Annotated in this window: 100 protein-coding genes (2 of these 100 only partly in view); 50 read left to right on the forward strand and 50 right to left on the reverse strand. The window is 43.5% G+C overall.

Annotation, left to right across the window (positions count from 1 at the left end; genetic code table 11):
• Positions 1 to 807 carry the 5' portion of an FGGY family carbohydrate kinase gene (locus JSY38_RS15640; RefSeq protein ID WP_110571598.1) on the reverse strand. It extends 678 nt beyond the left edge of the window, so 807 of the gene's 1485 nt are visible here — the first part of the coding sequence; it begins with the start codon at positions 805 to 807; the stop codon falls past the left edge of the window.
• Between the two features lie 735 nt (positions 808 to 1542).
• Between JSY38_RS15640 and JSY38_RS15645 the strand changes: the two genes are divergently transcribed.
• From JSY38_RS15645 to JSY38_RS15680, 8 genes are all read left to right on the forward strand, one after another.
• Positions 1543 to 2475 (forward strand): D-ribose ABC transporter substrate-binding protein, encoded by a 933-nt coding sequence (locus tag JSY38_RS15645; RefSeq protein WP_110571599.1) that lies wholly within the window; start codon positions 1543 to 1545, stop codon positions 2473 to 2475.
• Positions 2476 to 2553: 78 nt separating this feature from the next.
• A complete protein-coding gene (locus JSY38_RS15650) occupies positions 2554 to 3138 on the forward strand; it encodes a DUF2291 family protein (protein WP_110571600.1) in 585 nt (194 codons plus the stop codon).
• Between the two features lie 3 nt (positions 3139 to 3141).
• A complete protein-coding gene (locus tag JSY38_RS15655) occupies positions 3142 to 4656 on the forward strand; it encodes a sugar ABC transporter ATP-binding protein (protein WP_205114045.1) in 1515 nt (504 codons plus the stop codon).
• A gap of 2 nt (positions 4657 to 4658) precedes the next feature.
• Positions 4659 to 5729, forward strand: a complete 1071-nt coding sequence (locus JSY38_RS15660; RefSeq protein ID WP_205114047.1) for an ABC transporter permease — start codon at positions 4659 to 4661, stop codon at positions 5727 to 5729.
• 88 nt (positions 5730 to 5817) lie between these two features.
• Positions 5818 to 6648, forward strand: coding sequence for a transketolase (locus JSY38_RS15665; RefSeq protein WP_205114049.1), 831 nt, complete (start codon positions 5818 to 5820; stop codon positions 6646 to 6648).
• Positions 6641 to 7600 carry a transketolase family protein gene (locus JSY38_RS15670; protein WP_205114051.1) on the forward strand — a complete coding sequence of 320 codons (960 nt, stop codon included), beginning with the start codon at positions 6641 to 6643 and terminating at the stop codon, positions 7598 to 7600. The genes JSY38_RS15665 and JSY38_RS15670 overlap by 8 nt, the downstream gene beginning before the upstream one ends.
• 38 nt (positions 7601 to 7638) lie before the next feature.
• Positions 7639 to 8211: an RpiB/LacA/LacB family sugar-phosphate isomerase gene (locus tag JSY38_RS15675; protein WP_205114053.1), complete on the forward strand. Its 573-nt coding sequence runs from the start codon at positions 7639 to 7641 to the stop codon at positions 8209 to 8211.
• A 131-nt stretch (positions 8212 to 8342) separates the two neighbouring features.
• Positions 8343 to 9008: a hypothetical protein gene (locus tag JSY38_RS15680; RefSeq protein WP_205114054.1), complete on the forward strand. Its 666-nt coding sequence runs from the start codon at positions 8343 to 8345 to the stop codon at positions 9006 to 9008.
• Positions 9009 to 9066: 58 nt separating this feature from the next.
• Here the strand turns inward: JSY38_RS15680 and JSY38_RS15685 are convergent, their stop codons facing one another.
• From JSY38_RS15685 to JSY38_RS15695, 3 genes are read right to left on the reverse strand one after another with little or no spacing between them, the layout of a single operon-like run.
• Positions 9067 to 9939: a carbon-nitrogen hydrolase family protein gene (locus tag JSY38_RS15685; protein ID WP_205114056.1), complete on the reverse strand. Its 873-nt coding sequence runs from the start codon at positions 9937 to 9939 to the stop codon at positions 9067 to 9069.
• Positions 9940 to 9954: 15 nt separating this feature from the next.
• On the reverse strand, positions 9955 to 10545 hold the full coding sequence (locus JSY38_RS15690) for a GNAT family N-acetyltransferase (RefSeq protein ID WP_205114058.1): 591 nt from the start codon (positions 10543 to 10545) through the stop codon (positions 9955 to 9957).
• Between the two features lie 46 nt (positions 10546 to 10591).
• A complete protein-coding gene (locus JSY38_RS15695) occupies positions 10592 to 10999 on the reverse strand; it encodes a ketosteroid isomerase-related protein (RefSeq protein ID WP_205114060.1) in 408 nt (135 codons plus the stop codon).
• A 237-nt stretch (positions 11000 to 11236) separates the two neighbouring features.
• On the opposite strand from JSY38_RS15695, the gene JSY38_RS15700 reads away from it, so the two are divergent.
• Both JSY38_RS15700 and JSY38_RS15705 read left to right on the forward strand, forming a co-directional pair.
• The gene (locus JSY38_RS15700; RefSeq protein ID WP_205114062.1) at positions 11237 to 12148 is read left to right on the forward strand and encodes a pirin family protein; all 912 of its coding nucleotides are present in this window, start codon (positions 11237 to 11239) and stop codon (positions 12146 to 12148) included.
• A gap of 68 nt (positions 12149 to 12216) precedes the next feature.
• Complete coding sequence (locus tag JSY38_RS15705; protein ID WP_205114064.1) at positions 12217 to 12360, forward strand: hypothetical protein; 144 nt, start codon at positions 12217 to 12219, stop codon at positions 12358 to 12360.
• Positions 12361 to 12456: 96 nt separating this feature from the next.
• Here the strand turns inward: JSY38_RS15705 and JSY38_RS15710 are convergent, their stop codons facing one another.
• Positions 12457 to 14370, reverse strand: a complete 1914-nt coding sequence (locus JSY38_RS15710; RefSeq protein WP_205114066.1) for an FAD-binding monooxygenase — start codon at positions 14368 to 14370, stop codon at positions 12457 to 12459.
• Positions 14371 to 14504: 134 nt separating this feature from the next.
• Here JSY38_RS15710 and JSY38_RS15715 point away from each other — a divergent pair, with 134 nt between their 5' ends.
• The 3 genes from JSY38_RS15715 (at position 14505) to mdoH (ending at position 19459) form a co-directional block, all read left to right on the forward strand.
• Positions 14505 to 15428, forward strand: a complete 924-nt coding sequence (locus JSY38_RS15715; RefSeq protein WP_114413794.1) for a LysR family transcriptional regulator — start codon at positions 14505 to 14507, stop codon at positions 15426 to 15428.
• A 213-nt stretch (positions 15429 to 15641) separates the two neighbouring features.
• Positions 15642 to 17303, forward strand: coding sequence for a glucan biosynthesis protein G (locus JSY38_RS15720; protein WP_239543998.1), 1662 nt, complete (start codon positions 15642 to 15644; stop codon positions 17301 to 17303).
• Between the two features lie 2 nt (positions 17304 to 17305).
• Entirely contained in the window at positions 17306 to 19459 is a 2154-nt protein-coding gene (gene mdoH / locus JSY38_RS15725; RefSeq protein WP_239543999.1) for a glucans biosynthesis glucosyltransferase MdoH, read from the forward strand.
• Positions 19460 to 19620: 161 nt separating this feature from the next.
• Here the strand turns inward: mdoH and JSY38_RS15730 are convergent, their stop codons facing one another.
• On the reverse strand, positions 19621 to 20046 hold the full coding sequence (locus JSY38_RS15730) for a VF530 family protein (protein ID WP_205114068.1): 426 nt from the start codon (positions 20044 to 20046) through the stop codon (positions 19621 to 19623).
• A 147-nt stretch (positions 20047 to 20193) separates the two neighbouring features.
• Here JSY38_RS15730 and JSY38_RS15735 point away from each other — a divergent pair, with 147 nt between their 5' ends.
• Positions 20194 to 21756, forward strand: coding sequence for an NAD(P)H-hydrate dehydratase (locus JSY38_RS15735; protein WP_205114070.1), 1563 nt, complete (start codon positions 20194 to 20196; stop codon positions 21754 to 21756).
• A gap of 107 nt (positions 21757 to 21863) precedes the next feature.
• On the opposite strand, the gene fdhA is transcribed toward JSY38_RS15735, so the two are convergent.
• Complete coding sequence (gene fdhA / locus JSY38_RS15740) at positions 21864 to 23057, reverse strand: formaldehyde dehydrogenase, glutathione-independent (RefSeq protein ID WP_114411874.1); 1194 nt, start codon at positions 23055 to 23057, stop codon at positions 21864 to 21866.
• Positions 23058 to 23211: 154 nt separating this feature from the next.
• Positions 23212 to 24093 carry a LysR family transcriptional regulator gene (locus JSY38_RS15745; protein ID WP_205114072.1) on the reverse strand — a complete coding sequence of 294 codons (882 nt, stop codon included), beginning with the start codon at positions 24091 to 24093 and terminating at the stop codon, positions 23212 to 23214.
• 128 nt (positions 24094 to 24221) lie between these two features.
• Here JSY38_RS15745 and JSY38_RS15750 point away from each other — a divergent pair, with 128 nt between their 5' ends.
• From JSY38_RS15750 to JSY38_RS15770, 5 genes are all read left to right on the forward strand, one after another.
• Positions 24222 to 24926, forward strand: a complete 705-nt coding sequence (locus tag JSY38_RS15750; RefSeq protein WP_205114074.1) for a CoA transferase subunit A — start codon at positions 24222 to 24224, stop codon at positions 24924 to 24926.
• Between the two features lie 17 nt (positions 24927 to 24943).
• Positions 24944 to 25603, forward strand: coding sequence for a CoA transferase subunit B (locus JSY38_RS15755; RefSeq protein WP_205114076.1), 660 nt, complete (start codon positions 24944 to 24946; stop codon positions 25601 to 25603).
• Between the two features lie 21 nt (positions 25604 to 25624).
• Entirely contained in the window at positions 25625 to 26800 is a 1176-nt protein-coding gene (locus tag JSY38_RS15760; protein ID WP_205114078.1) for an acetyl-CoA C-acetyltransferase, read from the forward strand.
• A 123-nt stretch (positions 26801 to 26923) separates the two neighbouring features.
• Positions 26924 to 28297: a short-chain fatty acid transporter gene (locus JSY38_RS15765; protein ID WP_205114080.1), complete on the forward strand. Its 1374-nt coding sequence runs from the start codon at positions 26924 to 26926 to the stop codon at positions 28295 to 28297.
• A 231-nt stretch (positions 28298 to 28528) separates the two neighbouring features.
• Complete coding sequence (locus tag JSY38_RS15770; protein ID WP_205114082.1) at positions 28529 to 29587, forward strand: lipid A deacylase LpxR family protein; 1059 nt, start codon at positions 28529 to 28531, stop codon at positions 29585 to 29587.
• 68 nt (positions 29588 to 29655) lie between these two features.
• Here JSY38_RS15770 and JSY38_RS15775 read toward each other — a convergent pair whose 3' ends face one another.
• Entirely contained in the window at positions 29656 to 30276 is a 621-nt protein-coding gene (locus JSY38_RS15775) for a DsbA family protein (RefSeq protein WP_205114084.1), read from the reverse strand.
• Positions 30270 to 31136: an MBL fold metallo-hydrolase gene (locus JSY38_RS15780; RefSeq protein WP_205114086.1), complete on the reverse strand. Its 867-nt coding sequence runs from the start codon at positions 31134 to 31136 to the stop codon at positions 30270 to 30272. Before JSY38_RS15780 ends, JSY38_RS15775 begins: the two co-directional genes overlap by 7 nt.
• Before the next feature lie 122 nt (positions 31137 to 31258).
• On the opposite strand from JSY38_RS15780, the gene JSY38_RS15785 reads away from it, so the two are divergent.
• Positions 31259 to 32158: a LysR family transcriptional regulator gene (locus tag JSY38_RS15785; RefSeq protein WP_205114088.1), complete on the forward strand. Its 900-nt coding sequence runs from the start codon at positions 31259 to 31261 to the stop codon at positions 32156 to 32158.
• Positions 32159 to 32187: 29 nt separating this feature from the next.
• Here JSY38_RS15785 and JSY38_RS15790 read toward each other — a convergent pair whose 3' ends face one another.
• Both JSY38_RS15790 and JSY38_RS15795 read right to left on the reverse strand, forming a co-directional pair.
• The gene (locus JSY38_RS15790; protein WP_205114090.1) at positions 32188 to 33042 is read right to left on the reverse strand and encodes an inositol monophosphatase family protein; all 855 of its coding nucleotides are present in this window, start codon (positions 33040 to 33042) and stop codon (positions 32188 to 32190) included.
• A gap of 119 nt (positions 33043 to 33161) precedes the next feature.
• A complete protein-coding gene (locus JSY38_RS15795; protein ID WP_205114092.1) occupies positions 33162 to 34151 on the reverse strand; it encodes a 2-hydroxyacid dehydrogenase in 990 nt (329 codons plus the stop codon).
• 320 nt (positions 34152 to 34471) lie between these two features.
• Between JSY38_RS15795 and JSY38_RS15800 the strand changes: the two genes are divergently transcribed.
• Positions 34472 to 38743 carry a PAS domain-containing hybrid sensor histidine kinase/response regulator gene (locus JSY38_RS15800; protein WP_205114094.1) on the forward strand — a complete coding sequence of 1424 codons (4272 nt, stop codon included), beginning with the start codon at positions 34472 to 34474 and terminating at the stop codon, positions 38741 to 38743.
• 108 nt (positions 38744 to 38851) lie between these two features.
• Positions 38852 to 40165, forward strand: coding sequence for a methyl-accepting chemotaxis protein (locus tag JSY38_RS15805; RefSeq protein ID WP_114411894.1), 1314 nt, complete (start codon positions 38852 to 38854; stop codon positions 40163 to 40165).
• A 58-nt stretch (positions 40166 to 40223) separates the two neighbouring features.
• Here the strand turns inward: JSY38_RS15805 and JSY38_RS15810 are convergent, their stop codons facing one another.
• The 4 genes from JSY38_RS15810 to JSY38_RS15825 form a co-directional block, all read right to left on the reverse strand.
• Positions 40224 to 40679 carry a MarR family winged helix-turn-helix transcriptional regulator gene (locus JSY38_RS15810; RefSeq protein ID WP_205114096.1) on the reverse strand — a complete coding sequence of 152 codons (456 nt, stop codon included), beginning with the start codon at positions 40677 to 40679 and terminating at the stop codon, positions 40224 to 40226.
• Positions 40680 to 40802: 123 nt separating this feature from the next.
• Positions 40803 to 42122 carry a TRAP transporter large permease gene (locus JSY38_RS15815; RefSeq protein WP_114411896.1) on the reverse strand — a complete coding sequence of 440 codons (1320 nt, stop codon included), beginning with the start codon at positions 42120 to 42122 and terminating at the stop codon, positions 40803 to 40805.
• Positions 42115 to 42618, reverse strand: a complete 504-nt coding sequence (locus JSY38_RS15820) for a TRAP transporter small permease (protein ID WP_114411897.1) — start codon at positions 42616 to 42618, stop codon at positions 42115 to 42117. Before JSY38_RS15820 ends, JSY38_RS15815 begins: the two co-directional genes overlap by 8 nt.
• A gap of 23 nt (positions 42619 to 42641) precedes the next feature.
• Complete coding sequence (locus JSY38_RS15825; RefSeq protein WP_205114098.1) at positions 42642 to 43676, reverse strand: TRAP transporter substrate-binding protein; 1035 nt, start codon at positions 43674 to 43676, stop codon at positions 42642 to 42644.
• 335 nt (positions 43677 to 44011) lie between these two features.
• On the opposite strand from JSY38_RS15825, the gene JSY38_RS15830 reads away from it, so the two are divergent.
• The 9 genes from JSY38_RS15830 to JSY38_RS15870 all read left to right on the forward strand — a co-directional run bounded on the left by JSY38_RS15830 (position 44012) and on the right by JSY38_RS15870 (position 54507).
• A complete protein-coding gene (locus tag JSY38_RS15830) occupies positions 44012 to 45580 on the forward strand; it encodes an acyl CoA:acetate/3-ketoacid CoA transferase (protein WP_205114100.1) in 1569 nt (522 codons plus the stop codon).
• Positions 45581 to 45612: 32 nt separating this feature from the next.
• Positions 45613 to 46815 (forward strand): thiolase family protein, encoded by a 1203-nt coding sequence (locus JSY38_RS15835; RefSeq protein ID WP_205114102.1) that lies wholly within the window; start codon positions 45613 to 45615, stop codon positions 46813 to 46815.
• Between the two features lie 88 nt (positions 46816 to 46903).
• On the forward strand, positions 46904 to 47662 hold the full coding sequence (locus JSY38_RS15840; RefSeq protein ID WP_114411901.1) for a crotonase/enoyl-CoA hydratase family protein: 759 nt from the start codon (positions 46904 to 46906) through the stop codon (positions 47660 to 47662).
• Between the two features lie 182 nt (positions 47663 to 47844).
• On the forward strand, positions 47845 to 48612 hold the full coding sequence (locus JSY38_RS15845; RefSeq protein WP_205114104.1) for a 3-hydroxyacyl-CoA dehydrogenase: 768 nt from the start codon (positions 47845 to 47847) through the stop codon (positions 48610 to 48612).
• A gap of 13 nt (positions 48613 to 48625) precedes the next feature.
• Positions 48626 to 50389, forward strand: coding sequence for an acyl-CoA dehydrogenase family protein (locus tag JSY38_RS15850; protein ID WP_205114106.1), 1764 nt, complete (start codon positions 48626 to 48628; stop codon positions 50387 to 50389).
• Positions 50390 to 50523: 134 nt separating this feature from the next.
• Complete coding sequence (locus tag JSY38_RS15855; RefSeq protein ID WP_205114108.1) at positions 50524 to 52377, forward strand: feruloyl-CoA synthase; 1854 nt, start codon at positions 50524 to 50526, stop codon at positions 52375 to 52377.
• Positions 52378 to 52388: 11 nt separating this feature from the next.
• Entirely contained in the window at positions 52389 to 52805 is a 417-nt protein-coding gene (locus tag JSY38_RS15860; RefSeq protein ID WP_205114110.1) for an acyl-CoA thioesterase, read from the forward strand.
• 20 nt (positions 52806 to 52825) lie between these two features.
• Positions 52826 to 53575 carry an electron transfer flavoprotein subunit beta/FixA family protein gene (locus JSY38_RS15865; protein ID WP_205114112.1) on the forward strand — a complete coding sequence of 250 codons (750 nt, stop codon included), beginning with the start codon at positions 52826 to 52828 and terminating at the stop codon, positions 53573 to 53575.
• Entirely contained in the window at positions 53575 to 54507 is a 933-nt protein-coding gene (locus tag JSY38_RS15870; RefSeq protein WP_205114114.1) for an electron transfer flavoprotein subunit alpha/FixB family protein, read from the forward strand. Before JSY38_RS15865 ends, JSY38_RS15870 begins: the two co-directional genes overlap by 1 nt.
• Positions 54508 to 54565: 58 nt before the next feature.
• Here the strand turns inward: JSY38_RS15870 and JSY38_RS18610 are convergent, their stop codons facing one another.
• Positions 54566 to 54694, reverse strand: coding sequence for a hypothetical protein (locus JSY38_RS18610; protein ID WP_258861095.1), 129 nt, complete (start codon positions 54692 to 54694; stop codon positions 54566 to 54568).
• A gap of 169 nt (positions 54695 to 54863) precedes the next feature.
• On the opposite strand from JSY38_RS18610, the gene JSY38_RS15875 reads away from it, so the two are divergent.
• Entirely contained in the window at positions 54864 to 56318 is a 1455-nt protein-coding gene (locus JSY38_RS15875) for a TrkH family potassium uptake protein (protein WP_205114116.1), read from the forward strand.
• Between the two features lie 93 nt (positions 56319 to 56411).
• Here JSY38_RS15875 and JSY38_RS15880 read toward each other — a convergent pair whose 3' ends face one another.
• Together JSY38_RS15880 and fdhD are read right to left on the reverse strand one after the other, a co-directional pair.
• Entirely contained in the window at positions 56412 to 58739 is a 2328-nt protein-coding gene (locus JSY38_RS15880; protein WP_239544000.1) for an FdhF/YdeP family oxidoreductase, read from the reverse strand.
• 13 nt (positions 58740 to 58752) lie between these two features.
• Positions 58753 to 59571 carry a formate dehydrogenase accessory sulfurtransferase FdhD gene (gene fdhD, locus JSY38_RS15885; RefSeq protein ID WP_205114120.1) on the reverse strand — a complete coding sequence of 273 codons (819 nt, stop codon included), beginning with the start codon at positions 59569 to 59571 and terminating at the stop codon, positions 58753 to 58755.
• A gap of 427 nt (positions 59572 to 59998) precedes the next feature.
• Here fdhD and JSY38_RS15890 point away from each other — a divergent pair, with 427 nt between their 5' ends.
• On the forward strand, positions 59999 to 61396 hold the full coding sequence (locus JSY38_RS15890) for a peptidoglycan DD-metalloendopeptidase family protein (protein WP_239544001.1): 1398 nt from the start codon (positions 59999 to 60001) through the stop codon (positions 61394 to 61396).
• 111 nt (positions 61397 to 61507) lie between these two features.
• Here the strand turns inward: JSY38_RS15890 and JSY38_RS15895 are convergent, their stop codons facing one another.
• Both JSY38_RS15895 and JSY38_RS15900 read right to left on the reverse strand, forming a co-directional pair.
• Complete coding sequence (locus JSY38_RS15895) at positions 61508 to 63631, reverse strand: TRAP transporter permease (protein ID WP_205114124.1); 2124 nt, start codon at positions 63629 to 63631, stop codon at positions 61508 to 61510.
• Positions 63632 to 63726: 95 nt separating this feature from the next.
• Positions 63727 to 64755 carry a TAXI family TRAP transporter solute-binding subunit gene (locus JSY38_RS15900; protein ID WP_205114126.1) on the reverse strand — a complete coding sequence of 343 codons (1029 nt, stop codon included), beginning with the start codon at positions 64753 to 64755 and terminating at the stop codon, positions 63727 to 63729.
• A 280-nt stretch (positions 64756 to 65035) separates the two neighbouring features.
• Here JSY38_RS15900 and JSY38_RS15905 point away from each other — a divergent pair, with 280 nt between their 5' ends.
• From JSY38_RS15905 to JSY38_RS15920, 4 genes are all read left to right on the forward strand, one after another.
• On the forward strand, positions 65036 to 65656 hold the full coding sequence (locus JSY38_RS15905) for an HAD family hydrolase (RefSeq protein WP_205114128.1): 621 nt from the start codon (positions 65036 to 65038) through the stop codon (positions 65654 to 65656).
• A 58-nt stretch (positions 65657 to 65714) separates the two neighbouring features.
• On the forward strand, positions 65715 to 66479 hold the full coding sequence (locus tag JSY38_RS15910) for a class I SAM-dependent methyltransferase (RefSeq protein ID WP_239544621.1): 765 nt from the start codon (positions 65715 to 65717) through the stop codon (positions 66477 to 66479).
• Between the two features lie 118 nt (positions 66480 to 66597).
• Entirely contained in the window at positions 66598 to 68556 is a 1959-nt protein-coding gene (gene acs / locus JSY38_RS15915) for an acetate--CoA ligase (RefSeq protein WP_205114130.1), read from the forward strand.
• A gap of 27 nt (positions 68557 to 68583) precedes the next feature.
• Positions 68584 to 69237, forward strand: coding sequence for a LuxR C-terminal-related transcriptional regulator (locus JSY38_RS15920; RefSeq protein ID WP_114411916.1), 654 nt, complete (start codon positions 68584 to 68586; stop codon positions 69235 to 69237).
• Here the strand turns inward: JSY38_RS15920 and yidD are convergent.
• Positions 69234 to 69488 (reverse strand): membrane protein insertion efficiency factor YidD, encoded by a 255-nt coding sequence (gene yidD, locus JSY38_RS15925; RefSeq protein ID WP_114411917.1) that lies wholly within the window; start codon positions 69486 to 69488, stop codon positions 69234 to 69236. The two genes, JSY38_RS15920 and yidD, sit on opposite strands and share 4 nt — an antisense overlap.
• 100 nt (positions 69489 to 69588) lie before the next feature.
• Between yidD and JSY38_RS15930 the strand changes: the two genes are divergently transcribed.
• Genes JSY38_RS15930 through JSY38_RS15940 form a run of 3 tightly spaced genes read left to right on the forward strand, consistent with a single transcriptional unit; the run spans position 69589 to position 73375 of the window.
• The gene (locus JSY38_RS15930; protein WP_114411918.1) at positions 69589 to 70461 is read left to right on the forward strand and encodes a prephenate dehydratase; all 873 of its coding nucleotides are present in this window, start codon (positions 69589 to 69591) and stop codon (positions 70459 to 70461) included.
• Entirely contained in the window at positions 70458 to 72455 is a 1998-nt protein-coding gene (locus JSY38_RS15935; protein ID WP_239544002.1) for a TonB-dependent receptor plug domain-containing protein, read from the forward strand. Before JSY38_RS15930 ends, JSY38_RS15935 begins: the two co-directional genes overlap by 4 nt.
• A gap of 17 nt (positions 72456 to 72472) precedes the next feature.
• Entirely contained in the window at positions 72473 to 73375 is a 903-nt protein-coding gene (locus JSY38_RS15940) for a hypothetical protein (RefSeq protein ID WP_239544003.1), read from the forward strand.
• Positions 73376 to 73388: 13 nt separating this feature from the next.
• On the opposite strand, the gene JSY38_RS15945 is transcribed toward JSY38_RS15940, so the two are convergent.
• The gene (locus tag JSY38_RS15945) at positions 73389 to 74150 is read right to left on the reverse strand and encodes an alpha/beta fold hydrolase (RefSeq protein WP_205114131.1); all 762 of its coding nucleotides are present in this window, start codon (positions 74148 to 74150) and stop codon (positions 73389 to 73391) included.
• Between the two features lie 85 nt (positions 74151 to 74235).
• Here JSY38_RS15945 and JSY38_RS15950 point away from each other — a divergent pair, with 85 nt between their 5' ends.
• A complete protein-coding gene (locus JSY38_RS15950; RefSeq protein WP_205114134.1) occupies positions 74236 to 74850 on the forward strand; it encodes a CDP-alcohol phosphatidyltransferase family protein in 615 nt (204 codons plus the stop codon).
• Between the two features lie 9 nt (positions 74851 to 74859).
• Here JSY38_RS15950 and yfaE read toward each other — a convergent pair whose 3' ends face one another.
• The 4 genes from yfaE to JSY38_RS15970 form a co-directional block, all read right to left on the reverse strand.
• Positions 74860 to 75168 (reverse strand): class I ribonucleotide reductase maintenance protein YfaE, encoded by a 309-nt coding sequence (gene yfaE / locus JSY38_RS15955; protein WP_114411922.1) that lies wholly within the window; start codon positions 75166 to 75168, stop codon positions 74860 to 74862.
• Positions 75152 to 76285 carry a class Ia ribonucleoside-diphosphate reductase subunit beta gene (gene nrdB / locus JSY38_RS15960; protein ID WP_114411923.1) on the reverse strand — a complete coding sequence of 378 codons (1134 nt, stop codon included), beginning with the start codon at positions 76283 to 76285 and terminating at the stop codon, positions 75152 to 75154. The genes yfaE and nrdB overlap by 17 nt, the downstream gene beginning before the upstream one ends.
• Before the next feature lie 166 nt (positions 76286 to 76451).
• Positions 76452 to 78716, reverse strand: a complete 2265-nt coding sequence (nrdA, locus tag JSY38_RS15965; protein ID WP_114411924.1) for a class 1a ribonucleoside-diphosphate reductase subunit alpha — start codon at positions 78714 to 78716, stop codon at positions 76452 to 76454.
• Between the two features lie 321 nt (positions 78717 to 79037).
• On the reverse strand, positions 79038 to 79805 hold the full coding sequence (locus JSY38_RS15970) for a heparan-alpha-glucosaminide N-acetyltransferase (RefSeq protein WP_239544004.1): 768 nt from the start codon (positions 79803 to 79805) through the stop codon (positions 79038 to 79040).
• Between JSY38_RS15970 and JSY38_RS15975 the strand changes: the two genes are divergently transcribed.
• Positions 79793 to 80344: an alpha-ketoglutarate-dependent dioxygenase AlkB family protein gene (locus tag JSY38_RS15975; protein ID WP_114411925.1), complete on the forward strand. Its 552-nt coding sequence runs from the start codon at positions 79793 to 79795 to the stop codon at positions 80342 to 80344. The two genes, JSY38_RS15970 and JSY38_RS15975, sit on opposite strands and share 13 nt — an antisense overlap.
• An 8-nt stretch (positions 80345 to 80352) precedes the next feature.
• Here JSY38_RS15975 and pdxH read toward each other — a convergent pair whose 3' ends face one another.
• The 4 genes from pdxH to JSY38_RS15995 are packed head-to-tail and all read right to left on the reverse strand — an operon-like array spanning position 80353 to position 84353.
• Positions 80353 to 80994, reverse strand: a complete 642-nt coding sequence (gene pdxH, locus JSY38_RS15980) for a pyridoxamine 5'-phosphate oxidase (RefSeq protein WP_114411926.1) — start codon at positions 80992 to 80994, stop codon at positions 80353 to 80355.
• 2 nt (positions 80995 to 80996) lie between these two features.
• Positions 80997 to 81629 (reverse strand): 2-polyprenyl-3-methyl-6-methoxy-1,4-benzoquinone monooxygenase, encoded by a 633-nt coding sequence (gene coq7, locus JSY38_RS15985; RefSeq protein WP_181858523.1) that lies wholly within the window; start codon positions 81627 to 81629, stop codon positions 80997 to 80999.
• Positions 81630 to 81643: 14 nt separating this feature from the next.
• Complete coding sequence (locus JSY38_RS15990) at positions 81644 to 81985, reverse strand: histidine triad nucleotide-binding protein (RefSeq protein ID WP_114411927.1); 342 nt, start codon at positions 81983 to 81985, stop codon at positions 81644 to 81646.
• A gap of 43 nt (positions 81986 to 82028) precedes the next feature.
• Positions 82029 to 84353 (reverse strand): sensor histidine kinase, encoded by a 2325-nt coding sequence (locus JSY38_RS15995; protein WP_239544006.1) that lies wholly within the window; start codon positions 84351 to 84353, stop codon positions 82029 to 82031.
• A 22-nt stretch (positions 84354 to 84375) separates the two neighbouring features.
• Between JSY38_RS15995 and JSY38_RS16000 the strand changes: the two genes are divergently transcribed.
• Positions 84376 to 84630 carry a hypothetical protein gene (locus tag JSY38_RS16000; protein ID WP_114411928.1) on the forward strand — a complete coding sequence of 85 codons (255 nt, stop codon included), beginning with the start codon at positions 84376 to 84378 and terminating at the stop codon, positions 84628 to 84630.
• An 88-nt stretch (positions 84631 to 84718) separates the two neighbouring features.
• On the opposite strand, the gene purD is transcribed toward JSY38_RS16000, so the two are convergent.
• The 9 genes from purD to dsbD all read right to left on the reverse strand — a co-directional run bounded on the left by purD (position 84719) and on the right by dsbD (position 95493).
• Positions 84719 to 86005 carry a phosphoribosylamine--glycine ligase gene (gene purD / locus JSY38_RS16005; RefSeq protein WP_205114136.1) on the reverse strand — a complete coding sequence of 429 codons (1287 nt, stop codon included), beginning with the start codon at positions 86003 to 86005 and terminating at the stop codon, positions 84719 to 84721.
• 87 nt (positions 86006 to 86092) lie between these two features.
• Positions 86093 to 87670: a bifunctional phosphoribosylaminoimidazolecarboxamide formyltransferase/IMP cyclohydrolase gene (gene purH, locus JSY38_RS16010; protein ID WP_205116907.1), complete on the reverse strand. Its 1578-nt coding sequence runs from the start codon at positions 87668 to 87670 to the stop codon at positions 86093 to 86095.
• An 87-nt stretch (positions 87671 to 87757) separates the two neighbouring features.
• Complete coding sequence (fis, locus tag JSY38_RS16015; RefSeq protein ID WP_012070668.1) at positions 87758 to 88036, reverse strand: DNA-binding transcriptional regulator Fis; 279 nt, start codon at positions 88034 to 88036, stop codon at positions 87758 to 87760.
• A 120-nt stretch (positions 88037 to 88156) separates the two neighbouring features.
• Entirely contained in the window at positions 88157 to 89125 is a 969-nt protein-coding gene (gene dusB / locus JSY38_RS16020) for a tRNA dihydrouridine synthase DusB (protein WP_239544008.1), read from the reverse strand.
• Between the two features lie 156 nt (positions 89126 to 89281).
• On the reverse strand, positions 89282 to 90550 hold the full coding sequence (locus JSY38_RS16025; protein ID WP_205114138.1) for a zinc-ribbon and DUF3426 domain-containing protein: 1269 nt from the start codon (positions 90548 to 90550) through the stop codon (positions 89282 to 89284).
• 38 nt (positions 90551 to 90588) lie between these two features.
• Positions 90589 to 91479, reverse strand: coding sequence for a 50S ribosomal protein L11 methyltransferase (gene prmA / locus JSY38_RS16030; RefSeq protein WP_114411933.1), 891 nt, complete (start codon positions 91477 to 91479; stop codon positions 90589 to 90591).
• Between the two features lie 117 nt (positions 91480 to 91596).
• Positions 91597 to 92937: an acetyl-CoA carboxylase biotin carboxylase subunit gene (gene accC, locus JSY38_RS16035; RefSeq protein WP_114411934.1), complete on the reverse strand. Its 1341-nt coding sequence runs from the start codon at positions 92935 to 92937 to the stop codon at positions 91597 to 91599.
• Positions 92938 to 92957: 20 nt separating this feature from the next.
• The gene (gene accB / locus JSY38_RS16040; protein WP_205114140.1) at positions 92958 to 93404 is read right to left on the reverse strand and encodes an acetyl-CoA carboxylase biotin carboxyl carrier protein; all 447 of its coding nucleotides are present in this window, start codon (positions 93402 to 93404) and stop codon (positions 92958 to 92960) included.
• Between the two features lie 247 nt (positions 93405 to 93651).
• Positions 93652 to 95493, reverse strand: a complete 1842-nt coding sequence (dsbD, locus tag JSY38_RS16045) for a protein-disulfide reductase DsbD (RefSeq protein WP_205114142.1) — start codon at positions 95491 to 95493, stop codon at positions 93652 to 93654.
• A gap of 84 nt (positions 95494 to 95577) precedes the next feature.
• On the opposite strand from dsbD, the gene JSY38_RS16050 reads away from it, so the two are divergent.
• The 5 genes from JSY38_RS16050 (at position 95578) to JSY38_RS16070 (ending at position 99801) form a co-directional block, all read left to right on the forward strand.
• Entirely contained in the window at positions 95578 to 96414 is an 837-nt protein-coding gene (locus JSY38_RS16050) for a hypothetical protein (RefSeq protein ID WP_205114144.1), read from the forward strand.
• Between the two features lie 12 nt (positions 96415 to 96426).
• Positions 96427 to 97443, forward strand: coding sequence for a DUF2333 family protein (locus JSY38_RS16055; protein ID WP_114411938.1), 1017 nt, complete (start codon positions 96427 to 96429; stop codon positions 97441 to 97443).
• A gap of 7 nt (positions 97444 to 97450) precedes the next feature.
• Positions 97451 to 97954 carry a GNAT family N-acetyltransferase gene (locus JSY38_RS16060; protein ID WP_239544010.1) on the forward strand — a complete coding sequence of 168 codons (504 nt, stop codon included), beginning with the start codon at positions 97451 to 97453 and terminating at the stop codon, positions 97952 to 97954.
• Positions 97955 to 98542: 588 nt separating this feature from the next.
• A complete protein-coding gene (locus JSY38_RS16065; protein ID WP_205114148.1) occupies positions 98543 to 99262 on the forward strand; it encodes a hypothetical protein in 720 nt (239 codons plus the stop codon).
• A gap of 80 nt (positions 99263 to 99342) precedes the next feature.
• Complete coding sequence (locus JSY38_RS16070; RefSeq protein ID WP_205114150.1) at positions 99343 to 99801, forward strand: hypothetical protein; 459 nt, start codon at positions 99343 to 99345, stop codon at positions 99799 to 99801.
• An 878-nt stretch (positions 99802 to 100679) separates the two neighbouring features.
• Here the strand turns inward: JSY38_RS16070 and JSY38_RS16075 are convergent.
• The 3 genes from JSY38_RS16075 to JSY38_RS16085 are packed head-to-tail and all read right to left on the reverse strand — an operon-like array spanning position 100680 to position 104785.
• Positions 100680 to 101330: an RluA family pseudouridine synthase gene (locus JSY38_RS16075; protein ID WP_239544012.1), complete on the reverse strand. Its 651-nt coding sequence runs from the start codon at positions 101328 to 101330 to the stop codon at positions 100680 to 100682.
• 6 nt (positions 101331 to 101336) lie between these two features.
• Entirely contained in the window at positions 101337 to 104165 is a 2829-nt protein-coding gene (rapA, locus tag JSY38_RS16080; protein ID WP_205114152.1) for an RNA polymerase-associated protein RapA, read from the reverse strand.
• Positions 104166 to 104167: 2 nt separating this feature from the next.
• Complete coding sequence (locus tag JSY38_RS16085; protein WP_205114154.1) at positions 104168 to 104785, reverse strand: YigZ family protein; 618 nt, start codon at positions 104783 to 104785, stop codon at positions 104168 to 104170.
• Positions 104786 to 104871: 86 nt separating this feature from the next.
• On the opposite strand from JSY38_RS16085, the gene JSY38_RS16090 reads away from it, so the two are divergent.
• Positions 104872 to 106185 carry a DNA recombination protein RmuC gene (locus tag JSY38_RS16090; protein WP_205114157.1) on the forward strand — a complete coding sequence of 438 codons (1314 nt, stop codon included), beginning with the start codon at positions 104872 to 104874 and terminating at the stop codon, positions 106183 to 106185.
• Between the two features lie 207 nt (positions 106186 to 106392).
• On the opposite strand, the gene JSY38_RS16095 is transcribed toward JSY38_RS16090, so the two are convergent.
• The 5 genes from JSY38_RS16095 to JSY38_RS16115 all read right to left on the reverse strand — a co-directional run bounded on the left by JSY38_RS16095 (position 106393) and on the right by JSY38_RS16115 (position 111890).
• Positions 106393 to 107562, reverse strand: coding sequence for a cation diffusion facilitator family transporter (locus tag JSY38_RS16095; RefSeq protein WP_205114159.1), 1170 nt, complete (start codon positions 107560 to 107562; stop codon positions 106393 to 106395).
• A gap of 318 nt (positions 107563 to 107880) precedes the next feature.
• Positions 107881 to 108777, reverse strand: coding sequence for a recombination-associated protein RdgC (locus tag JSY38_RS16100; protein ID WP_114412779.1), 897 nt, complete (start codon positions 108775 to 108777; stop codon positions 107881 to 107883).
• Positions 108778 to 108779: 2 nt separating this feature from the next.
• The gene (locus tag JSY38_RS16105) at positions 108780 to 109358 is read right to left on the reverse strand and encodes a thymidine kinase (RefSeq protein ID WP_114412780.1); all 579 of its coding nucleotides are present in this window, start codon (positions 109356 to 109358) and stop codon (positions 108780 to 108782) included.
• A gap of 97 nt (positions 109359 to 109455) precedes the next feature.
• On the reverse strand, positions 109456 to 109767 hold the full coding sequence (gene ybfE, locus JSY38_RS16110; protein ID WP_205114161.1) for a LexA regulated protein: 312 nt from the start codon (positions 109765 to 109767) through the stop codon (positions 109456 to 109458).
• 74 nt (positions 109768 to 109841) lie between these two features.
• The gene (locus JSY38_RS16115; RefSeq protein WP_114412782.1) at positions 109842 to 111890 is read right to left on the reverse strand and encodes a carboxy terminal-processing peptidase; all 2049 of its coding nucleotides are present in this window, start codon (positions 111888 to 111890) and stop codon (positions 109842 to 109844) included.
• Between the two features lie 122 nt (positions 111891 to 112012).
• Here JSY38_RS16115 and JSY38_RS16120 point away from each other — a divergent pair, with 122 nt between their 5' ends.
• Positions 112013 to 113311 carry a M18 family aminopeptidase gene (locus JSY38_RS16120; protein ID WP_205114162.1) on the forward strand — a complete coding sequence of 433 codons (1299 nt, stop codon included), beginning with the start codon at positions 112013 to 112015 and terminating at the stop codon, positions 113309 to 113311.
• An 85-nt stretch (positions 113312 to 113396) separates the two neighbouring features.
• Here the strand turns inward: JSY38_RS16120 and JSY38_RS16125 are convergent, their stop codons facing one another.
• Both JSY38_RS16125 and JSY38_RS16130 read right to left on the reverse strand, forming a co-directional pair.
• Positions 113397 to 114725: a TolC family outer membrane protein gene (locus JSY38_RS16125; RefSeq protein WP_114412784.1), complete on the reverse strand. Its 1329-nt coding sequence runs from the start codon at positions 114723 to 114725 to the stop codon at positions 113397 to 113399.
• Positions 114726 to 114921: 196 nt separating this feature from the next.
• On the reverse strand, positions 114922 to 115343 hold the 3' end of the coding sequence (locus JSY38_RS16130; RefSeq protein ID WP_205114164.1) for a hypothetical protein. It continues 811 nt past the right edge of the window; 422 of the gene's 1233 nt are visible here — the last part of the coding sequence; its start codon lies beyond the right edge, outside the window; the stop codon is at positions 114922 to 114924.

Consider the following 115343-nt stretch of genomic DNA (forward strand, 5'->3'; position numbering starts at 1 on the left):
TAACGAACTGCCTGTGCCATAGGTCGTCTTGATCGCTCCAGGGGAAAATCCACCTTGACCATAGAGTGCGGCATGTGAATCACCAATTTGCGATAGCAATGGAATACCATCGGCTAGATTGTCAAAGCCAAGTGTTTCTCCACGATGGCCAGAAGATGGCATGATGTTTGGCAAACAGGCTTTAGGGATGCCAAATACAGCGAGGAGTTCGTCATCCCAGCTTTGAGTGTAGATATTAAACAGCTGGGTTCGAGAAGCATTGGATACGTCAGTACAGAATGTTTGTTTGCCACTTAGATTCCATGCTAACCAGGTATCGACAGTGCCAGCACAGAGCTCTCCGGATTCAGCACGAGACATGCCATCTGTTAAATTGTCTAGCATGTAGCGTAATTTTGCTGCTGGGAACAGAGGGTCGATTGGTAGGCCTGACTTTATTTGTACCCGTGATGCGTTATCACTCTTAGCCAGTGTTTCACAAAAAGGGGCTGACCGACGGCATTGCCAACTAACGAGAGGCGTAATAGCTTTACCTGTTGCTCGCTCCCACACCAAAATAGATTCACGCTGGTTACTAATGCCGATTGCTTTGACATCGGCATTAGGTATTTGCGCTAATGCTTGGTCAATGGCGCTAGATACAGCTGTTATTATTTCATTCGGATCTTGTTCTGACCAAGCCGCTTTAGGGTGGCTGATCGTCAGTGAAACGGATCCTTTAGCAATGATTTCTCCATTTTGGGTAATACAGACGGCTTTCGCGTTTGTAGTCCCTTCATCAATGGCGATAATTATGGGCACGGTCATTATTATTTTTCTCCGGCTAATTGACGTTTAGTCGTCGCCTTTACGACTCATTAGTTCTATTAAGTCATATTGTTATTGATTTTAGTAAGTAGATGCATAGAGCTTAGCTAGTCTGTTTTGCATTTTCACTTACATAGGTCGATACAATGTCGATTGAATATATATTCATTTTTGTATTTATATTCAATCAGGCTAGCTTAAGTCTGTCAAGAAAACGAATAACGAGGCGTTTGAGTTTGCATTAGAGGAATGTGAGTCGTTAAAAATAGTTATGCCAATTGCTTGCCTCAGGTAAATTATTGCTCAGATACTGTGAATTTTGTGGCAAAAAAATATTAGATTCAGGTATAGAGCGGCGATGGTTAGAGCTAGCCATTCCTGTAGTAATGGCTGTTTTTCTTGTCTTTTAGAAAAAATATATGAGGAATAAAACCAAGTATATAAACATCAATTATCGAATAAAAAGCCGTGATTATAAGGGTATTTAAGGTTTTTTTAAGACTTTTGGTGGATATTTTTTTCGTTACTTTATCCCTAATAATTTAATAAATTCAAAGTGTTAAGAGGGCTTAATCGCTTTGATTCACGCTTTTTATTCTGTTTTGCAGCTAAAAAATAGGTTTATAGCACTAGACAATCATCAGGTGTAATCCTAAACTCTCTCATGCATAAAAAATTGAATGTGCATAAATATGCAGACAAATAAAAATAAACGCATAATTAGAGGGTAAAAATATGAATAAGAAAATCCTTAAATCAACGTTAGTGGCAGCTGCAATTGGTTTTTCTAGTCTTGTTTCAGCACAAGGCTTAATTGCGATTATCACCCCTTCCCATGACAATCCTTTCTTTAAATCAGAAGCTGTCGGTGCGCAACAAAAAGCCGAGGAGCTTGGTTATACCACTTTAGTTGCTTCGCACAACGACGACGCAAACCTTCAGGATAACTTGATTTCTACTGCTATCGCTCGTAAAGCGGTTGCAATAATTTTAGATAACGCAGGGGCAGATGTAACCATAGGGGCTCTTGAAAAAGCGAAGAAAGCGGGTATTCCAGCCTTCTTGATTGACCGTGAAATTAACGCGACAGGCATTGCCGTCTCGCAAATCGTATCGAATAACTATCAAGGTGCTCAGTTGGGCGGCGAGAAGTTCTTGGAGCTGATGGGTGGTGAAGGTAAGTATGTTGAATTGCTAGGTCGAGAATCTGACACCAACGCCCATGTACGTTCGCAAGGTTACCATGACATCCTAGATGATTACCCAGGCATGGAAATGGTTGCGCAGCAAACAGCTAACTGGAGCCAAACTGAAGCATTTACTCGGATGGAATCCATCCTTCAAGTAAACCCAGATATCAAAGGCGTAATTGCAGGTAACGATACCATGGCGCTCGGTGCAGAAGCGGCATTGAAAGCCGCTGGCCGTAATGACGTTATTGTTGTTGGTTTTGATGGTAGTAATTATGTACGTGATTCCATCTTAGCGGGAAGCAATATTAAAGCGACTGTCCTTCAACCAGCTTGGGATCAAGCGCAAATGGCTGTTGAGCAAGCACACAAATACATTACTACGGGTAGTACTGGTTTGCCTGAGAAGCAGTTAATGGACTGTATTCTTATTGACGAATCCAATGCTAGCCAACTTGAAACCTTCGCGATGAATTAATTGCGAATCGATATAAATGGACTGGTTACTGTTAGCCAGTCCGTTATTTCAAACAAGACTTAGTATTTAGGTGTGACCATGCTTACTTTAACCAAAGCCTTAAAGTTCACGATGTTATGCGCAATGGTGATTGGAGTCAGTGCCTGTAAAGTCGTCAAACTAGACGAAAACAACAAGCCAATTATTCCAATGAGTGCGGCAGAAGCTTCGAAGATCAAAAATATGGAGCCGGATGTCATTGCTCAAAAACTCTGGCCGCAAGTTACTGCGCAATACCAGGACGCAGAATCCATTGACCGTTTAGATTTTTCTGTCGATACGAGTACGTTCGTTAAGGTCGACGGAACTGTTACCGATTTCCAACCTAGTGCGCTGGGTAACAAGATGACAGTCAGTTCTGGTGATTACGTTATTCCGCTTCAACTTGGACCTGTAGTTAGAGGTAATACAATCCGTGATGCATTGGATTTTATTAGCTTCGACCAATTTAAAAATCAAGTGCAGTATGCCCGTTTATCTAAGGAGCTTAGTAAGCAAGCTCTGTCTCATATTGATGCACCAGACGAAAGTTGGGTTAGCTCTAAAATAGACCTGATTGCGGCGATTACACTGAAAAACGGACAAATTGTCTCTGCTGTGCCACTCAAAATGGCTAGGAGATAAACCATGATGATCGATGACGATATTATTTTAAAAGCCGAAAAAGTCTCAATGCTGTTTCCTGGCACAAAAGCCTTGAATAATGTGGATTACAAGGTTTATCGCGGTGCCGTAAATGTACTGATTGGTGAAAATGGCGCTGGTAAATCCACCTTGATGAAAATCATTGCTGGTGTCCAACAGCCTACGGAAGGACATTTATTTTTAGAGGGGCAGCCTATTCATATGGCGAGCACGCGAGTTGCGGCTGGCCTCGGTATTGGGATGGTTCATCAAGAGCTGAATCTTTCAGAAAACCTAACGGTAGCTGAAAACCTCTTCTTGGGGCGGGAAGTTCAAAAAGGTCTTACGCCAATTAATAATGCAGAGCAACGTAAAGTGACTATGGAAGCAATGGCTCGCCTGAAGCAAAACATTGACCCTGATGAAGTTGTGCACAATTTAAAAGTAGGGCAAAAGCAATTGGTTGAAATTGCTAAAGCGCTTATTGGCGATATAAAGATTTTAATCTTGGATGAACCGACTTCGGCACTTAGTAAAAAAGAAGTTCAGATCCTATTTGATGTGATTCGTGACTTAACGTCTCAAGGAATCACCATTCTATACATATCACATCGATTAGAAGAGTTAATGGAGATTGGCACTCACATTACGATATTACGAGATGGTAATTTTCAAGCGGAAGCCAAAGTCGAAGATATTGATGTTCCTTGGATCGTTAGAGAAATGCTGGGTAGCGATCCGGTGAGTGATTTCTTACCGCCAAACCGACAGTTTGGTAAAAATGTCATGGAAGCCAAGAATATCACCTATGTTGATAAGTCTGAACGAACTTTGGTTGATGATGCTTCGTTCGAGCTTAAGGCTGGAGAAATTGTCGGGATCTATGGGCTGATGGGCGCAGGTAGAACCGAAATGTTTGAATGTATTTTAGGTAAAACCACCTATCAAGGCACCATCCTCATTGATGAGGTGCCAATCCATTCCAAAATGAAAACAGCACAACGAATTAAATTGGGCGTTGGATTGGTGCCAGAAGATCGTAAGCAATCGGGCATTTTTCCAGTCAGTTCTGTTTCTAATAACCTCAGCGTTGCTAGCCTATGGAAACGATTAAAATTCCGAGTCATTGCGGATAAAGATGAATGCGAAGCGGTGAAAAAAACCATTGCAGACCTATCCATTAAAGTTTCATCGCCAACGGTAGAAATACAGGCGCTGAGTGGCGGTAATCAGCAGAAAGTCGTCATCGGACGGTCACTGCTTACTGAACCTAAAGTCTTGCTTCTAGATGAACCAACGCGGGGCATTGATATTGGGGCGAAAAGCGATGTGTTTGAAATGATGGTGAAACTATCAGAAATGGGAATTGGAATCTTGTTCTCGACTTCTGATTTAAAAGAAATTATGGCCATTTCTGATCGCATACTCGTGATGTCGAATGGAAAAATTACCGCCAATGTTGAGCGTAGTAAAACCAATGAAGAAGAATTGGTTTTTGCTAGTGCACAAGGATTTTAATTATGCAGACAAATACAACAACAATGAAAAAAGCATCAGGAATTAACGCGAGCCACGTTGGCCTAGTACTCTTAAAAATGCGGACCTTTATCGCACTTTTTGCCATTGCTGGTTTTTTCGCATTTACTGTAGATGGCTTTTTAGCGCCAGCGAGTTTGATCATTATGATCAAGCATATCTCTATTAATGCCTTGTTAGCACTTGGGATTACCTTTGTCATTATTACCGCTGGCATCGATTTATCGATCGGCGCCATCTTGGGGTTTTGTGGCATGGTTGCAGGCTATCTCATTTCACAAGGTATCGTTTTACCTATGTTTGGGATCGCTATTTTTCCGAGCGTTTGGCTAATCGTGCCACTGGTGCTCGTCGTAGGGGGATTAATTGGCGCCGCCAATGGCTTCATCATAACTCGGTTTAATGTGGCTCCGTTCATTTGTACATTGGGCACTATGTACATTATTCGTGGTGCTGCGCTGTTGGTTTCCGGCGGTGAAACCTTTCCTGGCCTACAAGGTAATCCTGAACTAGGCAATACCGGGTTTGACTTGATTGGTTCTGGCTCATTATTTGGCGTGCCTTTCACCATTTGGTTAATGTTCATCGTTGCCGGCATTATCGCCTACGTCGCTCGAAAACTGCCGTTTGGCCGTCATGTGTATGCGATTGGCGACAACGAACGCGCGGCTGAATTGTCTGGCATCAAAGTGAACAATGTAAAAATCTGGGTTTATACCATTGCCGGATTATGTGCTGCTCTTGCAGGCATTGTTGTTACCTCACAGTTGGTTGCGAGTCACCCTTCTACGGGTAATGCATTTGAAATGAATGCCATTGCTGCTGTGGTGCTTGGTGGTACGTCATTGGCGGGCGGTCGAGGCACAATCAGTGGCACACTAATAGGTGCGTTTGTCATCGGTATTCTTGCTGACGGCTTGGTAATGATGGGTGTGAGCGAATTTTGGCAAATGGTCATTAAAGGTATCGTTATTATTGTGGCAGTTGTTATTGATCAGATGCAAAGCAAGATGCAATACAAAGCGGCGATAAGCTCGCAAGCCAATACTGAATAAGACTTTTTAAACAAGGGCCGGTGCGAACCGGACATTTTTTAAACTTTCAGAATATATATTCTGAATTGAATAAATAATGAGATACGAGATGAATCCATATAATTTATCTACAGCAGACTTGAAAAAGAAGGCGAACGATGTGCGTAAACGCATCATAGTGCTGAACTCAGAAAGCCCTGCCGGTGGTCATACTGGTGCAGATCTTTCCCAAGTTGAGATGGTTACTTCGCTGTATTTTCGAGTTTTGAACTGCGCACCTGATCGCCTAGAAGATCAGGAACGTGATATCTACATTCAATCAAAAGGCCATGCCGTAGGTGGGCTGTACTGCGTATTAGCAGAAGCAGGGTACTTTCCTACGGAGTGGCTGCCCACCTATCAACACGCTGATTCAAAATTACCGGGACACCCTGTTAGACAGAAAACACCGGGGGTTGAATTAAATACAGGTGCCCTAGGTCACGGTTTACCTGTCGCCGTTGGCCTTGCTATTGCTGCTAAGCGTTCTGGCAGTAAACGAAAAATTTATGTACTTACAGGTGATGGCGAATTAACAGAAGGCAGTAATTGGGAGGCCGCGTTTGTTGCTGCTCACTATGGTCTAGATAACCTAATCATTATTAATGACAAGAATAAATTGCAGCTAGCGGGTTACACCAAAGACATCATGAATACCGATCCTCTGGCAGAAAAATGGAAAGCCTTTGGTATGCAAGTTACCGAGTGTGAAGGTAATGATGTTGAAGCGGTTGTGTCTACCTTAGAAAACCTGAAGCAAGAAGGTAAACCGAATGTCATTATCTCGAATACCACTAAGGGTGCTGGTGTTTCTTTTATTGCGGGACGTCCAGAGTGGCATCACCGTGTTCCTAAAGGAGACGAAGTAACACAAGCACTGGAGGAGCTATCAAATGTCTAGTAGCGAACATTTAGCAAGTGTCATGGTTGAAGAGTTTATTCGCGCTGTTGAACAAGGCGTTGATCTTGTACCAGTGGTTGCAGATTCCACTTCAACCGCAAAAATTAAGCCATTTGTCGAAAAATTCCCCGATAGATTGGTGAATGTTGGGATCGCTGAGCAGGTCATGATTGGTACGGCTGCTGGCTTAGCGTTAGGTGGCAAAGTCGCGGTAACTTGTAATGCGGCTCCCTTTCTCATCTCCCGTGGAAATGAACAGGTCAAAGTTGATATTTGTTATAACAATACTAATGTTAAATGCTTCGGTTTGAATGCCGGCGCGAGTTATGGGCCTTTGGCGAGTACTCACCATAGTATTGATGACATTTCTGTGATGCGTGGCTTTGGTAATATTGAAATTTATGCGCCAGGTACACCAGAACAGTGCCGACAAATTATCCGCTATGCACTTGAAAAAATCGGCCCTGTTTATATTCGATTAGATGGTAAAGCGCTACCTGAATCAATGCCGGAAAACTACCGCTTTTTACCTGGAGCGATTGATGTTTTGGCTGAAGGTAAGCAGGTGGTTTTAGTCGCCATGGGGTCAACCTTACACGAAATTGTTGATGCTGCTGCACGGCTAAAAGAAGAAGGTATTAGTGTGGGGGTTATTGGTGTGGCATCTATTCGTCCGTGCGATACCTCAGCATTGGCTCGAGAATTGGCTAAGTATAAATCGGTCATTACCGTTGAAGAACACAACGTTAATGGTGGGTTAGGTTCATTAGTAGCGGAAGTTATGGCCGAAAATGGCCTAGCGGCTAGGTTACAGCGTCTTGGCTTTAAAGATGGTGAATATGCCATAGCGGCAGACCGCACGAGTATGCGTAAACACCACGGCTTAGATTCTGAGAGTATTTGCAGCGATGTTCGTCAGCTTTTAAATAGAAAAGTAGAAGCAACCGCCTAAATTTGTTATCACTTTAGAGTGTCCTTTGGAGAATAAAAATGAAATTAATAAAAGACAAAAAGATTTTAGTTGCAGCCGATTGGGCTGGTTTTCCGCTTAAAGAAGTTATTGTTAAGTATTTGGAAAAGAAAGGCTGGGAAGTCACCGATATTGGTGTGAAAGACCCAGATGATCCAGATGTGGAAATGTTTCATCGCATTGGTTTACGCGCAGGCGCGAAGATCACTGAAAAAGAGTTCGAACGTGCGATTATCTTCTGTGGCACAGGCATGGGCGTTCATTTGGCTGCGGCTAAGTGTCCTGGCGTTCGTTGTGGCGTCGTAGAAAGTGTTCCTGCTGCTCGTCGTTGTGTCATTGGTAACGACGTTAATGTGTTGTCTCTGGGCGCATGGTATGTCGCGCCAGAAATGGGCAAAGCAGCTGTAGATGCATTCTTGAACACAAAATTTGGTGATGACCACGAATGGTGGCCAGACTTCTATGAATATCACAAAATTGCCGTTGATGAGATGGAAGCATTTGATTACGACGAATACAAAGCCAATAATTTTGAAGTGCACAAATTAGGCGACTTGACCCTAAGCTTAGTGGATCGACCTGAAGAGCCATAAGTGTCTAGCTCTTCATCAGCAAACTAAAGCGTCCATCAGGGCGCTTTTTCGTTTGGAGGGGGCAAAGGTCAGTATTTATTTTGTGGTTTTTGCTATCCTGCTTTCCATGGAAATTATTTATAGGATGTAAAATGGCTGGTCGAGTGACGTTGTTTGTTTTTCTATTGCTATTCAGTCGAGTCTTGTTCGCTGAGGTGCTGACTTTCCCTGAAATCGATGATTCTCTTTTTCCCCAGCTAAGCCGAGATGAAATGGCGCTCATGGAAAGGGAAGACTTGAAAAAGTTGAGTGCGGATAATTTGCATACCGCATCTGGAATCTCTTCATTCATCCAGTTAGTGACAGGCGAAAAAGTGAAAGCGCCACACATAACAATCGCTTTTACTAAGCAAGATCACATCGATAATATTTTGAGCCTGGATAGGTGGTTGCTAAAGAACATCGATAAATCCAATGACGCGAGGGCGGTGTCTCAGACGAAAAAAGACCCGGTACGAATAATGATATCCGATATTGTGATTTCAGAAGGAGGCGCTTCATGTGAAGCTCAGCCTATTACTGAGACCTTGTACATTGGTGACGTGTATAAATTTGAAGTCGATTGTGAGTTGGATAGAAAACGAGACAATGTATTACAGGCCAGTTTTTTACTGAGTTATTCATCCGCTTACACTCTGCGCACGATAGGCCAGCAATTACAGCCCATTGATATTTTTGCTAATGAGCCAAGCTCTTTTCTACACACATTCGAAGGCAATACTTCCGTTAAGATTAAAGTGACCTACAAACCAATGTGACTCTTTACATAGTTAGAAGAAACAATCCCAATGCTAAAATAGCTGTATCGGGGGTTATTTATAGGCCTTTAAGATCAAATTGCTTGGGCCAGTCGCGGTAGTTAAACACTTGGCCTTCTTCACGAATGCGGGCGATTTCGGTGAGGTCGACGGTGGCGTACACCCAGCCTGCTTCATTTTCTTTGCCTTCTACTAATATGCCATTATCAGGAAAACCATAATCCACTGGTGTATAGACGCTGGCACGGCCGGTATTTATGTCTACTGCTTCAGACCAAGGCGCGTTGCCAATGGTCGGGGATTGCACTACGTAACATTGGTTTTCCAAAGCGCGCGCTTGGCAGCCAATGCGAACCCGGTGAAAACCCGCTTGAGTGTCGGTGCAGCTTGGTACCAATAGAATATCTGCTCCCGCTGCTACTTGTTGGTTGGCGATCATGGGAAATTCGGAGTCATAACAGATATGAATGCCGATACGGCCAAGGTCAGTATCAATGACCTTAATTTGCTCGCCGCCACTGATGTGCCATTGCTCGTTTTCAAAGCGCGTCATCATCAATTTATCTTGATAATCAATTAGGCCATCGGGGCTAAATAGATTGGCGCGATTTAGAAAGCGGCCATCGCTTTGCTCCGTTGGAAAGCTGCTAGCAAGTATCAAGATGTTATAGCGTTTTGCCAATTCTTCATGCAGATCATGCCACTTTGGTAATAGGGTTTGCATGGCATGAAGCTGTTTGTTTAAGTCGCTGTAAATAGCTTCACCAAATAGTGAGGCGAGTTCCATGCTGCCGTATTCAGGGAACACCAATAGCTTGGCATTTTGTTGAGCAGCGTTGCTGACCCAGCTTTCTAGTTTGTCGACAAATTCTTCCCATTGGGTGAAAAAGCCAATGTCATATTGTGCCGTCGCCAGTTTAAATACGCTCATATTCTGCCATCTTTCTCATACCAAGGACTTCATCCAAAAGGTCATGGGTTTAAGAGACTCGTCTTGCTCACCTATTTCTTTCCAGCTGAAATGAGTCGCGAGCTCTGGGCGCTTTTCATAACCACGGTTACGCCAGAATTGATCCAGTGGTTGGTAATCGGCTGGACGAGCTGGGTGATCGTCTGGACGTTGTACGCCACAAAAGCAGACGTATTTTATGTCTTCAAGGTTTTTAGCATGCTCTTCGCGATGATCGAAGAAGGCAACACCAGCTCCTTGGCCGCGATACTCAGGTAAGAGTACCGATTCGCCACAGTAGAAAATCTCATCAAGATTGTAACCAGCCGTTGAAAACGGCTGTGTTACTTCGTCGGTCTCATAACCTAGAGGCAAACCGGTTGAAGCACCAACTATTTTATCGCCGTCAAAAGCCAATACGATCACACTGTTTGGGGCTTCAATATAGGTTTTAAGGTAGCGCGCTTCGTACTGTGTGTCGCCATCATATAGATAAGGGAAGTCACGAAAGACGCGCATACGCAGCTGGGCCAGTTCATCAATGTACTGGGTCAGGGAGGAGCCAGATAAACGTTGGAATATCAGCATAAGGTGCTCGCTCTACGGTTTATCAGTTGTTAATCAGTCAGTGTCTTTACGCTGATACTTGCGCGATCCAGTCTTCTAGGTTGTAGTAATTGGTGACACGTGCAACTTTGCCATCACGAATGTCGAAGAAGGCGCCAGCTGGCAGTTTATAGGTTTGGCCATTGGCTTCTGGTAGGCCTTCGTCTGTGGCGATGTATTCACCTAACACAGTGAATTCAACCGCTGCACGATCTCCTGCAGGATTGGACATGACGACGATATCAACAATGGTTTCTTTGTAATTTTTGTTCATGCGTTCCATGAAGCTTGCAAAGGTAGCTTTGCCTATTTCACGGTCGCCTTGGTTGATGTCGTGAATCACATCGTCAGTTAGCAAAGACAAAAAAGTGTCCATGTCTTGAGCATTGAAAGCATCGTAATAGGTTTGCAGCAGTTCAACAGTTGTCTGGCTCATGGCAAAGGTTCCTAGATTTTAAAAATTAAAGGCAGAATGTTAATTATTTACGACGTGCCGAGAAAGGTTTTTTTATCGTATTGGCAAAAACAAGCAAGTGTCTGTCGTCTGTATAGGTTGTTGCTAGTGTTGAGCTGCTGAATCTTTAATTTGCTGATTAAAGGTTATGTTAAGGTGATAAAACTGATGGCTTAGGGTAATGTCTTAGTAGGTAAACGACTTAAGCAGGTGAGTAGTATGAGCATAGAAAAAGAAAACGTCGAATTAGAGTGTGATACAGGTAAGGGGTGCGAAGCGATTGATCTTATTATCAAACCTCGGGAGAAGGACCTTGGTGAATTCTCGGTTAGGCGTACCCTGCCAACTATGCAGCGCAAAACGGTCGGCCCGTGGATTTTCTTTGACCATATGGGACCCGCGCATTTCCCAGCAGGTTCCGGAATTAACGTACGTCCACATCCGCATATCAATTTAGCGACAGTGACCTATCTGTTTGAAGGCGAGATTTTACATCGAGATTCTTTGGGAAGTTATGCCACGATTACACCAGGTGATATTAATCTCATGGTGGCGGGGAAAGGCATTACCCATTCAGAGCGAGAGCGCCCTGAAATAAAGAATGTGCCGCACACGCTTCATGGTTTGCAACTTTGGTTAGCGTTGCCAGAGAAAGACGAAGAAATTGAGCCAGCTTTTTATCATTATCCTTCGGCTAGTATTCCTGCCGTAACGGTCGATGATGTTTCTCTTAGAGTCTTAATGGGCACGGCTTATGGCGTAACCTCACCCGTAAAAACCTATGCCGAAACCTTGTATGTTGAAGCTCACATGCAAGAGGGGCAAAGTTTAACCTTACCTAATGCTGAGGAGCGCGCCATTTATGTGGCGAAAGGCAGCCTGAAAATTAAAGATACGCTAATACCTGAATTTGCCATGGTTATCCTATCAGCTGCTGCTGATGTAGTTATTGAAGCTACAGCGGATTCGAGAATCGCTTTAATCGGTGGCGAAAAAATAGGTAAACGTTTTATCGAATGGAATTTTATTTCCAGTCGTAAAGAACGAGTTGAGCAGGCAAAACGCGATTGGCAAGCAGGGACTTTTCCAAAAGTTGTAGATGATGAAGACGAGTTTATCCCGTTGCCTTAACCTGGATTATGTTTAATCAGTTGAGCGATAGTATGTGATGACTATTCATTTATAAAAAATGAGAGCGGTTGTTACCGGCAAATATCAGCCATGCATTAAATGGTGAGTTAAACGATGAACAGCCCCAAAGTTTAGGTGCTATTGCGGATCAAAGTCCTATTTATAAATTGATGGCATCGCTAAGTACTGAGGTTAATACTTTAGTTCGCTAGTTAATCTATGGGGGATTTTGCTGAACAGCTTTTTATTACTCCTCTCTATAGCAATAAGAAGAGAGGAGTATGTTGTAACCAAATTAATATTAAGAATTAAGTGCTTTGAATGAACACTCTCTTAAAGAAATTTGTTAATCCGCTGTGATCGCTGAGCGGCAATATTTCTGCAACATACTGATCTGGCCTAACGATGATAATACAGCCGTCTCGCTTGTCAATTCCGCGTTTATCATAGAAAGAGTTTTCTTCACAAATAGCACTGTAGACTTTCTCATAATCCTTTAGACCATAACGGCCCTTTGGTGGTTGTAAAAGCGGGTGAATGTGTGCCACTTCAACTTCCCTATGGTGAGTTTGAAACACGGCTTGTAAATTGATGACGGCATCGATATCTGCACTTTTTGGTGTAAAATATTGCGTAGGGGATGATGGATCGTTTTGCAAAAACTCGCACAGTTTATTTACTTGGCAAGTGTCGTTCATAAAGTCCTGTTGTCCTGCAAAGGCGAGAATGTGCCAACGACCATCGGCTTTCATGCTGTGCGCTAGATGAACCGGTTTGGCGTCGGCGAGACGCGTTACTTTGGCAGAATGAAAACGCATTCCAATGGATTGTCCGGTAGCCAAATTTTGATGCTGTCCAGTCGATACTAAGTCTGACGGCGGATAGTGAATGGCAGTACCAGCGGTGAAGCGGCCAAATTGAACAAAATACTTCTGAAAGTCGGCTGGATCAACCCCCTCAGGATTGGTAACGGATTTAGGTTTGGCACTAAACATTTTTGAAAATTCACGATCGAAATCAATGAGTTGCTGAGCCACGGTTTGTCTTTCGAATGAGTAAGATTGCAGTAGTTCTGGTTTCGCTCTTCCAGTTAATACATGGGCTAATTTCCAGCCTAGGTTCCAGGTGTCATTAACGGAAGTATTTAGTCCTTGTCCCGCTTTTGGGCTGTGGGTATGACAGGCGTCGCCAGCTAAAAATACGTGAGGCAACTTGCCTTCCTCGGCATCATCAAAGGCCGTTGTCAAACGTTGGCCTATTTCATACACACTCCACCATGCAATTTCTTTCACATCAATGGTGTATGGGTACAGGATGCGGTTAGCAGCAGCAATGAGATAATTGGTTGTTATGTTTTTTTTGCTTAGGCGCTCATTACTTTTTAACTTATCCAGTTCTATGTACAAACGCACCATGTAGCCGCCTTCACGGGGAATGATCAACATATTGCCTTCATTGCTGGAGTGTATAGCGGACTTTAAGCGGATATCTGGAAAGTCGGTCACTGCTAATACATCCATCACGCCCCATCCTTGATTAATAGAGTCACCGATCAATTCACGGCCAATGGATTTACGTACTGTGCTTCGAGCGCCATCGCAGCCAACCACGTATTTGGCTTTAACCTTTTCGATCACACCTAGATGTTGAGAGTCTAAGCGTTCGAACGTTAATGTCACTGGGTAGTCAGTGGTGGCTTGATCTACTTCAAGATTGAGTAGCTGACGGGAATAATGAGGCACAATTTTTCTTGGTCCGTGGCGCATCACATCAAGGAAAGCATCATGCACTCTGGCTTGGTTGATGATGACATGAGGCATTTCAGACAAATCGTCTTCCACGTCTTGAATTTTACTACTGAGGGAGATTTTCTGAGGTTGCTCTGTGTCAGGTTTCCAAAAAGCGGTCTCATTTACCCAGTAGGCTTCTTGTTTGATTTGATCAGCGAAGTCGTAGGCTTCAAACATTTCCATGGTACGACATGCGATACCATCAGCTTGACCGACTAATAAACGGTCGTCTTTTTGTTCGACAATGCAGGTAGAAATAGAAGCGAATTTCGACAGCTGTGCTGCGAGGTTAAGTCCTGCTGGACCGCAACCCACAATCATTACATCGACTTTTGATGGTAGTGAGTGCTTTAAAGGCGGAGCGATCACTCTATCTGCTGGATCGGTAATTCTAGGGTCACCGGGGTGAAAGCCTTGTTGATAAAATTGCATGGATTATCCTCTTATATTTGTCTATTTCTTATTTGGCGCTAAAAGACTTGCCGTCTGTAATAGAAATGACTTTAATGTAATCAAGATATAAGTAAAAATAGATTTTTAACGTAAGACTAATAGAAAACGCATAGATGAATCCCAACTTATTGAAGCAACTGGCTATTGTTGTGAAACAAGGCTCTCTCAGTAGAGCTTGTGAGCAGCTATACATAACTCAGCCAACATTGACGCGAAGTATTCAGCAATTAGAAATGAAAGTTGGCGCACCAGTTTTGGTTCGAACGCGTTATGGCGTACAGCCTACCGAAATTGGTGCAAGATTAGCGCAAATTGGCGAAAGGATTTTGGCTGAAACAGAACAAGGTGAAGAGGTCATTCGACAGTTCCATAGCGGTTATCACAATGAGTTTGTCATTGGTATTGATCCGCTTTGGGAGTTTGCCACAGTTGCGCACACAACAGCTTATTTTATGCAAGAAAAGCATTATGTTTTCCATTTCCGGACTGGCTCTGCTGCTGCGCAAATAGAGCTATTGCAAAATGGTGAACTCGATTTTTTATTAGCACCCGCGCATCTCTCAGTTAAACAAGGAACTCTAGATAGGCAGCTGTTGTTTCGAGATAGATCTGGTGTTTTTGTGGGGAAAAAGTCGGCTCTTAGAGGTGCGAGTAAGGTTGTTTCTCACGAAACCTTAGAGAAGCAAAATTGGATAGTGGCTGGAGCAAATGCTGGCTTTCTAGATCGTCCTAGTGAACTTATTGGGCTCAAAGCCGCCAGTATGGCTTTTACGGGAAGTATTCGCTCGGTTTTACATCTATTAAATACGTCTGATGTATTGGTTCGTCTACCTGCTCGTTTAGCCTTAATGACAGGGGAGGTTGATATGGATCAAATGATCCAAGTATCAGGACCCCAAGGGCCAAGAAGAGATATTGCTCTTTGGTCAAAAGTAGACAACTTGGAACGTCCTGAGTGTATGAAAGTTCATGAGCTAATACGTGGGTTTATGCAGCAATTGGAAGAATCGACCTCTACGTTTGATTTGTCTTTATAGTACTTAAATAGCCAATATTATGCGGGATGAATGGAGATGTGTGTCATCTTTAATTTGCGGTTGCACCCTGATCACAATTTCTCCTCAATTCTTATGAATTCCTCCGACTTTACTGCCTTAATCTTATATGGGTTTGACGATATTATACTGTTTATCTTATATCCCTTCGGTCGCCTCATGACTGAGCCTAACTAAATAACAAGAGAGCTTTTTTTGATTCTTTTCTCCCAATGTCGTTTTCGTGTGTTTGGATGTATTAAATGGTCTTTATTGACGTCGCTATTGTTGAGTGCGATAGGCACGCCAATGGTATATGCAGAGGAGAGCGAAGCGACTCTCGAAACAGAAGCCACTATTGACGCTAACGCATCTTCTGTACCTTCTAGTGCAGAAGAAGCTTCTTTGAAGAGCAACTCTGCTATAGCGCCTGCTACACAGGCTCCAAAAGGCTATGCATTTTCACATCAAACCGTGATCGACTTAGCAAAGAATCTAGCGTCAGCTCCAATGAAGCCTGCAGAAATGGCTCCAAAAGCTTTGATTGATATGGACTATCCCACTTATCGACAAATTAATTTTCAACAGAACCAGGCCGTATGGGGGAATACCCCTACTAAATTTTCAGTCCAATTATTTGCTCCCGGCTTTTTGTTTAAAGATTTAGTGTCGATTGATGCGGTTGAAAGTGGCCGCGCTTTCCCTTTAAAGGTATCTGAAGACTCTTTCAAAACACCGAATGATGAAATAAGTAAGCTTATTTCACAGGTGGGTAAATACGCCGGCCTGCGTTTACACTACCCGATAAATACTGCTGATATGAACGATGAGTTTATTGTCTTTCAAGGGGCGAGCTATTTCCGAGCGATTTCCAAAGGTCAGTCCTATGGGTTGTCGGCACGAGGCCTTGCTGTCGATGTAGCTCAGCCTAAGGGCGAAGAGTTTCCAATGTTTAAGCAGTTTTGGATTGAGCGTCCATCATCAAGCCAAGACGCTATCGTTGTTCACGCATTACTGGACAGCAAAAGTGTCACCGGCGCTTATCGATTTGGTATTTATCCAGGAAAGCCGACACGAGTTGATGTCAAAGCGACTTTGTTCCCACGAGTAGATTTAAAAAATGTAGGCATTGCGCCACTGACATCTATGTTTATGTATAACAACTCGCTTGATGGCTCTGATATTTCAGATTACCGTCCTGCCGTTCATGATTCCGAAGGTCTGCAAATCTTAACGGGCAAAGATGAAATGGTTTGGCGTCCATTGAACAATCCCAAGTCACTGCAAGTGAGTGCTTTTAGTGATAATTCACCGAAAGGCTTCGGTTTAATTCAGCGCCATCGTGGTTTTGAAGACTACCAAGATTTAGAAGCCAGCTACCACACTCGTCCTTCTGCTTGGATTAAGCCACTGAATGATTGGGGTGAGGGGCATGTTGAGCTGGTTGAAATTCCTTCAAACGCAGAAACAAACGACAATATTGTTACTTATTGGCAGCCTAAAGAGGGGTTGAAGAAAGGAGAGTCTTACACCTATCAGTATTTAATGACGTGGTCTAATGACACGCCAGTTTCACTGGACTCTCCTCGAATCGTCCGTAGCGCCAAAGGTGTAAAGTTATTCAAAACGAACCCAGAAGTGGTGATCGATTTTAATAAAATGCCAGATATAAATGTTGATGATCTCACTATTGATGCCAGCATTAGTAATGGGAAAATACTTGAAACCATTGCAGTGAAAAACGCACACAATAATGGGGTTCGTGTGTATGTATCTTTTGACCCTGAAGATGCTGCTTTGTCGGAATTGAGAGTCCAACTTAAGCAGGGTGATACCGCAGTCGCGCCGACTTGGTTATATCGTTGGATAAAGGAATAATTATGTTGTTAAAGGACAGTGTTGCTAAGCAGGCATTACCAAAGTTGTCACCTTTGACTATGCCGCGTCATACCGTTGATGAGGAACCTCAAGCTCGTAAAAGTAGATTGCAAAGTTTTGCCGTTACGACATTTCTTGCCCGTTTGTTTGTCTTAATTGGTACGCTCGGTTTGTCTTGGTATGGGGCAACCGAGATGTACGATGTACTGAATACCAATGCAATTGCCGGTTTGCAGTGGGCTTTTTGGATTTTATTTTGTATTAACTTTACGTGGATTTCTTTTGCTTTTTCACAGGCGACACTTGGATTAATTTTCCAGATTTGGCCATTTTCTAAAACTCGTAAAGAGCAAGAGGTTGATGGCGTTACGGCTATCTTATTGCCAGTGTATAACGAAGATCCTTTGCGCATTCGAGCGAATATCCAAGCGATGCACGAAGACTTAGTAAAACAAGCGTCTGGTAAGTTTGCGTTCTTTATCTTGAGTGATACCAATCGAGCTGATGCGTGGATTGCTGAAGAGCAGGCATTTCGTACGTTACTTAATGAAGATGACTCAGCGTGTCCTATTTATTATCGTCGCCGCTACAATAACGCTGAACGCAAAGCTGGTAACATTGCAGAGTGGGTAACAGGTTATGGTGGCGATTATGAATGCATGATTGTACTGGATGCAGACAGCCTTATGGGTGCGGAGTGTTTGATTTCACTTACTCGTCGAATGGCGGCAGAACCAGGATTAGGCCTGATTCAAACTCTACCAACCATTATTCGTGCGAACACTTTATACAGCCGTATTCAGCAATTTGCTAACCATTGTTTTGGCCCTATTTACGCCTCTGGTTTAGCGGCTTGGCATGGTTACTCTTCGAATTTTTGGGGTCATAACGCGATTATCCGTACTAAGGCCTTTGCCGATGCCTGCGGCTTACCTGTTTTAGAAGGCAAAGCGCCTTTTGGTGGTCATGTGATGAGCCACGACTTTATGGAAGCCGCGTTGTTACGTCGTGCAGGTTGGGGGGTGCGTTTTGATACAGACTTAAAGGCATCATACGAAGAAGCGCCACCGTCGCTGGTGGATGTGATTGTTCGAGATCGTCGTTGGTGTCAGGGCAACTTGCAGCACAAAGCCTTTGTATTCGCGAGAGGCTTTCACTTTGCCACTCGCTTGCATTTGATGTCTGGTATTATGTCTTATCTAAGTGCGGTTTTTTGGTTGCTGTTAATCGTCGTCGGTTTTGCTTTGGCGGTTCAGGCCTACTTTGTTCGACCTGAGTATTTTGCTAACCCATCCTTGTTCCCAACTTGGCCTGTATTTGATTTTGAAAAAGCACGGTCGTTATTTATCTTGTCCATGGCGTTGGTGTTAGCGCCTAAAGTTTACGGTTGGTTAGCGGCTATGTTGAACTTCCGACGCTGCATGCAATTTGGTGGGCCAATATTACTGACATTGAGTACCTTAGTTGAGACAGTTTTGTCGGCTTTGTATGCCCCCATTCTGATGTTGTCTCAATTCCAAGTTGTCTATGATGTTTTTAAAGGTCGCGACAGTGGTTGGAAGCCGCAATCTCGTGATGACGGTGCAACGTCATGGAAAGTCGCTGCACGTGCTCACTGTAGCCACACTCTGCTAGGTTTTGGGTTAGCGGGTGGCGCTTTGTTTCTAAGTGATGAGTTGTTCTATTGGTCTTTACCTATTAGCTTTGGTTTGATTTTGTCTATTCCATTGTCATGGATCAGTGGTGGTGCGAAGCGTGGTAACGTCATTCATTATTTAGGGTTGATGCGTGCTCCAGAAGAAAAGCGCCCACATCCCATTATCGTGATGCAAAGTCGACATGACGAAGCGCAAAGCGAACTGGCGTTTGATGATACTTTATCTTCTTTGAAGCGTTTGTCATCAGATGCTGCGTTATTTTATTGGCACCTTGCGCAAATGCCAGAAGATGAACCCAACAAAGAGTTTTCTCGAGATTGGATTTGTGCCGAATGGCAGATTATCAACAGCGAGAATATTCAAAGCCTGCTTGATCACCTTAATGAAAAAGAATGTCTTGCCATCTTGCAGCACCGAGAGCTTATGGCGGCAATGGAAAAATATTTGCCAGAAGATAAGCAGCTAAGCGAACAGACAGAAGAGTTTGGATTGGCTTAGACTGACTAAGGTTTAAATTTCGAATTCGGCGTAAAGAGAGTATTTTCTTTGCGCCGTTTTTTTATATCAACTAAATCATAAAGCTGATGTGATGTAAAAAGGGGAATTCACTTAATAGTAATTCCCCTTTTTAACAAATCTTATTTATTCAACAGGTAGATCTAGTGTCTAGAATAACCGCTCGGCTTGCCGTTGCCATATCTTTTCGTCTTGCTATGTTCGGCGGCTTTCTTTGCCTGCTTTTCACGCACGCGATCCGCATCTTCAAAGCTCAATTCAGCTGGCTCACGAGGTGTTTGGCCTTCAGGAATAATGCGTTTTCGTGGCGGTAAATCGAACTGCTCAGATGACACTCGCGGCAGGTTTTTAAATTTATACAGATAGAAAACTTCTACCTTTTCCCGTGCCCATTCCGTTTTTTTGAGAAATTTCACACTGGATTCAATGCTAGGGTTAGTTTTGAAGCAGTTGATATTCAAGTAAGCGTATAGAATCTCAAAACCGTAGTGATCAACTAGCTGGGTGAGTAGTTCTTGTAAACCCAAACCATGTAATGGGTTGTTTTCGTAGTTGATCTCGTCGTTCATAAGAGTGTCCGGTAATATGTCGAATAATTGAATAGGCATCAGAAAGCGTCATCATACCTGTGATGCATTGAAAGTAAACGAGATCTCATGAGATAGCTGTTAACATCGGTGGATATTATGTGTTCAGTTATTAATAGGTGGAAAGTAATGGCGCACATGTATAAGCAACATTCTCAAATACTGCTAACCACAAACGAAATGGGAAAGGCTGATAGCGCTGCCGTTGTGGCCGGTGTGCCAGCTATGGAACTTATGGCGGCGGCAGGGAAGGCTGTTGCTGATGCTGTGCTCGGTCGCTGGTCTAGGTGTTCTGTCTTGGTGCTTTGTGGGCCGGGTAATAATGGCGGGGATGGTTTTGTTGTCTCTCAACTTTTGCTGTCTGCTGGTTGGCCGGTGCGTCTGGCTTTTTGGGGTTCTGTTGAAAAATTATCGCCAGAAGCTGCGCATTTTTACTATGCTTGGCAAGGCGAGGTTGAAGCGTATTCTGTTGATTTATTAGAGCAAACTGATTTGGTTATCGACGCTATGTTTGGTGCGGGTTTGACACATGCCTTAGAAGACAAGGCTCGTGACATGGTAGATGGAATCATCGAGCGTAAAATTCCTGTGTGTGCGATTGATGTTCCTAGTGGCGTGGATGGTACAACCGGCGCTGCGCTTGGCAATGTTGCCCCTGCTGAATTAACGGTGACTTTCTTTCGTCAAAAGCCTGGCCATTTATTATTTCCAGGTCGTGGTTTGTGCGGCAAGCTTGTTGTTGCTGATATTGGCATTCCCGATCCTGTTTTAGACGAGTTGAACCTCCAGACTTGGGAAAATAGCCCTGAGCTTTGGTGTCGAGATTACCCTTGGCCTCGTTCAGAGGAACACAAGTTTCATCGCGGACACGCTGTGGTGTATGGCGGAGAAAATATCACTGGCGCAAGCCGTTTGACGGCTCGTGGCGCCATGCGAATTGGTGCGGGTTTGGTGTCTCTGGCTGTGCCAATTAAAGCGTGGGCAATATATGCCACGGCGATGACTAGCGTTATGGTAGTGAAATTAGAGCAAAGCCAAGAAGCGGAAGATTTTGAAGAGTTATTGCTCGATCCGCGTCACAATGTCATTGCTGTCGGGCCAGGTGCTGGCTTGGCTGGGTTTGAAAGAATACGGACACGCAAAATTGTTCTGGCTGCGCTGGCGACTAATCGCCCTACCGTGTTGGATGCTGATGCACTCAGTGCTTTTGCAGATGATCCGAAAATACTTTTTGATGCGATTAATGGGCCTTGTGTAATGACACCCCATGAAGGGGAGTTTGCACGTCTATTTCCTACTTTTAATGAAAGCACTGATATTAATAAAAGCCCTGACATTAATGAACAATGCGTGGCTGACAAATTAACGCGAACTCGGCTTGCCGCCAAATTAAGTGGTGCAGTGGTGGTATTGAAAGGAGCGGACACCGTCATTGCGTCGCCTGATGGCCGAGCGATTATCAACTCAAACGCGCCTGCGGATCTGGCAACCGGTGGCTCTGGGGATGTGTTGGCGGGCTTTATTGTCGGATTACTTGCTCAAGGCATGTTGCCATTTGATGCCGCAGCGGCTGCGGTTTGGTTACATGGTGAAGTAGGTAATGAGGTGGGAATTGGCTTGATTGCCGATGATTTACCAAACCATCTTCCGAAAGTGTTATCTGCTTTTAAGAGACAATACTTCAGCGATTAAATAAGATTTTTTAGATAAAAACAAAAAGGCCTTGTTCTGCTCTCGTTATGTAAACGTTTGCGGGACAAGGCCTTTTTTTAATCTAGCGTTCTAGATTGGTAGCTGAATTAGCTTACCATTTTGTGAGGGTCGATAACGAATTTCTTCGCTGCGCCGCCATCGAAATCAGCATAACCTTGTGGTGCTTGGTCAAGTGAAATCATTTGTACGTTAACCGCTTTAGCAATGTCGATCTTATCAAACAAGATGGCTTGCATTAGTTGGCGGTGGTACTTCATAACAGGGCACTGGCCAGTATGGAATGAGTGAGACTTAGCCCAACCTAGACCGAAGCGCATGCTTAGGCTGCCTAGTTTTGCCGCTTCGTCAGTGGCACCTGGATCTTCTGTTACGTACAAACCAGGAATACCAATCTGTCCACCAGCACGTGTCATTTGCATTGCAGAGTTCAAAACGACTGCTGGAGATTCTTGTTTGTGGTTACAACCACAAGCGTGTGCTTCAAAGCCTACACAATCCACAAACGCATCGACTTCACGATCACCAAGAATCGCTTCGATTTTATCTTGGATGTCGCCTTCTTGAGTAAGGTCGATTGTTTCACAGCCGAAAGAACGTGCTTGGTTAAGACGATCTTCCACCATGTCACCAACGATGACACAAGCTGCACCAAGTAGGTGAGCGGATGCCGCAGCAGCTAGACCAACAGGACCTGCGCCAGCAATATAAACAGTAGAGCCTGGACCTACACCAGCCGTAATACAGCCATGGTAACCAGTAGGAAGGATGTCAGACAGCAAAGTTAGGCCTTGGATTTTTTCCAGTGCTTGGTCTCTATCAGGAAATTTTAGTAGGTTAAAGTCAGCGTATGGAACCATAACGTAGTCAGCTTGTCCGCCAACCCAGCCGCCCATGTCAACGTAACCGTATGCTGCACCTGGGCGAGCTGGGTTTACGTTCAAACAAATGCCTGTTTTACCTTCTTTACAGTTGCGGCAACGACCACATGCAATGTTGAAAGGAACCGATACTAAGTCGCCGACTTTAATGAATTCTACATCACGACCACATTCGATAACTTCACCGGTGATTTCATGGCCAAGAACTAGGCCTTTCTCTGCAGTTGTTCGACCTCGAACCATGTGTTGGTCACTACCACAAATGTTAGTGGTAACCACTTTTAGAATAACGCCATGATCACATCGGCGCTTGCCAATAGAAAGTTCTGGGAAGGGGATTGCTTCTACTTCGACAGTGCCGTTACCTTGATAAATAACACCGCGGTTTGCATGATTGCTCATATCGACATCCTTTTTTCTGTTGTTTTTGTTGTGCGCACGACTGGCTATTCTGTCACCAGTGAATATAAAGAGTAGCCCCTAGAGCGACATAGAAACATGCTAAAAACGACGTAAATGCACACTTCCTTATTTTGTTCCTGATAGGAACAAGACATTAAGCATAGGTATTCATCAACACATCCAGCATCGCCGCTGCGGCGATGGAGAGGTTGGATCTGGGTTGGCAGATGACGCCGACGCGTCGGCGAATTTCCGGTTCTATGACTGGTCGGCAGGTGGCCCCTTGTTCTATGGCTTGTTGTCGGCACAACGCAGGGACAACAGCGACGCCCATGCCTTCGCTAACCATGCGGCCCACAGTGGCAAGTTGGTGAGCATCAAACGCCACATTGAGTTCTATGCCTGCCTTATGGAGCGTACTTTCAATCATGGTGCGAACACTGGAAGGGCGCTGCAAGGTGATGAAATCGTATTCCAAAAGTGCTCGCCAAGAAATAGTGGTTTGGTCTTCTAATGGATGATCTTTTGGAAGGATCGCGATGAATCTGTCTTCGTAAAGGGGATAGAAAGACAAATCCACAAGATTACTGGGTTCGAAGGAGATGCCCAGTTCCACTTGATTGTTACGCACCATTTCCACCACCACATCTGATAATACATCGTCGATGGCGACCTGAATATTGGGGTACGAAGCATGATAATTACGAATCGCTTTTGGCAGCAATGACGCAGCAAAAGAAGGCATAGAGGCGATAGTAATTTTACCAAGTTGTAAGGCAAAACGTTGTTGCATCTCGTCTTCGGCATTTTCCCATTGGGCCAGCAATCGTCTGGCGATAGGTACTAGAGCTTCGCCTTCTGGGGTTAAGGCAATATGACGTGTTGTACGAGTGAATAATTTCCCACCCAAATTATCTTCTAGGCTTTTAATCGATAGACTCAGTGCAGGTTGTGACAAGTGTAATTGCGTGGCCGCGCTGGCAAAACTCATGGACTCGGCGACAGCGAGGAAGGCTTTTACTTGTTTGACGTTCATTTAAGAATACTTCTCTTATGATTATTATTTTGAAAAACTTATTAATAAATAGAAAAAACAAATTTAATTAATTTATTTGCTTGGGTCAAACTGAAGGGAAATTAAGAATAAAAAAACAGGAGAATAAAATGGCCGGTTTTGACAAAGTCGTCGCTTCTTATGAAGAAGCCATGATCGGGCTAGAAGATAATATGACGGTGCTGGCGGGCGGTTTTGGCCTGTGTGGCATCCCTGAAAATCTGATCGCTGAAATCAAACGCAAAGGCACCAAAGGTCTAACCGTTGTGTCGAATAACTGTGGTGTGGACGGTTTTGGCTTGGGCATTCTGCTTGAAGATAAGCAGATCACCAAAATGGTGTCGTCCTATGTGGGCGAAAATGCTTTGTTCGAAAAGCAGTTGTTGAATGGTGAACTTGAGGTTGAGCTCACTCCACAAGGTACGCTGGCTGAAAAAATGCGTGCTGGTGGTGCGGGTATTCCCGCTTTTTACACGGCTACTGGCGTCGGTACGCCTGTCGCGGAAGGCAAAGAAACCAAAGAGTTTAATGGCCGTGAATACTTGCTGGAAGAAGCCATCGTTGGTGACTTCGCTATTGTTAAAGGCTGGAAAGCAGATCGTTACGGCAATGTTATTTATCGTCATACCGCGCAGAACTTCAATCCTTTGGCCGCAACTGCCGGCAAAATCACCGTTGTAGAAGTCGAAGAGATCGTTGAAGTCGGCGAGCTTGACCCCGCACAAATTCATACCCCAGGCATTTATGTTAATCGAGTGGTGCTCGGTACATTCGAAAAACGCATCGAAAAAAGAACGGTCAAGCCAACAGAATAAGAAAAAGAGGTTCTAATATGTCACTTACTAGAGAGCAAATGGCACAACGTGTTGCTCAAGAGCTACAAGACGGTTTTTACGTCAACCTAGGTATTGGTATTCCTACCTTAGTCGCCAATTACATTCCAAAAGGTATGGAAGTCATGCTGCAATCTGAAAATGGTTTGCTGGGCATGGGGGAGTTTCCTACGGAAGAAACCATTGATGCCGACATGATTAATGCAGGTAAACAAACTGTGACCACAGTCAAAGGTGCCTCTATTTTTTCCTCCGCTGAATCTTTTGTCATGATACGTGGTGGCCATGTGGATTTGACTGTATTGGGCGCATTCGAAGTGGATGTGAACGGCAACATTGCGTCTTGGATGATCCCTAATAAGCTGATTAAAGGCATGGGTGGTGCGATGGATTTAGTGGCGGGTGCCGAAAACATTATCGTCACAATGACTCATGCTTCTAAAGGTGGTGAATCAAAGCTGCTGTCCAATTGTTCCCTTCCACTAACTGGCAAAGGTTGTATCAAAAAAGTCCTGACAGATTTAGCTTGGCTAGAAATTGAAGATGGTGCTTTTGTGTTAAAAGAAAGAGCGCCGGGTGTTTCGGTAGAAGAAATTATTGAAAAAACACAGGGTAAACTTATCGTGCCGGATCATGTGCCAGAAATGGCATTTGCTTAATAACAATTAAAGGAGTTTCTTATGAAAGCCGTCATCGTTGCAGCTGCAAGAACACCGATTGGTTCTTTTAACGGCGCTTTATCTTCGCTGAGTGCTGTGCAATTAGGTACTCAACTATTGTCTGGCATGCTAGCCAAACAACCTATTTTGAAAGATCACATTGAAGAAGTGATTTTAGGTCAAGTTCTGGCCGCAGGCTGTGGGCAAAACCCAGCTCGCCAAACCGCTGTTCATGCAGGCTTACCGCATCATGTTTCCGCGATGACGATCAATAAAGTCTGTGGCTCGGGTTTAAAAGCGGTGCAACTTGCAGCGCAAGCTGTGTTGAATGGTGATGCCTGTATGGTCGTTGCGGGTGGTCAAGAAAGCATGAGTCAAGCGGCACATGTTTTACCAAACAGCCGCTCTGGTAAAAAAATGGGCAACTGGGAATTATTGGACTCCATGGTGACCGATGGTCTATGGGATGCGTTTAATGATTACCACATGGGTCAAACCGCCGAAAATATTGCCAATCGTTGGGATATTAGCCGTGCAGAGCAAGATGCCTTTGCTGCAAGCTCTCAGCAAAAAGCGGCCGAAGCGCAAGCTGCAGGGCGTTTTGTTGAAGAAATTTTGCCGATCGCCATTCCTCAGCGTAAAGGTGATCCTATTATCGTCGATGCCGATGAGCAAATTCGTCCGGATACCACCGCAGAATCCCTAACCAAGTTACGTCCCGCCTTTGCAAAAGAGGGTACTGTCACTGCTGGTAATGCATCTACCTTGAATGATGGTGCGGCCATGGTCATCGTCACATCGGATGTGGAAGCCAAACGTTTGGGCTTGCCGATTTTAGCCGTCATTGAAGCGGCCAGTGGTGCAGGTGTTGATCCTGAAATTATGGGGACAGGGCCGATTGCAGCGACACAAAAAGTACTTAACAAAGCTAAGTGGCAAGTAGCTGATCTGGACCTGATCGAAGCGAACGAAGCTTTTGCTGTGCAGGCGTTGTGCGTCAACAAGGAGCTTGGTTTAGACGCATCAAAAGTTAACGTAAACGGTGGTGCCGTGGCGTTAGGTCATCCGATTGGTGCGTCTGGTTGTCGAATTTTGGTGACATTGCTTCATGAAATGCAACGTCAAGATCTTAAAAAAGGCTTAGCGACCTTGTGTATTGGTGGCGGCATGGGCGTTGCTATGTTGGTGTCTCGCTAATAAGTCATATTAAAAAGAACGAATAAATAAACGTAATAAAGTGAGTTAGCAGAAAAGGATCTATTCTTTTCTGTTTTTGCTTTTGTCGTCCAATAAAAAATATAAAAAAACAGGATAAAACTGATGAATACTCTCGAACAAAAACAAACAGGTTTACAAAAAGTAAGCCAATTCTTCGTTACCTTGTTACAGCGTTACCTTCCTGATCCTTTTATTTTCGCCATAGTCTTAACATTTGCTGTATTTTTATTGGTGATGCCGAGTACTGGGCAAGGGCCAATGCAAGTAGTTAATGCTTGGGCGGGTGGCTTTTGGAATTTACTTAGCTTCTCTATGCAGATGGCGATGGTAGTTGTTACGGGCCATGCCATGGCAAGCGCTCCGGCGTTCAAACGTAAGTTAGCTATGTTGGCGGGTGTCGCGAAAACACCTGGGCAAGCGATTATCTTAGTAACGGCTATTAGTGCGATGGCATGCTGGGTTAACTGGGGGTTTGGCTTGGTCGTCGGTGCTATTTTTGCCAAAGAAATTGCGGCTCGTGTTAAAGGCGTAGATTACCGTTTATTAATCGCTTCTGCTTACAGTGGGTTTTTGTTCTGGCACGCTGGACTATCTGGCTCTATTCCTCTGTCTATTGCAGGCGGTGCGAATATAGAAAAGGTCACGAATGGCGCAGTGACGGCTGCGATTCCAACGTCAGAGACAATTTTCTCTGCGATGAACTTAACCATTTTAGCAGTGATGTTTGTCACCATACCGTTATTAAATCGTTTGATGCATCCCGCACCACAGGACACGGTTGCGATTGATGCAGAATTGTTAAAAGAGCAAGTCGTCGAAATGCCAAATAAAGCAGACATGACACCAGCTGAGCGCCTTGAAAACAGTCGTGTTTTATCCATGCTGTTAGGTGTGATGGGCTTTGCTTACGTGATTTACTATTTTGTGAATAACGGTTTCGCACTGAACCTGAATATAGTGAATTTTACCTTCTTGTTTTCGGCGGTTTTGCTTCATGGAACACCAAAAAGTTTGTTGAATTCGGTCTCTCAGGGAGCACGTAACTGTTCTGGTATTTTGCTGCAATTCCCATTCTACGCAGGGATCATGGGCATGATGACTGCAACGGGTGACTCTGGTGCGTCATTGGCAGGGGTGATTTCTCAGGCATTTGTGTCTATTTCCAATGAAACGACTTTTCCGCTGTTTACTTTCTTGAGTGCCGGTATCGTTAACTTCTTTGTGCCTTCTGGTGGTGGTCAGTGGGCAGTACAAGCGCCAATCATGATGCCAGCAGGTGCAGCACTGGGTGTTGATGCCGCGAAAACAGCCATGGCGATTGCTTGGGGAGATGCGTGGACAAATATGATTCAGCCATTCTGGGCATTACCAGCACTTGCCATTGCAGGGCTTGGTGCAAAAGATGTGATGGGTTATTGCTTGATGGCTTTGATCGGCTCTGGTGTAATTATCTCTTTAGGTTTTTTGATTTTCTAATCTAGAACGCCAAACAGGGCGGTCATGGCGAGAGGTTTTTGCCATGTTCGCCTCATTTTTCCTATTTGGTGCACATATTGAACTATTCTTGAAAATTATATGTAATCCTACCGCTCATTTCCTTAAAGTTATAACTCTTAGTCGTCCTTTCCAGCATAATTTCTCTTTATAATAGCGACCAACTTAATAATTTGAAGACACAATGTGCGTACGTAGGCGGGGGGAGTTCTTATGCGACAGGGAATAGACGGAGACGATCAAAAAGGAGTGGTTAGAGGTAAAGGCGAAGTCGTTGAAAGTAGCCTGAATCTAGTTAAATATTCTTTAATTAGCTTGTCTCTCTTGTTTGGAGTGTCTGCGTATGCCAATGAGAGTTGGGTGTCTGCAACCTTAGATAATGATTTTTTTGTCAATGAAGATAATGGCTATACTAACGGTCTGTATGTAACCTTTTATGACGTCAATGAGTCTGGTAATGATTCACACTGGCCAGACTTCTGGGTCAAGCCGCTAATGTGGACTATGTCAGATGCTCCAGTAAAGACCTCGGCAAATGTTTATAGTGTTGGCCAAACCTTAAACACAGCTGAAGATCTAACGTTAGCAAATCCTCCCCAAGGCTCATTCCCATATTCTGCAATGATTAGTATCAATAATACTTACATCACGACACGTGATGATCATGCCGATCGTGTGAGTACGACTATTGGTATTGTCGGGCCATGGGCGTTAGGTAAAGAAACCCAGAAAGCCGTCCACAAAGTAATCAGCGCCCAAGATCCAAAAGGCTGGAATACACAGCTTCATAATGAGTTAGTGTTTGAATTATCCAGAAGCCGTGTATGGCGCTCCTGGGTTTCTGAGGAAGACACCATGGATGTGCTAACTGGCTTTGATGTGAGTGCAGGGACACTGAAAAGTTCGACGAGTACTGGGATTATGTTTCGTTACGGACGTAACCTAGAGAGCTCATATGCCACCACGTTATTAGCCGAGAATCGCATGTCCAACCCAACGGCAACAGATAATGGTTGGTTTGTCTATGCGGGGGTCAAGGTAGGCTATACGTTTAACCAAATTTTTACAGACGGTAATACCTTCCGAGATAGTCGGTCGATAGATTACGACCACAATACAAGCGTGCTCTCCACCGGTGTGAGCTATGCATGGGACGACATTGCTATTGCTTTTGCGATTAACTCACCATTCACTATTAATGGCGACAAACAGGACAGAGAGATTGATCGTTTTACTCGCTACGGAACAATGACCTTTGCTTGGCAGATTTAAAGCGTAGTGATTTGTTGATTGACTACAAAAAGAGCCTTCGCTGTAGATTCAGAGAAGGCTCTTTAGATTTAAACCAATTCGGCTAGATAGTTTTTCCACGCTTCAGTTTTGCCATAATAATTACTGTGCGGCAGACGCGTTAAACTATCCTCTTTTTCTAAGATAAAAGTAGGGTAGCCGCCAACCTGTAGTTGTCCCATGACGTCATGGCTTTCTTGCACTTGGCTTAGCATGTTCGCTTCAGACTGTGCCATTTTTTCGTTCCATGTCGCTTTATCTAATCCCATAGAAACAGCCAGATCTGCTAAAACCTTCAACTCATCCAAATGCTTACTATCTTGATAGTGCGCTTTTTGAATGGCGGCGAGCATGACATGTGCTTCAATCCCCATTTCTTGACCAACAAGAAAGGCACGAGTTGTCGAGTAAGAATCCACGATAAAATCGTCTGCACCCGCCACTCTTGCTTTATAAGCGTCGCCAAAGTGTGCTTTTGTCATGTTGGCGATTTGAGTATCAGCTTGCAAAATGTGCTGTCTAAACGAAGGATCTATTGCCCGTTTCGGAATCATGCCACCAGGGTGATAAATGATTTCAAATTCCGCCATGTCAGCCAATACGCCTACCAGTGATGACGCCCCGTAACACCAACCACACATTGGATCGAAGAAGTAATGAACTTTTACCATGACATTTCACCTTTATGGACTTTAGCTGCGATATCTAAGCTTAAAGCACCTTGAGCATCTGGATATTTTGCTGTCATGGCTTTAATAAGTTCAGCACTGTTTTTGCTTTCTTTCTTCGCTTTCTGAAAGACTGTGATGTAATTCAGCGAGTTTGAAATAGTGCTTGAATCAAGTTTTGTACCTGGAGCCATGTGACCAGGAATAACAACCGCTGGTTTTAATGCCAACATTTCTTCTAATTGGGCTGTCCAAGCGGCTTGAGCGGCATCAGATTGCGCATCTGCCATCCATAGGTGCATGTTTCCGTATACCGCTACATTGCCTAAAATAGCTTTGTTTTCTGGAATCCAAAGATAAGGGCGATGTGCAAATACACCTTCTGTGCCACGAATATCGATAGTATGGCCGTCTACCATCAAAGTAGATTTATTGTAAGCTATTGGAATAATTGGATTGACTGGCGCGTTGTCGCCCATTTTTGGCTCCCAAAAAGCTAGTTTCCCCGCCAGCTTTTCTTCAATGACCTTTTTCACTGCTGGCGTCGTGATAATGTCGGCTTTTGGGAAAATAGTGTGCAGCGTCTCTGCGCCAAAGTAGTAATCAGGATCCGCTTGGCTAATGAAAATGGTTTTTAGTTCTTTATGAGAATCCAGTACTTTTGCCGCAATGCGCAATGCATCGGCTTTGGTAAAACCAGTATCGATAAGCATAGCTTCCGTTTCACCATATACCAAAGTAGAGGTCACATTAAAGCTATTAGCATCTGCATTATATACATCTAAAGTTAACGGTTTTGTGTCTGCTGCAACTGCAGAATGAGCGATAAGTGCAGAAGCGGCGAAGGTAATCAGTTTTTTCATCTTTCTCTCCAAAGAGTGATTGTGTAATTCATTTGGCCATAATAGAGAATTGACGTGCTCGGAAAAATACACAAAAATGAGCATGATTATTTCTTATATCGTGCAAGTGGAAGCGTGGAATTATGGACAGAGTGATAGCTGCTAAAGTTTTTATCGATGTTGCCCAATCGCGGAGCTTTTCCCGCACCGCTGATCGTTTGAATATGTCGCGACCCATGGTGACACGCTATATAGAAGCCATGGAAGATTGGTTAAAGATTCGTTTGTTGCATCGTACGACACGGAAAATATCACTGACTAGCGCGGGTGAAGCTTGTTTAAAAGACGTGGAGCAGTGGTTGGAACAAGCGGATAATATTCTTTCCTTGGTGAATACCAGTGATGAATTGTCAGGTTTGGTGCGAATCACCTCCAGCATGTCGTTTGGTTTTTCTCAACTCATGCCTGCCATTCAAGACTTCATGCAGAAACATCCCAAAGTCCACATTGATATCGATCTAGAAGACAGTACGGCCGACTTAACAGAGAAAAGCATTGACCTTGCTATACGAATTGCTTCGAACCCTGATCCTTCATTAATCGGCAAACCCATTGCTGTGTGTGAATCTGTGCTGGTGGCGTCTCCGGCTTACCTTGAAAAAGTACGACATACGATAGGCGAAATCCAGCATCCGCAGGACTTGATACATCATCAATGCTTGGGCTATAAAAACTTTGAACGCCACATCTGGCATCTTTCTAAAGGTTATCAGTTTGAATCGATTAGCGTAGATTGTCGTTTAAGCATTAACGAAGCCACAGCGCTCTTGCATGCTACATTGAATGGCATGGGTGTTTGTCTTCAGCCTACTTATTTAGCGAATCGCTACATTAACGATGGCAGCTTGTGCCATGTCTTGCCTGAGTGGAAACCCAAAGACTTGATTATCTACGCGCTTTATTCGTCTCGAAAGCACCTGTCGCCTAATGTTCGTGCCCTGATAGATCATTTAGAGCGTTACTTTGCCGAGCATCCATGGTGAGGATAAAAGGCAAAATTGGAAACTTAAACTTATCTCCTAAACCACTCTGCCAATTCCTGCCATTGTTGTTCTGATTGAGCGGCGAGCATTTCGCCGTCTAGCATGGTTGGGCTGTATTCTTGGCCGTCGAGTGTTCGGCATATGCCGCCCGCTTCGGTGTGAACCAGTACGCCTGCGGCGTGATCCCACGGGAGCATTTTGTAGGTGAGGCTGAAGTGGAAGTGACCTTGGGCGATTTGTCGGTAAGCAGGGCAAGAAGGCAAGTTGTTCATGCGGACAAAGCGGCTCGCTTTAAGGGCAAAGTTTTGTTTTTTCTGGCCAGTATACGAGTTAACCGACATGATGCCGATGAGTTTTTCTAGGTCTGGTTCAGCCGTGAAGCTGAGTGCTCGTGGTGATTGCTTAGGTGTTTGATGCTTGCCTTTTTCATTCATGGCGGTGCGTTGAAAAAAAGCACCTTCGCTCAGGTTTGCGTATATCCAGTCATCATTTACTGGGTCATAAAGTAAGCCAAAACGCGTAACGCCTTTTACAACGACGGCGAGTATGATGCCAAATTCTGATAATCCGTGGGCGTAGTTCCAGGTGCCGTCAATAGGATCGATTATTACGCAAGTGTCTGAGGTGCCAATTTTATCTGTGGTGGATGGATCTTCCGCGACGGCTTCTTCTCCGACGATTTCCCAATCCGGAAAGGCCGCCTGAATTTCTTTAGTGATAAAGGCTTCACTGGCTTTATCGGCAATGGTAACAAGGTCCGTTAAGCTGCTCTTAGTTTCTACGTCGGTGGCGCTAAGCTGACGAAAGTTTGGCATGACGATCTCTTGGCCTGCTCTACGGACGATACTGATCAGTCTTTCTTGCGTTGGTTTATCGAGATTCACTTTTTGTCACTCCTTTTGTCATTTCCAGTGTTTAGAAATTATACGCGATCGGAGTGACGAATGGTTTAGTGAATCTTGATAATTTTATGATGTTTTTGTGACTTCTTTTCTTAGCAGACTTACGCCAATTGCCTTGCTCCACTGCTGTCGCTTTGGTGATGCAGTAAGTTGTCGACGGTGGTTTCGGCTATATGGTTAAGCGCTTCAATAGTAAAGTAGCCTTGGTGGCCTGTGACGACGACGTTCGGGAAGGTGAGCATAAGCTGGAAAACGCTATCTTGAATGATGTGGGATGACATATCTTCGAAGAATATTTTGTTTTCTTGTTCGTAAACATCTAAGCCTAGATAACCGATTTTTCCGCTGTAAAGTGCGTCGATTGCTTCTTGGGCATGGACGAGTGCGCCACGGCTAGTATTGATGATCATCACGCCATCTTTCATTTTTTCTAAGCTGTGTTTGTTTATTAGGTGATGAGTCGATTCGTTTAAAGGGCAGTGCAGGCTAATAATATCGCTTTGTTGATAGATTTCATCGAGTGTGAGGTATTGGCAACCTTGGTCGATGAGCGCTTGTGACGGATATAAGTCATAACATAACACCTTGCAGCCGAAGCCTTTCATGATGCGGCAAAACGCTGCGCCGATGCGTCCTGTGCCAATGCAGCCAACGGTCTTTCCTGCTAGGTTAAAGCCCATTAATCCTTCTAACGCAAAATTGCCCTCTTTTACCCTGTGGTAAGCGCGATGAGTTTTACGGTTTAGAGTCATGATGAGGGCGACAGCGTGTTCGGCAACAGAGGTCGGGCTGTAATCTGGAACGTGAAATACTTTTATGCCTTCTTTTTTTGCAGCATCTAGGTCGACATTATTAAAACCTGCACAACGCAGGGCGATGGTTTTGACTCCTTGCTGTTTTAAGAGGTGAATTACTTTGGCATTAATATCGTCGTTGACGAAGCATGATACCGCATCAAATCCTTGTACTAAGCTGATGGTTTCCATGCTAAGCCGGCTTTCAAAGTAGCTCATTGATAATGCTTTATCATTGGCGAAGGTGGCTAGTGTCCTTTTGTCGTAGGGCTTGCAAGAAAAAACAGCAACATTCATGAAGGTCGATCCTGTTGTTTTATTTGAGAAGAAAACGCGCTTAGCAGTGCAAAAAAGGATAACGTAAAATTATGCCAGTTGCTTCGTTTGTGTAACAAACCTTGATGCAAGACAATAAATTGCATGGAGGTTCTGTGCTTTTAAACGATTGTCCTTCTCGCTATTTTGTTGTGATAAATTGTCGTTTATTTTGTGTTTTTTTGTAGTAATTCTCTAAATATAAGTTATTAATTAACCTACACTTATAGTTATTTTATTCGATTACTCGCTTCTATAGTTTTGACCAAGTATGACGTGAGATTTGTTGCTCGGAGGCAAAAGTGCAAAAAGTATCATCAGAATCTATTTTTAACCGCTGGGTACTTATTACGTTATTGGTGACTATAGCTGTTGTTTTTGTTGTTGTTTACAAAGTACGTGAAGACAATAAAGTACAGATTAATCAAGCGGCTTTAGATGCATCGAATATTCTTCAACAAGAAGTACAGACTCGTATTCAGCTTTATCAATACGGCTTGCGAGGAGCCAGAGGGGCAATACTAACCACTGGTGAGGATTTGATTACGCGTAAAATTTTCACTTTATACAGCTTAAGCCGTGATGTTGATTTGGAGTTTCCTGGAGCCAGGGGATTTGGCTTTATTCGCCGCATACCCCCATCTGAAGAAAGTGCTTTTGTTGATCGAGCGCGTAAAGACGGCTGGCCGGAGTTTTCTGTTAAGGCATTGAACCCTAATTTTAATGAACGATACGTTATTCAATATATTGAGCCCGTCGATCGAAATCGTCAGGCGGTTGGTTTGGATATTGCCTCTGAAAGAAATCGGCGAGAAGCCGCTGCTTCTGCTTTGTATTCAGGAGAAGTTCGTTTAACTGGCCCAATAACCTTGGTGCAAGCTACAGGAAAGCCTCAACAATCCTTTCTTATTCTTATGCCCATTTATCATGGTGGTAGTACGCCTTTGACTCAAGCAGAGCGCATACAAAAGGGGTTCGGTTGGAGTTATGCACCTCTGCTAATGGAAGAGGTATTGAGGGGGCTGCCAGTAGATGTTGAAAGGCTTCATTATGAACTTTGGGATATCACTGATTTGGACGAGCCTGTTCAGTTCTACGATAGCGGTGTATCTGGCGTGGCTGGTTATGAACAGGTACAAACGAGCGTAGTTTATGGACGTGAGTGGCGTAGTATTCTTAAAGTTACTCCTACCTTTATTGCGTCATTGCGTTTACCCAACCCGTTAGAGTTTTTGTTGATTGGCTTATTAATCAGTTTCTTGCTCACTGTTGTTGTTGCGTTTATGCGTCTTTACATCATACGTAATCGTGAGGTGATAGCGCAGCAGTCTAGAATTTCTGCCGTGGTTGAAAGCTCCGCAGATGGCATCATTAGCACCAATTTGGATGGCTTTATCGTTAGTTGGAATAGCGGTGCAGAACGTATTTTAGGCTTTTCAAAAGAAGAAGCGATAGACAAAAGTGTGGTGGACTTACTCGTTCCTTATGACCTTCGTGGTGAAGAACAAAAGGCTATGATGAAGCTGAAAAAGAGAAAAGAGTCTCAATCTATCGAAACTCGAAGAATTACGAAATCAGGCATTGAAATTCCTGTTTCTTTGACTTTGTCACCCATATTAGACATTGATAAAAATGTGATGGGTGTTTCAAAAAGCATACGGGATATTTCAGAGCGCAAAAAAGCGGAAGCTAAGATCTTTGAGTTGAATAGCAGTTTGGAGCATGAGGTAAAGGCTAGAACGGCAGAGCTGCGTGAGTTGAATTTTTTGCTGAACGATGTACTAAGTGCTTCATCCGAAGTTTCTATTATCGCGACAGATTTGAATGGTGTAATTAAGTTATTTAATAAAGGGGCTGAGCGCATGCTTGGCTACTCGGCTGATGAGGTCGTTGGTAAAGTGACGCCTGTCGGCTTTCATGACGAAATTGAAATCGATAAACAGCGTATTGAAATATTTGATTCTACAGGTGAAACGGTTTCTAACTCCCTAGGTGTACTTATTCACCGAGCCTTACAAGGAGAATTTGAAAGTAAAGAATGGACTTATATACATAAAGACGACAGTAATCGCCCTGTGTCTTTGGTTGTCACACTAATGAAGGATGGTGAGAACAACATTGTTGGGTATCTAATGATGGCGATGGACATCACAGAGCAAAAAAGCAATCAACAGGCATTGATTTATGCCAGAGATCAGCTGCTAATGGCAGCGGAAGTGGCACAGTTAGGTATTTGGAGCTGGGACATAGTTGACGATACATTAGAATGGAATGACCTAATGTTCGATATATATCAATATCCATTATCTAAGAAAAAAGATGGCGTTGTCTATGAGGACTGGGGAAGCCGATTGCACCCAGAAGACAGAGAAATGGCAGTCGAAGCTTTAAAAAGAGCGGTTGATGGAACTGGTTATTATGACATTGTGTTTCGGATTATATTACCTGATGACAGGGTACGCTATATTTCTGCCAGCGCTTCTTTACAGGAAAACCCTGAGGGCAAGAAAACGATTATGATGGGAATCAATCGTGATATCACGGAAGAGCGGGAATTAGAGAGCTGGTTACGTAAAGCTAAAGAAGAGGCTATTGCGGCTAATACCGCTAAATCGAACTTTCTGGCCAATATGAGCCACGAAATACGCACACCTATGAACGCAATTTTGGGTATGCTACACCTTGTAAAACGTACTTCTTTGACGAGTCAGCAAGATGATTATGTTTCTAAAGCACAAATCTCAGCGAAATCATTATTGGGGTTGATCAATGACGTTTTGGATTTCTCTAAAGTCGATGCGGGTAAGTTAGAACTCGAGAAAGCGCCGTTTGAAGTGGAAGCCTTGTTATGTGAGTTATCGACTGTTTTATCTGGAAGTTCGTCAGGTAAAAATGTTGAATTGATTTTTGATATTGATAAAGACATCCCTGCTTTTCTTGTCGGTGATAAATTACGCTTCTTGCAAATCCTAATTAACCTGGTTAGCAATGCTGTGAAGTTTACTTTAGAGGGCTGCGTGGTGTTGAAAATTCAGCAACAACCGGCTGAATCAGGTGTAGCTCGGCTAACGGTGTCTGTGCTGGATACCGGTATTGGCATAGCAAAAGACAAAATAGATTCGATCTTTGATGTATTTTCCCAAGCGGAATCTTCCACTGCACGCCGCTTTGGCGGTTCAGGATTAGGCTTGGTTATTTCTCGTCGCTTTGTCGAATTAATGGGTGGTTCTTTATGTGTAGAGAGCGAATTAGGTAAGGGCAGTCGCTTCTATTTTACGGTTGATTTACCTGTTTCTGATATTAAGCCAGAATTGCCTTCTAACAATATATCAAATCAGCCTTTACGCATTTTAATAGTTGATGAAAATGTTGCGGCGCAAGCAATTTTCACACGCATGGCATTTGGTCTTGGTTGGACTAGTGAAAAAACGGATTCGATGCAGGGTGCTGTTGTTCTGTTGCAAGAGTCGCTTGTCGCTGGAGATAAATATGATGTCATTTTACTAGACACGAAAATATCAGACTTTATGGGGCAAGAAAGTATTAAACAGGTAAACTCAATCTTTCCTGACCTCGAAGATGTGCCAAAAGTCATTTTATTATCTAGCATAATGAATGATCAATCAGATAACGAACTTGATTTTGTTTCTGGGTATTTATTAAAACCTGCGACACTGAGTCAATTGTCAGAAACCGTTTACCAATCTCTTTCAAATGATACATCCTCGGCATCGAATCGTCTTAGTAATAACTATACTGGCAATAATTTAATTGGCGTAAAAATACTATTAGTTGAAGATAATGCTTTTAATAGACAAGTAGCCACAGAGTTATTAGCCGTTGAAGGCGCCATTGTTTCTGTAGAAGAGGGAGGAATAGAAGGTGTTGCAACAGTTCTCAATCAAAATGTAGGGACCTTTGATCTTGTTTTGATGGATATGCAGATGCCCGATGTTGATGGTTTAGAAGCGACGAAGCAAATACGCAAAGATTCGAGGTTCGCATCACTTCCTATTATTGCTATGACAGCCAATGTATCGGAGTCAGATCGCCAAGCCTGTCTTAAAGCGGGGATGAATGACCATATTGGTAAACCTCTAGATATAGATATAATGGTTGCCTGTATTCTCAAACATACTAAAAGACCGAATTCGGTCGTGGCTTCGGAAAGCATTGAAGGCTCTTTAACTGAGAAAAATCCCCCTGTAGTAGAGCTTAGCGATTACGAAGATATTGAATCTATTTTGGGTCGATTTGGTGGCAGTGTAGAGCTTTATAACAGTGTTATTGAAGGCTTTACCCAAGAGTCAGAAGATTTGTTGGAAAAAATAGCTGAAAGCGTTGAAACGAGAGATCGAGTAGCGACCGCAGAGAATCTTCATACTTTAAAAGGGGCTTCTTTAACAATGGGATTACAGCGCTTTGCTAGCCTGGTTTCTATATCCGAAAAAACGCTAAAAACTACTGAAGATAATGAGCTAGTAGAAGCATGCTTATCATCTATTGATGTCAAAGAGTTACGGGCGCAGTTACAAGAAGAGATGACTAATATTTTACAAAAAATTAAGGAATAACGTGAATTGTTGGTGATTTGATCTAAGCTATTTCAATAGATTGATTATTCCACCGAGCTTAATCTTGATAACGCTGGTTTATTGATGAGCAGATTCTAGGAGAGATGAATGTTTAATAGTGACTTGAAGAGTGAACTTAAGGTTATAAAGGAGGAATTGCATTCTCTTTATCAAATAAAAGACAGCTTAGGTCAAGAAATGCTGGTTATTACTTTGGATACCGATGGATTGGTGAAGTCAGTTAATAATAAATTTATCACAGAGCTTGGTTTTTCAAAAGAAGCAATCATTGGACGAAAGTTATCTGATTTAGTGCCTATTTGTTCACGTAAAACAGAGCATTACAAGGCATTCCTGAATGCTATAAAAGAAGTTAAACATTGGGCTGGGGCTCTGGAAATTGAAAAAGAAGATGGCTCTGAATCATGGTTAAGAGCAATTTTTCAACCCATTTTACATGGTGAAACAGGCGAACTAAAAGAATACTCTCTTTATTGTAATAACTTAACACGGACTATTACTAGCTCCCGTGAAGACGAGAATATTATAGCTGCATTGCAACGATCTACTGCGGTAATTGAGTTTGATATGAGTGGGCACATATTAGATGCAAATGAGCTGTTTTTGCGTGGCATGGGTTATAAAATTGATCAAATAAAAGGCCAACATCATAGGATGTTTTGTACTGCTGAAGAGTCTGGTTCTAATGGCTATGCGGAGTTTTGGGCGCGCTTAAATAAAGGTGAATTTGTTGCGGATCGCTTTCAACGCATTGACAGTCTAGGCAATATAGTCTGGCTAGAAGCGTCATATAACCCAATTTCTGATGTGCATGGACGGTTTTACAAAGTAATCAAGTTTGCTACCTTGATCACTGAATTGGTGAATCGTGAATTGGCAGTATCGGAAGCGGCAGATATTGCTTATTCCACTTCACAGCAAACAGACTCTAGTGCTAAGAAAGGCAACCAAGTAGTCAGTGAAACCGTTACCGTGATGCGCCAATTATCTGAGCAGATGGAAGAAGCTGCGCAAGGGATTTCAGAATTGGATACACAGTCGCAATTAGTCGGCTCCATTATTGAGAGTATTCGAGGGATCGCGGATCAGACGAACTTATTAGCTTTAAATGCAGCAATTGAGGCTGCCAGAGCAGGTGAGCAAGGGCGAGGCTTCGCGGTTGTTGCTGATGAAGTTAGACAGTTAGCATCACGTACTAGCTCTGCGACAGAAGAAATTGTTGGTGTGGTTGGAAAGAACCAAGTGCTTGCCGAAAAAGCCGTAGACTTGATTAATAAAGGTAAAGAACAGGCGCAAAAAGGACTGGCGTTATCTAATGAAGCGGGCGAAGTGATCGTCGAAATTCAAGATGGCGCTAAGCGTGTTGTAGATGCGGTAGGTCAGTTTAGCAATAAGCTTTGATTATTGCTTACTGTTTAAAAATCAGTAAGGGCCAACCTCGTCGGTTGGCCCTTTTTAATTACTTGGATAGAGTGTCTAGTGTTTTTAATAGCCAATTTAATTCATTGTCGCCATCAAGACATGCCGCCATCTCTTGTTCATGTTCCATGACTCGTTGACTTATTTTAAGGAAAAACGCTTCCCCATGCTTTGTCATAAAAAGAGCATAGGATCGACGGTCATTAATGGCAGGCCTACGTTCAAGAATGTCCATTTTTTCGAGCTTGTCGACTGCTGCCACCATAGCGGAGCGATCATTGCCTAACGCCTGAGCAACGGCTGTTTGGGTCAGTCCGGGATTACGTTCAACAATGGCGATAATCGCAAACAAGCCTGGACTGATGCCAAGGTCTGAACAGACTTCAGAGAATTTAGTAAAGAAATTCATTTGGGCGCGGCGTAAGCGATAACCAACCAAGTTATTGAGAATACCAAAGTCTACGGATTGGTCTGTTTTTTTTGTGTCGTTAGCCATGAGTGTCTCAGTTCTTAATCGGATAAGCAGGTATTGTAATATAAAAATCAGTTTGGTGTGAGCATAAACTGTTGGAGGGTATATCGAAAAGGCGTAGTTGCAATTTGCACCTACGCCTTTTTATTATCCTATTAAGTGAACTAGCCCAAGGGTAATACTAGGGAAAAGTATAAGTAATGCGACCCTAATAAAGTCAGAGATAAGGAAAGGAATAACGCCTTTGAAGCACTCTTTGAGCTTTAGGGCATCATCGAACGATTTTATAATAAACACGTTCATGCCTACCGGTGGTGTGATTAGCCCCACCTCAACAACGATCAAAGCTAGTATGCCAAACCAAAGCCCTAAATCTGCTTGCGGTATGCCAAAGTCCATCGCCATTATCATTGGGAAGTAAATTGGAATTGTCAGTAAGATCATAGCCAAACTGTCTAAAAAACAGCCCATGACCAAATAGGTAAGCAGCATGCAAACCAATATAGTGTATGGCGATAAACCTGAGTTTTGTATTAGCTCAACACCCAAATCTGGCAATCTAGACAATGCGATAAAGACGCTAAAAAGGTCTGCTCCTAACACAATGAAAAAGATCATCGCGGAGGATACTGCTGTCCGTATTAAGCAAACCAATAGGCCATCCATACGCATTTTGCCATGAGTCAGGGCAAGAATAGCGGTTAAAATGACACCGACGGAAGCGGCTTCTGTTGGAGTGAAGATCCCCATGTAGATACCGCCTAGCACAATCAAGAAAATAGTCGTGATATGCCAAACATCTTTGGTGGACTTGATTTTCTGGGCAAATGTTGTTTTTTCGCCACGAGGACCTGCGTTAGGATAAATTCGTACATAAATTGCAATAGCAAGAATGTAACCCCCAGCGGCTAAAAAGCCTGGCACAAAGGCAGCAATAAACATTTTCGAGATATTTTGTTCAGTAAGTACAGCGAAAATGATCAGCACCATAGAAGGTGGAATCAATATTCCCAGTGTTCCGCCAGCTGCCAACGCACCAGCCGCTAAGCTGCCTGAATATTTAAGGCGCTTCATTTCAGGTAAAGCCACTTTACCCATAGTTGAAGCGGTTGCCAAAGAGGAGCCACAAATAGCACCAAAGGCGGCACAGCCAGCAATCGCAGCCATGGCTATACCGCCACGCTGGCGACCAATCCAAGTATTACAAGTCCGAAAAAGCTCTGCGGTAATGCCTGATCGTGTCGCTAACTCCCCCATTAATAAAAATAGTGGGACAACTGAGAGATCGTAAGTGGAAAATTTCGCAACTGGTGCAGTACCTAGGTATTCTAAAAGAGCAGGTACACCACCAATAAGAGAGTAACCAACAGCACCACAAACTAGCATAGTTAAGGCGATAGGAATACGAACACTCATCAGAACTAGCAGTACAGCCATCATAAAAAAGGCCAGTTCTATATTACTCATGATTACCTCCACACAAGGTGGTAGACAGCTTATAAAGACCGCATAGGCCACAAAGTATCATCGATATAACGCCCACAATAAATGTCCACCAAGTAGGCAATTCAAGAAGCATACTTTGCTCTAAATATTCCTTTGCTTCTAAGCCGCTCAGGCTCATGCGATAGGCAAAAACAAAGGCCACTATGGTGAAAACCACATCACTGAATGTATCTAAAAAACGTAAAGTGCTTGGCTTGCAGTTTGCGGTAAAGAGATCGACGATGACATGACCTTTGCGTAAATAGCATTCAGGTAAAAATAGAAATACGGCCATGGCAAGGCCCATTTCGGTAATTTCATAATCGCCTACTATTGATTGCCCTATGGTTGATCTACCAATAATACTGGCGACGGTTGTCGTCGCCAGTATTAACATGATAAAACCACCCGCTAGCGCAAATAGTGTCGATAAACGACCTAGATAAGATCGGTGTATATCTGCATTAAATTTGATCATGCTAACTTATCCGATTCGCTGGCTTATAAGTCTTCGTATTTTTTGATAAGAGCTCTCGTTTTATCAAGAAGACGTTGTCCTTCGTAGCCATCGTCATTCATGTCTTCAACCCATTTATCGACTACAGGCGCCATGGCATCTTCCCAGCGCTGATGTTCCGCACCTTCGATATAATCAAAAGTATTGCCACGTTCTACTGCAAACTTACGTGCAAACACTTCATAAGTATCAAATCGCTCACCAATGTGGCCTGCTAATGCTACGCCTGAATTGTTATCGATAATTTTCTGTAGGTCAGCGGGCATGCTGTTATATACCTTTTTATTCATCGTAAAGGCAAAGGTATTTGAATATAAGCCTTTGCCTTTAAATTCAGTATGGTGTCCAACTAGTTCATGAATTTTCATCGGTAGAACCACTTCATATGGCAATACAGCTACGTCAATTACACCTTTAGAAAGCGCACTTGGCATTTCTGGGACAGGTAAAAAGACGGTATTAACACCAATTGCATCGAATGCTTCAGACATGTATTTATTTGGAGCACGAACTTTTAAGCCTTCTAAGTCTTCTATACTTTTGACTCTTTTATCACGTGAATGAAGTGAGCCGGGAGTGTGTGTATGAAGAGCCAACAGATGAACATCTTTTAGTTCATCTTGCATTTCAGTTTCAGCATATTCCTGTAAAGCCATACTAGTCGCTTTAGCAGAGCCTGGGATAAATGGCAGTTCAAAAGACGTCATTTTCGGGAAACGCCCAGGGGTATAACCTGCAACAGTCCAAGAGATATCGACGATGCCTTTACGTGTTTGGTCAAAAAGTTGGGCTGGCTTACCGCCTAATTGCATAGCGGGGTAAATGTCAATTTTAATGCGACCATTGGATTCCTCTTCTACTTTTTTCGCCCAAGGAGCCAAAAAATTACTGTGTGCATTTGAAGCAGGAGGAAGCATATGGTGCAGTTTTAGCGTGTATTCAGCATCGGCGGCTAGAGCGTTGATAGACATCATAGAGCTCATCATAAACGCTAGGCTTGTCAGTTGGATTTTTTTCATTTTGTTCACCTTATATTTGTTTTTGTTATGCAGTGCTTTTAACTATCAGATGACTTGATCAGGATGCTCCATCATTCTCGCTGATTTGCTGTCGTTTATCGCTTTCTTGGTATCTTCACTCAAGAATAAACTAGTTTTGACATAAATAGTTGTGCTTTTCAACGATCCCACTTATAGAATTTTCACTCAAGGTATTCAAAAAAAGTAACGCCAATACAAAGTGTTTGTAATAAAAATAGTTGTGGTGTACAACATTAATTATTCTTGGCTAAGTAATATCAACAAAATAAAGCCCAACTTACTAAATAATTATAAAAGACATGTGAGGGTAAAAAATGAGCAAGGTTATTTCTCTAGCGCAAGCTGCTGACTTAATTCCAGATGGTGCCAACGTCGCTTGGTCTACCGTAGGAATGTCCTATTTTGCAGAAGCGATCGCCAAAGCTGTTGAGCAGCGTTTTGAAAAAACAGGTCATCCACAGCAATTAACGCTTATTCATGACTGTGGTTGTGGTGATGGTAGAGATGCAGGCATGTCACATATGGCGCATCCAAATTTGGTGAAGCGTTTGATTTCTGGTCACACAGGTCAAGCACCAAAGATGGCGCAAATGATCACAGATAATGTGATTGAGGCTTATCTTCTTCCTCAAGGTGTATTAACCACCATGTGGCGTCAAATTGCAGGAAACAAGCCAGGTGTGATTACCAAAGTTGGCATGGGGACCTACGTTGATCCTTTGATTAGTGGTGGTAAAGTGACATCTATAACCACTGAAGATCTAGTGAAACGCATCGATATTGAAGACGAAGAGTGGCTGCTTTATAAAAAATTCCCATTAGATGTGGTGGTTATCCGTGCCACTACGGCCGATGAAAATGGCAACTTGTCTGTAGAAGAAGAAGCCATGTTGGCGGAAATTTTGCCAATGGCGCAGGCAGCGAAAAACAGCGGTGGTATCGTTATTGCGCAAGTAAAATACATTGCTGAACGTCATTCTATCCACCCTAAAGAAGTCAAAGTACCCGGCGTATTAGTGGATTACGTTACCGTCGCGCCGGCCGAAGATCACAAGCAAACCATCACAACAACCTACAACCCAGGTTTAGCCGGTAACTCACGTGTACCGTTAAACGCTTTGCCACCTATGCCGTTCAGCGACCGCAAAGTCATTGCCCGTCGTGCTGCTATGGAGCTGAAAGCTAATGTCATGGTGAACCTTGGTATCGGTATGCCAGACGGGGTAGCTGCGATTGCGGCAGAAGAAAAAGTCTCTCATTTATTCACCCTAACAACCGAGCTTGGTACTTACGGCGGTATTCCTGCGTCTGGCGGTGATTTTGGCGCGGCATGGAATGCGGACGCGATTATAGAACATGAAGCTCAGTTCGATTTTTATGACGGCGGCGGTTTGGATATTGCCTTCTTAGGACTGGCTCAAGCGGATAAAAATGGCAATTTAAACGTCAGCAAGTTTGGCCCTAAAGTGGTTGGGCCTGGTGGTTTTATTAATATTTCCCAGAGCGCGAAGAAAGTGGTTTTCTGCGGCACCTTGGTGAATGGCGCTAAGCTTGGCTTTGAAAACGGTCAGATGAAAGTGTTGGAAGAAGGCAAGGTGCAGAAATTCGTAGAAGCGGTTGATCACATTACGTTTAGTGGTGCAGTGGCGCAAGAGAATCATCAACCAGTTGTGTTTGTCACAGAACGTTGTGTGTTAGAGCTGCGCCAAGAAGGCATGGTTCTAACCGAAATTGCGCCGGGATTGGATTTAGAAAAAGACGTGCTAAGTGTGATGGCGTTTCGTCCAATCATCGCCGATGACCTTAAAAATATGCCGGTAGAAATCTTTGCTGAGCAATGGGGCGGTTTGGGCGACATCATGGCAGCGGCTAACCAAGAGTAAAAATAACAAGAATAAATAAGCGAGAACACTTTATGTCTATCAAGAATGTAGAAATTCCTTACGGCGCTTACTGGAGTACGCCGTTTACCAAATGGCAAGGTTCATTGCAGCATCTGCACTCGATGAAATTTGCAGCTCATGTCGCAAAGTCCGAATTGGCGAAACGTAATATCGATCCAAAGGTATTCGATTCAGGCGTATTGGGCATGACGGTTAATCAGTATCAATCTTTTAACGGCGCACCTTGGCCTTTGTATGATATTGGTGCGGTAAACACAGCAGGTCATGCGGTTAACCAAGTTTGTGCGACCAGTGCTCGTGGTTTGTTTGCTGCTGCGTCGGAAATCGTCTGTGGCATGGCGAATATCTCTCTCTTGATGACGGCAGATCGCTGTTCAAATGGCCCGCATATTTATTATCCAAATGCGAAAGGTCCAGCCGGTGCATCGGAAGACCAAGTAACTTATAACATGATGAACGATTGTGTTGGCGGCCATTCGATGATGCAAACGGGTGAAAACGTTGCCAAACGTTTTGATATTACTCGTGAAGAATTGGATTTAGTCACTTACCGTCGTTATGAGCAGTACCAAGATGCGCTAAAAGACGATCAAGCTTTTCAAAAGCGTTATATGACACTGCCTTTTTCCGTACCAACGGCCAACTTTAAGAAAGAAGATAAAATCATTACGGGTGACGAAGGGGTTTTTCCAACGACACTAGAAGGTCTGCAAAAACTGAAGCCGATTCAAGAAGGTGGTGTGATTACTTTTGGTAACCAAACCCATCCTGCTGACGGTAATGCTTCAGCGATTCTTTGTCGTTCTGAAGAGGTTGCTTCGCTCACTTCTCGCCCTGAAATTAAAGTCGAAGTACTAGGTTTTGGCCAAGCTCGCGATGACCTTGCTTACATGCCAGCGGCACCAATAGAAGCAGCGAAACGTGCTCTAGCTGTAGCGGGGGTCGATATTAAACAAGTGAAAGCGATTAAAACACACAATCCGTTTGCGGTTAATGATGTGGCTTTTGCGAAAGCCATGAACATTGATGTGATGACCATGAACAACTACGGCTGCTCATTGATTTGGGGTCACCCACAAGGACCAACGGGTATGCGTGCCATTATTGAGCTTATTGAAGAGTTGGTTATCAATGGCGGCGGTTATGGTTTGTTCACTGGTTGTGCAGCGGGTGATACCGGCATGGCTGTGGTTATCAAGGTTTCAGATCGCTAAACGGCACGACTACTTCGCTCGTAACGTCGTGCATTTGTTAAGGGATTTGCCCCCTTTAACTTCAATAAAATTTTAAAGGTAATCCAAGATGACATATCAATTTATTAATTATTCCGTAGAAAATGGCGTGGCGCATTTGCAGCTTAATCGCCCAGAAAAGAAAAATGCCATCAATGACAGCTTATGTCTTGAGATTGAACACGTGTTTTTGAATTTAACCGATGACGTGAATGTCATTGTGTTTTCAGGTAGCGGCCCGGAATTTTGCTCTGGTCTGGATTTGCAAGAGCACAAAGCCCGTGAGCCATTTGAAGTGGTGAAGCACTCTAATATGTGGCACCGCGTGTTTGGCCATATTAGTGATTCAGGCATTCCTGTCGTAGCTGCTATGCATGGCGCGGTGATTGGCGGCGGTTTGGAATTGGCGATTTGTGCCCATGTTCGTGTCAGTGAAGAAAATACCTTTTACCGTCTGCCTGAGGGTAAACATGGCATCTTTGTTGGCGGTGGCGCATCGGTAAATGTATCCAATGTGATTGGTGCCAGCCGCATGACAGAAATGATGCTGACGGGGCGTGATGTAAGAGCCGAAGAAGGTTTGCGTATTGGCTTGGCACATTATGTTGTTGGTAATGGTGAAGCCTTGGCAAAAGCCTTTGAAATCGCAGAAGGCATCGGCAAAAACTCGAAATACTCCAACTGGGCCATGACCACAGGTCTGAGCCGTATTAGCAATATGTCGGCACAAGATGGTCTGTACACTGAATCATTGATTTGTGGCATTACGCAAACCAGCGATGAAGTAAAAGCGCGTATTGATGCGTTTTTGAATCGTAAAAAAAGCTAAGAAGTTTTGCCTTTGGTAATGCATACCATGAATCTTGATATTTAATTCACTTGCGCCTGTTTCGCAAGCTCAACGCGTCAGCGTGAATCAAATACCAAGGTTCTTTTTATCAAAGAACAAGGAAAAGACTGAGTAAATCTGCCCTTTGTCATAAAAATAACAGCAAGGTAAGGAGTATTTAGATGCAAATTCAAGACAAACATTTTGTGGTGACAGGTTCAGCTTCGGGTATTGGCGAGGCGGTTGCCCGTCGTCTACATGGTTTAGGAGCAAAAGTGACTCTAGCCGATGTGAATGAAGAAGGTTTAGCACGCGTTAAATCTGATTTAGGTGAGCGCGTACAAGGGTGCGTGACAGACATCGTGGATGAGAATTCGGTACAAGGTGCGATTGATCAAGCTGTTGAAGCCTTTGGTCCTATTAGTGGTTTAGTGAACTGCGCAGGTATTCCAGGCGCAGAGCGTATTGTCGGTCGTGAAGGGCCACATCGCTTGGCATCATTTCAACGTGCGGTATCAGTTAACTTAATTGGTACTTTTAATATGATTCGTTTGGTTGCAGACAAAATGCAGCATAACGAGCAAGAAGCCAATTTAGAGCGCGGCGTGATTATCAACACAGCATCTGTAGCGGCGTTTGACGGTCAAATTGGGCAAGCAGGTTATGCGGCTTCCAAAGGTGGTGTGTGCGCCATGACTTTGCCAATTGCTCGTGAATTAGCACGCTTTGGTATTCGAGTGATGACCATAGCTCCGGGATTATTTAAAACGCCAATGATGGATGTTTTGCCGGAAGAAGTGCAGAAATCTTTGGGCGAATCTGTGCCATTTCCACCGCGTCTTGGTGAGCCTGATGAATACGCGTCTTTGGCACAACACATCATCGAAAATGGCATGCTGAATGGCGAAGTGATTCGTCTTGACGGTGCGATTCGTATGGCTGCGAAGTAATACGGAGTTGATGATGAACTATCAAGCTCCTTACAAAGATATGCAGTTGCTGGTGGCACAAGCCTATCAACAGCAAGGCCTGGCTGGCGTTGAATCGTTAGACGGTTTTGACCCAGAGTTGGCCAATGCGGTGATGGAAGAGGCGGCGAAATTTGCTGCTGGAGTAATCGCACCACTGAACCAAGTGGGTGATGTACAAGGTTGCCGCTTTCAGGACGGCAATGTGATTACACCAGATGGTTGGCGAGATGCGTATAAGCAATTTGCTGAATCTGGCTGGATCGGCTTGGCCTTGCCTGAGGAGTTTGGTGGTCAAGGTCTGCCAAAGTATATAGCGCAGCCTGTTAATGAAATGTGGTTGTCAGCGAATTTGGCCTTTGTGATGTTTCAAGCCTTAGCGCAAGGTGGCTCTGAAATTCTATTGAATTTTGCCAAGGAATCTATTCAAAGCCGTTATTTACCAAAAATTGTCAGCGGTGAATGGACCGTGGCGATGGCGCTAACGGAACCAAATGCGGGGTCGGATTTAGGGGCATTGAATACTAAGGCGATTCCACAGGCTGACGGCACTTATAAAATCAAAGGTCAGAAAATTTACATCACTTACGGTGATCATGATCTTACTGACAATATTGCCCATTTAGTGCTGGCTAGAACGCCAGACGCGCCAGCAGGCAGTCGCGGTATTTCACTATTTATCGTACCTAAACATCGTGTTGCTGATGATGGTGTATTAGGAGAGTTTAACGATATTCGCTGTACCGGTATTGAACACAAAATGGGGCTTCATGGTAGCCCAACGTGTTCTATTAGTTACGGTGATCAAGATGGTTGTATTGGTGAATTAGTCGGTGAGTTGAATCAAGGTCTAATGGCGATGTTCGTCTTGATGAATGAGGCCCGATTGAGTTGTGGTCTGCAAGGTGTTGCTTTGGGCGAACTTGGTTATCAGTGTGCATTGGAGTATGCCCAAGAGCGAATTCAAGGTACGAATAGTCAAGGCGAAAAAGTGGCCATTGTTGAACATGCCGATGTGAAACGCATGTTGTTAGAAATGCGTTCGGAAACCTTTGCATTACGTGCTTTGGGTTATCAGATTGCTGCGCAAATTGATGCGACCGAAGCGGCAGACAATCAAGAAGAAACGAATCAATCAAAAAAAGATCGAGTCGCTTTGCTGACGCCGATTTTTAAAGCCTTTTCGACTGAGCGTGCCAATGTGATGGCAGGCCAAGTGATTCAGGTATTTGGTGGTATGGGCTTTGTAGAAGAAACCGGTGTTGCTCAAATTATGCGTGATGCAAGGGTTACAACGATTTATGAAGGCACCACGGGTATTCAAGCGCGAGACTTGATGTTTAGAAAAGTACGTGGCGATCAAGGTAAAGCATTGACTGAGTTATTAGCAGAAATAACCCAGTTGGTTCAGCCTTTTGAGTCTGATGATGTGTTTGCCTCTATGGTGAAAGAAACGCACCAGGTGCTTACTAAGGTGGCGTCATTGTTGGATTCACATTTACTGAATCCTGATGCAGATCATGACGGTTTGCTAGCCGTGTCTGTGCCTTTCTTGGACGCCATGGGCATCCTATCTTGCACATGGCAGATATTTAATGTGCTGGCCTATCAGCAAGCACAAGAGACAGTTGATGAGTCGTATATGCAGAATATTAATGCGCTAGCCGCAATTTATGGTGCTTATCGTTTGCCCTCTGCTATGGCGGCTTTGAAGGTCGTTGAAAATGCTGGGTTAGGTCTTGGCAAATATAAATTTTGAAGCAGGCCAGTTAGGTCTGAAGTCGAGATAAAAATAACAATTCGGCAGTGGTTAATAAACCACTCCCTAAAACTCTAGCCATAAAAATAATCAAAATGTCCTCTAAGGGCAAAAGATGAGAGTGGGAGCAAAAAATGAAAGGTGAATTCCATCCAATTAAGGTTGTGGCACATCCTATCCACATTGAAAATCGTGAAGGCGGAGTGCAAGTCATCAATAGCCAAAAAGCGCTGGATGAGTATGCTCGTTGCTGGACTGATCAGCTTGAATACTGGGCTGATAAAACCCCCGATCGAATATTTGTTGCGCAGCGTGATGAGCAAGGTGACTGGCAGGAAGTTACCTACTCACAAGCGGTAGCCCGAGTACGAAAAATAGCATCTTGGTTAATCACTCAGCCAGTTTCTGCTGAGCGTCCCATCGTTTTTTTATGTGGCAACAGCGTTGAGCATTTGATGCTTGCTTTGGCTGGTATGTATGTGGGTGTGGCTCATTCTCCTTTGTCGCCTGCTTATTCTCTTATCGCGACGGATTATTCTAAGCTGCAAGGTATTGTGGATATTTTGACACCCGGCATGATTGTGGTGGATGAGTTGGCACCTTATGAAAAGGCAATTAAAGCGGTTTGCCAAGATACGGAAATTCCCGTAGTGGTGATCAAAGGGGATACCAAGGCACAACAAATTGACAATCCAATTGTGGCTTTTCAATCCTTTTGGGACTTTCCTGAGTCGGCTTTGATTGATGAAATGAACGAGCAAGTGAATGGCGATACGATTGCCAAAGTGCTTTTCACCTCTGGTACCACAGGTATGCCAAAAGGCGTTATCAATACTCAGCGTATGATTTGCGCCAATCAGGTGATGATTCATCAAGTAATGCAGTTCTTGCAAGATCAGCCGCCTATTATGGTTGATTGGCTACCTTGGAACCATACTTTTGGCGGTAACCATAATATTGGTATCGCTTTGTATAACGGCGGTAGTTTGTATCTTGATGATGGCAAGCCAACTGAAAAACTGTTCGCTAAGACATTGCAGAATTTGGCGGAGATATCTCCAACCGTGTATTTCAATGTGCCAAAAGGTTTTGAGTTATTAGTGAAAAATTTGAAAGCGGACAGTGAGTTAGCTGAGAAGTTTTTTGCGCGCTTACAGTTTACCTTCTTTGCCGCTGCAGGTTTGGCTCAGCATATTTGGGATGATTTGGATGCGCTGGCGATTCAATATACTGGCAAGAAAATCCCTATGGTCACTGGGCTAGGCTGTACCGAAACAGCGCCGTCAGCGACGTTTGCTTCTGTTGAAGAATCAACTTCTGGTGTTATTGGTGTTCCTGCGCCAGGTGTGTCTATCAAGCTTGTTCCAAACGAAGGTAAGTTAGAAGCGCGTGTGAAAGCTGAAACTGTGATGCCGGGTTACTGGCGTCAACCAGAATTGACCGCAAAAGCGTTTGATGAAGAAGGCTATTATTGCTTAGGCGATGCGATAGCATATCTTGATGAAAATGAACCGCAGCGAGGCTTCCGTTTTGACGGGCGTGTATCGGAAGACTTTAAACTCGATAGTGGTACTTGGGTCAGTGCAGGTACATTGCGTGCTAAATTTATCAGTGCCTTTGCGCCATTTGTTCAGGATGTTGTTTTGTGTGGCACAAACCGTGGTTATATCACAGCGCTCATTTTCCCAGACTGGGCTCATTGTCAGGCGATTTTGCCTCATGACTTGGTGGAGACGAACGAGCAAGTTATTGCACACTCAGCAGTACGTGATGCTTTTCAGCAGAAGTTAAGTGACTTTGCTAAAAACAGCACTGGTAGTTCGACAGTGGTTCAACGTATTTTGTTGCAAGCTGTGCCACCTAGTATTGATGCAAATGAAATTACTGATAAAGGTTCGTTGAATCAGCGCGCAGTGCAAGCTCACCGTGAAGATCAAATTGAGCTTTTGTATCAAGAGCCTCTTTCTGATTTGGTTATCAGTTTATAAGGAAGAGCGTCATGTTTAACAATGAGCGCCAAGTACAAATTGAGTGGGGTGACTGCGACCCCGCCGATATTGTTTTTTATCCGCGTTATTTTGCCTATTTTGATGCGTCAACGGGGGCTTTATTTGAGGCAATGGGCGTTTCGCTTAGATATATTCGCGATGTATTAAAGACCGTTGGTTTTCCAATGGTTGATACGCGCTCTCAATTTTTTAAACCTTCTAAGTATGGTGACAAGGTTACTATTAAAAGTGAGTTTACTGAGGTTGGTCGTGCCAGCTTTGGGATTCGTCATCAGCTTTTTAATGATGGTGACTTAGCGGTCGAATGCACGGAAAAACGTGTCTGGGCCTGTCTAAATGCAGAAGGTGATCTTAAAGCTAAGACAATTCCAGATGACATTCGAGCAAAAATGTTGAGTCATGGTTAAACAGAAAGGTCAGTGAAAGAATGAAAATTTTAGTAGGTGTTAAACGCGTCATTGATTACAACGTTAAGGTTCGTGTTAAAGCAGATCAAAGCAATGTGGATTTAACCAATGTCAAAATGGCAATGAATCCATTTTGCGAAATCGCTGTTGAAGAAGCGGTTCGCCTGAAAGAAGCTGGCGTGGCATCTGAAGTGATCGTTATGAGCGTTGGAACGACGCAAAGCCAAGAGCAACTTCGTAATGCCCTGGCGTTAGGCGCTGACCGTGCCATTTGGGTTGAAGCTGAAAGCGACATTGAGCCTTTAAATGTCGCCAAAGCCTTTGCCGCAGTCGTTGAAAAAGAGCAACCTGGATTGGTGATTCTTGGCAAGCAGTCGGTTGATTCTGATAATAATCAAATGGGACAGATGTTAGCTGCCTTGATTAAATGTCCACAGGGAACCTTTGCTTCTAGGCTTGTTATCGACGGCGATAAAGCGCTTGTTACTCGTGAAATCGATGGCGGGCTACGTACTGTTGTCCTGACATTGCCTGCGATTGTAACGACGGATCTACGTCTTAATGAACCTCGCTATGCCAAATTACCCGATATTATGAAGGCTAAACGTAAACCACTCGATACCTTATCCTTGGCAGACTTGGGCGTAACGCCAAAGGCTCATTACCGATTAGATAAAGTGGAAGCGCCTTCAACTCGTAGTGCGGGCATTAAAGTGGCGTCGGTGGATGAATTGATCAGTAAATTGAAAGATGAAGCGAAGGTGATCTAATGACGACTTTATTAATTGCAGAACATAATTCGAGTACGCTTTCGTCTGCTACTTTATGCGCCTTGACGGCCGCTCAAGCCATTGGCAATGACATCCATGTGCTGGTGGTAGGTAAAAATGTTGAGTCCGTTGCCGATGAGGCGGCGAGCCTTGCTGGTGTTGCTAAGGTGTTGTGTGCCAATGCGGATGTTTATGAATACGCCTTGGCTGAGCCAATGGGCGATTTGGTTGTGCATTTAGCGGCAAACTATTCGCACATTATTGCGCCGTCCAATTCAGAGTCAAAAGACTTTATGCCAAGAGTGGCCGCTTTATTAGATGTTGGCCAAGTGTCTGATATTTGCGCTGTGTTGAGTGCTGAGCAATTTAAACGCCCGATTTATGCCGGTAATGCGATTGCGACGGTAACGGCTTTGGATGCCACAAAAGTCATTACAGTACGGGCGTCTTCTTTTGATAAAAACATTAAACAGAATGATCAGAAATGTCCTGTTGAAACGATCGATTTTGTGGCTGAGAGTGTTTTGTCTAGTTGGCAATCTGACGACATTACTGAGTCAACAAGACCAGATCTTTCCAGTGCGAGCCGCATTGTGTCAGGTGGTCGTGGAGTCGGCAGTAGCGAGAATTTTGCGTTGGTTGAGGCGTTGGCCGACAAACTAGGGGCAGCAGTCGGTGCCTCTCGTGCGGCAGTGGATGCGGGTTTTGTATCGAATGATTTACAAGTTGGCCAGACGGGTAAAATCGTCGCGCCCGATTTGTACATGGCTTTTGGGATTTCTGGTGCTATTCAGCATTTAGCAGGTATGAAAGACTCCAAAGTCATTGTGGCAGTAAACAAAGATGAGGACGCGCCTATTTTCCAAGTAGCAGACTATGGCTTGGTAGGCGATCTTTTTGCTGTGCTTCCAGAAATGACTTCGAAGCTATAGGCGATAGTGTCGAATTTTATTTTGTGTACTGACAGACCGAGCCTTGGCTCGGTTTTTTTTATGGTTTTTCTATGTCTGATTTTGAGCTGAGCTCGATGACGCGCTTTGCACTAATAAACAAAAAGCAGCCTACAGTGATGGCCATTGCGCTCAGGTGAAATATATCAATCAGTGGTACTTGGTTCATGTTCGTTCCTTTTGAAATTAAGGCTTATTTATTATTTTGTATAATAAAAGCACATGGTGCTCAATTCGTCCATATTGTTTACAAAATAGCTTTTTTTGAATAGCTGTGTTTGTCGAAGGTAAACGTTTAGAATCTGACTCTAATTAATTGATAGGAGCGGCGACCGATTATGATTCGCCCTTTATTAGTGCTGCGTTTGCTGACAATGCCATGCTTGTGGATGAGTGTCGTGCAGTTTGTGTTTGGTGAATTGTCTTTTATGCTGTTTAAGGATGGCGTCGGGCGTGCGTTTGCTATACCCGCAGTGGTTATCTTTTTCCTTTCTCTGACCATTTTGTTGGGTTTTCGAAAGTACGCATTACCTTCGGTTAATACGCGCGAAGCTATGTTGTTCGCCACGTTAACTTGGTTTACTGTTGGGGTTCTGGGGGCTATTCCCATCATATCCATTACTCACATTTCTTTTACTGATGGTGTATTTGAATCGATCAGCGCCTTGACGACCACAGGTGCAACCGTGCTGTCTGGCTTAGATGACATGCCACCCACCTTTTTGATGTATCGCCAATTCTTACAATGGATGGGGGGGCTGGGCGTGGTTATCTTTGTGGTGGCAATTCTTCCGATGTTAAACATTGGTGGTATGCGCCTATTAAAAGCGGAGACGCCTGGCCCAATTAAAGACGAAAAGCTTTCTCCTCGTGTATCTAGTACCACACATTATTTATGGATGGTGTATTTGGCTATCACTGTGTTGTGCGCGTTAAGTTATTATTTTGCAGGTATGTCTGCATTTGATGCGATTGGACATAGCTTTACCACGGTATCGACTGGAGGCTTTTCAACACACGATGCCAGCATGGGCTATTTTAATAGCCCATTAATTTTGTGGATCTGTAACCTTTTTATGGTGTTAGGAGCTGTGAATTTCGCTTTGCATTATCGGATTTATATCGCTCGTAGTATCAAGCTTTATTGGCAAGATGAAGAAACACGAGGTTTCTTGAAAATTATTGGTTTTATTGCTTTGTTATTGGCTTTGTTTCTTTTTCAGACTGGTTCAGAAGAGGGGCTTTGGGTTTCCATAACACAGTCGTTTTTTCATGTGATTTCGTTTATTACTAGCACTGGCTATGCGGCAACGGATTTTGGCGCTTGGCCGGCGGTGACGTCGATTATCTTGATTTTTGTTGGTTACATCGGTGGTTGCGCAGGGTCGACAGCGGGTGGTAATAAAGTTATTAGGAATATCATTTCGGTCAAATCAATAGGCTTGGAAATAAAACGCTTAGTACACCCTAATGGGGTTTTCGCCATGAAGTTTCAGGGGCGAACTATCGCAGCAGATGTACGGCATTCTGTGATGGGCTTTATGTGTCTTGTCGCCATGATAACGATATTGTTTACGGTGTTGCTGATGATGACGGGTATGAGTTTTATGGCGTCTTTAAGCGCTACTGCAGCGTGTTTGAATGTACTTGGGCCAGGCTTTGCAGAGCTAGGTAGTAATTTTTCTCCGTTAAGTGATGCTGGCACTTGGCTGATGAGTTTTGCCATGATCTTAGGGCGTTTGGAATATTTTACTGTGCTGGTGCTTTTCTTTCCGGTGATGTGGCGTCATTAAGAAAGGGCTGTTGGACCGAAAAAAACGGCTAAAAACAGTAATAAATGCCCGATTATTGAGTAATGGGGCATTTTCTTGTGTTGTTGAATGAAATTAAGCCGCTGAGATACCAATACCGTTGCTTTCTTGTTCGTACGTTTCTAGCTCTATCGCAATACTTTTTGATGTTGGTGTATTGCTGAATTCACCATAGCTGTCCAGCGGTACTAACGGATTAGTTTCTGGGTAATAAGCAGCAATGTTGCCTGCAGGAATGCTGTAAGGTACTAGCTTGAAACCACTTACTTTGCGCACTACACCGTCATCCCATAGGGAGCGTAGCGTGACACTTTGACCTTCTTCGAATCCTAGTCGCTGTATATCTGCAGGGTTTATAAATACCACTTTACGCTCGCCCTTGATGCCACGATATCTATCGTTCATACCATAAATAGTGGTGTTGTACTGGTCGTGAGAGCGTAGAGTTTGCATGATCAGCGTTTTGTCTGACAGAAGATCTTGGGCGCGCTTAGGCAGAATAGAATCTGGTAACGGGTGAGTGTGACAAATTGCTTTGCCGGCAGGCGTTTCCCAGCTTCTTTCGCGAGCACTGCTGCCTAGGTAGAAACCACCATCTTGTAGAATACGTTGGTTAAAGTCTTTGAAACCTGGCACGACCGCAGCGATGTGTTCACGAATAATATCGTAATCGCTCACGGTTTCATTCCAATCAATAGGGAAATTACCTAGCGTCGCAGCTGCCATCCCGGCGATGATGGCAGGCTCAGATTTTTGTTCTTTGCTTAACGGTTCTAAGACGCCACCAGAAGCGTGAATCATGCTAAATGAATCTTCTACCGTGACTTTTTGCTGTCCTTTAGCCTGATGGTCAATATCAGTTCGACCAAGGCAAGGCAGTATGATGGCTTCAGTCCCTGTAACTAGGTGGGAACGGTTAAGTTTGGTGCTGATTTGTACGGTTAGCTCGCATTGCTGTATGGCGTGTTCAGTCGCTTTCGTGTCTGGTGTTGCGGCTGCGAAGTTGCCACCTAAAGCGATGAAAACACCGACTTTGCCATCGCGCATCGCGCGGATAGTATCGACAACAGCAAAGCCATGCTTTTGCGGTGGTGTAAATTGAAAGTGTGTTTCTAAAGAATCAAGGAATTCTTGTGGAGGGCACTCATTAATGCCCATCGTTCTATCTCCTTGAACATTACTGTGGCCACGGACAGGGCATACGCCAGCACCAGGTTTTCCTAAATTACCACGAAGCGCCATTAGGTTTACCATTTCGTGAATAGTGGCAACCGAGTGATGGTGCTGAGTGATGCCCATTGCCCAGGTTAAAATCACACTGTTTGCCTTAGCGTAGACGTTAGCTGCATGCGTGATGTTTGCTTTGCTTAGTCCTGATTGATCGAAAATATCTTGCCAAGGTGTCTGTTTTACTTGCTCAAGATAGACATCCAAGCCTTGAGTGTGCTCTTTGATAAAGTCATGATCGAAAATTGCTTCGCCATTTTGTTGAGCTGCTTCTTCCAAGTCGATAAGGACTTTGACTATACCACGCACAACTGCCATATCTCCGCCAATTTTCGGACAGAAGTAGCCAGTGTTGGTTGGCTTGGAACCATTGGTCAGCATTTCTATCGGGTTTTGAGGGTTCTGGAAACGCTCTAACCCACGTTCTTGTAAAGTGTTAAAGTTGAATAACTGCGCGCCACGTTGTACTACTTCTTTTAGAGTTTCTAGCATACGCGGGTGGTTTGTTCCTGGGTTTTGACCGAAGACAAAGACCGCATCAGCATGTTCAAAATCGTCTATTTTAACTGTTCCTTTACCGCTGCCAATGCTGCTAGTTAATGCATAGCCACTGGCTTCGTGGCACATGTTTGAACAGTCAGGGAAGTTGTTTGTGCCGTAAGCACGTGCAAAGAGCTGGTATAAAAATGCGGCTTCATTGCTGGCTCGTCCAGATGTGTAGAAAGCGACATTGTTTGGGGTCGCTTGTTTTTTTAGCGTATCGCCGATGTATTGGTAGGCTTGCTCCCAAGAAATGGCTTCGTAGTGATCTGTTTCTCGGTTATAACGCATTGGCTCAGTGAGTCGACCTTGATATTCAAGGAAGTAATCACTTTGTGTCTTTAGCCAACTTACGCTGTGTTTCGCCATAAACGCGGCATCGACTTTACGTGATGTGGCTTCCCAGTTAACGGCTTTAGCGCCGTTTTCACAAAAGCGAATTTTGGCAGGGTCGTGTTTTTCACCCCAAGCACAGCCTGGACAATCAAAGCCGTGGGGCTGATTGGTTTTTAATAGTGAGTGAATATTTCGAACCGCATTTTTGCTTTTTAACCAATGTTTTGTTGTGCTTTTTAATGCACCCCAGCCGCCTGCCGGTCCTTTGTATGGCGTATAAAAATCAGCTTTTTTACTCAAGATCTGTTCCTTCTTACGGGGTTGAAGATGCAAATATTCTTGGCGCATCTTGCTTAGGCAAATGAATTAGCGTTAGCCCATAATGTTCAGCGAGTGTTACCGCTAATGTGCTTGGTGAGGCTAAATGCACTAGTCTAGAGAGGCCGACTCGAACGGCCTTTTGTACTAATTCAGTACTGCATCTGCTAGTCATTAAAACGCTGTAATTATGTAGATTGATATTTTGTTGCAGTGCGTAGCCAATAATCTTATCGAGAGCATTGTGTCTACCTATGTCTTCCATGCAGATAAGAGGGCTTCCATCTGGGGAAACTAGCAATGCAGCATGAACCGCCCCTGTTTGTTTTCCAAGTGTTTGATAATCAGCTAGACGTGATTTTAACGACAATAAAGTAGACTCAGCTATCGGTTGGCTTGGTGATAATTTTGGTAGTGTAGGGATCGCTTGAGGAAGTGATTCGACGCCACATAAACCACACCCAGTTGCACCAAGATGGGCATGTTTTTTTTGCTTAAAATTGGCGAAGCGGCGAGCGCTTAAAGTTAAGTTAATAGCAATGCTATCAATATTTGGCGGTATCTTGGTGGACTCTATTTCCAAATCTCGTACATCGCTAATTTGCTCAATAATCCCTTCGCTACGAGCAAAACCGATAACAAACGCGTCTAGTTGGTTGGGTGTGACCATCATGACCGCATGGGTAATATCATTGATGCTAATAGCCAGTGGTATTTCTTCCACTAGTTTAGCTGATCCAGCAGCGAGCTTATTATCACAGCGATCAAACGAATGTCGCTGATAGCAGGGAAAAGACAGGGATGAATATTGCATATTATCCGATTTAGTAAATGAATTTGAGAGGCCTTTAATAGTACGGAGAGACGTGAATGTCGTCCAATCTTTTTATGTTGAGAAAGTGCATGAAACGAGGTGAATTTATGGCAGTAATTAATTGTTCATAAAAGAATCAATATAGGTGCGCTTTTCAAAGTGTTAAGTATTTCTTTGAGACTTAAAATGCCGTATTCTTGCCCGAAAAAAAATAGCTTCAACGCTTTTTCCGTATTGGTTGTGTAAAACCCTAGGCGAAAAAGGTATGGACTGTGATTATTTGCACTCCAGCAGTGGCGAGTGGATGGCACTTCAGACAAAGTGTGGTTCTGTACTTGTCCTATATTGAGAATGTGTGCAACCCAGATGGTAGTGCATAGTCAGGGTTCTGTGTGAGCCATTTTTTTGTTTAATGAGTTTTTTATTTATGCAGTTTATTACACGCCTTTCGCGCTGGGCTTTATCTGGGCCGCGTGCTTGGTTATCCATTATCTTCGCTGTTTTCATTGTTCTACTGTTTGTCTATAAATCGCTTGTATCACCAACAGACAACCCTAAAGAGTACCTATTGCCTAGTGGTGAGGCTAAGACGTCCATTAAGCCTTCTGATACTAATGCAAACACAGATGAGGATAATGATTACGGCTCTTTAGTCACCACCGACCCTTTACAGCATGTAGAAAAAGTTACTGCACCTCTTCCTTCAATTGAATACGTTATAAAATCGGGCGATACGCTAGCTGGCATCTTCGCGCGCTTGGGATTATCCCGAGAGTCTTTGTATTCTGTGCTGGAGGCTGACCAAGAGTATCTTGTTCTTGAACCATTGCTTCCTAATGATAAGTTTACTTTTAAGCTGAATGAAGATGGGGAATTGGCAGAGTTAAATCGTCGGCTCGATGTTAGTAAAAGTGTGTCATATGTACAGCACGAAAACGGTGGTTTTAGCTATGAAGAGCATATTAAGCCCATCACCTACACCCATGAAACAGTCCATAGCAAAGTAGTGAGCAACTTTTATCTGTCTGCGAAAAAAGCGGGTCTTTCTGACACCAATATTTTGATTATTCAAGATGTGCTTAAAGGTCGAGTAAATTTCCGAAAGGATTTAAGAGCCAATGACGAATTCGATTTTGTCGTTAAAAAAGGCAGTATTGATGGTGTAAAAGTGGGTGAGGATCAATTAGAAGCCTTAGGGATTACCGTCAAGGGCGAAACGTACCGTGCTTTTTTACATTCGGATGGTCGATTTTACGATGAAGCAGGTAACAGTTTAACGCCTGCCTTATTACGCTGGCCAACGCGTAAACACTATAGAATTAGTTCGTCTTTTAATGCTAACCGTTTACACCCTATAACTGGGCACCCCGCTCCCCATAATGGAGTTGATTTGGCAACCCCTTCAGGAACCGAAGTGTTGGCTACTGGCGATGGTATTGTGACCCGAGTGGCATCACATAAATACGCGGGTAAATATGTTGTTATTGACTATACTGGCCCATATGGCTCTCGTTATTTACACCTTAATAAAATTCTAGTGAAAAAGGGCCAAAAAGTTAAACGTGGTCAAGTCGTTGCATTATCTGGAAATACTGGACGAACGACAGGAGCACATTTGCACTATGAACTGCATGTTAGAGGTCGACCAGTAAATCCAATGACAGCGAGTATTCCAACAACGCAATCAATACCAGATAGTATGCGCAGTGAATACAATGCCAATGTTGCTAGTTGGATTAGTATGATGACAGATCGTAAGTCAAAGCGTGCTGATGTACATAAAGAAATGCCAGAGCAGACAGAAGTAGACTCTGGTGCAGAGTAAGGTTTACGGGTGTTTTGAATAAGCGTATTTCTATACAGCTTAGTTGTTTGAAATAACGATATAAAAAAGGAGCATTGTGATGCTCCTTTTTTTATTGGTTAACTTTTTACCTTACAGGCTCTTTTTATAAGACTTGTTACCAACGACAAAGATACCTAAGAACACTACTAAGCCGATGAACTGAATCCATAGATCTAAGTTTGGCCATAACATCATCAAGGACGCTACCAATAGCAAAGCGCGTGGCACAATGGCTAGCTTGTCTTCTAGATAACCTTCCATCGCACCTACTAATGCATACATGCCAAAAATAGCAAAGAAAGATAGACGTAATAATGTTTCAGAATCACCACCAATCAGCGGAGTATAGGCCATTAATAACGGCACAATATACAGACCTTTTGCCAGTTTCCATGCAGTCATACCCGTTCGCATTGGTGGTGTTTTCGCTATCGCGGCTGCGGCAAATGCCGTTAAACACACAGGAGGCGTCACATTACTATCTTGTGATAACCAGAAGATAATCATATGAGCAGTTACTAAAATCATAGCCACGCTTTCAGCACCTAAAGCCTGATCCATTAACATGCCTTTAAAGTCATTTGGTACCTGTGCCAACAAAGCCTGTGCTTGGTCTATCGGCATGCCTTGCGCGAGCGCCGCAATAGCAGAAGGATCGACCAACATAAAGACTGCGTTTGCCGCTTCAGGTAAGCTTCCCGATGCCATCATGTCTAATAGTTGGCTTTCTGCTATCAGATTGAACAAAGCCGGCGCTGACAGTGTTCCTAAAACAATATAGGCCGCTGTAACGGGTAAGCCCATACCCAAGATAAGAGAGGCAATGGCCACCAAAATTATGGTGTAGAACAAACTCCCACCAGCCCAGTTAGTAATTAATAAAGAGAAAGTGTTACCTACCCCCGTTGTACTAATTACGTTTACCACTAAGCCAATACCGACTAGAAGAACCGCCGTCGTTGACATATTCTTTGCGCCTTGAGCCATAGCATCGAGTATTTCGGCAGGCCCCATGCGATGTTTGCTAGATAGAAATGAAGCGGCAATAACAGCAAGTATACTGATCCCTGCCGCGTAAGTTGGCGTAAAACCCTGAACTAACAGAGTTACCAGAACTGTTAAAGGGACAATATGGTGCCAACCACTTTTTAATACTTGCGACACTTTTACAGCATCATCACTTTCTGTTGAAATCACCTTGCTACGCTTTGCTTCAACACGAACGAAGAAGCCAACAGAGAGAAAATACAGTAAGGCAGGAATAGCTGCGACACTGATGATGGTTACATAAGATACTTGGGTATAGGACGCCATGATAAAAGCACCAGCACCCATAACAGGAGGCATTAGCTGCCCACCAGTAGAGGCAGCGGCTTCAACGCCCGCTGCAAAGCGTGCTGGAAAGCCAGCTCTGCGCATCAGAGGAATAGTGATAACCCCCGTCGATACAGTGTTGGCGACAGAAGAGCCAGAAACAGAACCCATTAGCCCTGAACCGAGCACAGCGACAAACCCCGGTCCGCCAATCATTTTGCTGGCAAGAGAGCGAGATAGATCGATGATGAAATCGCCGGCACCGGATTTTACTAAAAAAGCGCCGAATAAAATAAACATGAAGACAAAGCTCCATGAAATACGAGAAATAGAACCGAACATACCGTCAGTACTAAAAAAACTGCGGTATAGCAGGGTTTCTAGGCTAAGACCTGGGAAGTTAAACATGCCTCCCAGCCAGCGTCCCCACAACACAACATAGGTCAAGGCTACAATAATCAGGAATGGAATGAACCAGCCACTGGTTCTGCGAATGAGCTCAAGAGACAGTAATACAGCAATGCTGGAAACGATCCAATCTGATGTGCTGAATGTCACACCTCTGGCGTAGAGAGCGTCTTCGAAAAAGATGATATACAGCACCATTCCAATCAGTGCGAGCACGATTGCACCATCGAAAAACATCGCTACTTTGCTGTCTTGCCATTTTGGGTGTGCTGGAATCAGTAACGCGCATAATGCGCCAAAGCCTGCAAAGTGAAAGGCAGAGACCCACAATTCAGGTAAGGTCGCGATGGTGTTGATGTAAATATGAGCCACAGCGAGAAAAACAGAAATGGTAAAAACAAGACGGTTTAACCAGAGCCCGGAGCGATGTTTTGTTTCGAAATCCTCAAGATTAACGTCTTGAGAGTCGGTTGGTTGCGATGAAGCAGTCATAGACAGGCTACCTTAGATACGTACAGAAACAAATTGAGCAAAGAGAGGTAAAGTGCGCCGTACTTAGTACGGCGCGATAATCAATTACGACTAGATTAGTTGGCAATCAGGCGAGCTGGAATGTTAATACCGCGCTCACGATAATAACGAGCCGCACCAGGGTGCAATGGCACAGGCAGGCCAGCAATGGCTTTTTCAATTGACATTACAGAGGTCGCTTTGTGAATGGCACTTAAATATCCCAAGTTCTCATAAAGTGATTTAGTCAGCTCATAGACATCGTCTTCAGACAAATCTGCACGTGTCGCAAGGAAATTAGGTTGCGCTACTGTGTTGATGTCTTTTGTTTGGCCAGGGTAGGTATTGGCAGGAATAACGTAACGAGTCCATAACTCGTAATTACCATTGGCTTGTTTAATCTGCTCGTCCGTGAAATCCAACACTTTCACCTTGTCACCCATTGATGCGTATAATCTTGTTACAGCACTGACAGGTACACCAGCTGGCGTGTTCATACCATCAATGTTGCCATTTTGCATAGCATCGGCACTGGCACCGTATCCCATGTAAGCTAAGGCGAACTTATCTGGATCGATATTGAGGCCTTTTAACTGTTGGCGGCCAGAGCCTTCAGTGCCAGAGTTTTTAGTGCCAATTGAAAATTTGTGATTAGTATTTTCAATGTCTTTTAGGTCGGCAACTGTCCCCGTTTTAGCCAAATCTGATTTTAGTACAAAGTGTTCTACGTTTTGCCATAGCATTGAAACAGAACGTAATTCAGACTGTTTGCCTGAGCTTTCAAATGGGCCTTCACCGTCCCATGCCCATGCGCCATAAAGGCCCTGTAAAATAGCGAATTGTGCTTGGTTTTCGCGAAGTAATTTGATGTTTTCGCCTGAGCCTGCAGAACTGATTGCAGAGACAGATAAACCGAATTTTGGTTCTAGCTTAACTTTACTTAATGTTGCGATAGCCACACCAACGGGGTAATAAGTGCCACCTGTTGATGCTGTTGCTAATATATAGTTGCGGTTATCAGCAGCAGACGCATTGGTTGCGGAAAGTGCAATAGCAGCCGCGGTTGCACTAGAAAGAATGGCTTTAGTAACGAATCCCAATTTCATGTTATTTTTCTCCTAATTGGTGGGGTTGGTTGATTATATCTATAGCGATAATCGTGCCAAATATATAACTCGTTGATATGTATATATTATTTTTTATTTCCTTCTATTTTTTCACTTTTATATCCTGATATGCGCTATTTATTGCTTATTGTTGACGTTTCTCTGTAGGCAATAAATTGCTCACGATTAGATCGAGTAACCACTACTGTTAACATGTTATTTTGTTGCTTGTCCCATTTTGGGTAAGCGAAATATTGCCGATGGATCTGGAAGGTAAATAATGAAGCAAGAATCGACTATTCGTGTTGTACTGTTTGACTTAGGAAATGTGTTGGTAGATCTGGGTGATGTCTCTGAAATGCACCGTATGCTGAATACAGAGGGAGAAGAGTCTGATGTTTGGCTGAAGTGGTTATCATCACCGACTGTTGCTGCGTTTGATTCGGGTAAGATTTCTTTTGATAAATTCGCGAAAGATTTATTGGCTGAAGTGGGCAGTAATATTGATAAAGATGTCTTTAAGGCTTCATTCAAAGCATGGCCAAGGGGGTTGTTTGACGGTGCATTGGAGTTAGTCGCAGCAGTTAAGCCTGAATATCATCGGGCGATACTATCCAACACCAATGCTGCGCATTGGCCAAGGTTGATGGATGAAATGGCTCTAGCAGGTAAGTTTCACAGTTATTATGCCTCTCATCAAGTAGGGTTTGTGAAACCGGATGCCGCGATTTATCATCATGTTATTGAGAGCTTGAAAGTGTCGCCCGATCAGATACTTTTTATTGATGATAATCAGGTTAATATTGATACCGCATGTGCATTGGGTATGAAGGCACATCGAGTAAAAGGAATTGAGCAAGCTCGTCAAGTGCTTGAACAGTACAAGGTGCTATCTAGTTAATATCAAGATAGTAGAACCGGGTAGGTTGAAGCCTTTAAAGGAAGTTATTGGGGTGAAAATGCAGTTGGGCTTAGAGGTTTCTATGCGTACTTTTGATGGACAGTCTTCGATTAGTTATTCTCGAACTCGACCAATGTATCCGGCCGAGCTCTATTATTGGCTTTCTCAGCAAGTGCCTTCTTCCAGCGTAGTATGGGATTGTGCTTGTGGAACGGGTCAGGCATCAGTTGATCTCGCTGCATATTTCGACCATGTCGAAGCATCAGATATTAGTGAGTCTCAAGTCACGGCGGCAACGCCTCATCGTAAAGTGAATTATCAGGTGTTTCCTGCCGAGAAAACTCTTTATCCAGATGACTATTTTGATGTGGTGTGTGTCGCTCATGCACTGCATTGGTTTGATTTAGAGTCTTTTTGGTCTGAGCTTCGACGAGTCTTGAAACCTGGCGGCATATTTGTTTGTTGGGGGTATAACTGGCTGCAAGTCGGAGAAGCAGAAGATAAAGCAATTGCAGAGGCAGTCTTGCCGCACCTTGAAGAGTATTGGCCGGCAGAAAGTCGCTTGTTGTGGGAGCAATATAGGAATATTGAATTTCCGTTTGAACTTATAGACGTACCAGCATTTGAATTGAAGTGTCACTGGTCTGTGACACAAACTTTGGACTTTATTCGAACTTGGTCAGCGTCTCAGTTACGTATACAAGAGCTGGGGGACGACTTCTTGCTAGAGGCTTCTCCCATTATTCGAGAAGCTTGGTCTGAACCAACTAAAAAGCAGCAAATACATCTGCCATTTTTTGTAAAGGCAGGGCGCTTTTCTTAGACAAGCCGTTAAACGCTTAAATGAAAAGTCTCATAAGACTAAAGTGGAATAGATCAGAATGCTTGTCGGGTTATAGTAGTTCTGCATCCGAATAACAAATTTAACAATGGAGCGGGTTATGAAATCATTATATAGCGCAACCTCAAATGAGGCGGCAAAAAATGCCAATGTGAGTCAAGCAGAATTTGAAAAACGCTATCAAGAATCGATTGAAAGCCCAGATGAATTTTGGGGTAAAGAGGGGGAACGATTAGATTGGTTTACACCTTATACTAAGGTGAAAAACACCTCTTTTAAGCGAGGTGAAGTTAGTATTAAATGGTTTGAAGATGGCGAGTTAAACGTCGCTTATAACTGTATTGATCGCCATTTGGCCACCTCTGCCAATAAAGTTGCTTATTACTGTGAAGGCGACAAAGAAAACGACGAAAAAGTCGCGATTACCTATCAGACACTGCATGATGAAGTCGGGCGCTTAGCCAATCTATTGAAGCGCCAAGGCGTTAGCAAAGGCGACCGTGTCGCTATATACATGCCAATGATCCCTCAAGCTGTTTACGCCATGTTAGCGTGTGCTCGAATCGGTGCTATTCACTCTGTTATTTTTGGTGGCTTTTCCGCCAACGCGATTGCTGATCGCTTGAATGATTGTGAAGTGAAGCTCGTTATTACCGCCGACGAAGGTCGTCGCGCTGGGAATACGATTCCACTTAAGCACAATGTAGATATGGCTCTAGATCATAATGCGTGCCCATCGGTTGAGTCCGTTGTTGTATATCGCTATACGCAGAAAGATGTGCCTTGGTTTGATGGTCGTGATGTGGATTGGGCTGTTGAAGTTGAGAATGAAAGTACTGACTGCCCAGCAGAACCAATGAATGCAGAAGACCCATTGTTTATCTTGTACACATCAGGGTCGACAGGTAAGCCGAAAGGGGTAGTTCATACAACGGGTGGTTATTTAGTTTATGCGTCATTGACCCATGAATTGGTTTTTGATCTTAAGCCTGATGATATTTACTGGTGTGCGGCTGATGTTGGCTGGATCACCGGACACAGTTATATGGTATATGGTCCGCTCGCTAATGGCGCAACCAGTATCTTGTTTGAAGGTGTTCCAACCTACCCAGATTCAGGTCGAATTGGTCGAGTGGTAGACAAATTTGATGTCACTCTTTTATACACTGCGCCAACGGCAATTCGTGCTTTGATGGCGAAAGGTGATGAAGCAACACGTACTAGTCAGCGAAATTCTTTGCGTATATTGGGCAGTGTTGGTGAGCCAATTAACCCAGAAGCTTGGTCTTGGTATTACAGTGAAATTGGTAATTCTGCTTGCCCTATCGTAGATACATGGTGGCAAACAGAAACGGGTGGCATGATGATGACGCCACGTATTGTTCAGGGTGATGTAAAGCCTGGATCTTGTACTGGGCCATTGTTTGGTGTTCAGCCTGCATTGGTGGATGCTCAAGGTGTTGTACAAAATGCTCAGGGCGTTCAAGTGGAAGGTGGATTGGTCATTACGGATTCATGGCCTGGCCAAGCACGTACCGTCTATGGTGATCATGAGCGTTTTGAACAAACTTATTTCAGCACGTTTGAAGGCATGTATTTCACTGGTGATGGGGCGATGCGTGATGAAGATGGTCACTATTGGATCACCGGCCGAATGGATGATGTCTTAAACGTATCTGGTCACCGTCTCGGTACTGCTGAAATTGAAAGCGCCTTGGTAGCGCATCCTTCTGTTGCTGAGGCTGCGATTGTAGGATATCCGCATGATATTAAAGGACAAGGTATTTACGTTTACGTGAGTGCAGTTGCTGGAGTCACTCCAGACGAAGAACTCACTAAGTCGTTGAAGCAGTTTGTTCGTCAAGAAATTGGGCCTATCGCGACACCTGATCTGATTCAATGGGCAAGCAAAGGTCTACCAAAAACGCGCTCAGGTAAGATCATGCGTCGTATTTTGCGGAAGATTGCTGCTAATGAACATGATCAATTAGGAGATACAAGTACATTAGCTGATCCAAGTGTGGTTGATGATTTAATCGAAAACCGTTTAAATGTGTGACCGTTTACATATTTAAAAGGATAAACTGTGATTTCACTTGTTATCGCGGATGATCATCCTTTGTTTCGTAGTGCACTAAGTGGTGCATTACGAGCAGAGATTCAGGGTATTGTCATCGTCGAATCTTTTGACTTAGATTCGACGATACAGTGCTTGAGCCGTCTTGATGACCTTGATTTGCTCTTACTGGATTTAAATATGCCGGGCAGTGGTGAGCTTTATGGGTTAATTCGAATTCGTAAAGACTTTCCAGATGTACCAGTAGCTGTGATTTCAGGCAGTGAAGACAGTGAAATGGTTGCAAAAGTCATAGACTCCGGCGCGCTGGGTTTTATCCCCAAAACCAGTGAGCCAGCCACTTATGTACAAGCGATCCATGCTATTTTAGCAGGTGATATTTGGTTGCCTGATGATCTTAAGCAGGCTGTGGCTAATCAGCCTAAGCCTGATTTATCTATGCAAAATAAAGTTGCCGAATTGACTCCTCAGCAATACAAAGTGCTGTGTTATTTGCATGAAGGATTGTTGAACAAGCAAATTGCCTATGAGTTGTCCATTTCGGAAGCAACGGTTAAAGCACATATTACTGCCATATTTCGTAAACTTGAAATTAATAACAGAACGCAGGCTGTATTGGTTGCAAGTGATTTAAAATTACAAATGACGACGACTATGAGTTAAGAGTTGTCGTCTTTTTTTGGATCTATTTTACATTGGCAAGAGGAAGGTACTGGATCAATCCCGCCTTCGTGCCACGGATGACATTTAGACAGTCTTTTTATTCCAAGATACATTCCTTTAAACACACCATATTGCTCTATGGCTTGAACCATATATTGCGAGCAACTTGGGTAAAATCTGCAGTTATTTCCTAGCAATGGACTAATCAAAAACTGATAGCCTTTTACCAGTAGAATAAATATTTTTTTCATGGGGTTTTATCTGTTTTCTGAGCCTTAAATGTCATTTCTGTGTAAATAATGACGCCTATTTGATACTGTATTCGAAATATATCACAGAAAAGAACTCACTATGCCAGATCAACATCTTACTTTAGATGCAATGAAGGTCGTTGCCTATCAAGGCGAGCCCGGAGCTTATTCTCATTTAGCGTGTAAACATACCTTTCCTGATTGGAGTAGCGTTCATTGCGCCACCTTTGTTGACGCTCTAAATATGGTTGAAAAGGGTGATGCGTACTACGCAATGATTCCGGTTGAAAATTCTACGGCAGGGCGGGTCGAAGAAATTTATCGAGAGTTAAAACGTACTCAGCTGTATGTTGTGAAAGAGCATTTTGAACCAGTAAATCACTGTTTGATTGTTCCTCACTCTATGACGATCGATCAAATTACTCGAATTGGTAGTCACCCTCAAGCATTGGCGCAGTGTGATAATAATATTAAAGCGCTAGGGGCAAAAAGTCAGGCAATGTACGATACCGCTGGGGCAGCTAAGCACATCGCTGAGTTTGATGAGCCAGGGTTAGCAGTTATATCGTCTGAGCTAGCGGCTGAACTTTATGATCTAAAAGTTCTCAAGACGTATTTTAATGACTCTGTAGGCAACACGACTCGCTTCCTAGTATTTGCCCGTCAGCAAAAAATGCCTGTCATGGAAGAAGGTGAAACTTACATAACGTCTTTTATGTTTCGTGTGCGAAATATCCCTGCCGCTTTGTATAAAGCTATGGGCGGCTTTGCGACTCAGGGTATTAATATGTTGAAACTAGAAAGCTACATGGTGAATGGTAACTTCACCGCGACGCAGTTTTATGTGGATGTAGAGGCGCACTTTCAATCAGCCTCCATGCAGGCTGCGCTTGAGGAGTTGAGTTTTTTCTCTGAAGATGTGCGAGTTTTAGGAACCTATTTGGCTGATGAGTATAGGTTAAAGTCATTATGATGCGTTGGTGTTGCGTTGTTTTATCTCTGTTTTTTAGTTCAATAGCGTTTGCAGAGCTGGATGCTTTGTCTTCTTTAACAGGGACTGAGTTGAGTTCATACGATGATTTTTTTGATAGCATTCCAGTAGTCGTTACCCCATCTAAAATTGCTCAGCCAAGGGTCGATGTTTCCTCTACGCTGTCTGTGTTGGATGGAGAATTCATTCGGCGCCTTAATATGCAGTATGTTGAAGACTTACTACAATTTGTCCCAGGGTTTGCTGTGTTTCCCTATAAAGCATCCAGCCAGAAAATTGTTTCGTACCATGGTACTCAGTTAGAAGAATATCGCCGCATTCAGGTATTGGTTAATGGGCGCTCTGTATACAGTGCTGGTAAGGCGCGAGTCGAGTGGGCAACCTTGCCATTGAATATTGAAGATGTTGCGCGAGTGGAGGTCAACAGAGGCCCAAATGCAGCGAGCTATGGTATCAACTCTTTTTTTGCTGTGGTGAACATCATTACACGTTCTCCTTTGGAAACGCTGGGTGAAAGTATCTCTGCTTATTCTGGTTCACAAGGTGATTACCGCTTATATGGCCAACATAGTGGCTTGAATGGTGATTGGAGCTATCGGGCATCAGCTTCTACTAGTAACGTGAGTGGATTTGACACAGGTAATGACGGTAATGATCGCCATGATGGCCATGGGGCGACCATGGGAAATGTTGTTATCCAAAAAGAAATGTCAAATAGCTTCTTTGGTTTGGATTTAGGTGCAAGTCATGTCAAAGCCAATATAGATCCTGATGAGTATGCCACAGGGTCTTATGATGTTAATGATCCCGTACGTGAATCAAATCGTGAGCATATAAAGCTTAGTTATAGTAAGCAAGTGTCTTCTAATCACGAATTAAGACTCCAGTATTATTATGATCAGGCTGAGCAAAGTGAGCATCATGATGCCAGACTGACAAGTGCTTTTTATGGGTATTTTTTTGGCGGTACCAGTAGTGGTGATGTCTATAGATCGTATGATGTAAATTTAGTTGAAACTCGTCAGGACCTCGAAGTACAAAGTACTTGGGAGGCGACAGAAAATCTACGTGTGATATCAGCATTGGGTTATCGTTTAGATGAAGCCGACTCCGAACATTACTTTTCGGGTGCAGTCAGCGATGAAGTACTTCGAGCGTCTTCAAATGTAGAATATAGGGTTGGCGATCGTTGGGTGCTAAATACGGGAGCCATGCTAGAGCGCAGTCAAATGGGTGGGACGTTTTTATCACCTAAGCTTGGGGCTACCTATAAATTATCAGAAAAAGAATCTATTCGATTCAATGCCTCTAAAGCGGTGAGAACCCCTGACTTGTCTGACCAGTATTTTAAGTGGCATTACGTATTGTCGACTGGAGAAAGTTCCTACACTACTTACGCGGATCAGGGGGAGAGTGAGGAACAAATTACCTCCTATGAAGTAGGCTATTACCATTATTGGCTTGATCAGGGCTTGTCGATGGATATCAAGCTTTATCATGATTCGGTTCAAGATATGGTATTAAGCAGAAAATATTTTTCTAATTCTGGGGCGGACTCAGCCATAGAAGAAGGGGTGACAGAAGACGTAAGTATTAATGGTTTGGAATTTGAACTAGATTGGCGTTCTCGATCAGGCGGAATGACGCGTTTTACTTATGCTTATCAAGACACTCAAACTGACAATAGCAAACTATTGGACTCTACCTCACCAATAATGATGTCGTTATTTTCCAGCCAGCCAATAACGGATAAATTGTTTATTAATGGCTATTATTGGTATGGGAAAGAGCTAAATGAAAGGAATTATGAGTTTCTGAATACATGGCTATCTTACAAAATGTCACTAGGTGGGTACTCAAAAGCCACTATGGGGTTGGGAATGGAAGCACGCCTGGACGGGAACGCTTTGGTTAACCGGCATAATAATTTGGATGAAGACACGTTCTTCTATGTCTTTAGCAACATTACTTTCTAATTTGGATTAATGAAAGAGTGAAACGGATTTTTTGTTTTTTACTGCTGTTTAGCACATTGAAGGTGTCGGCAGCGGTTTATGTAGTTCACAATACTGAAGAGAGTTCAGTACGTTCATTGACGTTCCAACTTTCTAAATTGTTATCAGCTAGTACAGCGATTATTCCAGTGCGTCAGTCTGTGTTTGTGCAAAATATTTCAGCGTTACAACAAGACGATATGATTGTTGCTATTGGAGACGAGAGTCTTCGTCAAACTTGTTCCGTTGCCTCAAAGGGGGCAGTTGTTTCCGTCTTTATAGGAAAAGAGGAATATTTAAATATTCAGCCTCAGTGCTCGATACCCAGTAGTGCTGTTTTTTCAGGAGCCCCTTTAGAAAAGCGCTTGTCATTATTGCAAGCGGTATGGTTTGATCCAAAACCACTGACGGTTTTATACAGTGATAATCTTCTCATTGATCAGCAGGGTATGCAGGAGCAGGCAGCATTATATGGTTTTACCTTTCGTTTTTTGCAAACTGAGGTTGATCGTTTATCCGTTTTAAAAGCGGTTAACTATATTTTGGAAGATTCTAAGATGATGTTTTCATTGGTGGACTCGAAGCTTTATGAAAACGGTATTGCACAAGACATTTTGAAGCTGCTATTTCATAAACAGAACGTGATGGTGGGTCCATCGTTTGGCTTTGTGAGAGCTGGCTCTTTGTTTGCAATTTATTCTGATACAGAAACAAAGCTGGATGCTTTAGCGGCTCGCATTAATGGTTGGCAAGAAGAGGGTACGCTGTTGGAAGCAGTATACCCAGATAAACTAAGAGTCAGCTTTAACCCCTATCTAATCAAGTCTCACGGTATTGTGCTGCCTTCGGCAGCTTATTTAAAAGACCAATATGGACTTTGCTCGGAGACCGCATGCAACTAACTCCGAGCCTCAATTAGTCTAAAAAACGCTTTACCAAGCTACTAAACGGTACGGGTTTTTCAGCATGGAGCCAGTGTCCTGCTCCTGATATCATTTTAAAGCTAGCCTGTGGAAATAGTTTGAAGATAGCATCCTGATAATCAGCCACAATATAGTCTGAATTCTCGCCTTTTATAAACAGTGTTGGGGTGTTGATCGCAGTGCTTATCTCTGGTTTTTTCAAAATAACCGAGTAGCTGTCAGCAATATTTTTTACCGAAAGATCTAGGCCAAACCCTTGTTCTTTTTTGGTTAGGCTTTTTAATAAAAACTGTCTTACCGCCAAATTTGATTCATACTGGCTCAATAATGAGTCGGCTTCTTTTCTTGATGCCGGTTGCGCTTCATCAATAGCCTTTAAACCTTCTAAGATACGAGTATGACTAGGCTCGTAATCGACAGGAGCAATGTCCACCACGATGAGCTTTTCTATTTGTCCAGCTTGGGCGATTGCTGCCATTTGCATGGCGACTTTCCCACCCATAGAATGACCTAAGAGATAGAAGCGATTTATATTATTTGAGTGAGCCCAATTCAGAACAGCTTCAGCCATTTTAGGGTAGCTTGCATCCGGCATACTATCTGACTGTCCATGGTTTGGAAGGTCGACACAATGTATCGTGAAGTTTTCCGCTAAGGATTGCGCAATAGAGTGCCAGTTGTCAGCATTGCCAAATAAGCCATGGATGACAATAAGATTTGGGCCTGATGAGCCATATTGCTTTGCGTGTATCATAGTAACCTTGTGTGGAAGTAAATATAGCTACATTGTATCAAGTCTTGGAAAGTTTCGTCCCTATAGAATCAAGGTAGTTGCTTGAATGTTAGACACATTTTTTATAAAGAGCTTGAAACACCCTTTGCGTATTACGGCAGTGGTGATAGATAAATTGGGCATTAAAGCCAATTGGATTACCTTATTTGGCTTTACCATGGGCATGATGGTCTTGCCTGCTTTGTATTTTGGAGATATGTCACTTGCTTTAGTGCTGGTGGTCATTAATAGAGTCATGGATGGTTTAGACGGTGCTGTTGCTCGTATCCAAGGGCCTACGGATTTGGGTGGTTATTTGGATATCACCTTAGATTTTATTTTCTATTCAGCGGTGGTGTTTGGCTTTGCTCTAATGAACCCGTTAGAAAACGCATTGGCGGCCAGTTTTCTGATTTTTTCTTTTATGGGGACGGGAAGTAGCTTCTTGGCCTTTGCTATTATGGCAGAGAAAAGAAACATTGAGCGTTTAGAGTATGGCCGTAAATCTTTGTATTTCTTGGGGGGGCTGGCAGAGGGAGCAGAAACTATTGCATTTCTAATACTGATTTGCATGTTGCCAAATTACTTTGCTGTACTGGCGTATGTTTTTGGTATGGTGTGTTGGATAACGACGGCAACCCGAATTTATGCAGGTTACCGGACATTACGTGACCCCAGCTAGGAAGAGCTATTAGTCGAAAAAAGCGATTTCGATATCGCTTTTAACGATGGCGCAGCATGCTAGTAAATAGCCGCTTTGCACCCATGCTAGGGGCTCAAATGGATAAATGACATTTCCCCATAAGAGTTTGATTGAGCAAGAAGAGCAATACCCTTCACGACACTGGTATTCAACGTGAATGCCAGCGCGCTCAAGCTGAATTAATAGGGGTTCTTCCTCAGTGACGAGGATTTGTTTTTTCCCTAAAAGTACGCGATGTACTGCTTGCCCTTTTCGCTCTTGTTTCTCAGATATTTCTTTTTTAGAGGTCGAAGTCATCAAAATCTGAGTCATCTAAACTGTTATCTGTTTGTCCAACTAAGTAAGAGCTGATTTCAGCTTCTTGTGGTGCGACTTGAACATTGTCACTTACTAACCAGGCATTGATCCAAGGGATTGGATTGTTCTTAGTGGCAAAGTGGGTTTCTAATCCAACGGCTTGCATACGAACATTGGTAATATATTCTACATACTGACCTAGGATTTGAGCGTTAAGACCGATCATTGAACCATCTTTGAATAGGTACGTTGCCCATTCTTTTTCTTGCTCAGCGGCTTCAATAAAGATCTGACGAACTTCATCTTGGCACTCTGCTGCAATGATGGCCATTTCAGGGTCATCTTTACCTGATGCCATCAGGTTCAACATGTGTTGTGTGCCTGTTAAATGTAAGGCTTCATCACGTGCGATTAGCTTGATGATTTTTGCGTTGCCTTCCATTAGAGTGCGTTCTGCAAAGCCAAAACTGCAGGCAAAGCTAACATAGAAACGAATGGCTTCTAATACGTTGACTGAAGCAATCGTAAGGTACAGTGCTTTTTTTAGCTTAGGCATAGATATTTCAATCTCGCCCCTACCTGGGATGTCGAATGTTCCCATGCCCATGGTGTTGTACAGATTGACCATTTCAATAAGGCGATCGTAGTAGATAGAAACGCTGTCTGCGCGCTTAGTAATTTCTTCGTTAGTGACAATATCGTCAAAAATCTTGGTCGGATCATTCACAATATTACGAATGATGTGCGTATAAGATCGGCTGTGAATGGTCTCACTGAAAGACCAAGTTTCGATCCATGTTTCTAATTCTGGTAAAGATACGATTGGTAATAAAGCAACATTTGGCGAGCGACCTTGTACACTGTCTAGTAGGGTCTGGTATTTTAGGTTGCTTAAAAAAATATGCTGCTCATGTGCTTCCAAGCGTTGGAAATCTTTGCGATCAGTTGAAAGGTCGACTTCTTCTGGACGCCAGAAAAATGACAGCTGCTTTTCTATCAATTTTTCAAAGATAGGGTGCTTTTGCTGGTCATAACGAGCAACGTTGACATTTTCACCAAAGAACATGGGTTCTTTTGTACTATCGAAATGTTTACGGTTAAAAGTCGAGTAACTCATGTCTCAGGGTATTCCTCAAAAGCATGGGGGTGTGATTGATAAAAGGCACACCTTAGTTGTTAATGAATTTAGGTGTTTCGCTAAAATGCTAAACATAGCAAAGCCCCATGTCTATGAGGCTTTGCTTGTCACATTGTTAAATGAACACTAAACGATGTTAGACAAGTTAGATTTTGCAAGCACCGCCAGCGCAATCATCCATGTCTTCTTGCTTGTCATCTGCACCATCACGCGTGTTGTGATAGTAAAGTGTTTTTACGCCTAATTTATAAGCTGTTAGAAGGTCTTTCAAAATCACCTTCATTGGTACTTTTTGAGCATCAAACTTCTGTGGGTCATAGTTTGTGTTAGCTGAGATAGCCTGATCGACAAACTTCTGCATGATGCCAACCAACTGTAAGTAACCATCGTTACTTGGAATAGTCCAAAGCAGTTCATAGTTGTCTTTTAAACGTTCAAACTCAGGAACAACTTGCTTCAAAATGCCATCTTTACTGGCTTTGACTGATACGAAACCTCGTGGTGGCTCGATGCCATTTGTCGCGTTGCTAATCTGAGAAGAGGTTTCAGATGGCATTAACGCTGTTAGAGTTGAATTACGTAGACCGTGAGTAACGATTTCAGTGCGCAAGCTTTCCCAATCGTAGAACAACTCGTTGGAAACGATGTTATCGATTTCTTTTTTGTAGGAATCGATTGGTAAAACACCTTTAGAGTAAGTTGTTTCGTTAAAGGCTAGGCATGGTCCAAACTCTTTTGCTAACTTGTTAGATGCTTTCAATAGGAAGTATTGAATTGCTTCAAATGTTTTATGAGTCAGCTCGTTTGCACTGCCGTCAGAATATTTAACGCCATTCTTAGCCAAATAGTACGCGTAGTTGATAACACCCACACCCAATGTGCGTCGTAATTCAGTGGCACGTTGCGCTGCTGGAATTGGGTAGTTTTGGTAATCTAACAGGCTGTCTAAAGCACGGACGATAAGTTCTGATAGTTCTTCTAGTTCATCTAGGTTTTCAAGCGCGCCTAGGTTAAAAGCAGAAAGAGTACAAAGTGCGATTTCGCCTTCTTTATCATCAATGCTGTTTAGTGGCTTAGTTGGAAGTGCGATTTCCAAACATAAGTTACTTTGCTTAACGGGTGCAACTTTAGGGTCAAATGGGCTGTGGGTATTGCAGTGATCCACGTTCTGTAAGTAAATACGACCAGTACTAGCGCGCTCAGAAGCAAATAGCGTGAACAGCTCAGTGGCTTTAACCGTTTGCTTGCGGATAGAGCTGTCTTGCTCATACATGGTGTATAGGCGATCGAATTCCTCTTGGTCTGCAAAGAAGGCATCGTATAGACCAGGTACATCTGATGGGCTAAACAATGTAATGTTGCCGCCTTTGATCAAACGTTGGTACATCAAACGGTTGAATTGAACGCCATAGTCTAAGTGACGAACGCGGTTTTCTTCTACACCACGGTTGTTTTTTAATACTAATAGGCTTTCGACTTCAAGGTGCCAAATAGGATAGAAAACAGTCGCTGCGCCACCACGAACACCACCTTGAGAGCAGCTTTTTACCGCAGTTTGGAAGTGCTTGTAGAACGGGATACAGCCTGTATGGAAAGCTTCGCCACCACGAATAGCACTACCCAAAGCACGAATAGCACCCGCATTTACACCAATACCAGCACGTTGACTAACGTATTTAACGATAGCGCTGGATGTTGCGTTGATGGAGTCTAAAGAATCACCACACTCAATTAGGACACAGCTACTAAACTGACGTGTCGGAGTACGGATACCAGACATGATAGGTGTCGGTAATGAAATCTTAAATTTAGAAACGGCATCGTAGAAACGACGAATAAGGTTCAAACGATCTTTTGAGTCGTACTCAGCAAATAAGCAAGCCGCAACAAGGATGTAAATAAACTGAGGGCTTTCGTAAATATCGCCGCTTACACGGTTTTGGACTAGGTATTTACCTTCAAGCTGTTTGACGGCCGCGTAGGAAAAATTCATGTCGCGAGAATGATCAATGAATTCATTCAGCTGATTGAAATCTTCTTCAGAATACTTTTCTAGCAGTTGAGCATCATAACGTTTTTGTTGAACTAGGTTTTTTACATGCGCATAAAGGTGTGGTGGCTCAAAATCACCAAAGGCTTTTTTACGTAAGTGAAAGATGGCTAGGCGAGCGGCCAGATATTGATAATCAGGCGTATGTTCAGAAATTAAGTCTGCCGCAGACTTGATTAGAGTCTCGTGGATGTCTGTAGTACGAATACCTTCAAAGAATTGAATTCGTGCTTTTAATTCTACTTGGGAAACAGAGACATTTTCTAAACCCTCAGCAGCCCATGCTATGACTTTATGAATCTTTTCCAGGTTGATGTTTTCGGTCTTCCCGTTACGCTTAGTAACTGTGAGAGTGCTCATGCCTTAACTTCCCATTAGTGCATTATAAAAAGAGGAGAATTACTCTATGTAGTATGTGTTTTAAAAGTGACACACTATATGTAGTGCTTCGTTAACAATATGTAACGAACAATAGTGCTCATTTGAATGAAAATCAAGGCTTGAAAAAAACTCTGAAATGATAAATGAAGAATGCCGAAGTGGTCACTTACTTTACTTGCCTCACTAAGCGTAAAGTTAGCAATTGGCAAGAGCATAAAATCTATTTTTATCTATTTTTATCTATTTTTCACATGAAAAAAACTCACCTAATTCTATGCACGATCTGCGCACGAAAAGTGATCAATATGCAAGGTTAAGCACCATTTTGACGCTACCAACAAGGGCAAATAATACCAGCTGATGAAGAAGGTAAATTGGCAATGCATAACGCCCCATGAAGCTCAGCATAACAATGATTATGTTGTTGGGTGTAGGCAGTTTATGCAGGTGTAAGTAGCCAAGTAGTGGTCCGATTAAGACAACGCCTATCCACGGGAAAGGGAAGACGATATCTAATGTTCTTTCCGGTATGGCAACATATTGGGTAATGGTTGAAAACGCATTAGGAAAAAGCAGCCAATCTGTTGCATGGTAAGCGACAATGATAGTGGCTCCGATAGTGGCTGAGAAAATAGGGTATTTTGCTATGGGTCTGTTGATCAAGGACGCTATAAAAATAAAGTGCAGTATACCAAAGTAAATCCATTGATTAGGCATAGCCAGATAGGTTGCAAGGGAAATGGCTATTGCGGCGATGAAGAGCTTAAGGTCTCGCTTCCAAAAAGAAGGGTTGGCTTTTTTAGTAAACACAAGGTAGGTTGACCAGCCAACAGCAGAAAGAAATAAAGTGAGAATAACGCTGCGGAAATATACCCAGAACGGGTCATAAATAGAGAATTCTACAAATCCAAAATTTCGTAAATCCCAACAGAAATGAAAAATGATCATTAGCAGCACCGCGGTACCACGATATACGTCTAAAAATGCACTGCGTTTTATAGATTCACAAAGGGAGGTGGGTTGCATTGTCATCCAAGGGGAATAATGTAGGTAGTATGTTGCCATCATACCGATACTCATTTTCCAGCTCAAGCCCGCAGGCGCTTATGCCACAGCTGCAGTCTGGGTTGTCTTGGGAAAGAGAAAGCTTAAAGATGTTTGGGCGTGAGGTGTCAGTGCCTCGGCAAGTGGCGTTTATTGCAGATGTGGGTGTTTGTTATCGTTACTCTGGTAAAGATCACTTGGGTTCTGGTTGGCCTGAATGGTTGTTGGCGATTAAAGAAGAAGCAGAGAGCCTTGCTCACCAGTCTTTTAATGCCGTGTTACTTAACTGGTACCAAGACGGTGAGGAGTATATGGGCTGGCATGCGGATGATGAGAAAATATTGGGGCCTGCTCCCGTAGTGGCTATGTTGAGCCTCGGTGCGACGCGTCCTTTTGTGTTTCGGTTAAAAGCAAACCATAGCATTAAGCACAATGTTGAATTGGAGAATGAGAGTTGGCTAATTATGGCTGCTTCAACGCAAGTGTTGTGGCAGCATTCTTTGCCTGTTAGAAAGCGCATCAAAGAGGAGCGAATAAGCTTAACTTTTCGTCTCCTGCTTTGATTCTTACGTTATGGCGCTTTGCGTGTTATCACCCAATCGTTATCGGTTTGCGTGAAGCAAATACGGTCATGAAGTCGGCTTGGTCGTCCTTGCCAGAACTCAATGAAACATGGCTTTAGCACATAGCCGCCCCAGTTTTCTGGGCAGGGAACTTCTTGATCGTTGAATGCTTGTTCTTCTGCATCAAATGCTTTTTGCAGTACGTCACGGCTAGCAATTACAGCGCTTTGTCTAGACGTTCTGGCTGCCAGTTGGCTTCCTCGTGGACGACTTGCAAAGTAGGTTTCTGACGTTTCTCGAGATACTTTTTCTATGGTGCCTTCTATACGAACTTGGCGAGATAGGGCAGGCCAAAAAAAGGTCATACTGGCTTTGTTGTTTTGCGCCAATTGCTGGGCTTTCTCACTGTCGTAGTTTGTGAAGAAAGAAAACCCTGTGCCATTGCGTTGTTTTAATAACACTACACGAGAATGTGGCCAACCATCTAATCCAACGGTGCTTAATATCATCGCAGTTGGGTCATCAGGGCAGGATTCAATGGCTTTTTCTAGCCAAACGTCAAACAAGTTCAGTGGGTTATTACCAGCCTGTTCTTCCAAAAGGTCGTCGAATTGGTAGTCACGACGAATAGAATGCAGATCTCTGTTCATGGTTAAATCCGGTAAGTGGTTGTGGTCATAACTTTGGATACTTGCGTCATGATGGCCATAATTGGTTGCGGGAACTCATAACCTCCAGCATCTAGTGCCATGGCTTTGTGTTTTGCTTCATCTATGTGCATTTGCGTTAGTACCGCTATGCTTTTTTCATCTTGCACTGGCAAGGTTGCCATGTGTTTTTGAAGGTGGGCGCAAACTTGATCTTCTGTCGCCGCAACAAACCCTAGGCTGAGTTTGTCGCTAATCAGGCCAGCACCAGCGCCAATCATAAACGATGCTCCATAGAACAATGGGTTCAAAATACTTGGTCTACTGCCTAAGTCATAAAGACGTTGTTCACACCAAACGAGGTGGTCGATTTCTTCGTCAGCAGCGTGTTCCATTTCTTGGCGAACCTTGGCAAGTTTTGCCGTAGTGGCTTGCCCTGCATAGAGTGCCTGTGCGCATACTTCGCCTGTATGGTTTATGCGCATTAGCCCAGATGAATGCTTGCGTTCGCTTTTATCTAATTCGGCTTCTTCTAGTGTATCAGCTGGAGAAGGTCGATGGGCCTTTGCCGTACTTGGTACAAGCGTCTGTAAGGCGCGATCAAGCTGTAATACGGCTTTGTCTAGAAAAGAGATCATTATATTTCCCCTTATTAACCTGGAGGCCATGTCATTGCGCGTCCACCGAGTACATGCATGTGAATGTGGTAAACGGTTTGTCCACCCATTTCGTTGCAGTTCATGACCACTCGATAGCCTGCATCGCTGATACCTTTTTGTTTTGCTATTTTTGCAGCGGTTATTTGCAGTTTCCCAACCACTGGTGCGTCGGCATCAGTTAGGTCGTTTAGTGTACTAATATGGCGTTTCGGGATGACTAGAAAATGAGTCGGCGCTTGAGGCATGATGTCTTCAAAAGCGATGACTTCATCGTCTTCAAATAGCACAGTTGCTGGGATATCCCCTTTTACTATTTTGCAAAATAAACAGTCCATATCATCTCCTTCGTGAGTATTATTCAAGGTTGCTGATGTTGCTTCAAGGTGTTTTGCGCAAAGGATTGATCCGTGACAAAGATGTGTTCTTTAGTCGGTCTCCCTTCTGAATTAACTTAGACAGTTGTTGTTCAAGTTGGCTGTCTAGTTCAGCGCAGGTTAAGAGGCCATCAAAACCTAGCTTTCTAGTGTAGTCGAGCGACATCTTAACATTGTTACTAATCAGCAAGCACTGATCTTCGATGCGCATTAAAGGCATCAGTCTTTGTTGTGTCACGTGGGGGATGTGCCCGCCGTTATCAAACACTAGAATGATGGAGCCGGATTTTCTTTTTTCAGGTAACTCTAAATGCTCTAGCAAGTTTTCCAGAGTTGAGACATGTTCAATTCGATTACTATGACTTTGTAATATCGACAGTGCTTTTTGTAGGTCCTCATCAGGCTGACCAAACAAAATAATATTGAAGTGCTGTTGTTGTGCAAGGTCATTATTTGTTGGGCGAATATGTACACTGATTGGTAACTTAATATTGATACAGCGTTCGCTTTCTAATGTTTTCATCTCGCCATCTAAATAGCGAATAAGCAGCAAAATATAATGCATGCCAAGGTCGAAGCTGCTAGAAGCCTGAATTCTGCTTGGGATAGGGCCGCAACTGATTTCTAATTGCGTAATACCGTCTCTGTTGCTTTCGTGGCGGCTGATATCCAACGTTAAGGTTTGATCTGTAAAGTGTTTGAATTCTTGGACTAGGCTTTCGATCAGGTGTTGTAATATCGTAGCATTTTGAAGTACTTCAACATGATCAGTGTTGTGAGTGTTTAACTCTATTAATGTGTTGTCTTGGTCTAAACGTTGAAGGTTATTATAGATACGATCTATTAGCTGGTTAAGTGGTTGAGGATAAGGCTGCTCCGGTGGTGTGTTGTCTTTTATATCGCTTAATAAGTCGATGCGCTCAATAATGTTTTTAAGGTTATTATTGGCCGTCTGGCTACTTGTTATAAAGGGTTTGACCTCTTTTGATGTCGTGACTTGTTCAAGGTGTGATAACCCGCCACCAAGAATGTTTATTTGACGTCGTAAGCGATTTGAAATATCTGATAGAAAATCCATAACCTCGGTTTGGTTGTATTGGCTTTTTAGCGTGTTCTTTTGGATCAGCGGCGAGGTTTGTACGATCATGCCAGAGAAATGAATCATGGCTTCCAAAATGATGGTGATGGTTAATCCCCATTCAAATAAGACGACACTTGGAATAATGCTATAAACCGATAAGATCCATAGAAAATGACCTGTGAGCAGAGTTAGCCTCGCGGCTAAGTAGTAGCCAGAAAATGGAATATTCTTAAGAAACGCAATGATAGCGTGTATCGTTAATAGTATTAGTGTGCTCATAACTATTAGAGAAAGCACTTTGATATTTAAGACATTGGGTGTCAGGCTAAAAATAATGGCAAAGATACCGTTAATAGAGCCGACTGCGATTAGGATTTTATCAATGTTAGGCAGGTGCGCTTTGGTGTTCAGATACAGTCTGGAAAAAAATACGATTGCGCATAAGCAGGCGAGTGACGATAGATTATATAAGCGCTCTTGAATATTGCTTTGATTAGGAAAAAACTGCGCGACCTGGTCATGAATGGAAAGGTGCAAAATCACAATGCCGACCAGTAAGAAACTATAAATCAAGTACATCGGATGAGATGTCTTGATGTAAAAGAAAATATTGCACACAAATAAGGTAAACAAGATACCAATCAAAATACCCGTGATAGTTAGCTCTTGCTGGGTGTCTTGGCTTATTCTGGAGAGGGTTTTTAGCTCAATATCAGCATTGATAGGCAAATGGGAAGAGAGCTTAAGATACAGTGTAAAGACAGGTGGCGGGTTGGCTGGAATCGAGAAAATATAATGTGGCGATTTCACTTGTCTGTTGTTGTAGGGTCTTGCACCACCAATTTCTACTTGGACTTGCCCTTTATGTAAAGTAGGTAAATAAATGTCTAGGTACTGAAGTCTTGGGGAATTTATTTCTAATAAGACTGGGGTGTTGTCGATAGTTCGTATCGCCACATCAGTACGAATCCATACGTTTCCTTCCACCATTCCAAGCTGAAAGTAATCGCTATTAATCGGACGGAATTGCTTGGCGTATTCATCGGATGAAATGTCATCAAGAGAGAGAGCTTTGTTCTTATCGATAAAATATGAGCCAGTTTGGCTGATGTTCGAGACGTCATGGCTATCATCGATGATAGCGATGGAGTTAACGCCCCATACAGTGTTGGAGATGCTGAGTATAAATAGTAAAATTAATCGATTAAGCAAAATGCTGGCCTGAGCAGATTCAATAAAGGCTATCATTATTAACTAGATAGGGGATTGAATGCTATATCCAATGTTGGTGGAATATTATGTTTGGTTTAGTTTGCTACTGTTGGGGGTTACTTGGTTTGCCCGACGAGCAACGCCAACCTTGCGAACGAACTTGTTCTACGGCTATGGAATGATTGCTGCTTTAGGCTTTGTTCTAGGGTTAGACTGGGTCGCTGGTGTTATTTTCGGCTTGTTGGTTTTAGAGCTCGGCCGTTTATTCAAAGCGTGGCTAAATAAGAAAGAGAGCCAGCTTAAACAAAAATAAAGTTGGTTTTTTACAGTTCTTAATTAAAGATGAAAAAAAGGCCTCAATAGAGGCCTTTTTAGTATTCAATTATCTGTGGTTTGGAAGATTACTTTTGTTCGCGAGCAATAGCGCGATGGCCAATGTCAGTACGGAAGTAAACTTTTTCCCAAGAGAGTGTGTTTACAACGTCGTATGCGGCAGCTTGTGCTTGTGCAACCGTATCGCCTAGAGCAACAGCGCAAAGTACGCGACCGCCATTAGTGACTGTCTGACCGTCTTTTAGTGCCGTGCCAGCTTGAAAGACTTTTTGTCCTTCAGGAAGTACAGCATCTAAACCAGAGATTACATCACCTTTCGGATAATCGGCAGGATAGCCACCAGCCGCCAGAACAACGCCTAAACTTGCGCGAGGGTCCCAATCAGCTTCAACGGTATCTAATTTGCCATTCACTGCTGCCAAACACATTTGTGCCAAGTCAGAGCGTAAGCGCATCATGATAGGTTGTGTTTCTGGGTCACCAAAACGACAGTTGTATTCAAGTGTTTTTGGTGTGCCATCTGGTGCGATCATTACACCAGCGTACAAGAAACCACGGTAACGGTTGCCTTCAGCGTTCATGCCTTTTACAGTTGGCATAATGACTTCGTTCATAATGCGATCATGAATTTCGGGTGTAACAACTGGAGCCGGAGAATAAGCTCCCATGCCGCCAGTATTCGGGCCTTGGTCGCCATTATCACGTGCTTTGTGATCTTGGCTGGTGGCCATTGGTAAAACGGTTTCACCGTCTACCATGCAAATAAAGCTGGCTTCTTCGCCAACTAGGAATTCTTCTATAACAACGCGGCTACCCGCATCGCCAAAAGAATTTCCTTGAAGCATATCTTCAACAGCTTCGATCGCTTCGGCTTCGGTTTGTGCCAAGATAACGCCTTTGCCTGCTGCTAAGCCGTCAGCTTTGACTACAATCGGAGCGCCTTGCTGTTTGATGTAAGCAACAGCTGGTTCGATTTCAGTGAAGTTGCCGTAAGCCGCTGTTGGTATATTGTGGCGAGCTAGGAAATCTTTAGTGAAGGCTTTAGAGCCTTCTAGTTGTGCTGCGGCCGCTGTCGGGCCGAAGATAGCCAAACCTTCTTTTTCAAACTCGTCCACTACACCAATAACCAATGGTGCCTCTGGGCCAACTATCGTCAAGTCGATATTTTCAGCTTTTGCGAAAGCAACAAGATCAGCAATGTCGGTTACGCCGATGTTAACGTTTTCAACTTTGTTTTCGGTTGCGGAGCCTGCATTACCAGGAGCAACGAACACTTTTTCTACTTGGCTGGATTCTGCAGTTTTCCATGCTAGAGCATGTTCACGACCGCCGTTACCAATAATAAGAACTTTCATTATCTAATCCTTTGTATTGCGAGTCAGAGGCCGGAAAAGCCTCTGACAACAAACTAATAAAACGTTGGCCTAATAAACCACGGTTTATTAATGACGGAAATGACGCATACCAGTGAAGACCATCGCCATGCCAGCTTCGTCAGCTGCAGCAATGACTTCTTCATCACGCATAGAGCCGCCAGGCTGAATAACGGCTGTAATGCCAGCTTGAGCAGCCGCATCAATACCATCACGGAATGGGAAGAATGCATCAGATGCCATAACAGAGCCAACCACTTCTAAGCTTTCATCAGCGGCTTTAATTCCAGCGATTTTCGCGCTGTAAACGCGGCTCATTTGGCCTGCACCTACACCAATTGTCTGTTCTGCTTTCGCGTAAACAATAGCATTAGATTTAACGAATTTAGCCACTTTCCAAGCAAACAATAGATCTTTTAACTCAGCTTCGCTAGGTTGGCGCTTAGAAACCACTTTCAAATCAGCTAAAGTGATGTTGCCATCGTCACGGTCTTGAACCAACAAGCCGCCGTTAACACGTTTGTAATCTAGTGCAGCAGGCTTATCTTTTGACCATTGGCCACATTCAAGTAAGCGAACGTTTTGCTTAGCCGCCACAATGTCAGACGCTTCTTTGCTGACGCTTGGTGCGATGATGACCTCAACGAATTGGCGATCAACAATAGCCTGTGCTGTTTTTGCATCAAGTTCTTGGTTGAATGCAATAATGCCGCCAAAGGCTGATGTTGGGTCTGTTTGGAAGGCTAGATCGTAAGCTTCAAATTGAGTTGCTGCTGTTGCAACGCCACAAGGGTTCGCGTGTTTAACGATAACACAAGCAGGCTTGTCGAAGCTTTTAACGCACTCAAGAGCCGCATCGGTATCCGCGATGTTGTTATAAGACAGCGCTTTACCTTGAATCTGTTTTGCTGTGCTAATAGAAGCTTCTTTAGGATTGGCTTCAACGTAGAAGGCGGCTTTTTGATGAGGGTTTTCACCGTAGCGCATTTCTTCTTGTTTGTTGAATTGTAGGTTAAAGGTGCGAGCGAAATCTTCGCTGCCGCCTGCTACTTTTTTGCCTAGGAAGTTAGCAATGGCACCATCGTAGTGTGATGTGTGTTCGAAGGCTTGAACAGCAAGGTCAAAGCGCTGATCAAACGTTAAACCGCCATCGGCTTTAAGGGAGGCCAAAATGCCTTCGTAGCTAGATGGAGAAACTACGATAGCAACGTCTTTGTGGTTTTTTGCAGCAGAGCGAACCATAGTTGGACCACCGATGTCGATGTTTTCGATCGCCATTGGTAGGTTGCAATCAGGGCGTTCGATCGTTGCTTCGAATGGGTAAAGGTTAACGACCACCATGTCGATTTCTTCGATGCCGTGTTCTTTCATGATGGCGCCGTCGATGTCACGACGACCAAGAATGCCGCCGTGTACTTTAGGGTGTAGGGTTTTCACACGGCCATCCATCATTTCAGGGAAGCCTGTGTAGTCAGACACTTCTGTCGCTTTAACGTTGTTGTCCAATAAAAGACGGTAAGTACCACCGGTTGAAAGAATTTCAACGCCTTGAGCGGCTAATTCGCGTGCAAAATCGACAATGCCTGCTTTGTCGGAAACACTGATCAGCGCTCGTTTGATTGGAGTTACTGTATTTTGATTTGCCATCATGGTTCTCGCAGTTAATTTAACACTAAATAAACAAGGGGAAGATAAGACGAAAAAAAGGGCGAATTCGCCCTTTTTTCTTTGTGCTTATAGCATGCCGTATTGCTTTAACTTCTTGCGAAGTGTACCTCGGTTTAACCCAAGGATGGTGGATGCTTTTGTTTGGTTATCCTTTGTGTAGCTCATGACAGACTCTAGCAAAGGCGCCTCAACCTCGGCTAAGACTAACTGATATAAGTCTGTTATTGGCTGCCCATCAAGATGGGCGAAATAGTTTTGTAGGGCTTTTTCAACATTGTCACGTAGGGTTTGTGACTGCTCTGAAGAAGCGGCTTGAAACGTATGTGTATGAGTTTGTTCTACCACAGAATGACCTTCTATTTTTTAAAGCTAACCATGTATTAATGTGTGTTGATCATTATAGAGAAGAGTGATCTAACTCTTCGTTTCTGATGATCATGACATTAATGTGTAAGGTTCGTTTGCCTATTGGCAAACAAAGAACTCTTCCAATTTATCAAGCTGTTCTTGCGTATTATCAATACGATTAAACAAGCTGCGAAATTGTGTTTTATCCGCTAACGTTTGCAAGTACCAACCAACGTGTTTGCGAGCAATACGCACGCCTAAATAGTCACCGTAAAACTGGTGTAAAGCGCTTACGTGGTTAATAACAAGCTGCCTCACCTCAGATAAAGATGGAGGTGTTAACAATTCATTTGTTTGTAAATAATGGTTTATTTCGCGAAAAATCCATGGTCTTCCTTGAGCGGCTCGGCCAATCATAATAGCGTCCGCTTGGGTGTAATCTTTCACAAATTTTGCAGACTGCGCGTCTTTGATATCCCCATTGGCAAAAATAGGAATAGTCAAATGATGTTTGATTTCTGCAATTGTGTCGTATTCAACTTGTCCTTGGAATTTGCATTCCCGTGTTCGTCCATGAATTGCTAATGCTTGAATACCAATATCTTCAGCCATTTTTGCTATAGCAAGACCGTTTTTCTGATCGAGACTCCATCCAGTACGAATTTTTAGAGTAACTGGAACAGAAACACTATTTACAACTGATTCCAGTATTTCACGAACCAAGGTTTCATCTTTTAGTAATGCAGAGCCAGCGGCTTTATTGCACACTTTTTTCGCAGGGCAACCCATATTGATATCAATAATTTGAGCGCCAAGTTCAACATTTTGCTGAGCGGCTTCGGCCATCATTGCGGGATCACCACCTGCGATCTGAACGGATCTTGGTGAGACTTCTGCGTCGTGTATTAGACGATGGCGGCTTTTAGTCGAGTTCCACAGGCGAACATCAGAAGTAACCATTTCTGATACGACCAAACCTGCACCTTGGTCATGGCAAAGGCGGCGAAAAGGCAAATCCGTTACTCCAGCCATAGGGGCAAGAATGACAGGTTTGTCAACGCAATATGGGCCAATAGCAAATGCCATGATGTTCCTGAATACTGGATTGAATGTTAAAGATCGTCGACAGTGTCGAGCGGGCGTGAATAATACCTAGGCAATCGTCATTTTTGAAGTCTTGACAGCATAAAAACTGACTATTTTTTGTTCTTTTTTTTAGCTTAGTAGTAAATCAACGCAAAACTAGTAAGAGCGAGTGTCTGCAGAGAAGGATCTAAGCTGATGAGTGACAGCGCGAGCGCCTGGGTCTTGGATCGGAATGACTAGGTGTATAGGAGTATTTGGTGGCATATAGGTGATATCAAGGAAGTCTTTGTGTAAATAATCGCTTGGCGCAAAGAGTCTTGCTGCAACGGGCTGGCCGTTTAAATCGAAAAACTCCAAAGCAATTTTAGGCATAGGTTGTGAAAAATCACTGGTGTTTGTAATTATGGCGTTAACCAGCAAGGTGTTTGGAATAGTGGGATGACTTTGTATTCTGACGTGTTGGATAGTGATAGCGCTGATGTCTTCAAAACCTGGTAGTACGCAGCCAGAGTATGAGCATAAGGTTCGGTAAAGAGATCTGAAATTAGATGAGCGGCTGCCTTCATCAAAAAAGTGCATGGCAATTTGAGCGGTCAACAGTGCTGCTCCAAACAAGGTAGCGAAAAACCATAGCCAAGGGTGAGATTTCTTCTTGCGAGAGGTTTCTTCTGACTCCCCCAGTAGTGGTGCCAAACTTTGTTGGGCAGACAGTTGTTCTAATATAGAATGTTTGTTCTTGATATCAGACGGTCGTGTTTGTTCGGCAGCAGATTGGGCTAGCGAGTGCAGTGCGACCATGTAATCAGGTTCTATATGTGGCTCTGCTGTTTCTGCTTTGGCTGAAGTTGTGGTGCTTTTCGGTGTAGGCTTTTTTGTATCAACAGTATGAGATGTCGACTTAAGTGCTGCTTCAACTTCTGCTAATTCAACTTCCCATGGTGCAGGATCATCTGCCTTTGGTGGTGCTTCTTTAGTGGTGTTGGCCTCTGCGGCTGTTTTTTTAGAAGTTGAATTGCTTTCTGACTCTTTCTCTTTTTGAGATGGCTCTTTTTTATGGCCAAGAGGGTAGAGGTCTTCATCATCAAATAGAGTGTGTAGCCAATCTGGATTGACGATCTCATCAGCGGGAGTGAATTGCTCTTGGTTTGGATTAGTGTTGCTTTGATCGCGTGGCGCTAATGGCGGAGGTGATAAGTCTGATTGAGCTAAGTTTTCTGCTAGCGCTGTTTCTTTAATTGGTGCTTTGTTTTCTTGGCTGACTTCGCGCTTTTGCGTTCTCTCAGGTTGCTTAAGAATATTGCCCGCGTCGAAAATATGGAAGCATTGCCCACATCGTACTTTCCCCTTGGCCATGCTTAATACCTCGTCGCTAACACGAAATGCAGTAGAACATTTTGGGCATCGAGTGATAAAGCTATTGGCCATGAGGTGTATTTTCCTGTTTAAGCGTTACTAAATGGGTGTTATGCGTGTTTTGTTGCCACAATACGAACCCATTCTTCCTTTTCGGTAATGTCGTCAATCGTAAACCATTCTTGATAAGCTTCAATGACTTCCTGAGCTTGGTTTGCAAGAATACCGGACAATGCTAATCGCCCATTCTTTTTAACCAGTGCTGAAATAGTTGGAGCAAGGTGAGCCAGTGGGCCTGCTAAAATATTTGCTACAACGATATCCGCTTGTAAGTCAGATTCATATGGTGGCAGTTTGACTTCAATTCTACTTGGATCAATCTTGTTGCGTTCAGCATTGGCTTCAGTTGCTTGAACGGCTTGTGGATCTATGTCAATTCCTACCATGTTGGTAGCGCCAAGCAATAAACCTGCAATACCTAAGATACCTGAGCCGCAGCCATAGTCGATAATGGTTTTGTCTTGGCAATCGATGCTGTCTAGCCATTGCAAGCACAACGCCGTTGTAGGGTGTGTGCCTGTACCAAATGCCAAGCCTGGGTCCAGCATTAGTGTTACCGCTTTTGGATCTGGGACTTCTCTCCAGCTAGGACAAACCCAAAGACGTTCGCCAAATTGGATCGGGTGATAGCTGTCCATCCATTCACGTTCCCAGTCTTTGTCTTCAAGTATCTCTATTTTCATATCGATATCGGATTCATCGATAGAAGTGGCTTTATGTTCAATAGCGGGACGAATATGTTCTATGTCTGCATCGGCTTCAAATAAGCCTGTGACTTTTGTGTTTTTCCAAAGCGGTGTTGTGTTCAGGTCAGGTTCGTAAACCGGATCATCGTGAACGTCTTCAAAGGTGACAACCAAAGCGCCGCAGTCAAGAAGAGTGTCTTCAAAGGCTGGGACATGATCGGGCGTGGTATGGATACAAATTTGAAGCCAAGGCATAAAGTGGAGTCCAACAATAAACAAACAGGAATAGAATAACGAAGCTTGGGGCGAGAGGCGAGAGGAAAATGATTGTCCCTAGTGATTTAGTGACCACTAGGGACAAAACTGCAGTCTTTATAGACCGAGTTTTTTCTCCAAATAATGGATATTAACGCCACCAGCAATGAAGTTAGCATCATTGACTAGGTCTTTTTGAAGCTCAATGTTGGTTTTAATACCATCGATGAATGTTTCATCTAGAGCGCCAGAAAGGCGTTTTAGTGCAGCAGTACGATCCGGTGCATGACAAATGATTTTAGCGATCATGGAGTCATACGTTGGCGGTACCGAGTAGCCGCTGTACAAATGAGAGTCGACACGAACACCCATGCCGCCTGGTGCATGGAAATATTCCACTTTACCTGGGCAAGGCATGAAGGTTTTAGAGTCTTCTGCGTTAATACGAGACTCAACTGCGTGGCCGTTTAACTTAATGTCTTCTTGTTTCAAAGACAGAGGCAAGCCGCTAGCAATACGAAGTTGCTCTTTAACGATGTCTACACCTGTTACCATTTCAGTAACAGGGTGCTCTACTTGAACGCGCGTGTTCATTTCGATGAAGTAGAAGTTACCGTCTTCGTACAAGAATTCGAACGTACCTGCACCGCGATAGTTGATCTTAATACAAGCATCAACACACGCTTTTAGACAAGCTTGGCGAGATTCTTCGTTTAGCATTGGTGCTGGCGCTTCTTCCAATACTTTTTGATGGCGACGTTGCAATGAGCAATCGCGATCGTAAAGGTGGATTGCATTACCTTGTCCGTCAGCCAATACTTGTACTTCGACGTGGCGTGGGTTTTGAAGGAATTTTTCCATGTAAACCGTGCTGTCACCGAAGTAAGAACCTGCTTCAGATTGCGTGATACTGATAGATTTTAGTAGGCTGCCTTCGTTGTGAACAACGCGCATACCACGACCACCACCACCAGCGGCTGCTTTTACGATAACCGGAAAGCCGATCTCATTAGCAATACGGATACACTCTTCAGGATCAGAAGGTACTGGACCGTTTGAGCCTGGAACCGTTGGTACACCGGCTTCTTTCATCGCTTTAATTGCTGAAACTTTGTCACCCATTAGGCGGATGGTTTCAGCTTTAGGGCCGATGAAGGCAAAACCAGAGCGCTCTACTTGCTCTGCGAAATCCGCATTTTCTGCAAGGAAACCGTAGCCTGGGTGAATAGCTGAGGTATCTGTTAATTCCGCAGCGCTGATGATAGCTGGAATATTTAAATAACTCTGAGCTGATGGATTTGGCCCAATGCAGATAGATTCGTCTGCAAGGCGCACATGTAATAAGTCACGGTCAATCTTAGAGTGAACCGCAACGGTTTTGATACCGAGTTCTTTACACGCACGTAAAATACGTAGCGCGATTTCGCCTCGGTTAGCAATCAATACCTTATCGAGCATGATGAAACCTTTGCGTTGGATTAAATGATAGTAATAAGAGGCTGGTCGAATTCAACTGGCTCGCCGTCTTCAACAAGGATCGCGCCAATTGTACCAGACTTATCTGCTTCAATTTGGTTCATCATTTTCATTGCTTCAACGATACAGATAGTATCGCCAACGTTAACTTTTTGGCCTACTTCGATGAAAGGCTTAGCACCTGGTGCAGAAGACTTGTAGTAAGTGCCGACCATTGGAGAGTTTACAGTGTGACCTGCGATAGCAGCAGGTGCTTCAGGTGCTGCAGTAGGAGCGGCAGCTGGGGCAGCAGCAGGTGCTGACATCATTGGAGCGGCCATCATAGGTGCTTGTACAGGAGCACCACCACGACTAATACGTACAGCTTCTTCGCCTTCTTTAATTTCAATCTCGTAGACGTTTGATTCTTCCAAAAGCTCGATTAGTTTTTTGATTTTACGAATGTCCATGGTTACTCTCTTCTGTCTGAAATTAATGGTTCAGTGATTGTGTGACCCACTGATTATTATAAATTTGTGTATTGCTTGCCTTGTCCAGCAAACAGGGCTTTTATAAAAATATGTAATGTAAAAGCTTGTAACGCGAAATTATCGGTAAAAAGCTTGATATTGTCCAGTTATGCGGCAAAAAAACCAAAAATTGTTTGTAGTGTATGGTTTTTGATCTATAGTAAACCTTGTGTCTGTGTTCTTTTGTTTATGGTTGCAAAATAGCATCTAAGCGGTTGATTAACGAAGACTTTGACGGTTCTCCCATTATGGTTAATGCTTTACGTTCGTTTCCTTGAGGGTCTAAGAAAACCAATGAGGGCGGCCCATATAAATTAAACTTTTTCATCAAGGTTTTGTTGTCCTCTGAATTCGCAGTAACGTCGACTCGTACTAATTGAATATTATTGAGCCTAGATGCAATATCAGGCGAGGCAAACATATCCTCTAGCACTCTACAGCTAATACACCAGTCAGCGTAAAGGTCTAATACAATTGGTCGAGTGTCTTGATTGGCGACAATGCTATTAAGTTCTTCCAAACTTGTAATGGTTGCGTCAAATAATTTCACTTCTTTTGAATCGATGGAGGTGGTGACGAGCTTTTTCAAGGGCTGTAAAGGCGAATGACTACCAGTAGCCCCGCCAATGAATTCAATACAGCCCACAACGAATAAAACTAATGCCAAGAACCAACGCACCGGATGAGATGCTAGGAGATGAGCACGGTGAATGAAATAACCACTTATGCCGAGTGCCAGAAAAGCCCAGAGATATAAGTGGCTGTATGTTGGCAGCCAGCGAGTCACTAACCAAATCGAGATGGCAAGCAAGCCAAAGCCCATCATTACTTTGATATCTTGAAGCCATTCGCCGCTTTTAGGTAAGGCTTTAGGGCCAAACAAGCCAACTAATAGTAAGGGTATGCCCATGCCAAGCGCCATAACAAATAGCATTATCGCGCCATACCAAGCATCGCCTTGGCTGCTTATGTAAAGCAAAGCGCCTGCCAGTGGTGCTGAAACGCAAGGGGAAACAATTAAGGTGGCCAACACCCCTGCTAGAAAAATGCTCGCGGTTGATTTCCATACCGATGATGTTTTTTGTCCTGACATTTGAAGGTGTTGCTGCCATGCGCTGGGTAAGCGGATTTCGTAAACACCAAACATGGCCAGAGCCAGTAAGGCAAAAACAATAGCGCTAGACATTAATAGAATAGGGTTTTGTAATTGAGCCTGTATGTTGAACTGAAGACCGAAAATGCCAACCAATCCACCAATAGCAGCATAAGTTAGCGCCATCGCCAGCACATAAATCAAGCTGTAGTAAAAAGCGCCCAACTTCGAATTACGTGTACCAATCACGATGGCGCTGACAATGGGAACCATAGGCAGTACACAAGGCGTGAAAGATAAGAGCAGCCCCAACACGAAAACCGCTAGTAGCGTTGTCCAAGTATTGTTTGATCCGAATAATTGGCTAATAGATTTTGCATCAGAAAGAGTTGGTTGATTGGCGGTGGTCTTGCTGTTGGGTTTCTTGTCGTTAATTGTTTTGCTGTTAGTCGATTTATCATTGGAAAGTGCTGCATATTCAGTGCTAATTGCCGGTACAGTGAATTGAATTGGCATGTTTTGCGGTGCGTAACATAAGCCTTTATCTGCACAGCCCTGATACGATAAAACTGCGTTAATCTGTGTTCCTTCAGCTAGTGTAATGTCGTAATAAATAGGCAGAGTAAATTGATCTCGGTAAACGATTACGTCACCATAATAAGCGTCGTGTTTTGCTTCACCTGAGGGAAAAGGGGAAAAGTGCAGTTTATCCGCGTGTTGACCAGACAAGTTAAACTGTTCTTGATATAAATAGTAACCGTCATTAACTTGCCAGTTCGCTATGAATTTTCCATCTTTTGGCTGTGAAACAGATAATTGGAACGCTTGGTCGACGGGTAGAAAAGTGGGCTTTGAAAAAGCAGACGTTGCCCCAAATGTAAAAGCCTGAGTAACGCTGTGGAAAGTCAGTAAGAGCAAAAAAGCAAATAGGCGCATAAATTTACAATCTAATTTCACTAAGGTAAAGGTGAGGTGTAGACTACCAATCAGTCTTTACGTTGCCAATCTCAAGGGGAAACATTGAGTAAAAATCGTATCTTAATTCTCATTCTTGTGCTTTTCATGACAGGTTGCCAGCAAAATGTTAAAACATCAGCTGAAAAGCCACCAATTCCCGAAAAAAAGCAAGATAATGTAGTAGCCGTATCTGCTGGTGTTGACGATAAAAGCACAGTTCAGGATGTTGTTACCACCTCGTCGCCGGCGCAGAGTGTAGAAAAAACATTAACTACATCTGAACAGCTGACACAGCACTTGATTGAAAAAGGTGAAGGTGCCTTAGCTGCTGAACGTTTGTTGACGCCTGTAGAGGACAACGCCAATCTTTATTTTCAGGCGGCACTTGGCCGAGATCCAGGCAACTACCGTGCAATACTAGGTATCTCCACCATTGTAGATGTGTATACGCAATGGGCTTGGGAGTCTGCGCTGCGCCGCGAGTACGCAAGATCCTCGCGTTATATGGATTCAGCTAAGTCGGTAAACCCTGAAGACCCTACCATAGAAGAAATGACTTCACGTATTAGCGACTTACAAAAAAGACGCGCTCAAGTGGCGAAGGTGAGTAAAAAGCAATCTAGCCAGCCGTCATCAAAAGAAGCGCCAAAACCGCTGACCGAAGGGCAGTATTTATTGCCAAAAACTCTTTTTAGTATGACAGAAGACGAGATAATCTCTCACATTCAGCCTATTATAGATAAAGTGGCGCAAGCAGATCGGCCGCTTGCTATTTACTGGCCAAATGACAAAGAAGCGCGATTGATTTATCAGATTATTAACAGTCGAGTAACAGAATTTCGTGTACGTGCGATGACTTATCATCGTGCAGATTACATGGTTGAATTACAACAAGATTAAGGTAGGTCAATAATGTCGTGGTTAACGAATAAGTTTAAGAGCTTAACGTCCATTATCAACTTTTCAGGCATGGGAAAAATCATAGCGGCTGTCCTCGTGGTTGTTGCAATACTGTTGAGTATTTTAGGTATGTATTGGAGTAGCGAACCGGATCAATTTGATGTGGTCGCAGCAGCCAAAGAAAAAGCCGCAGCGCAAGGCTATTTAAACAACAGTAAAAAGTTAGTGACTGGGTATACCACAGCCAGCACTTTACACAGCATTATCGAAACCTTGCTGGATAAACCAGGTGGTTTTATCAGTAACGATATCATGCCGCCGGGTGTCTTTATGGACAACATGCCTGCATGGGAATTTGGTGCATTAGTACAGTCTCGTGACTTGGCACGTGCATTTCGTAAAGAGTTCAGCCGTTCACAGTCTCAGTCAACAGAAGACGTAAACTTAAAAATCGCCGAACCGCAATTTAACTTTGATACCAGAAGCTGGGCACTGCCTTCTAGTGAAAGTGAATACCGCCGCGGTAATAAAGAATTAATGGAATATTTAGACCGCTTAGCAGGACCAAGCAACAACAAAGCGCAATTCTATGCGCGTGCAGACAACCTTGCTGATTGGTTATCGGATGTTAGTACTCGCCTTGGTAGCTTGTCTCAGCGCTTATCTGCTAGCGTGATTGATGATAAGCCACAATTAGAGTCTGAAGAAAATAGCCGCTACGTACGTACACCTTGGTCAAAAGTCGACGATGTATTTTATGAAGCTCGTGGCACAAGTTGGGCACTTATTCATATACTTCGTGCGATTGAAGTGGACTTTGTCTTCGTACTGCAAGATAAGAATGCGTTGGTAAGCTTACGTCAGATCATTCGTGAGCTAGAAGCCACTCAAGCCAGCATTTGGTCTCCGTTCATCCTAAATGGCAGCGGCTTCGGCGTACTTGCAAACCATTCATTGGTTATGGCGTCCTACGTATCTCGTGCCAATACAGCCATCATCGACTTGCGTCGTTTGCTTGAGCAAGGCTAACCCTTTCGTGTCAAAGAACACCTGCAGCGGCATTCGTTTAGCAAACTTAGACGATGCCCCTGTCATATTAAGCATCTTCCAACATTGTGATCCATTTGCCATCAAGGGGCGCAGGCAACAACACATCAATCTAATCGATGTCATGGATTGGATTGAAAGCATCACTGGCACTCATCCCATGCTGGTGCTCGAAGAGCAAGGCAAGGTTATCGCCTGGTGCTCCCTCGAACCCTTCTACGGACTTCCAGCATTTGATGCCGCTAGCGAAATTAGCCTCTATGTCCACCCTGAAGAGCAGGGTAAAGGCGTCGGAACACAGCTTATCCAGTACCTAGAAACTCAACGAACAGAGCTTGGCTTTACACACCTCGTTGCCTACATCTACGCCAGTAATATAGAAAGCCAAAGCTTCTTCAAACGCCATGGGTTTGAACAATGGGGGCTGCTTCCCAATATTGCCCAGAGCGAACAGGTCAAAGAAGACGTGCTTATTCTTGGAAGAGAGTTTTAGTTTCTTATTCTCTCCCCTTATGTCTTCCAAAGGGTTAGGGTGGGGTTATTCTCTGCTTTGGATTCCATTCAAACGCTTTGTATTCGCAATCTTTTTCCGTTGCTTAAACGCCATAAAGTCGCGCAACTTCGTCGCGTCGAACTGGCGTTATGTGTGATGTCGATTTTTGTAGGGCGAGATGAGGGAGATACGACCGCTTTCTGTAATATAAGAGCGCCGTTCACATGTAGGTCGCGCCTTTAGGCCGACAATCAGCTCATTATAACGGTATTAGTCTATTTTTAAAATAAACGCATTTTTGCGCGTTTAGCCATTTTAAATAAACCAGTTGTGCGCGTTTTGTGCTGGCGGTAAGTAAGAAAGTCTCCTAATATCAATGAATAAGAATCCACTGAGCAGAAATAACGCGCTGTGGATAAAAGGAATAACATGCATGCTCGTTTTTCCAGTTTTAGCTTTTGTTAATATCTCTATTAATGGCTTTATGGTCAAAGACTTATACAGATATTAAGAAGGTTTTTGAAATGTGTAAACGCGCATGCGCATTAACAAAATGTTAACCCCTTAAGTAAACAATGGAGATGAATAATGCTAAGCCATTCATTTGAGGATTTGGCTCAAACCTTTAGGGTTCTAGTTGAAGCACAATTCAGATTAGGTCAACTCATTGCTGTAGATAGGCCTGAAGCTGTAGGTAATATTGAAACAGCAGTAAATTCAATGCTAAACGCATTTGCAAACTTATATGACTTAATGCAGCAAGAACTTGATTCTCCAGTAGATTGGTATGCCACACCAGAGTTATGTCTAATACTTGCTATTCGAAATGCAAGACACCATAACAATGCTAATCGAATACGAAGTATATATAATTATCACGTACATAACTCATCTTCCCCTACAGATACTTCAAGATACTTTTACGTAAACTTTCCTGCGTCTCCTGATGAAGAGGGGGCAGGTTTCTTTGATGTGGGACTATCTTGGGGCGACTTATCGTTGCTCTTAGAAATGCCTAGAAATCAATCTAGGCTTAGAAGTAGTGCCAGAGATTTGATTCGGAACTATCTAAATGCAGATCAATTTGAAGCTGATGCAGCAGCAGTAGGGTTAACAAGCGAAGATATATTTATTAATTTCGTTCCTTTAGCTACAAATGCTGGTATAGCTTTATACCCCTTTATCAGAGAGCATATACAAGCAGCCTCAACGGAAGCATCTGCATTCTTATCGCACTTTGAAACGACATCTCCCGCTGTTACGAGCAGCCATGATAGTAGTGAAATAGAGTTTATGCTTCCTGCTTAAACAGAGGTTAACAAGGCAAAGCGCCGGAAGCAGCAAGCTGCTCCGGTGTTTGCAGCGTTAGCCGTACGGGGTCAGTTAATATGAATTTAGATATTTCGGAAAAGCAAAAGCTATTAGAGCCATGGTTGTCGGTTATCGGCTTGCTTACTGTCATGTGGACTCCAATAGAACGGAAAATTGATAAATGTGTATTTCTTCTTTTATCTTCAAAAGGAAATGGTAAACAGCCGCTTAGCCTAAATCGAAAGCTAGATTACATTAAACAGAGCTTGTCTCAGTCAATGGTCTGTAACCTTGATATAGATGAAATTATCCAACTCACAAAGGGAACAGCTCAGGTACGAGATGTATGTGTTCATGGTGTGATAGACAGTTATGACGATAACAAAATGGTTATCGGGAAAGTGCAAGGCAAATCGAACGACTTTCACATAGAAATGTTCACATATGACCAAGCAAGACTTTTCTCTGCTGGTAATAATCTGAATGTTTTGTATGAAATATGGGAAAAGATTTGTACGGACTTGAGTGCGAGATGAAAATACGGCTAACAAGAGCAAGCATCAGACTAACTAATCGCTCTGGTTCTTAGTTAGCTGCTGTTGCAAGCGTCAATAAGGAAAGAAATAGAGGATGGAGAAGGAAACATATAACTACTATCAATCATCGCTTGAAAAATTTGATTACTTCATCCTCGGCATTATCGTAGTGGTATGTGGTTTTCTTACAAAAGAAATCAACTTTGCACCAATTGGCCTAAACATAGAAACGATGCAGCTATGCTCTTTGCTTATTTTTGGTATTTCTGGAATTGCATCATTTAAAAGATCCGAATATCAGATACAGCAATATAAATTCAACTATATCCAGCTAGTTGGTAGGCGAATCGGTAGTGTTGAATCTGAGGTACTTACTGAAGATAAGCTAAACAGAATTTTAAGGAAATCTTATATTTGTTATGTTCTGAGAAATTCCTGCTTGGTTGCAGGTTTTTTTAATTTACATCTTGTCAAAAGTGCTTGGTGCATATGTCCACGCTTAACAAGTCAATTAACTACGCGCCTACGGCGCACCTGATTTGGGCGTTACAAGTCTAAAGTACTTGAGCCCACGCCCTACAAAATGAAAGCTCCGCTTTCATCGGCGCATCACGGTCGTACCTCCCTCATGTCGCCCTACGTTCTTTGGGTTCCATCATTGAATTCACCATGAAGTCAGTTCGACGCGACGAAGTTGCGCGAATTTTTGGTTACTTTTTGGGCGCCAGCAAAAAGTTACCCGCTCAGCAGAGCGGAAAAAAGCTCCCAGCTAAAAGCCATTGAGAGGAAGCAAATATACTTTAAAAAACCAAAGAAATAACCCCTCCCTAACCCTCCCCTGGAAGACATAAGGGGAGGGAATAAAGAAGGTTTTGCAGTTAAAAAGGACAAGCCGCGACGAACGCCACCCAGGCTTTGGTGAACGGATGTCTGAACTCTAGTCTATAAGCATGCAGCAATAACCGAGGGTCATTCTGAAACGCTGGGTCATAGAATTCATCACCAATTATTGAGTGTCCTAGGCTTTGCATGTGGACGCGAAGTTGGTGAGAACGACCAGTAAAAGGTACGAGTCGAACACGGGTAGTGTTGTCTTCGTAGGCCATTTTTTCCCAGTAGGTGATGGAGTCTTTGCTCCATTCGTCTGTACAGATGATTTGTCTGGGTCGATTGGGCCAGTCACAGCGCAGCGGTTTCCGCACTTCGCCTTTCTCACCCAAAAGATGACCGCGCAGCAAGGCGCGGTATTCTTTTTTGACTTCTCTCTCACGAAAATGCGCATACATGCGCTTTTGACATTCGTGGGTTTTCGCCACGAGTATTAAGCCTGAGGTGGCTTCGTCCAAGCGGTGGATAGCAAAGGCTTCGCCAAATAAACATTCTGCTCTATGCAAGATAGAGTCAAGCTTATCTGGGCCGCGACCAGGCACAGATAAGCAGTTAGCAGGTTTGTTTATGACTGCAAACCATTCGTCTTCGTACAATATCTCTAAGCGAGATAATTCTAAACTCGGCACGGCATCCTGCACAGGGTGTTATTCCGGTTTCGTCGTTAAGATAATACGAATCGCATCCAAGCGGATTTGGTGTTCGTCGATACGAGTCAAACCTTCCTGCATGTTGGTTTCAAGGCGTTCAATGTCTTCGTCACGAATGGTGTTGTTGAAGGCTTTTAACTCCACTAGACGTTCGATTTCATTCTGACAGCGATGTTGGTAAGACGTTTTCGCTGCGTGAACGATCGGACGCGCTTGGTCTTGAGCATTTAACTGGTGCGCCTGAAGAACTTCAATAAGGTTCTTTCGCAATGCAGCAACCCATTGTTCCGCGACTCGGTTTGGCACGCCTTTCAGTTTTTCTGCCCATTTATCGGCAGTAAATTGCTGATGGAGGAATTTGCCATTGGAGTCAGACAATTGCCACATTGGTGTCATTGGCAGAGATTGCGCCAATTTCAAACGCGGGTGAGCGGTCGCTTCGATGACGAACATACTTTCTACCAATACCGTGCCTTCAGGCAATGCTGCGATTGGTAAGATAGCCGAAGTCAGCTTGCCAGAGTCAAAGCCTTGGACTTCGTCCATAAGCATTGTTATAAGTGGGTGTTCCCAAGTTGCGAACGCCACGTCTTCACGTTGGCTGGCTTGACGGCGATCAAGCATGAGCATTTTACCTTCTTCCTCAATGCCTGGCAGGGCTTCTAGCATCATGTCGGTAGAAGGGCGCAAGAACCAAGCTGCACGATCAGGGTCATCATTCATGCAGTCTGCATAGATGTTAAAGGCGTGAGTGACTTGCTCGATATAATGGTGCAGGCCTTTTGTTGCTTGGTTGTTAATCTGATCGATTAACGCACGGGCTTGTTCTGGACGGCATGAGCTCATTTCTAGCAGGCGATTACGGCCTTCTTCCATCTGTTTTAGCAGCGCTTCGTGATATATGTTGGCTTCTTTAAGAAGATCAGTGTCATCATCTTGACCATGAAGGTAAGCGTGTAAGCTGTCACCAAAAGCTTCTTCAACTTTGTCACCAGAACCGGTAGTGCGGCAGAAGGCATTTAGGGCGTGGTGATACCAGTGGAACAAGCGCTCTTGTACACTTTGTTTGATGTATGGCACGTGGATTTGTACGTCGTTTAGTTGCCCTAGACGATCAAGGCGACCAATGCGCTGTTCTAGTAAATCAGGGTGCTCAGGCAGGTCGTACATGACGATGTGATGGCTGAACTGGAAGTTACGGCCTTCACTGCCGATTTCAGAACATACCAAAATTTGCGCACCGTCTTCGTCTGCGAAATAAGCCGCTGCACGATCTCGGTGGATAAGTGGCATTTGCTCATGGAAATCGGCGCTTTGGAAACCAGCAAAAGTCAGTTGGTCATTTAGCCACTGTGCCATGTCTGCACTGTGACAAATTACTAGGACTTTGTCCGCTTGGCATTCTAGGAATTCCTTAAGCCAAACCCAGCGAGGATCTTTTTCCCACAAGCCATCGGATACTTCGGTTTCTGGTTGTATGTGACGATTGGCAGATTCGAAGTGTTCATTGTTTTCTAATGGGTAAGAATGAAGGTAACGATCAGGGAAACCACCCACAGCCGCCCGTGTATTACGGAACATTTCACGGCCTGTTCCGTGACGGTCAATCAACCAGCTAATGGCTTCTTTCGCGGCAGCGGTTTGTTCTGCGCCAGATTTGGTGGTTAGATCTTGGAACCAGTCTTTGGCGCTCACTTCAGCGAGGTACGAGCCAAATGCCGCTTTCCAGTCCAATGCTTCAGGTGAGCTGTTTTCTTGGCTAAATGGCAATAAAGATTCAGCCAGTTCAGCGGCTTTTTTAAATTCTCTTTGCTGAGCTAGGTAGTGGTCGAAGTCATGGTAATGATCGGCATCTAAAAGCTGTAGGCGAGAGAAATGTTCACGCTCGCCCGTTTGTTCTGGCGTTGCACTCAATAGCAATAGAGACTCTGTTTGTGCGGCTAAACGAGCAACCACTTGGTAGCCAATGCTCGGTGTTTCTGGGTGCCAAGCGAGGTGATGTGCTTCGTCAACAATAACCATGTCCCATTCAGCGTCTAACATGTGTTGGGTCGCTTTCGGGTGCTGGCTTGCCCAGTCGATTGGTGAAATTACGAATGGCTGCTGCTCAAAAGGATTGTCGTCGCCTTCCATGAAGTCTTCGTAGACAGATTCGTTGATCAGTGAGAAAGGCTGATGGAAGCGGCGTAACATCTCAACCAACCACTGATGTTGCAAGTTGGTTGGTGTCAGAATAAGTACGCGCTTACAGAGTCCGTTGAGTAGGCGCTGATGCAAGATCAAACCTGCTTCTAAGGTTTTACCCATCCCAACTTCGTCACACAAAAGTGCACGTGCTTTTGGACGATTGGCTATGTCGTGAGCAAGGTAAATCTGGTGTGGCAGAAGTTCTGCTTTCAAGCCCATTAAGCCGCGTACTGGCGATGCTGCATTGGCTGCTTGGTGTTCAAGTGTATGGCGACGTAGGTCGAACCACATGCGACGAGCGGGCGACAGTGCCAATAAAGAATCAAGCTCGTTCTTGTCGTTACGTGGAAATTGAATGATGGATTCTTCTAACCAATCATCGTCGTCATTGATACGATATTCGATCAGGTCGTCAATTTCTTCTACTTCCAATACCGTGTAGGTTTCGTCTTGGAAATGAAGTTGGTCACCGACGGTTAGTGTGCGTCGAACAAGACTGGTCTGGTCATTTGAGTATTGACGATCCGCTTCCGCATCCGGGAAGTGCAGGGTAAAAGACTTGTTTTGTGTGTCTACTATCATGCCTACGCCGAGATCAGGCTCGTTGCGGCTACTCCATCTTTGTCCAGTTTGGTACATAGTTAGTCTTTTTCCGGTTCAATTAAAGTTAAGCTACCTTGGCATAAATCCGTCAATGCGGTTTTATGTTCAGGCCAAGTACGTTCAATAACAGCAAGATCAATAACGATATTGTCGCTGTATGTTTTATTGGTTATTTCTATATCGCTCTGTTCTAGCCAATATTCAACCTTTCCCAATAAAGGGTAGGCGATTTTTAGCTGAACGGGGCTGCGTGGGTACACATTTTCATATTCTGTTTGCGACAGGGCTTCTTGTACGGCTTGGCTATAGGCTCTGACTAAGCCACCAGCACCGAGTTTTATACCACCAAAAAAGCGCGTCACGACGACGGTAGTTTCCCCAAAATCGGAATGTTGTAACACATTTAACATGGGTTTACCTGCCGTGCCTTTCGGCTCGCCATCATCACTTTGATCCCATAAATGCGCATTGTTTGGCATACCTGCAATAAAAGCCCAACAATGATGGTTTGCATCAGGGTAAAGCTGGCGCATTTCTTCGATAAAAGCCTTTGCTGCATCACGGCCGTTAGTACGGCAAACGGTGGTGATGAACTGGCTATTTTTTATTTCTAGATCAAAGCGTTGCGTGTGTGTTGGGCTTAGGTAGTAATCCATGTAAACTTATCGAAACCTTATTGCGACGGCTTTGCGCGCCAATATCGTATTAAAACAGACATTTAAAATAGCGAGTTTAAATTTATATGACAGATTGGCTTTCGCAATCAGTTTGGGTGTTATCGGGCTTTTGTATCGGCGCGATTCTACTGTCTGGCATTGCTGTCGGTATTGTACAGGCTATGCGCCGCCAGTGGCAGCACACACAAGAAAAAATGCAGCAACAAAATGAGGAATTACAGCGTCTTTTAGAGCAATCGAAAGATCAGATCCATTATTTGGAAAAAGAGTCGCTGACTTTGGAGCAACAATTCGCTGCTGCACAAAATGTTTGGCAAGAAAAAGAAGCGTTTTACCGCGAGCAAAAAAAGCAAAATGAAACGGAATTTAAACAAATGGCTCATGAGATTATGAGTCAGCAGGGGCAACAATTGGCGAAAGAGAATGAACGTCAGTTAGGTTCTTTACTAACGCCGCTTGGCTCGCAGATCCAAAAGTTTCAGGAAAGCGTAGAGAAGAGCTATCAAGAAGAAGCCCGTGAACGGTTTTCTTTGGTGAAAGAGATTAAAGGTTTGCAGTTACTGAATCAGAAAATTAGTGATGATGCAGTGAGCTTAACCCATGCTTTAAAAGGTCAAAACAAGCTGCAAGGTGGTTGGGGTGAGGTGATTCTTGAGCGTATTTTAGAGCGTTCTGGGCTAGAAAAGGGTCGTGAGTATGAGACACAAGCGTCTTATCAAACATCGGAAGGTCGACGTCTGCAGCCAGACGTGGTGATTCATCTTCCTGAAGGTAAGCAGATCATTGTTGATTCTAAAATGGTGCTGATCAGTTATTTGGCTTATATGGAAGCGGAAACTGATGAAGATCGAAATCGAGCGTTAAAACAGCATTTGGATGCGGTACGACGCCATATGAAAGAGTTAAGCGCCAAAAATTACCATGATCTGCCGGGTGTGACGTCACTGGATTTTGTGTTGTTGTTTATCCCTATTGAGGCGGCGTTTGGTTTGGCGTTACAGGGCGACAATGGTTTGTTCAGCGAAGCCTTTGAGCACAATATTATTATCGTCGGACCGTCCAATTTATTAGCTACATTACGTACCATTCAAAATATTTGGCGTAACGAAAAACAGAGTCAAAATGCCATTGAAATCGCTCGTCAGGCCGGTGCCATGTACGACAAGTTTTCAGGCTTTGTGCAAGATATGGATGACATAGGTAGTAAATTAGATGCGGTGAGTCGTACTCACGAATCAGCGTTGAAAAAGCTAACCGCAGGGCGAGGAAATCTGGTCGCTAGAGCAGAGAAACTCAAATTGATGGGGGCGAAGACGAGCAAGGCCTTGCCAGTGGAGTATCTCAACGACGATGTTTTTACCGATGAACCTAATGAGTAATTGAATTTTTTCGTGTTTCATCGCTCGTTGTTTTTTGCGTAAATTGTAGGTCGTGCCTTTAGGCCGACAAAAAAGCTCTCAATACAAGATCAAAACCTTCTTCACGAGAATGACGTTTTGTTGTGCTAAAGCACGCCCCAAAAAGCTAATAACGACATTTTAGGCCTTGTCGGGATAAATCCCCGACCTACAAAAAACCATGGCCGATTAACTTTCACGGAAGGTCCAAAGCACGGTGGCTTTGTTGATATAGCTCGTTGTTTGTAACTCCTGCAAAATTCTTGCTGTCAATTGCGCTAGGTCGGTACCTTCGGGAGTGTTGGCCGAGTTTGCAATGATTTCTAAATCAAGTTTGTTATTTAAATAGTGCAGGCGAGAGTTTGGTATATCCACATAGCCTGAATGCTGGCGCAGTAAAAAGCCCAAATCGGCCAATATTTGATGGCGTGCTGGTAGTTTTAAATGTGGTGGCTTTCCAGATTTGTGAGTAAAACTGTCTGTCTGGATTGTTTCATCTGTATCCACGTGAACCATCACATCTTCTACTTGTGAGTGCGCTTGCTTGATAGTGTAAGCGACCAAATCCCCAAGGTAGTGACCTTCACTGACGCTCGCATGGCTGGGCACATGGATGTGCATGTCTAGGTAAATTTTTCCCGCCATGGATCTTGCTCGCACGTCGTGAGGCGCCATGACATGTTTTAGGCTGTTGGCGGTATCTTTAATTTGTGCAATGAGCTTTGGGTCCGGTGCGGTATCCACAAGTTCAGCAAGGTTTTCCCAGACCATACTGATAGCCATTTTGCCTATTAATAGAGCGACAATAATGGATGCCACCATGTCTGCCCAGCCATAGCCAAAGTAAACACCAATCAAGCCAATTAATACTGCTACAGAGGAAAGCGCATCACTACGGCTGTGCCACGCATTGGCAACCAACATTTTGCTGCCAATTTCATCACCGGCTTTTTTTGTGTAGTGGAAGATAGCTTCTTTCACTGCGATGGTTGCCACTATGGCAGTAAGTCCGTACCAAGTTAATTGGGCTTGTGATTGTTCTGCATTGATGGCTTCGTAGCCAATGCCAAACGCAACCACGATAAGTACCATGCCTAGAAAAACGGTGGTTAATGTTTCGAATCGAAGGTGTCCGTAGGGGTGGTTTTCATCTGGCCCTTGGCGTGAGTTTGCTGAAGCAAAATAGACAAATACGTCTGTGACTAAATCTGATAAGGAATGGATTCCATCGGCAATAAGGGCTTGTGATTGTGAAAAGTAGCCCGCGACAATTTTTGCTAATCCTAATAGGGCGTCCCAAACCGCGCCAACCAGAGTCACTCTTTTGGCAATATCTTCTTCTTTTTTAAGTGTTGTCATGCAGTTAGGGACCTATTTTGATATGCGACAATATGATGGGGGCTATTTGTATCGTTTTCTTAAATTGACTTAATTTATCTAAAGTTTTTAAGAAGGTTTAAAAAATTAAGTGGTTGATTTTTATTTTGTTTTTAGCTTCTTTTTCTGGTTGCTCTGACGTTTCAATATTCTAAATGACACATCAGGGTGTTTTAAATTTTACGGTTTTTTATTGAGTGTTTTGTCAGATTGCCTTGTTATCTGGCTTTGCGAATGTTCTCCCCAAGCTTATCCACGATATCTGTGGAAAAGCTTGGCAAGCCCAATGAAAATGGCGCTTTAATTGATTTCAAACCACAAGCAATAGGAAGTAAAAAACTCTCTCATGGTAAGAGACATTAGGGAGAAGTTTGCATCCATGTCTGATAAACCACCACCTTGAGAGTCATTAAATGCTGCTTCTTTTAGTGCGTCATCAAATTTAATTTTGCGTAATGTTAGGTCGTCATGAAGTACGAAGCTTAGTTTATCTGTCCAACGTAGGCCTAGGTTTTTCACTGCCATGCCTTGCTGCAAATGACGTGTAACGTCTTCAGATAAAGGCTCTAGAGACTTAAAGCGAATTGTTGCTTTGTCTTCAGACGCGTCTTGGATTTCACATTCGTCACCGGTTTCTAGGCTAGCTGGCACTTCATTTTTTACTAGCCAATCCGTCATCAGTGATGACGGTGAAACCTGTGCTTGCAAAGGCGTCATTGGGAAGCTGCCAAGCGTCGTTTGCAAGTGCTTAAACAACTGTTCTGTCATGCTGGCGTTTGTGCTGTTGAGAACCAGTATTTTGGCTTGCAAATCAATGTATGCCCAGATGTCTGTGCGCTTAGAAAAGGCTTTCGGACGAAGAGTAAAAACCAATTCGTCTTTCATGTCGGATTTTTCTTTACGACCTACTTTGCGACCTTCAATCAATTCGATTTCAGCCACTTTGGCTTCCAGTTCTTCCCGTACCACGGCAGAAGGCAAAACTTTTTCTTCTTTACCTGCACGGAATAGCAAACAACGGTCACTTGCTAAGCTCCATTGTTCGCTGTTACGAATAAGTGGAAGCCAGCCGAAAGAGAACTCTTCTTGAGATCCGCACTCTTTTAATGGGAACTCAGGAATTTTGTCGATGAGTTCATTGGTATCTAGTGATTCGGTATCTTTTAGTTGGAATATCTGGGCGTTCTTGAACCACATAATTAGTCTCTCACGGCTTCTTTAAAGTGTTTTCGGCAGACGGACAAGTAGCGGTCGTTACCGCCTATTTCTACTTGCGCGCCTTCTTTAACAGGGGTTCCTTGTTCATTAAGTCGAATGACCATGGTGGCTTTGCTGCCACAATGACATACGGTTTTCAATTCAATTAACTTATCAGACCAAGCCAGTAAGGCTTGGCTGCCTTCGAACAGCTCTCCTTGAAAATCGGTGCGTATGCCAAAAGCCAGCACGGGAATGTGCTGTTTATCGACAATTTCAGATAACGCATAAACTTGTTCTTTGGTTAAGAATTGCGCTTCATCAATCAATATACAGCTTAATCTTTGCTGATTGATTTCATTTTGAATTAACGCAACAAGGTCGGTGTCGTTATCAAACAAGCAAGCTTCTGCAGATATGCCAATACGAGAAGCGATTTGCCCTGTTTCAAATCGGTCATCTATCGATGCTGTAAGAAGTAAAACCCGCATGCCTCGCTCTTGGTAGTTGTGAGCAGATTGCAGTAAAACGGTGGATTTTCCTGCGTTCATCGCGGAGTAATAAAAATACAGTTTGGCCATATCGAGTCTGTTTTTCTGTTTGCTGTTTAAAATGGCTCGCTAGTATAGCAAATCACTATTGTTAGTGGTTCTTTTTCATGGGGATAATTTACTCACTTTACCTGATGACTTTGGCCACCGTTTTTTTGGATTTGGTGGTTTTGCTATTGGTGAGGGAGCTATTAACTTGTAATGTTAGCCATTCAGCGCGCTTTAAGCCCTTTAGATCACAGAGTTGATCGAGTTTCTCAAGGACTTCTTGCTCTATGAGAAGTTCTAAGCGTTTTAACCCTTGTGCTTTTTCTTTCTCACGTTGCGCTCGCTTATTGATTTTGAGCTGATCTTTTCTTGTGAGAGGTTGGCTTCTAGGGCGGCCTGGCGATTTGCCAAATAGATCTATGGTATTGCGGTCGGATGAGGCTTTGGCCATGGTATTAGGTACGTTTGTTTTGGTGAGTTAGAAAAGGGCAAAACGCATTATTGATTCGTTTCGCCCTTTATAGACTAGTTTTTTGCAGTTTTCTTATCTGCTTGTTCTTGTGCCATTTGGTTGGTGGCGATGAAGTCTAACAAAATCTCAGACGCTTCTTTAGCGTAGGTATCTTCTTCGACAGGTTCTATATCGTCAACCGATTCTAGCGCTTCAAGGCCGAGTGCTGTGCGACGTGTGTTTTCGCGTTCCAGTTCTCTTTCTTTGCTTTCTTCTCGCTGTTTTATGCGCTCTTCTTCATTCAATGAAATTGTTTTGTAGGTTTCAACTTGTTTTTTGAACTCATCGATTTGTTCATTAATCGCAATAAAATTAGGGTCCTTTGCCATTCTGTCTTCATGACGAGGCTCTAGAATTGGCAAGTACGCAGGCATGTTCCAGTAAACTGGGTAGCGTGTTTCATGAATTTTATCCCATGGTAACGGGTTGTCTAGCGCGCTCTCTCCAATAGTTTCTTTATCTATCAGAGAAGGGAAGGCTATGTCTGGCATGACGCCTTTGTGTTGGGTACTTTCACCGGATACACGATAGAATTTAGCCTGTGTTACTTTAAGCTGGCCTTTGTCCAACTCTTGTAATACTTGGACGGTCCCTTTCCCGAAGGTTTGGTCACCAAGAATAAGTGCACGTCCATAATCTTGTAATGCGCCAGCAACGATTTCCGACGCTGATGCACTCATACGGTTTACTAGGACTGCCATAGGCCCGCTGTAGGCGATACCAGGGTCAGAGTCGCCTAATGGCGTGACACGTCCGCTTTGGTCTCGTATCTGAACCGTAGGGCCAGACGGTATAAACAAACCTGCTAAGGCGTTGGCTTCTTGTAATGAGCCGCCACCATTGTTGCGTAGATCTAGAATTAGCGCGGAAATATCTTCTTTACGCAGTTCTTCTATTAGTTTTTTAGTGTCACGAGTGGAACTTTTGTAGTTTTGATCGCCAGCTTGGATAGCGGCAAAATCAGAATAAAAAGTCGGTAAGGTAATGACGCCGACTTTGTATTTTTCACCATCACGTTCGACTTCTACAACTTCTTTTTTGGCAGATTGGTCTTCCAATTTTACTTTCTTGCGTACTATGCTGATTTTTTTGCTAGTTTGCGTGTTGCCTTTACTGGGCGTTACTTCCAATGTCACCTTGGTGTCGCGTTCACCGCGGATCATATCGACAACGTCGTCAAGGCGCATGCCAACCACATCGATCATTGGTTTGCCTTCTTGGCCAACGGCAATGATTCTATCGTTAGGAGAAAGGTCGCTTTGGCTGGCTGCTGGTCCACCAGGTACTAGGCGAACGACTTTTGTATAATCATCTTCCATTTGTAATACGGCGCCAATCCCTTCAAGAGATAGGCTCATATTGATATTGAAGGTTTCAGACGCCCGCGGGGCAAAGTAGCTGGTGTGAGGGTCTAAAGCAGCGGTAATGGCATTAGCAAAGGTTTGGTAGACGTCGATAGCGTTAGTCTGGTCAACCTGTTTAAGTTGATTTTTATAGCGACGCTCAAGGACCGAAATGATTTTTTCTTCGTCTTCGCCATTTAACTTTAGGGTCAGCGCACGATTTTTCAGGCGTTTACGCCAGTAATCATCGAGTTCGGCTTCGCTGGTTGCCCATTTGAGAGCCTCTGGGTCTGCGTTTAAGGCTTCGTCTACTGTGTAGTCAAATCCCTTCACCATGTCTGGAAGTTGGCCTTTAAGGTCGAGCAAACGTTTTTCAAGGCGCTCAAGGTAAAGGTTATAAATGGTATACGCAACCTGTGTGTCGCCATTACGCAAAGCGTCATCTAGGCTGTTTCTGTATTGAGACAGTTTCTCTATATCGCTTTTTAGAAAGAAGCTTTTGCTGGGATCGAGTGCTTCAATGTAATAATCAAACGCTTTGGCCGAAATGGTATCATCGATCAGAGGTCTGTTATAATGAATGCCTTCCAGCATTTCGACTAGTTCTTTGGATACTTTGTCATATTCATGAGGAGGCTGCAGCTCCTGATAAGCAGACACAGAGGTGGAGGCAAAGGTGTAGCCGGTTAAAAGGCAAAGCAAAAGGCGTTTATAGTTCATCCGGAATGTTTTCTCTCTGTCTATTTAATACATCATTAGTAAAATCATATTAGACACTGAGCTGTAAGGCTAGCTTAAGTGTTAAAAAGTCACTTTTTTAAAGCATTGTGCTATAGGATATTATGGAATTTTCAAACTTTAATGATTCTTTACTGTCATTTCTTCACGCTTCGCCCACACCGTTTCATGCCACCGCAAGCATGCGTAATGCATTACTTGCGGAAGGGTATGTCGAGCTATTGGAAGAAGATAACTGGGAAATTGAGGAAGGTGGGAAGTATTTTGTAACGCGTAATGAATCATCTTTGATTGCTTTTACCACGCCCCAGCTAACCATGCATCATACCGGTTGGCGAATGATTGGAGCCCATACGGATAGCCCTTGCTTAAAATTGAAGCCGAATGCACAAGTCGATCGTTTTGGTTACCACCAGTTGGGCGTTGAGGTTTATGGTGGGGTTTTGCTTCACACTTGGTTGGATCGAGATTTATCGATTGCTGGCCGTATCACGCTAAAAAATCAAGAGGGTGGGATTGTTAGTCGTTTGATTGACTTTAAAGACCCGATTGCGGTTGTGCCAAATCTAGCGATTCATTTGAATCGACAAGCTAATGAAGGCTTCTCAGTTAATCCACAAGAAGAAATTTTGCCGATTTTGTGTGGGGCTGAAAATGAGTTTGACCTACATGAGCTCTTAAAAGGACAGCTGCAAAAGCAATACCCAGATTTGTCCATTGCTAGTATTTTAGACTTTGAACTGAGTCTTTATGATACGCAGCCGCCCGCATTGGTTGGTTTGCATAAAGAGTATATATGCTCCGCTCGTTTGGATAATTTGTTGAGTTGTTTTGTTGGTTTGCAGGCTTTGCTAGATGGTGATCAACAGCGTCCAAGTTTGCTTATCTGCACGGATCACGAAGAGATTGGTAGCTTGTCTGCTTGCGGTGCGAATGGCCCATTTTTAGAAGATGTATTGCATCGTTTAACGCCAGACCCAGAGCAATATGTTCAATCTATTCAGCGCTCCATGTTGGTGTCTGCGGATAATGCTCACGCTCTTCATCCGAACTATGCCCACAAACATGATAAAAATCACGCGCCTGCTATAAATAAAGGGGCAGTAATCAAGGTGAATGCGAACCAGCGTTATGCGACGAATAGCGAAACAGCGAGCATTTATCGTGATATCGCAGCCGAAGAAAATTACGATGTGCAGTGCTTTGTCGTTCGTAGTGATATGGCTTGCGGTAGCACAATTGGCCCAATCACATCAGGTGAGATAGGGGTTCCCACTATTGATATTGGCTTGCCGACGTTTGGCATGCATTCAATTCGTGAGTTGGCGGGAAGTCGTGATGCTTATGGGTTGTATAAAGTGCTAGCTCGTTTTACAAAACGAGATAAATTGATCACTCGATAGGATCGAAAGAGTGTTGCTGTAATCAATAAAAAAGCCGCAAAACAGTGTTTTACGGCTTTTCTTTATATGAATAGCAATGGACTGATTAGTTTTTAGCAACCAACCATTTGTCTAATTCTTTGATCTTGTCTTCCGTTAAATCTCCAGTGGCTTCCAGAAGATTGAGTTTCTGCAAGACAAAGTTATAGCGGTATTGTTCATAAGTATTTTGTGCATTGAAAAGATTGGATTGTGCGTCCAATAATTCAACAAGGTTACGAGTACCAACATCATAGCCAGCTCTTGTTGCTTCTAATGCGCTTGTTCTAGAGCGGATTAGCTGCTGTTGGGCATCGATTTGAGCAACGGCAGTTTGCAAGTCGAGATATAGGCTACGGATGTTAAGCTCAATGGACTGAATAGAGCTTGCTCTTTGTTCGGTGACAGACTCAGCTTGTGACGTTGCTTGGCGAACCGAAGCGCTGATTGCGCCACCGCTGTATAGCGGAATGCTCACACCTAATCCGATGGCGGCATTGTTTGTTACGCCATCTTGCATGGAAGCAGGCGCACTATTGCTATAATCAGTGTCTGTTCTTGATATAGAGCCTGTTATGGCAACTGTTGGTGTGCGGCCATTGGCTTTTTGGATATTGATGTTGTTCAGTGCACTTTCTAGAGAAAGGCTTAGAATTTTCAGATCTTTGTTATCTAGTCGAGCTTTGGCAATCAAAGAATCCACTGTCATATTAGGGTCTAAGCGAATAGGGTAGTCTTCTGACAGTTGCGGAATGGTCCTGATCTCTTGGCCTGTTCTTTGGAACAAGGCTTTTTGAGCATAAGACACGCTAGATCGGGCACTTAATTCAGTTACTCTAACAGAGTCATATTCAGCTTGGGCATCTTGCAGGTCAGTAATGGATGCCAAACCTACTTCATATTGCTTTTTAGCGCGGTCTAGCTGACTTGCTGTGCTTTTTACTAATGCTTCAGTTGTTTGAAGTGTGGATTGCGCAATTAACAGGTTGAAGTATTCCGTTAAAGTTTGAAGAGCAAGATCTTCAGAGGCGTTCTCGTAGCTAATACCAGCACTTTTTGAGTCTAACTCAACTGCGTCAACCGCATAGCCAAGTGCAGGTGAGTAAATCGGGTAATCTAGCTGCAATGCTAATGAGTTTGAGGTGCTGTCAAAATCACTCGAAGAAGTGTCTGTTTTATCGTAACCAAGATTGCCGTTAAAAGAGATGCTTGGGTATAAGTTCCCTTTGGAAACTGTCACACCTTCTTTTTGTGCTTGGTAAGTGGCTGCTGCCGCTCTTAGACTAGGGTCATGCTTTTGGGCTAGTTTGTATACTTCGTATATGCTTTCAGCTTGAGCAGTCGCGCTAGTTAGCACTGCTGCGGCAATGAGTGATGATATAATATGCTTTTTCATAGATCTCTGTGGGCTCGTATTATGAAATATAGTTATAATACTACCTTAAGTTTTTATCTTGTGGCAGTGCTTGTGTTGCTATATCTATTATGACTATTGACCATATCATAACGAATTCTTTTAAATGGTGTTCGATTGTGAAAAATTAATGCAAGAGAAGTGAGGATTTAACCTCATTTCCCTTTATTTTGCGCAATCAGTTTTTCAGTTCTATTTTATAGGTCATTGTCTTCGTCGAATTTGCTTTGATACTTCCGCTAAGATTTATGCCTTTGGCATTTGATTGAGTTGCCGTGTCGCTTTCTAATAACTCTACGATACTATTAGTGCTGTGTTCGACAGAGTATTGCTGTGCTTTATCTGAATGGTTTTCGATTGTAGCAGTCCAGACTTGTGTAGTGGGGAGCTTTTCAGATGTTGCACTTACAAGGGTAAGATAACCGGTTACATCTTGGCTTTTATTGGTGGTCACTGTAAGAGGGTTATTTGCTCGAACAGTATTTAATGTAATGGTGTCACTAGGGATCAGTAAACTTCCTTTTTTCCAAAATGTTTTATATGCCCCAGGGAAGCCGTCTTTAGGTAATGAAAAGCGCACGGTATTATAAAAGTTAAGGT

It is taken from the genome of Marinomonas foliarum (genome assembly GCF_016906065.1).
GTDB lineage: Bacteria > Pseudomonadota > Gammaproteobacteria > Pseudomonadales > Marinomonadaceae > Marinomonas > Marinomonas foliarum.

Bases quoted from the DNA above. Each gene is read 5' to 3' on its own strand.
- JSY38_RS15645 (WP_110571599.1), top strand. From the start codon at position 1,543: ATGAATAAGAAAATCCTTAAATCAACGTTAGTGGCAGCTGCAATTGGT.
- JSY38_RS15650 (WP_110571600.1), top strand. From the start codon at position 2,554: ATGCTTACTTTAACCAAAGCCTTAAAGTTCACGATGTTATGCGCAATG.
- JSY38_RS15655 (WP_205114045.1), top strand. From the start codon at position 3,142: ATGATGATCGATGACGATATTATTTTAAAAGCCGAAAAAGTCTCAATG.
- JSY38_RS15660 (WP_205114047.1), top strand. From the start codon at position 4,659: ATGCAGACAAATACAACAACAATGAAAAAAGCATCAGGAATTAACGCG.
- JSY38_RS15665 (WP_205114049.1), top strand. From the start codon at position 5,818: ATGAATCCATATAATTTATCTACAGCAGACTTGAAAAAGAAGGCGAAC.
- JSY38_RS15670 (WP_205114051.1), top strand. From the start codon at position 6,641: ATGTCTAGTAGCGAACATTTAGCAAGTGTCATGGTTGAAGAGTTTATT.
- JSY38_RS15675 (WP_205114053.1), top strand. From the start codon at position 7,639: ATGAAATTAATAAAAGACAAAAAGATTTTAGTTGCAGCCGATTGGGCT.
- JSY38_RS15680 (WP_205114054.1), top strand. From the start codon at position 8,343: ATGGCTGGTCGAGTGACGTTGTTTGTTTTTCTATTGCTATTCAGTCGA.
- JSY38_RS15685 (WP_205114056.1), bottom strand. From the start codon at position 9,939: ATGAGCGTATTTAAACTGGCGACGGCACAATATGACATTGGCTTTTTC.
- JSY38_RS15690 (WP_205114058.1), bottom strand. From the start codon at position 10,545: ATGCTGATATTCCAACGTTTATCTGGCTCCTCCCTGACCCAGTACATT.
- JSY38_RS15695 (WP_205114060.1), bottom strand. From the start codon at position 10,999: ATGAGCCAGACAACTGTTGAACTGCTGCAAACCTATTACGATGCTTTC.
- JSY38_RS15700 (WP_205114062.1), top strand. From the start codon at position 11,237: ATGAGCATAGAAAAAGAAAACGTCGAATTAGAGTGTGATACAGGTAAG.
- JSY38_RS15710 (WP_205114066.1), bottom strand. From the start codon at position 14,370: ATGCAATTTTATCAACAAGGCTTTCACCCCGGTGACCCTAGAATTACC.
- JSY38_RS15715 (WP_114413794.1), top strand. From the start codon at position 14,505: ATGAATCCCAACTTATTGAAGCAACTGGCTATTGTTGTGAAACAAGGC.
- mdoH (WP_239543999.1), top strand. From the start codon at position 17,306: ATGTTGTTAAAGGACAGTGTTGCTAAGCAGGCATTACCAAAGTTGTCA.
- JSY38_RS15730 (WP_205114068.1), bottom strand. From the start codon at position 20,046: ATGAACGACGAGATCAACTACGAAAACAACCCATTACATGGTTTGGGT.
- JSY38_RS15735 (WP_205114070.1), top strand. From the start codon at position 20,194: ATGGCGCACATGTATAAGCAACATTCTCAAATACTGCTAACCACAAAC.
- fdhA (WP_114411874.1), bottom strand. From the start codon at position 23,057: ATGAGCAATCATGCAAACCGCGGTGTTATTTATCAAGGTAACGGCACT.
- JSY38_RS15745 (WP_205114072.1), bottom strand. From the start codon at position 24,093: ATGAACGTCAAACAAGTAAAAGCCTTCCTCGCTGTCGCCGAGTCCATG.
- JSY38_RS15750 (WP_205114074.1), top strand. From the start codon at position 24,222: ATGGCCGGTTTTGACAAAGTCGTCGCTTCTTATGAAGAAGCCATGATC.
- JSY38_RS15755 (WP_205114076.1), top strand. From the start codon at position 24,944: ATGTCACTTACTAGAGAGCAAATGGCACAACGTGTTGCTCAAGAGCTA.
- JSY38_RS15760 (WP_205114078.1), top strand. From the start codon at position 25,625: ATGAAAGCCGTCATCGTTGCAGCTGCAAGAACACCGATTGGTTCTTTT.
- JSY38_RS15765 (WP_205114080.1), top strand. From the start codon at position 26,924: ATGAATACTCTCGAACAAAAACAAACAGGTTTACAAAAAGTAAGCCAA.
- JSY38_RS15770 (WP_205114082.1), top strand. From the start codon at position 28,529: ATGCGACAGGGAATAGACGGAGACGATCAAAAAGGAGTGGTTAGAGGT.
- JSY38_RS15775 (WP_205114084.1), bottom strand. From the start codon at position 30,276: ATGGTAAAAGTTCATTACTTCTTCGATCCAATGTGTGGTTGGTGTTAC.
- JSY38_RS15780 (WP_205114086.1), bottom strand. From the start codon at position 31,136: ATGAAAAAACTGATTACCTTCGCCGCTTCTGCACTTATCGCTCATTCT.
- JSY38_RS15785 (WP_205114088.1), top strand. From the start codon at position 31,259: ATGGACAGAGTGATAGCTGCTAAAGTTTTTATCGATGTTGCCCAATCG.
- JSY38_RS15795 (WP_205114092.1), bottom strand. From the start codon at position 34,151: ATGAATGTTGCTGTTTTTTCTTGCAAGCCCTACGACAAAAGGACACTA.
- JSY38_RS15805 (WP_114411894.1), top strand. From the start codon at position 38,852: ATGTTTAATAGTGACTTGAAGAGTGAACTTAAGGTTATAAAGGAGGAA.
- JSY38_RS15810 (WP_205114096.1), bottom strand. From the start codon at position 40,679: ATGGCTAACGACACAAAAAAAACAGACCAATCCGTAGACTTTGGTATT.
- JSY38_RS15815 (WP_114411896.1), bottom strand. From the start codon at position 42,122: ATGAGTAATATAGAACTGGCCTTTTTTATGATGGCTGTACTGCTAGTT.
- JSY38_RS15820 (WP_114411897.1), bottom strand. From the start codon at position 42,618: ATGATCAAATTTAATGCAGATATACACCGATCTTATCTAGGTCGTTTA.
- JSY38_RS15825 (WP_205114098.1), bottom strand. From the start codon at position 43,676: ATGAAAAAAATCCAACTGACAAGCCTAGCGTTTATGATGAGCTCTATG.
- JSY38_RS15830 (WP_205114100.1), top strand. From the start codon at position 44,012: ATGAGCAAGGTTATTTCTCTAGCGCAAGCTGCTGACTTAATTCCAGAT.
- JSY38_RS15835 (WP_205114102.1), top strand. From the start codon at position 45,613: ATGTCTATCAAGAATGTAGAAATTCCTTACGGCGCTTACTGGAGTACG.
- JSY38_RS15840 (WP_114411901.1), top strand. From the start codon at position 46,904: ATGACATATCAATTTATTAATTATTCCGTAGAAAATGGCGTGGCGCAT.
- JSY38_RS15845 (WP_205114104.1), top strand. From the start codon at position 47,845: ATGCAAATTCAAGACAAACATTTTGTGGTGACAGGTTCAGCTTCGGGT.
- JSY38_RS15850 (WP_205114106.1), top strand. From the start codon at position 48,626: ATGAACTATCAAGCTCCTTACAAAGATATGCAGTTGCTGGTGGCACAA.
- JSY38_RS15855 (WP_205114108.1), top strand. From the start codon at position 50,524: ATGAAAGGTGAATTCCATCCAATTAAGGTTGTGGCACATCCTATCCAC.
- JSY38_RS15860 (WP_205114110.1), top strand. From the start codon at position 52,389: ATGTTTAACAATGAGCGCCAAGTACAAATTGAGTGGGGTGACTGCGAC.
- JSY38_RS15865 (WP_205114112.1), top strand. From the start codon at position 52,826: ATGAAAATTTTAGTAGGTGTTAAACGCGTCATTGATTACAACGTTAAG.
- JSY38_RS15870 (WP_205114114.1), top strand. From the start codon at position 53,575: ATGACGACTTTATTAATTGCAGAACATAATTCGAGTACGCTTTCGTCT.
- JSY38_RS18610 (WP_258861095.1), bottom strand. From the start codon at position 54,694: ATGAACCAAGTACCACTGATTGATATATTTCACCTGAGCGCAATGGCC.
- JSY38_RS15875 (WP_205114116.1), top strand. From the start codon at position 54,864: ATGATTCGCCCTTTATTAGTGCTGCGTTTGCTGACAATGCCATGCTTG.
- fdhD (WP_205114120.1), bottom strand. From the start codon at position 59,571: ATGCAATATTCATCCCTGTCTTTTCCCTGCTATCAGCGACATTCGTTT.
- JSY38_RS15890 (WP_239544001.1), top strand. From the start codon at position 59,999: ATGCAGTTTATTACACGCCTTTCGCGCTGGGCTTTATCTGGGCCGCGT.
- JSY38_RS15895 (WP_205114124.1), bottom strand. From the start codon at position 63,631: ATGACTGCTTCATCGCAACCAACCGACTCTCAAGACGTTAATCTTGAG.
- JSY38_RS15900 (WP_205114126.1), bottom strand. From the start codon at position 64,755: ATGAAATTGGGATTCGTTACTAAAGCCATTCTTTCTAGTGCAACCGCG.
- JSY38_RS15905 (WP_205114128.1), top strand. From the start codon at position 65,036: ATGAAGCAAGAATCGACTATTCGTGTTGTACTGTTTGACTTAGGAAAT.
- JSY38_RS15910 (WP_239544621.1), top strand. From the start codon at position 65,715: ATGCAGTTGGGCTTAGAGGTTTCTATGCGTACTTTTGATGGACAGTCT.
- acs (WP_205114130.1), top strand. From the start codon at position 66,598: ATGAAATCATTATATAGCGCAACCTCAAATGAGGCGGCAAAAAATGCC.
- yidD (WP_114411917.1), bottom strand. From the start codon at position 69,488: ATGAAAAAAATATTTATTCTACTGGTAAAAGGCTATCAGTTTTTGATT.
- JSY38_RS15930 (WP_114411918.1), top strand. From the start codon at position 69,589: ATGCCAGATCAACATCTTACTTTAGATGCAATGAAGGTCGTTGCCTAT.
- JSY38_RS15935 (WP_239544002.1), top strand. From the start codon at position 70,458: ATGATGCGTTGGTGTTGCGTTGTTTTATCTCTGTTTTTTAGTTCAATA.
- JSY38_RS15945 (WP_205114131.1), bottom strand. From the start codon at position 74,150: ATGATACACGCAAAGCAATATGGCTCATCAGGCCCAAATCTTATTGTC.
- JSY38_RS15950 (WP_205114134.1), top strand. From the start codon at position 74,236: ATGTTAGACACATTTTTTATAAAGAGCTTGAAACACCCTTTGCGTATT.
- yfaE (WP_114411922.1), bottom strand. From the start codon at position 75,168: ATGACTTCGACCTCTAAAAAAGAAATATCTGAGAAACAAGAGCGAAAA.
- nrdB (WP_114411923.1), bottom strand. From the start codon at position 76,285: ATGAGTTACTCGACTTTTAACCGTAAACATTTCGATAGTACAAAAGAA.
- nrdA (WP_114411924.1), bottom strand. From the start codon at position 78,716: ATGAGCACTCTCACAGTTACTAAGCGTAACGGGAAGACCGAAAACATC.
- JSY38_RS15975 (WP_114411925.1), top strand. From the start codon at position 79,793: ATGTTGCCATCATACCGATACTCATTTTCCAGCTCAAGCCCGCAGGCG.
- JSY38_RS15970 (WP_239544004.1), bottom strand. From the start codon at position 79,805: ATGATGGCAACATACTACCTACATTATTCCCCTTGGATGACAATGCAA.
- pdxH (WP_114411926.1), bottom strand. From the start codon at position 80,994: ATGAACAGAGATCTGCATTCTATTCGTCGTGACTACCAATTCGACGAC.
- coq7 (WP_181858523.1), bottom strand. From the start codon at position 81,629: ATGATCTCTTTTCTAGACAAAGCCGTATTACAGCTTGATCGCGCCTTA.
- JSY38_RS15990 (WP_114411927.1), bottom strand. From the start codon at position 81,985: ATGGACTGTTTATTTTGCAAAATAGTAAAAGGGGATATCCCAGCAACT.
- JSY38_RS15995 (WP_239544006.1), bottom strand. From the start codon at position 84,353: ATGATAGCCTTTATTGAATCTGCTCAGGCCAGCATTTTGCTTAATCGA.
- JSY38_RS16000 (WP_114411928.1), top strand. From the start codon at position 84,376: ATGCTATATCCAATGTTGGTGGAATATTATGTTTGGTTTAGTTTGCTA.
- purD (WP_205114136.1), bottom strand. From the start codon at position 86,005: ATGAAAGTTCTTATTATTGGTAACGGCGGTCGTGAACATGCTCTAGCA.
- purH (WP_205116907.1), bottom strand. From the start codon at position 87,670: ATGGCAAATCAAAATACAGTAACTCCAATCAAACGAGCGCTGATCAGT.
- dusB (WP_239544008.1), bottom strand. From the start codon at position 89,125: ATGGCATTTGCTATTGGCCCATATTGCGTTGACAAACCTGTCATTCTT.
- JSY38_RS16025 (WP_205114138.1), bottom strand. From the start codon at position 90,550: ATGGCCAATAGCTTTATCACTCGATGCCCAAAATGTTCTACTGCATTT.
- prmA (WP_114411933.1), bottom strand. From the start codon at position 91,479: ATGCCTTGGCTTCAAATTTGTATCCATACCACGCCCGATCATGTCCCA.
- accC (WP_114411934.1), bottom strand. From the start codon at position 92,937: ATGCTCGATAAGGTATTGATTGCTAACCGAGGCGAAATCGCGCTACGT.
- accB (WP_205114140.1), bottom strand. From the start codon at position 93,404: ATGGACATTCGTAAAATCAAAAAACTAATCGAGCTTTTGGAAGAATCA.
- dsbD (WP_205114142.1), bottom strand. From the start codon at position 95,493: ATGCGCCTATTTGCTTTTTTGCTCTTACTGACTTTCCACAGCGTTACT.
- JSY38_RS16055 (WP_114411938.1), top strand. From the start codon at position 96,427: ATGTCGTGGTTAACGAATAAGTTTAAGAGCTTAACGTCCATTATCAAC.
- JSY38_RS16065 (WP_205114148.1), top strand. From the start codon at position 98,543: ATGCTAAGCCATTCATTTGAGGATTTGGCTCAAACCTTTAGGGTTCTA.
- JSY38_RS16070 (WP_205114150.1), top strand. From the start codon at position 99,343: ATGAATTTAGATATTTCGGAAAAGCAAAAGCTATTAGAGCCATGGTTG.
- rapA (WP_205114152.1), bottom strand. From the start codon at position 104,165: ATGTACCAAACTGGACAAAGATGGAGTAGCCGCAACGAGCCTGATCTC.
- JSY38_RS16085 (WP_205114154.1), bottom strand. From the start codon at position 104,785: ATGGATTACTACCTAAGCCCAACACACACGCAACGCTTTGATCTAGAA.
- JSY38_RS16090 (WP_205114157.1), top strand. From the start codon at position 104,872: ATGACAGATTGGCTTTCGCAATCAGTTTGGGTGTTATCGGGCTTTTGT.
- JSY38_RS16095 (WP_205114159.1), bottom strand. From the start codon at position 107,562: ATGACAACACTTAAAAAAGAAGAAGATATTGCCAAAAGAGTGACTCTG.
- JSY38_RS16100 (WP_114412779.1), bottom strand. From the start codon at position 108,777: ATGTGGTTCAAGAACGCCCAGATATTCCAACTAAAAGATACCGAATCA.
- JSY38_RS16105 (WP_114412780.1), bottom strand. From the start codon at position 109,358: ATGGCCAAACTGTATTTTTATTACTCCGCGATGAACGCAGGAAAATCC.
- ybfE (WP_205114161.1), bottom strand. From the start codon at position 109,767: ATGGCCAAAGCCTCATCCGACCGCAATACCATAGATCTATTTGGCAAA.
- JSY38_RS16115 (WP_114412782.1), bottom strand. From the start codon at position 111,890: ATGAACTATAAACGCCTTTTGCTTTGCCTTTTAACCGGCTACACCTTT.
- JSY38_RS16120 (WP_205114162.1), top strand. From the start codon at position 112,013: ATGGAATTTTCAAACTTTAATGATTCTTTACTGTCATTTCTTCACGCT.
- JSY38_RS16125 (WP_114412784.1), bottom strand. From the start codon at position 114,725: ATGAAAAAGCATATTATATCATCACTCATTGCCGCAGCAGTGCTAACT.